Here is a 115343-nt window from a genome sequence, read left to right on the forward strand (position 1 = left end):
GGAACGACTGCGAATCATTCTTTGTCAAGAAAGGATCGGATAGCTTAATAGTCGGAATGTCTCCCGTCTTGTACAGACCGTAACCACCTTCTGCACCGGGATAGGTTGTAGGAGCAGTTGTACTTGTCTCTTCACTTATAGGAGCAAAGTCCTTTGTAAGCTGTTTGCTACTTTCCCTAAGCTCAGTCAAAGCGGCTGTTATATAGTCTCCCTTCGTTGTCTGCAAGCGCTCGTATGATGCTTTCAACTGTTCGTAGGGCAACGTAAGTAGTACACGTACAGCCATACTACGTGTATCAGAAACCTTGGATTTTAGTTTCTTCTCTATCTCCTTGATATCTGTTGTGGTAAATTCTTCCTTGGAGAAGAAGGTCAAGAGAAAGTCAAAGCCCTCTTTCTCATAGCCAAAGATATTCTTAACAAGGAACTGACGACGTGCTTCAGGACTGCCTAAGGGGTAATATTCCTTCATAAAGGTGTATAAAGGCTTCTTTTTCTCATCCTCTTGGCTATAGTTATAATATCTTATGAAGTGCACTCCCCAGTTAGGCATCTTTTCAAGAAGGATATGGTCAATCGTTTCCTGTGTCTTCATTTGGCTGGCAAGTACCCACAGGGCATTGATGAAGTGTTCGCGTGAAAGACGGATATTGAACCATTCAAAGCCTTTGAAGGTGAAGTCTGTGTTATTCTTAATCTCCTTCTCCCATTTCGCTATCTCATCAAAAAACTTTTGGAAAAGTTCACGTTGCTTTCCCGAAACGCGGTCAACCTTTCCATATTCATACTTATCCTCCCTGGCTGTACAACTTAATTGTTGTATGAAGAAAGCCTTTACGAAAGGATCATCCAGATGCTTTACAAAGAACTCGAGGTGGTCAGTAACTTTGAAATGGCTTGAACGGTCAAGATAGTAGATGGCTGCAATACGGTTCTGGAGAGGGGCATCGTCATCAATTAACTGTAAGGCATCACGCTGTGCAATACTGAAATCCTCAGCGCCAGCCGTATATAAAGCGACGTAAACGAGTAGTGCATTCGGATCTGTATAGGCTTTTACGCGTTCCTCTGGGTGAGTTAAGAACAGATGAATTCCTTCGAAGATAGTTTTGATATCCTTGTCGGTAACAGACTCATAGCCGATACTAACCCACGTCTGAACAGATCGTCTAACGGAACTATAACGCAGAAGGCCTTCTTCGGCAATGACATCCAACATTCGTTTGTAGAATGTCAGGCTGTATTCATTACCACATTCTACGATACTCTGGCGCAGACCCTCCTGTAGTTTTGCAGCCCTCAGCACGTTGAGGAGGAGGGTATGCAACTCTTCGTTATTATTAGATTCTATGGCTGTGATGAGGCTTTGCGTAAGGATTCCGACGTTATTTTCACTGGTCAGTACCTCTTTTACTGCCTCAATAGTTTCTGATTTTCCCTGCTGGATGGCAGCTGTAAGTACAGGAGTAAATGAAAGGTAATAGCTGGTTATATCAGGGTATTGTCCACGGATTAGCTCGTCAATGGTGAGACCGTAGGCAGCTGCGGCAAAGAAGGCACGCATAGTGTCAGATATATCATATGCTATCTCCTGTAAATCAATGTCTTTTCTTACATCTATACGATAGATACCTTTCGTATGAGAGAATTCTTCGAGCTGTTTCAAATGTAGTTCTAAAAGCTGAGAATAGTCCTTTGGAAGAATGTGAGGAAGGTTTGCACCTGCAGAAATAAGTTCTTTAATGGTACGGAAAGGAAGCTTCTCTTCGTCATAACCTTTGTAAAAAACATTTCGGTAGTAATTGAATTGATAGTCTTCTTCCTTGCATTTGTTTACAAATCTTTTCTCCCATATATTGCATTGGGATAGGTTGATGCTATTGATATATTGTTGACAGTGTTCCTGCAACTCCTTCTTTGTTTTCATATTTTATTCCTTTCAATAAGTTTTTAGATGGTAAAAGTGTTCCAGACAATGCGAATTTGCTGGTTAATAAGACTTATAAAGTAGCGATTTTTGCTGAATCTAAGCCTTTTCCTCTCACAATTTTCTCTCTAAGTTTAACCTTAAAAATAAAGACCTGTGAGCATTGTGAGTCTGAGAAAGACGACTTCTGCTCCTTGGCAGAGGGTGATAGGGGCATTCCATTCCGTTACTTCTTCACCGTTGATGAATACTCTGAAGAGACCGTCATTGTATGCCTGCTTTGTTCGTTCCATCGCTTTTTCTATCGTATCGTGGTTTTCTCCATAGTTTTCAGCAAAGCGGATGCGTCCTTCCTCAGCCTGTTCGGCAATCTCACTGTCGGACAAAGCGTGGTTCTCTTTTGGGGTCTGCGCTTCTGTTAAGCCTTTTTGGGTTAAGATGTAGAGTAGAACTCCGAGTGTATTGACAGTTTCATCAATCTCTATAGGATGCCTGCCTAATTCCTTTCTACTTCCCAGCTTCTTTTTTATAATGTATATTTCCATTTGTTTAGGGATTTCTTCCTTTTGCAAATATAGGAAATAATTGGTAAACAAATGAATATTATTCCATTTCTTTGGCTGTGGAGGGAGTAAGGTTTTTGGTAATTACAAGAAAGGGTATTAGCTATGTTTGGAGTTGAACTGAACACACCTATTGGGGGCATGAGGATATTTCGTGGATAAGTAGTTTTTTGAGTTTTAATGTATGGTACATGATAACAAGCTTTATTTATCTTATCAATCGTATTCAGCGCATGTATCTTTCTTACTTCTCTTTGGAAAGTGATTGTTGTTTTGGAGTGAGGTGGAGGAAGATGTTGTTTTATGTTTCGAAATCGTTTTCAATTTGCTGTCATTACTGTCACATAAAGATGCTATATAACTAATTAATTTTCAGTGATGTTATACGAAATGTTAAAAGTGACAGCAAACTAAAATAAAAATATCCTTGTAATATGTGTAATCGTTTCTCTTGTTAATGGAGTCTTTGTCACTCCAAATATTGAAAGACTTATTTGTATAAGTTTATTACGGTCTTATTCGCAAGCAGTGATTCTATGTGCTATTAGCTTTTTATTATTGCTTTAAGCGTTGTCATATCTCAGTCAATAATTAGTAATTTTTTTACTTCACTTGTGGTATTTAAAATATCTACTGTGCCGAAATTGGGGTCAGTCCTAAAACCCAGTTGCAAGTCTACCCTCTTAAGCACATAATTTCATAAGTATTTATTACCTTTGCATCATGAAGAGTCACCAATTATTACGTTGCATCTTTCCAGATGTACTTGCCGACTACTTTGATGTGGTCGATATTCAAGAGAGTGTTTCTCAGTTTGATTTTTGGCTTGACGAGCGTAATTTTATGGAAAAGTCAGACCATAAGTTAGGCACCGTAAGCAGTTATGGTTTTACCAGCGAGCGTGTTATTCAGGACTTCCCCCTTCGTGGCAAAGCAGTTTACCTCCATGTTCGCCGTCGCAAATGGCGTGACAGTTCCAACGGAGAGATATTTACTTATTCATATGATGATTTGACGGCTGAGGGCAGTAAACTATCCCCCGAGTTCGTTTCTTTTTTAAAAGAATAGAATTGAGTCCACTGCAGAGAGCATCGCAAGTATCGGTGCTCACTATGGCGTAAATGGCAAGCTGTTATCCACACAGTACAAGGAACATCTCAGTGATTATCGTAGCTGGGATCAGTTAGATCATGCTCAAGACTGGCTATTGTTTGAAGACAACATAGGAGAGAATCTAAGTATTGATGAGACCTGTCTAAGTAGTGGCGAGGTTTATACTTTTCTGACCAACAAGGCGGGAAAGGGCAGAAAAGGGACTTTGGTAGCTGTGGTTAAAGGGACCAAGGCTGAGGACGTCATCCAAATTCTCAAGACGATAAACCTTTCTAAACGGGAGACTGTCAAAGAGATAACACTCGATTTATCATCTTCTATGATGCGTATAGCCCGCTCTGTTTTTCCCAAAGCACTTATTACCAATGACAGATTTCATGTACAGAAACTATATTATGATGCTCTGGATGACATGCGTATCGCTTACCGATGGATGGCAAGAGATAAAGAGAATGAGGAGATAAAAGAAGCTAAAAGTAAGGGAAAGGAATATATACCATTTAGATACAGCAATGGTGACACGCGTAAGCAGTTGCTCGCCAGAGCAAAGTTCATATTGACCAAGCACAAGACCAAGTGGACTGAAACACAGAAAGGTAGGGCACAAATCATCTTTGAACATTATCCGACACTGAAAAAGGCATATGACTTGGCTATGAAACTTACCGATATTTATAACATCAAGAGCATCAAGGATGCTGCAAGGCTGAAGCTGGCAAAATGGTTTAATGAGGTTGAAGAGCTGGGAGTGGACAATTTCTACACAGTGATTGACACGTTTGAAAATCATTATCAAACCATACTCAATTTCTTTGTAAACAGAGCTACGAATGCAAATGCCGAGTCATTCAATGCTAAGGTTAAGGCATTCAGGGCACAGTTCAGAGGAGTCACAGATATTCCTTTCTTTTTATATAGGCTTATGAAATTATGTGCTTAAGAGGGTAGACTTGCAACTGGGTTTTAGGACTGACCCAGGTTAAGGCATTCAGGGCACAGTTCAGAGGAGTCACAGATATTCCTTTCTTTTTATATAGGCTTATGAAATTGTGTGCTTAAGAGGATAGGCTTGCAACTGGGTTTTAGGACTGACCCCGAAATTGAGTGCTTAAGAGAATAGACTTGCAACTGGGTTTTAGGACTGACCCTATCTTTGCATAGTGGCAGTGATATACAAAAGAAAAAGCGGAGGTCTTTAAAAGACTTCCGCTTAATTCTTGAAGGGTGGGTGGTGGGATTCGAACCCACGACATTCAGAACCACAATCTGACGCTCTAACCAACTGAACTACATCCACCATATTGGCTATTTCTTTTTAGCGAGTGCAAAGGTACGGGTTTTATTTGGACTGACCAAATATTTCCCGTACTTTTTTATTATTTTCCCTTATTTTGCTGGCGCAGCTGGTGTTGCAGCTGGAGTAGCAGGTGCCTGTGCTGCTGGAGCAGCCTGCTTCTGCTGGCTTGCACCGAAGTTAGGCAAGTTGTTTGGGTTTGTTGTATTGTCATCCAATGCAGCTTTCTCAACAACACTTGCATCTGTGGTTGCTGATGGTGCAACGTAAGCACTTGCTACGCTGATAATAACCATTGCGATAGCTAAGCCCCATGTAGTCTTCTCTACAAAGTCTGTAGTTTTGCGAACACCCATGATAGCATTAGATGATGAGAAGTTTGATGAAAGACCACCGCCCTTTGATTCTTGAATCAGAACGACACCAATCATCAAGAGTGCTGCAATCACGATAAGGATTACGAATAACGTGTACATTTTCTTGTCTTATTTTTTATTGTTATTTATTATCAATTTCTCCAAAAAACGTATTTGGTCTGCAAAGTAACGATTTTTTTTCGGATATACCAAATTTAATCGCCTAATAATTTCCAATGCTTTAGAATATCGACCTTGCTTTATATAAATTCTTGCTAATGTCTCAGTAAAGTAGCCAGTATCTTCATTTTCAGCTGCCTCATTGTGATCATTCTCTTCAGGTTCATACTCAGTCTCGTCTTGTAAAGTGATTTTTCCCCCTTCATTATAGATGAAATCGTCGATAAGTTCTTGTCCTCTTAGCTGTGGCGTGATATCCTCATTCTGCTTACTTTCACTCTCCAACAGATAAGCAACGTAGTCCACAGTGGCATCAGCAGGTGTCGGTTTGCGCCTTCCTTCTGTTTCCTTTGTTGTATCTTCATCTTCAGGAATCTGTTCTAAGAATGTATCGATAAGTGATGTTGTACGGTCTTCATCTGTAGCCGTTTCAGCGTTGATAGTTGTTGACTGCTTTTCTGCCTTTTTCTGTTCTGGAATAAGTTGATAATGGGCATCCTCAACGAGTTTGAAGAGGATATGACGGTCAGAGATGTACACAGCTGCACGTCGTAACTCATCATCGAAGGTGGGATCATGGAGCAGAAAGAGATTCTGCAATAACAGAATACGAGCTGGCTGATAGTAAGGATAGAGCGCAAGCATACTCCGGAGATCATATAAGGTCTCCTTGTTCAGATTCTCCGGATGGTTAATAAGATTGGCTATATCCATAGGACGATAAACGATTATGTGGGGTGATAAGAATAATAGTCAATGAAATTAAAATGCTGATGTGGAATGGCTACCAGTTAGCAACGGTTGCATTGAATATCTGGTCGGTAAGGTCCTTCACCATCTGTGTGACGAGTTCCTCCTGTACAGAGTTCAGACTACGTACCGTTTCATAGCTTGAAGTAGCTGTGAACTGTCGTTCAAAGTCTTGGCTATGGTTTGTATTGTTTGTGAAGCGCACATTGACAGTGATGGACAGTTCTGTTTGTGCAGAATATCCTTCACTTGATACGCTCTTATTACGTTGCTGATACTGTGTGATTTCACCTTCAATCTTCATATCACCATTACGTTTTACTTGTTGTAGGCGTGTATGGTTAGCAAAGACATCTTTCAATTGATTGTTGAACATTGGTCCCATTGGTCCCCATACATAGGTAGAGCGGATAGGGAAATCTGCAATTTGAATGGTACGCACTTTACTGTAATCAATACTTGCACCATTAAATTTATAGGATACACTGCAAGCTGCCAATAAGAGCAAGCAGATAGCTGTCACACCCCATGTCAATGGGCGGATAGATGTGAATTTCTTTCCTATCTTCATTGTTTTGTAAGAGGGTAGTCCCTTTTGTGTCTATTGATTAATCTTTGTCTAATCCGTATTGTCTGATTCGTCGATAGAGTGTTCGGTCGCTGATGCCTAACTCTAAAGCAGCTTTCTTACGATTTCCATTGTTACGCTCTAAGGCTTTCTCCACCAGTTGCTTTCCAATGTCGTTGAGGTTGAGTGTCTCTGGTTCAGATATTTCTTCTGCTACAGCGTCTTCAACCTGTTCTATCGTTCGTGTTGGAGTGATAGGCTGTTTGTTTGTGGTAGCAGGAAGATTAGAAACTGTTGACGGAGTAGGCTGGAAACCGCTTGCACCATTGAGTTGTCTGCTTTCCTCCAACTGTTTACGAACGTTGTTGAGATCACGTCGTAAGTCACTTACATTACCTCTCAACTCATAGAGAATTTTATAGAGAATCTCACGTTCGCTCTCATAGCTATGTGAACCACCGCTTTGTATCGTAGCAAGTTGTGTGCTGTCTTGGTCACGTGGGATAAAGTGCAGCAATGTTTCTGCATCAATCTCACGCTTCTCGCTTAGAACAGACATCTGTTCGGTAATGTTCTTTAGTTGACGAACATTGCCTGGCCATTTGTACTGTAACAGAATCTGACGTGCTTCATCTGTGAGTGTAATCTTTGGAAGATGATACTTCTCTGCCATCTGCATAGCAAAGAGACGGAAGAGAAGTACGATATCCTCACCACGATCTCGGAGTGGTGGCATCTGAATAGGAATCGTGTTAAGACGATAGTACAAATCTTCACGGAACTTACCTTCGCTAACAGCTTTCTGCATGTTGACGTTAGTAGCAGCTACGATACGTACATCCGTCTTACGGATTTCTTGGCCACCAACACGGATATATTCACCTGTTTCGAGTACGCGAAGTAGTCGAGCTTGCGTTGCTAAAGGAAGTTCACCCACCTCGTCGAGGAAGATGGTTCCTTTGTTGGCTATACCGAAATAACCTTCACTATTGCCAATAGCTCCTGTGAAAGAACCCTTCTCATGACCGAAAAGTTCACTATCAATGGTTCCCTCTGGGATAGAACCACAGTTGATAGCAAAGTATTTCTCGCGACGACGAGGAGAATTGTCGTGGATTACACGTGGGATAATCTCTTTACCAACACCGCTCTCGCCGATAATCAGTACAGACAAATCGGTGGGTGCTACTTGTAAGGCAACATCCAGTGCACGATTCAGTCCGTCGTTGTTACCGACAATGTTATATCGTTGTTTGGTCCTCTGTAATTCTGTTGTATTCATTTAACTGACAAATTTACCTATTTAATTTGGAAAAACTGCAACTTTGGCAGACTTTAACAACTTTCTTTCTGTCTTTCTTTGCTGTTTCCAGTGGAATGAATCAACTTGTTCTAAATGATTCTCAAGAAGAAAAAGATTTTTTATGAAGATAATTTGTGATGTATAAAATTACCGAGTGTATATTACTTATTTCTCTTCCTATCCAGTTTGATAAGCAATAAGCCAATAGCTGTCCAAATAAGTTCACGGATACGGACAAGTAGAGCAACGAAAATACCCGCTTCGAGTGTAAGTCCTAAACCCTTAACAGACATAAGAAAACCTCCTTCACGACCACCTAATTGTAGAGGTATGAAGAAGAGCATATTGGCAAAGAGAGAGGTGAACGCAAGGATGAGAATACAATCAAAGTAATTGACAGAAGGTAGCAATACCAAAAGGATGAAGAATATCTCTGAGGCACTGCAAATTCTGCAAGATAATTCGAGTAGAACAACGGTGAGAAAGGTACGTGGGTTTTGGTTGTGCAATGATGCTATCTGTGTGTCAATCCTGTCAAGTTCTTCCTTATGATTGGCAACAAAAGGTTCTGCCCATTTCTTAACAAAAGGAATGTGGCGGACAAGGTTCATTACGCGGACTGCTAATCCTTTTTTATAACCAGTGAGGAAGAACCAAATTGCAGATACGCAGAAAGCAAAGACGACAGCTAACATCGTGCCCATCAGGAGGTTGACTGGTTGCGTGAAGATATAAAGGAAGATGGATATAAGCCAAAACCAGAAATGACTAAAGATGTGTGTCATAGCATAAAGCACGACAGAAGATGTAGCACGTTCTGCTCCAATCTTCGGTGTCAGTTCCATGATACGATATGGTTCGCCACCCATTAGTCCTCCAGGAGTAGCGTAGTTAAGTGCAAAGCCTGATAGAGTAACCTTATAAAGCCAGAAGAATGATACTTTCTTCTGTTCCTCAGCGTCTTGTGTCTGACTACGTATAATTGTAAACCAAGCTGCAGTATTAAAGATGTATAAGAACACCCATAGTACAACTACTGCAAAGAACCAGTAGCCTGCATGCTGTATTTTCTGCCATGCATCAGCAAAGTCAAGGTTGTACACCATAATACAGAGTACAACCAAACCAAAAGTGAAGAAGATGTTCTGAAACTTTTTGTTCATAAGTCTTCTTATTTATATTTGTCGTAAGGAATGAAGGAAGACACGCTTAGTGTGTCTCCTTTGTATTACGGTTTTCACCATTGTTTGGTATGCGATCCTCACGCTTACGTGGAATAGCAAAGCGCACCTTGTCGCTTTCGTCTCTTCTTTCCTTGTAAAGCTTTGGAAGTGGATTACCCATTGGTGCATCATATTCTGCACGATTGCGGAAGATGTCAATAGCAAGATAGATTGCATGACGGAATGGTAGTTCGTCAACATTACCCTTTCCTGCTAATGAAAGGCTATTAGGTATTTCTGCAGAAGTGCGAACGAGTGGTAATCCTGCTGTATAAATGATACCATGAGACACAGAAAGCGTACGGAAAGGAGCAAGTCCTTGTTCGTAATACATTGCTAAAATGCCATCAAAATGTTCTGTGTAATTGCAGCCAAAGAACGTATCGGCAGGATAAGGACCAAAGGCTTGTATGCCATTCTCAACAAGTTCGTCAATAGCTGGCATGATTATCTCATGTTCTTCAGAGCCTAACAAACCATTGTCGCCAGCCTTAGGATTCAGTCCAAGCACTGCTATACGTGGACAAGAAAGGCGGAAGTCGCGACGAAGACTCTTAAAGAGTGCACTTGCATTATTAGCAATACTTGCCTTTGATATTGATTCTGCTACTTGGCGCAGTGGGAGATTACGTGTAGCAAGGGCAACACGCAGTCCATTGTTTATCAAGATTGACAAGCCTTGCTCCTCTGATTCCATGTGATCTTCGATGTAACGGCTCTGACCACTGAAGTGGAAGTGCTCATTATTGTCAATAGGAGCTGTAACGAGAACGTCAAATAGTCCTTGGCGATAGTCCTCTAAGGCCTTGTCTACAGCACGTAGGCCAGCAACACCAGACTCCTCTGAGGCAACGCCCAAATCAACCTTAATTTCGTCATCAAATACAGGGAGCAGGTTGAGTCGGCCGTTCTGTGCTTCTGATGCATCTTTGATGATAGTGAAGTTAGCTTCTATGTCAAGTGCATTACGATGATAGGTGGCTACTTTAGGCGAACCATAGATGATAGGCGTACAAAGCTCCAGCATCTCTGGTTCGGCAAAGGTCTTAAAGATAAGCTCATATCCAATGCCGTTGGTATCTCCGTGTGTGATTGCTACGCGGACTCTTTTATTATCGTTCATATACTTATATCTTGTATTGTTTTGTTATATTCAGTTTCCTATTGGCTCTCTGTGTGTAGTCTGTTAGTCTTTTTGCGTTCTTATTTTTTACCTTTTTACTTTTTCCCTCTCCCTCTTTCTTCTTCTATCTTCTTTGCTGTTGAGAGCAGACCGCAGGCTGCAAAGATATCCTGTCCACGACTGGCACGGATAGTTGTGAAGACTCCATGTTGTGTTAGATAGTTTCTGAATTTCTCCATTCTGTGGTCATCAACACCCTGCAATGGGATATTAGGGATAGGATGGAAGCGAATAAGATTCATTCGGCAGTCCAATCCTTTGAGTAGTTGTACGATAGCCTTGGCATGTTCCTCGCTGTCGTTGAAATCCTTGAAGACAATATATTCGAATGATAGACGGCGCTGATGAGAGAAGTCGTAATTGCTGAGTAACTCGATAATACTATCAATAGACATTCCTTTTTCTGCTGGCATCAACTCCGAACGTTGCTCGTGTAAAGGGGTGTGCATACTGATAGCAACGTGGCAGTCGCTCTCATCAAGGAATCGTTTTAGCTTTCCTTTGACACCCACACTGCTTACTGTGATTCGCTTTGGTGACCATCCGTAACCAAAGTCAGCAGTCATAATCTCTGTGGTGCGCAGTACGTTGTCAAGATTATCCATTGGTTCGCCCTGACCCATGAAGACGATATTCGTCAATTTATCACGTTCTGGGAGGGAATAAATCTGATTAAGAATATCTGTAGCTGAAAGACTACCTTCGAAACCCTGCTTTCCTGTCTGGCAGAAGAGGCAGTTCATCTTACATCCTACTTGTGAAGAAACACAGAGTGTAGCACGGTCTTCGTCTGGAATATACACCGTTTCAACAAACTTACCGCTGTCAGTAGGGAAGAGATATTTGATAGTTCCGTCTTTAGAATGTTGTGCATCGATAGGCTCTTTGCAGCCAACAGCATATTCAGCAGCGAGTTTCTCTCTGTTTGCTTTTGAGATATTCGTCATCTCATCAATACTTTTCACATGCTGTGTATAGAGCCATTTGGCTATCTGTCCGCCTGTAAAAGCTGGCATTCCGAGCGACTTAGCAACCTCTTTCAGTTCGCCAAGTGTCATTCCCAACAAATACTTCTTTGCACTTTCCATTCTCGTTCTCAATGTTTTGTTGCTGCAAAGATAACGAAAAAATAGCTAATATTAGTGTTTTCCTTTCTTTTTTGCCACACTTCGATAATATGGAGTGGTAAAGTCTACTAAAGTAAGAAGGGATTTATCACGTATTATACAATAGTTTTTTTGATTTCATTTTCCTGTCATTTTTAACATTCAGCGTAAGTGTATTATAAATCAATCGTTTATGTGTCTACGTTGGATGAAAGAAGTGGCAGGAAAGGTTGTGTTAGAGAAAAATTGCTTTTCTGGCTCTTCTAAGATATGGAGTGATAAACTAAAGCCCTTACATGATAAGGCGCACAGAGAAAAGAGGGGACGGAGCTAAAAGCAATTTAAAAGAGGTACCAACGGCACAAAGAGCGAGCAGAGATAAACGTACAGAGTCCTGACAGCTTTGGAAATAAACGTTTCGTGTATAAATTCTCTAATAAAACTCGCAAATAAACCTCCATTACTCTACGCACTGACGAGTACCTCCACAACTATTATAGGTTTGTTTTTATAATCCTCCGTTCCCTCCATTTCTCTCTGTGTGATATTAAGATAAAGTACTAAAATTTATGCGACATTCTTATCACTCTAAATTTTAGAAGAGTCCTTTAGAGTATTCTTTCTTTTGGGCTTTAAAAAGTATGACATATCCGTTTTTGTATGCTTTTGAGGCTTAGCACCATTGGTGCTTACCATGAACACAATATGTGTTCGGCACTAACACAATGATAATAAAGAACAAGGGAGGGGCTTATAGTTCCTGTTAAGGCTGTCTATTAGTAGCAGGAAAGCCTGTTATAGATGCAAAATGATGTTAAAACTAATGTGTAATCGCTTGCGATATAAATATCTTTTTATAACTTTGCAACTAAGAATAATGGTTTAGAAAGATTCGAGTAATAAAAGATTGTAAAGACGATTAGTAAGTAAAGGTATTTTAGGGGGCGTGACACTGACATCAGTTAGCGCTGGGAGAGGGTGATGCGCCCCCATTTAAAAAGAAACAGGATGGACAAAGTAAAGATGATTTTCCGCCTCCTTTTAGGAGCATTTATGACGTATGCAGGTGTTTCTCACCTGACTTTTAACCGATTGGAGTTCGTGGCACAGGTGCCTATGTGGCTTCGATTCTCAGAAGGATTTACCGATTTCGTGGTACTTTCTTCAGGTGTAGTAGAAATTGCTTTAGGATTGAGTATGCTATTCTTGTATAAGCATAAGGCGGTAGTAGGAGCGTTGCTCGCCCTCTTCTTTGTTCTCATCTTCCCTGGAAACCTCAATCAATATTTCTATCATATTGATTCATTCGGGTTGAATACTGATACTGCACGTCTTATCCGACTATTCTTCCAACCAGTACTGATAGCATGGGCATTGTGGTCTACCGGTGGTTGGCAGGTTTGCAAGGAGTGGATGTCGAGATTAAGAAAATAAATCGTAAGGATTAGGAATAAACTTTGAGAGGGTAGAAACCACCTCGGTTGATACTTTTCAAAGCTATGATAGACGAGACGCAAGTGTTTGAAATATCGCTTTTATGGCGAAAAAATATTATTGTAGAATTTAATAAAGAGTAAAGAATTATGGCAACAGTTTATGATTTCAATTTGAAAGACAAGAAAGGTAACGAGGTAAGCCTCGAGACATATAAGGGTAAGGTACTTCTTATCGTAAACACAGCAACAGGTTGTGGCTTCACTCCACAGTATGAGGAGTTGGAGGCAATGTACCGTAGTCTGAAGGAGAAGGGTCTTGAGATTCTCGATATTCCATGTGATCAGTTCGGTCATCAGGCTCCAGGTACAGACGAGGAGATTCATGAGTTCTGTACAGCAAAGTTTGGTACTGACTTCCCACAGTTCAAGAAGAGCGATGTGAACGGTGCTAATGAACTTCCTCTTTACACATGGTTGAAGAGTGAGAAGGGCTATGCAGGCGGTGCATATGAGGAGAAGTTGGCTGCTATTATGGAAGACCTTTACAACAAGGCAAACACAGAGCCACGCAAGCAGAACGACATCCAGTGGAACTTCACAAAGTTCCTCGTTAACCGTAATGGTGAGGTTGTTGCACGTTTCGAGCCTACAGTAGACCTTAAGGAGGTTCAGAAGGCTGTTGAGGCTGCGCTTTAATCAGAAGCTGATAGGTAAGTTTTAATAGTCCCCTGCGGGACAATCGTTTAGGAGTTGAAGGTTTTAGTGGGGTTAAGCCATTACTGTTTTTTTCGGAGGGCAGCAATGCAAGGATATGAAAGGTATCGGCTTAACCCCTACTAAATGCTTTCGCTCCTTTTTTATTAGGACAATTTAGAGTAAGAATGGCTGTAGATATAGAAGAATTTCGCAAAGAAGTCTATAATGTTGTGGCATCAATTCCGAGCGGTCGTGTACTGAGTTATGGGCAAATAGCATGGCTTGTAGGCTGTCCTCGTCATGCTCGTTTGGTTGGGAAAGTACTACATGGCGTATCTGAAACAGAAAATTTGCCATGTCATCGAGTTGTTAATGGTAACGGACGTACGGCTCCTTGTTGGGAAGAACAGCGCGGTTTGTTGGAAGTAGAAGGGATAACCTTCCGTGCAAATGGCTGTGTAGATATGAGAAAATGGCAATGGAAACTGGAGGAGTAAGGTCTCTGTAGTCATTTATTCCTGAAACATTGTGGCCTAATGACCGATTTGGGTTAAATGTGTGAACGCTTTTTGTATTGCGTTATCGGGAGAATCGAAGTTACTCATTAAACAAAAACATGACTAAGATAGTCAACTATCTGTCCTATTATCATCCTCTGACATTAAAAGTCATTTCAATTAAGACTTCGGTAATTTGTAGAAAAGGTTTTGAAAAATCATTATATAATCTCAAATAAGACATCTATAAATAACGGAAATAATACAAATAAAAGTAGGTTTATAACTATAAGGTAATCAGTTAGTTATAAAGCAGTAGAGTAAAAGGTGCTTAATTGGACTTCAAAAGGGCGTTAGTAAGGGTCTTAAAGGGCACCTTTTGCAAGTCAATTGGGCGTCTTTTAGAAGCCGAAAGAGCATGTATTAGTTTTGAACCGCACGAAAATAGTTTACAAATCTCAACTAATGAGGGAATAAGTTGTTTGTAGAAGGCAGATAGACATCGCACCTAATTACATTTATCATGCAGTTTATTCTTCTCCATAAAACCATTTAATTAGAGCAAATCATACCATGTATGTGGATTAATCTCATTCTATGAACAATCTACATATTTAACCCAAATCGGTTATTAGACCACAATATTTCAGGAAATCTTGTTTTAGTGTTGTTTCCTAACATCTTTTATTTTCTTGTCGTCATCTTGCCTGTCTTTGCAACTTGACGTAGCCCGCTACGCCTGCGTTACAAAGACAGGCAATCTGCTCGACAATAAAACAAAATCTGTTTAGGCTCTAATGACCGATTTGGGTTTAACGGAAGAACCTTTTTTATCCTCACTCTGTGACTATATTATAACGATAAGATACAAAGTAAAAACCTTTCTTTTTGATTTATGTCCGTCATTCCTTTGTAGACTGAAATAAAAGCATTAATTTTGTAGGCATAAAAAGAAAAGCAAATGCAGGCAATGATTTTTGCAGCCGGACTCGGTACCCGTTTGAAACCGCTTACTGACACAATGCCAAAAGCGTTGGTAAGGGTGGGAGGTGCGCCACTGCTTGAGCATGTAATCAGGAGATTAATAGGTGCTGGATGCAGTCGTATGGTTGTTAATGTACATCATTTTGCAAACCAGATAACAGACTATTTGGATGCACACAACTATGGTGTGGATATCTATGTGTCTGATGAAACAGAGCAGCTCCTTGACACCGGTGGTGGTATCAAGCGAGCTGCTTCGCTTTTTGATCAGCATCAGCCAGTGCTGATTCACAATGTTGACATATTAAGTAATGTGGACTTAGACGCTTTCTATCGCCATGCTTTAGAAACAAAGGCAGATGCCCTGCTGCTGGTAAGCCGTCGTGTGACCCAACGTTACTTGATATTTGATAGTAATATGCGCTTGGTGGGCTGGACAAATGTGGCTACAGGCGAGGTGAAGTCACCTCATGCCGAGATACGTCAGTTGCATTTCGTTTCGCCAACAGAGGAAGAAAGTTCTTATTATCAGAACAACTGTTACCTCTGTGCCTTCTCTGGTATACACGTGTTAGCTCCCTCTGCGGTACAAACCGTTGAGGCTGTTGATAAGGATAAGTTCCCCATTATGGACTTCTATCTCAATAATTGCGACACACTTGATATCCGTGGTGAACTAAAAACCGACCTTCATCTACTTGATGTAGGCAAACTCGACAGCTTACAAGCTGCTGAAGACTTTATTGCAAATTCAGAGTATCAAAGCTCCAAGACGGAGACTGATTTTCTTTAAATACATTCATTTACATGCAACAGAAGATTATCATTTTGGATTTCGGCTCACAGACAACCCAGCTTATCGGTCGTCGTGTACGTGAGTTGGATACCTTCTGCGAGATCCTCCCTTACAACAAGTTCCCGAAGGATGACCCATCTGTGATTGGTGTGATTCTTTCTGGTTCACCTTATTCCGTACATGACCCAGAGGCTTTCAAGGTAGACCTCAGTCAGTTTATCGGTAAGATTCCAGTGCTCGGTATCTGTTATGGTGCTCAGTACATCTCTTATTCAAATGGAGGTAAGGTAGAGCAGACGGGTACACGTGAGTATGGTCGTGCCAACTTAGAGAGTATCGACCTTAACAACCGCCTTTTTGCAGGCTTTGAGAAAGGCTCGCAGGTATGGATGAGTCATGGTGATACGATTACTGCAATCCCAGAGGATTACGACATTATAGCTTCTACAGGTGACGTTAAGTATGCTGCCTTTGCATCAAAGACACAGCCAGTATGGGCAGTACAGTTCCATCCAGAGGTTTACCACTCATTGCAGGGTAAGCAGTTGTTGGAGAACTTCGTTGTGAATATCTGTGGTAGCAAGCAGGAGTGGAGTGCAGCTTCATTTGTAGAGAGTGCTGTTCAGGAGATTCGAGAACAGGTGGGTAACGACCGTGTTATTCTTGGTCTTTCTGGTGGTGTTGACTCTTCTGTTTGTGCAGTATTGCTCAATAAGGCTATCGGTAAGAACCTTACTTGTATCTTCGTAGACCATGGTATGCTTCGTAAGAACGAGTTTACAAAGGTGATGGAAGCTTATAAGGGACTTGGTTTGAACGTTATCGGCGTTGATGCATCAGAACAGTTCTTTAAGGATTTGGAAGGTGTTACCGACCCAGAGCAGAAGCGTAAGATTATTGGTCGTGACTTCGTTGAGGTGTTTAACGCTGAGGCAAAGAAGATTACTGATGCTAAGTGGCTCGCACAGGGTACTATTTATCCAGACCGCATTGAGAGTCTTAGCATTACGGGTATGGTAATTAAGAGTCATCATAATGTAGGTGGACTCCCAGAGGAGATGCACCTTCAGCTTTGTGAGCCACTTCGTTGGCTCTTTAAAGACGAGGTTCGCCGTGTAGGTTATGAGCTTGGAATGCCAGAACGTCTTATCAAGCGTCATCCATTCCCAGGTCCTGGTCTTGCTGTTCGTATCTTGGGCGACATCACTCGTGATAAAGTTCGTATCCTTCAGGACGCAGATGATATCTATATTGAGAAGATGCACAACTATACTATGCCAGATGGTTCAAGTCTTTACGATCACGTTTGGCAGGCAGGTACCGTGTTGCTCTCTACGATTCGTTCAGTAGGAGTGATGGGTGATGAGCGTACTTACGAGCATCCAGTTGCTCTCCGTGCTGTTACATCAATGGACGCAATGACAGCTGACTGGGCACACCTCCCTTACGATTTCATGGCAGAAGTTTCCAACGAAATCATCCGTAAGGTAAAGGGAGTTAACCGCGTATGTTACGATATCTCTTCAAAACCACCTTCAACAATTGAGTGGGAGTAAGAAGGAAAATAGACAAAATAGAAGGGTAGGGATGCAAGTGCATCCCTATTTTCCTTTATATAATATTATAAAGGAAATGATGAGATATTTATGTTGGGCTTTAAAACGATGTAAGATGTCGTTTGAAGCATTGATAATCACGGCGTAAAGCTTTGTTTTAGTAGCTTGATAATATTACAGTTATCTATCTTATTTCAATTATTTACGTGAAAGAAAATATTTCTTTTCATGAAGAAAAATATTTATGTTCATGAAAATAATTCTTTTCTTTCATGAAGAAAATTTGGGGACAATACTTTGTTGTCTGAATAAAGGGGAAGGTTTATTGTTTTGATGCATCGTTTTTAGTTGCATTAGAAGGCTGATATTAGAATAGAAGATAGGTGGGATGCAAAGTTTTTCGGTAATCTCAATGAAAGGAGATTGGTGTTGATGTCAATACAAAAGTCCGAAGAATCATTACGAATCTTCGGACTGATTATATCTGTATTTCAGATAGTTGTTTACTTGTTCTTCAGCAAATCACGAATCTCAGAGAGCAGTTTCTCCTCGTTAGTTGGCTCTGGATCAGGTGCAGGAGCAGCTGGTTCCTCTTCCTTCTTCTTAGAGAGTTTGTTGATACCTTTTACCATCATGAATACACAGAAAGCGATGATGAAGAAGTTAAGTAATGTCTGTAAGAAGTTACCATAGTTGATGGTTGCAGGAGCTGGAGCAGTTACACCAGGTATCTCTACTGCTGGTAGCGTCCATTTCAAGTCTGAGAAGTTAACACCACCGATAAGCCATCCGATAGGAGGCATGATGATATCGTCTACAATAGATGAAACAATCTTGCCGAATGCACCACCAATGATTACACCGACAGCCATATCAACGGCATTACCCTTTACTGCAAATTCCTTGAATTCTTGAATAAGTTTGCTCATAATTAATTTTGTTGTTAATTTGTTTGTTTGTCTTGTGTTTTTATACTAATACCCTTTCTTTTGTTATATAGACTTTGCAATCTTGGTTTGTTAGATTGCATAGAATTGCCTATGTGTGCGAAACGAGTTATTTTTTATAATAATTAATACGCTAAGCGACTGCAAAAATAAAAAAAAATTGTATCTTTGCAATCGTAAGATAGAAAATCTTCTATAAGGAGGTAAAAAGAAATTCGTTTTTATAAACTTTTATAAATAATTTAAAGTAAAATGGTAAATGTAGCTATTAACGGCTTTGGCCGTATTGGTCGTCTCGCATTCCGTCAGATGTTCGAGGCTGAAGGTTATGAGGTTGTTGCAATTAACGACTTGACAAGTCCTAAGATGCTTGCTCATCTGTTGAAGTATGATACCGCTCAGGGTGGTTTCGCTGGCAAGTTCGGTGAGGGTAAGCACACTGTAGAGGCTACTGAGAATTCTATCATCGTTGATGGTAAGGAGATTAAGATCTCTGCTGAGATGGACGCTGCTAACTGCCCATGGGCTGCTAACAACGTAGACGTAGTTCTCGAGTGTACAGGTTTCTACACATCTAAGGAGAAGGCTTCTGCTCACCTCAAGGCTGGTGCTAAGAAGGTAGTTATCTCTGCTCCTGCAGGTAACGATCTCCCAACAGTTGTTTTCAATACTAACCACAAGACTTTGAAGACTGATGATACAGTTATTTCTGCAGCTTCTTGTACAACAAACTGCTTGGCTCCAATGGCAGCTGCGTTGAATGCATATGCTTCAATCCAGTCAGGTATCATGTCAACAATCCACGCTTATACTGGTGACCAGATGATTCTCGATGGTCCACAGCGCAAGGGTGACCTCCGTCGTTCACGTGCAGGTGCTTGCAACATCGTTCCTAACTCAACTGGTGCTGCTAAGGCTATCGGTCTCGTTATCCCAGAGTTGAATGGTAAGTTGATCGGTTCTGCACAGCGCGTTCCAACTCCAACAGGTTCTACAACAATCCTCGTTGCTGTTGTTAAGGGTAAGGACGTAACTGTTGAGGGTATCAACGCTGCAATGAAGGCTGCTTCAACTGAGAGCTTCGGTTATACTGAGGATCAGATTGTTTCTTCTGATATCATCGGTATGCGTTTCGGTTCTTTGTTCGATGCAACTCAGACTATGGTAAGCAAGATCAGCGATGATTGCTACCAGGTACAGGTTGTTTCTTGGTACGACAATGAGAACTCTTATACTTCTCAGATGGTTCGTACAATCAAGTACTTCGCTGAGTTGAAGTAATACCAACCGGAAGGTCATCTGCAATCCTCTCTTGCGTAGAGAGTGATTGACGGATAAAATAATAGTCCCTGTCAGCTTGCTGGCAGGGATTTTTTTGTTATCTTTGTGACATGAAGAATGAACAGATAGGTGAGGGTACAGCTGCAGGCATGGCTTCTGACAAGCGTATGATAACCATTCTTGGTCCTACGGCTTCGGGTAAGACCGATCTTGCTGCACATTTGGCTGCTCGGCTTAACGCTGAAATCATCAGTGCAGATAGCCGTCAGGTCTATCGTGGCATGGATATTGGTACGGGTAAAGACTTGGCTGATTACACAGTTGAGGGGCATGCAATACCTTATCACCTTATAGATATATGTGAACCAGGTACGAAGTATAATCTTTTTCGCTATCAACAGGATTTCCTTGATTGTTATGTAGATATACGGAGTAGGGGAGTGTTGCCTATTCTCTGCGGCGGTACAGGTCTTTATATTGAAGCTGTGCTGAAGGGTTATAGCCTTTCGCCAGTGCCACAGAATCCTGAACTGCGTAAGGAGTTAGAGGAAAAGTCGCTTGAGGAATTGACGGCAATGTTGGTTGAACTGAAGAAAAAGAATCATTCCGTCATGCACAACAAGACGGATGTTGATTCTTGTCAGCGTGCTATTCGTGCGATAGAGATTGAAACTTATAATCTCACAAAGCCAACAGAAGAGCGGCAATGTCCACCAATTAAGTCATTAATAATAGGTGTAAACATAGATCGTGAAGCACGAAGAAAGAAAATAACCAATCGTTTGAAAGCACGTCTTGAAGAAGGAATGGTTGACGAGATAGAAGGATTACTGAAGCAGGGCATACCTGCAGAAGACCTTATCTATTATGGTTTGGAATATAAGTTTGTGACAGAGTATCTCATAGGTAGGCTGTCTTACAACGAGATGTTCCGACAGTTAGAAATCGCCATTCATCAGTTTGCTAAGCGGCAGATGACGTGGTTCCGTGGTATGAAGCGTCGTGGCTTTACGATTCATTGGGTGAATGCTGTGCAAAAGATGGAAGATAAAGTTGAAGAAATATTGAGCTTATGGTAGAGGAAGGAAGATGGGGCATCATTTATTGTCCGAAGGGAGGATTACTTGGTAATCCAGTAAAGCGTTGGGAACAAGCTGAACGCTGTCTGCAAGCACACAATATACAGTATGATATGGTGCAAAGTGAGAATCCACGTAGTGTGGATAGACTCGTGCGGATGCTGATTAGTAATGGTTATAAAACTATTATTATCTATGGCGGTGACTCTGCGTTAAATGATGCGGTCAACTATCTCATGCTCTTAGAACCAGAAGAGCGTGAGCGTATTACGTTGGGTGTTATCCCGAATGGCGTGTTAAATGACTTTGCACACTTCTGGGGTTTCGACGAGTCACACTTAGAACAAACGATTGTTTGGCTCAAGCAGAAGCGTGTAAGACGAGTAGATGTTGGCTGTATTCGCTACGAGAATAAGAAGAATGAGCGTTGCCGTCGATATTTCCTTAACTGTGTAAACATTGGTATGGTGGCAAATATCATGAGTCTTCGTCGCCGTATGCGCCACCTTTTTATATCCCGTACAATCTCCTTTATCCTCTCTTGCTTCCTGCTAATGTTCCAGCGTATGGATTATTTTATGTCGCTGAAAATCAATACAGATAGTATAAAACAGCGTCTGATGACCGTTTGTATTGGTAATGCCCAAGGTTATGGGCAGACCCCGAATGCTGTACCTTATAATGGTCTGCTCGATGTTTCCATCGTTTCTCAGCCAAAGCTGTGGCAAGCAATGGAAGGAATGTATCTCTTGTTGCGGGATAAGATATTAAATCATCGTAATGTGATGCCATATAGAACGCAGGAATTGAGTGGACAAATAGCTGAGCACACACCAGTCAGTGTTGATGGTCGACTCCTGAATGGTACGCCTGTTGGTACATTTACGATTGGTGTTGAGAAAGAAGTTATTAACTTCCTTATTCCAGATTAACCTTTTTACTTTTAAATAGTTATAGATTTTGTCTAAACTACTTATAGAAATGTTGAACGCTGGTTATGAGTGTTCAGCAAGGGGTTCTCATGTAAGCAGGTTTTATTGGCATTCTCTCTCTTATTATAGAGATAGTAGCGCTCCCTTCTTACCTTTTTTGCTAACGTTTTATTGCCCCGCACAATATGTGCGGAGGCTTCGCACACATGGTGTTGGTGCTTAGTACGCATGGTCTTGTATGCTAAATATTCTGCAATCTATTGTTTGGATAAGCGCAGATTGTTGTTACGAAAAATGTTATATTTTACTCTAAAAAAAATAGGACTTTCTTGGTTAGGTAACAACACAAAAACAAGAAATTCAGAAACGTTGTAGTCTAATGATTGATTTGGGTTTAAATATGTTCAAGTACTGATAAGTTAGTTGAAAGAAAAATCAAATTTGCTGTCACTTCTGTCATCTCGTATAAGATACTAACAAATTAGTTTACAGTTAGTTCTATGAGAATGTTAAAATGACAGCAAATTAAATTAAAAGTAAATTTGTAATAAGAGCTATATTACCCTTCGCATTCTATTAAGTATTATAACTGCAAACACAAGAAAACAGAATATTTCGAAGATGAGAATGGGAGACTTGTATAGGAATGTTTTATTGTACACTAATAATTGTAAATATTATCTTACTTTATGATGCCATTATGAAAAATATTTGTATCTTTGAAGAGCCGAAGGGCAAAGTCTGTAAAGACTTCTACCAAAGGATAAATAAAAACCAAACAATAAACCTTAAAAGACATGAGCTACTTAAAATTTGAAAAAGCTCTGATGACCAATCTTCAAGATTCGCTTCCCAGAGAGCTGTTACGAACGAATCGCTCTGGTGCCTATTCTTGTTCGACGATTGTTGATTGTAACACACGTAAGTACCATGGACTGCTTGTTGTTCCTGTTCCTGAACTGGACGACGAGAATCATGTACTGCTGAGTTCGCTCGACCCTACCGTCATTCAGCATGGTGCCTCTTTCAATCTGGGTTTGCACAAGTATCAGGGCAATAACTTTAGTCCACAAGGACATAAGTATATTCGTGAATTTGACTGTGATACTGTGCCAACTACGCTTTATAGGGTAGGTGGTGTCTTGTTAAAAAAAGAGGTTGTCTTCCAGCATTATGAAGACCGTATTTTAATCCGTTATACTTTATTAGAGGCTCACTCAAAGACTACTTTGCAGTTCCGCCCATTCCTTGCCTTTCGTAGTGTTCGCCAGTTTACTCATGAAAATGGTGCTGCTAATCGTTCGTATGAGGTTGTGGATAATGGTATCAGCACGTGTATGTATGCTGGTTATCCATCGCTTTTTATGCAGTTCTCAAAGAAGAATGAGTTTCACTTTGAACCCTACTGGTATCGTGGATTGGAATATCCAAAGGAGCAGGAGCGTGGTTATGCTTCTAATGAGGACCTTTATGTTCCTGGCTATTTTGAGATGAATATCAGCAAGGGTGAAAGTATTGTCTTTGCAGCATCAACGGCAGAATGTCGTACATCAACTTTGAAGAATCTGTTTGATAAGGAAGTGGAGTCACGTAGTCCACGTGATAACTTCTTCCACTGCCTTGTTAATGCTGCTCATCAGTTCCATAATCGTACAAAGAACGATGAGCGTTATATTCTTGCAGGCTATCCTTGGTTCAAGTGTCGTGCTCGTGATCAATTCATTGCTTTACCAGGACTTACTTTGAGTATCGAAGAACAAGATTACTTCGAACTGGTAATGGAGACCGCTGCAAAGGGATTACGTGAGTTTATGGAAGGTAAGCCGCTCAGCGTGAAGATATACGAGATGGAGAAACCAGACGTTCCTCTTTGGTGCGTGTGGGCTATACAACAGTATGCTAAGGAGGCTGGTAAGGATCGTTGTAGAAAACTCTACATGGGTTTGATTCGTGATATCGTTGATTATCTCTTAGCAAGTAAGCATCCAAACCTCACTTTAGATACGAATGGATTGCTCTATGCTGATGCAAAGGGAGAAGCGATTACATGGATGAATTCTATGAATAATGGTCAACCAGTTGTTCCACGCTCTGGGTATATCGTAGAGTTTAACGCACTATGGTACAATGCACTACGCTTTACAGCTGCAATGGAGATGGAGAGTGGTAATGAAGAGCGCGCAAACGAACTTGATGCACTTGCAGAGAAATGTAAGACTTCATTTGTTGAAACATACCTCAATGAGTATGGCTATCTTTATGACTATGTTGATGGTAGAATGGTTGACTGGAGTGTACGCCCTAATATGGTGTTTGCTGTAGCACTTGATTATTCTCCACTTGACCAAAAGCAGAGGAGGGGAGTCTTAGGTGTTTGTACACGAGAGCTACTTACACCAAAGGGACTACGTTCGCTTTCTCCAAAGAGTGGCGGATATAATCCGATGTATACTGGCCCACAGAGTCAGCGCGACCTTGCCTATCATCAAGGAACAGCTTGGCCATGGTTAGGTGGTTTCTATCTTGAGGCTTGCTTAAAGCTATATAAGCAAACACGTCTGAGCTTTGTAGAACGTCAGTTGGTAGGTTATGAAGATGAGATGATTAACCATTGTCTTAGTACACTACCTGAACTCTTCGACGGTAATCCACCGTTCCATGGTCGTGGAGCTATCTCTTTTGCCATGAATGTAGCCGAGGTGCTTCGTACGTTAGAATTACTTGAGAAGTATAAATTTTAAGAGGAGGAACCAGTATGAAAGTTTTAATGTTTGGATGGGAGTATCCTCCTCATGTATATGGTGGTTTAGCAACTGCTAACTTTGGTATTTCAGAAGGTCTGCATGCACAGGGTGATGTTGAGACGATTCTCTGTTTGCCACATCCTTTTGGTGATGAAGACCATACTTATGCTGAGATTGTAGCAATGAATCATGTGCCTATTGCTTATCGTGAATTGGGTTATGATTATGTAAAGAGTCGTCTTGGCAATATTATGTCACCAGAACTTTACTACAAGTTGCGTGAGCATATTTATGCCGACTTCAATTATATGAACGTCAATGACCTTGGTGCAATGGATTTTGCTGGAGGTTATCCTTCCAATCTGCACGAGGAAATTAATAATTATTCGATTATTGCTGGTGTTGTTGCACGTACTTATGAATTCGATATTATTCATGCACATGATTGGTTGACTTATCCTGCGGGTATTCATGCCAAGCGTGTGTCAGGTAAGCCTTTGTGCATCCATGTACATGCAACCGACTTCGACCGTTCACGTGGTAAGGTTAATCCAACCGTATATGGTATAGAAAAAGATGGTATGGACAATGCTGATTGCATTATGTGTGTATCAGAACTTACACGCCAGACGGTAATAAATCAGTATCATCAGGATCCACGTAAAGTGTTTACGGTTCATAATGCCGTTTATTCTTTGCCACAGGAGATTGTTGATATCCCACGTCCTGACCATAAGGGTAAGGAGAAGATTGTTACTTTCCTTGGTCGTTTGACTATGCAGAAAGGGCCAGAATACTTTGTTGAGGCCGCCAATATGGTGTTACATCGTACACGTAACGTTCGTTTCTGTATGGCAGGCTCAGGCGATATGATGGACCAGATGATTTATCTTGCTGCTGAAAGAGGTATTGCGGATCGTTTACATTTCCCTGGTTTTATGCGTGGGAAGCAGGTTTATGAGTGTTTGAAGGCCTCTGATGTCTATGTTATGCCGTCAGTCAGTGAGCCTTTTGGTATCTCTCCTTTGGAGGCAATGCAATGTGGTACACCGAGTATCATTTCAAAACAGAGCGGTTGTGCAGAAATTCTTAACAACTGCATCAAGGTAGACTATTGGGATATTCATGCGCTTGCTGATGCTATTTACTCCATTTGTCATAATGAGAGCCTTTTCGATTATCTCTCCGTAGAAGGTAAGCGAGAAGTGGACCAGATAACATGGGAGAAGGTTGGTGCGTGGATTCGTGAACTTTACCTTCGTACCTTGGGTTGGCAGTGAAAGCCATGAGAGTACTAATAACCTTTTTAAAACTAAAACAAAAAGATAATGAAAACAATCTGTTTATATTTCGAGATACACCAGGTCATTCACCTGAAACGTTACCGCTTCTTTGATATTGGTACCGACCATTATTATTATGACGATTTCGAGAATGAACGATCAGTGTCAGAAATCGCTGAGAGAAGCTATATGCCAGCATTGGATACGCTGTTACAGATGATTAAAGACAATGGGAAAGCATTTAAGGTAGCCTTTTCACTTTCGGGCGTAGGTATTGAGCAACTTGAAATGCATGCTCCACAGGTGCTTGACAAACTGCAAGAACTGAATAATACAGGATGTGTAGAATTTCTTGCAGAACCTTACTCTCATGGTTTGGCATCATTAGCTAATGAGGAAAGCTTTAAGTCTGAAGTAAAGCGTCAGGCTCAGAAGATTAAGGAATACTTTGGTCAGACACCAAAGATATTACGTAACTCATCACTTATTTATAGTGACGATATTGGTTTGATAGCTTCTCAGATGGGCTTTAAGGGAATGTTGACAGAGGGTGCAAAGCATGTCTTGGGTTGGAAGAGTCCACATTATGTATACAACTGTGCTCTTGCTCCTAACTTAAAACTTCTGTTGCGTGATGTGAAGTTGAGTGATGATATCTCATTGCGTTTCAATAATTCAGATTGGGATGGCTATCCATTGTTTGCTGATACATATATGGCACAGATTGCAGCACTCCCAGATGAAGAGCAGGTAATCGGTATTTTTATGAACCTTTCAGCACTTGGTATAGAACAGCCATTGTCAAGTAATATTCTTGAGTTCTTCAAGGCGTTACCAGTTTGTGCTAAGCAGCAGGGTATTACCTTCTCTACTCCAACAGAAATTTGCATGAAATTGAAGAGTGTTGACAATCTCTATGTGCCAGATACCTTGAGTTGGATGGATGAAGAACGTGATGTCAGCACATGGTTGGGTAATCCAATGCAGCGTGAAGCTTTTAACAAGTTGTATAGTATTGCTGATCGTGTACGTATTGCTAACGACCCACGTATCAATCAAGACTGGGACTATTTGCAGGCAAGTGACAACTTCCGCTTTATGTCAACCAAACCTTCACGTGTTGGAATGGATCGTGGTATCTATGATAGTCCATTTGATGCCTTCACCAATTATATGAATATTCTTGGCGACTTCTTGAATCGTGTCAATACGCTTTATCCTGCTGATATTGATAATGAGGAGTTGAATAGCTTGCTTACCACTATCCGCAACCAGGGCGATGAAATTGAAATGAGAACTAATGATATTAGTAATCTTCAAGCAAAGGTTGACAAATTGGAAGTTGAAGGTGATAAACTCCGTGCGCAGTTAGAGACGAAATCGTCAGCGAAGAAGGCTACTACATCAAAAACTGCAGCAAAGAAACCTGTCAAGAAGGCTTCTGCTAAAAAAGCTGTAAAGGCTGTTGCTGAAGAAGTGAAAGCTAAGTAAGTCTTTTATAACAATACGTTTAACGCTCATATAGCAAACTGGTGAATCTATCAGTTATACTATATGAGCGTTTTTTACAAATAACGTATTTTTATGTTGTTGTTTTTTGTAAACTGTTTTTATATGATTTGAAGTCGATACATACTCTTTTGGCTTCTAAAAGACGCCTAATAGGCTTGCAAAAGATGCCCTTTTGAGGTCTAACTAACACCCTTTTGAAGTTCAATTAGGTACCTTTTCTTGTACTACCTTATAATCAATTGATTTTCTTTTAGTTACAAACCTGCTTTTGATGTGTGTTTTTGCTATTATATGTAGAGGTTTTATCTGAAATTATGTAATGATTTTTTAAAACCTTATTTGAATCTTTGAAGTATTTTAGAAAAAGTTTTCTGTGTCTGAGAATGATAATAAAAATAGGTAGTGATACAGCCAATATGGGATTTATTTCTCCTCCATTGGAACGCAGCACCAGCGGGAGACTTTAAGCATCACGCCTATGCCTGGTATTTCTTTTAGGAGATAATATTTCTTACTTGAGCGCACCAGTCGACCTGTCATCCCTTTTAATGGTCCAAACTTAACAAGAACCTCGTCCCCAGCTTTCATTTGTGCCTCGTCTGAAGATAGGAACTTACGCATCGTTATCTCTGGATTACACATCAAACGGAATTCATACATCTGGTCGTGGGGGATAAGAGCATACTCTTGTGAATCCTTAGCTTTCTTTACAACGCTAATCTTATAGTTGGCTTCTTGTACAATTTTCTGAAATGAAATGTCTTCTCCAGGTTTCTTAACAAAGATAAGATTACGAACAACAGGACGAAGAACAGAATGAGGTTTTCTATCATGTCCTTCTACATCGACATATTGTTCTGGAACGAAACATTCCAAACCATGACTTGTAAAGTAGGTTCTCACCTCTTCAAGCTTCAGTGTGAATAGCCTCACTGCATACCAAGGCGTTCCATCATCAATGACTCCGTCTATATAGCTTGCTGCTGTTGTCATAGTTTGTACAAGAATAATTATTTGTTAGATGTGTAACCAATTAGCCATAATCCTTTTCCCATCTGGTGTTAGAACGCTCTCTGGGTGGAATTGGATGCCATAGATATTATGCGTTCTATGGCGTAATGCCATGATTAGTCTCTCTTTGCTTTCGGCTATTATTTCTAAGCAATCGGGGAAGTTTGTTTTCTCTACGACCCAACTATGATAGCGTCCCACGAGAAAGGTTTTAGGCAAACCAGCAAATAATGGCGTTTCAACGATTTGTGTGGTTTCAGTTGTTACACCATGGAAGACATCAGACAAATTCTTCAACTTTGCTCCGAATACCTCACCTATGGCTTGATGTCCTAAGCAAACACCCAAGATAGGTTTTACCCCAGCATAACGATGAATAACGTCCAATAGTAAGCCAGCTTCTGAAGGAACGCCAGGACCAGGACTTAAAACAATACGATCGTAGTTATTCAAGTCTTCAAGGGAGAACTGATTGTTGCGAACTACCGTTACATCAACTCCTAATTCCTTTATGAGATGAACAAGATTATAGGTGAAAGAATCGTAGTTATCAATGATAACACAATTTGTTTTCATTCGTGTATCAACCTTCTAATCAATAGACTTACTTTACTTTTTCAAGAAAGTCCTTTAGTAAAGCAACATCCTTTACCGCTGGTGCTGTCTCAAACTTCTCGTTCACACTGATACCATAGAACTGGGGATAAGAAAAACCTTTAATCTTCTCAACATCTTCGGTACCAATATTTCCACTTACAAGGAAAGGAACTTTCCCGTCATACGCTTCCAAAATGCTCCAATCCTTTAGATTATCTTGGATGTCAAAGAGGAAATAATCAACCCCTTCTACATACTCCTTGTATTTCTCAATGTCCTCACGCTTTGTAATGACAATGCGCTTCATAATCTTTATCCCAGCATGAATATCTGGGTCAATGGTACGGCGAAGATTATCAATCATCACCATACTTTCTTCTCCATTAAGTTGGACGATATCAAGATTGAAGTTTACAACACGTGTAACAATATTCTGTGGCATGTCATCGGCAAAGACTCCACAAAGAGTAGGTCTTTGTTGCTGTTGAGATGAATCGTGTTCAGATAAGGCAGACAGCGTTCCATAATCGGGAATAATACCAGCACATGACGATATCTGACTAACATAGCGTTCGCTCTTAGGAAGGAAATCCAATCCTACCCAGTCTATGCCAAGTTGAGAAACTTCGTGAATATTGTGGGCATCACGCATGCCGCATACCTTTATAATCATATAGATATAAAATTCTCAAATACTTTTACGCTACAAACTTACATAAAATTATCGAATTATACGCTTGTGAAATGGAGAAAAGCTCTTTTATTTAGAGGAAAGACGAATTAAGAGGAATGATTCAAGAGTATTCCTATAAAATTAATGTATTTAACCTAAATCTCTAAGTTTGTAATTCATATTGCAAACTTAGAGATTTGGGTTCAAAGTGAAAATATTCTTGTAGGAAGATATAATAATATCTATTAGATAGCGTTTAGATGACATATAACTCTCAACAACTTATTTTTGGCCTATGGTTAGAATATTTACTTCCGAAGAACTTAAGCCGTCTGAGAAGACGCTTAATATTATCCGACAGATAGCTTATACCTATCGTGTTATTAAAATCAATGGGAAGATGCAAACCTTCTGTTTGAATTAATATTTATATGGAAATAATAGTATCACCTTCCCTGCTCTCCGCTGACTTCCTTCATTTGGATAAGGAGATTGAAATGATTAATGAAAGTGAGGCTGATTGGCTTCACATGGATGTAATGGATGGCGTCTTTGTACCTAATATCTCTTTTGGCTTTCCTGTGCTTGAAGCAGTAGGTAAGGCATGCAAGAAGCCAATGGACGTACACTTTATGATTGTTCACCCAGAAAACTATATCCAACAGACAGCTGACACTGGTGCAGCTATCATGAATGTTCAGTATGAGGCTTGTGTTCACTTACATCGAACGATACAAGCGATTCATGCAGCTGGTATGAAAGCTGGTGTGACGCTTAACCCTTCAACACCTGTCAATGTTCTTGAGGATATCATTGGTGATGTGGATATCGTTCAACTCATGAGTGTAAACCCTGGTTTTGGTGGACAGAAATTCATAGAGAGCAGTATCAAGAAAGTACAACGCCTTCGTCAGTTGATTGAGCGTGAAGGTAGTAATGCACTGATAGAGGTTGATGGCGGTGTACAGGCTGAGACGGCTCCTCGTTTAGTTGAGGCTGGTGTCGACATTCTTGTTAGTGGCAGTTATGTCTTTAAGGCTGCAGATCCTAAGGCAACTATCCACTCACTCAAACAATTACATAGATAATTATAAGGTATAAAAGATACCCTCACTTGTTCTTAACGTGATAGTTAAGAGATAAGTGAGGGCATTTTGTATCGTTAAGAAAAGAACTATTTGTTCTTATGTTAATTGCAAACTTACTTTGTGTTCACGAACCATTCTCCGCAAGTTGAATATGGCGTAACGCATACGACCAAGGCTGGTATTAATGCTGACACCCGTCGTCTCAGCAATCTCTTTAAAAGACATCTCTTGGTAAAAACGCATAAATACCACTTCACGCTGTGTCGCAGGAAGAAGGTTCATCATTCGTTTTACATCTGAGAGTGTCTGACTGTTAATGAATTGACACTCAATGTTATCAATAACAGTATCATCACCACCGACATTGGATAGATCATTATCCTTTGGAGCATCAATCACCTTATCTGCACGTTGCGCACGATACCAGTCCATAATCACATTATGAGCGATACGCATAATCCATGCAGAGAACTTACCTGTTGGTGAGTATCTTCCCTGTTGCAACTTCGTGATAATCTTTACAAAGGTTTCTTGAAACAAGTCATCAGCAGCATCCCTATCACGCACAACGAATAGAATATACGAAAAAAGTTTCGATTGATTGCGCGATAGCAACAAATCGAAAGCATCGTTGCTTCCTTCAATGTATGACAATGCCAACTGTTCGTCGGTCATCTCATTCAGATTCTTCATTTTCAATCTTATTTCTTATGAAGTAGAAGTTTATCGATAGGCTTTTCTAACTTATATAATTATTTGGGAATGCAAATATAATCATTTTTCTTATTTAGAGCAAATCTTTTATATAAAAAGTCATTCGTCCAACCATTCACTTGCCAGGATATGCTTTTTCATTCCTGGTACTCCCAAGTACTTTTGTTTAATTCCGAAGAAGGCTATATGTTTACCATAGTTTTGCGGATTGGCTGCTAAGCCTATTTCTTCTTTCATTTGTTTGTTGACCATTTGAATAGAAATAACATTCTCAGGCTCAGTCTCTTCTGGGTTATCAGCTAATAGGATTGCAGAGTCATACGTGAAAGGTGCTTCCCATTCTGCCTGCTTGATGCTTCGTTTGCAAGCACCAACAATATAACCATGTACCCAAACTCCATTATTCCCAAAGTCTCCTTTGATAAATTCCGAAACAGTATAGATCTTTGCTTCATTAGGTGAGTGAGAAGGAGAATGCTTTTCTGTTTCGTCTTCATTATTATCATCTGATGGTAGAATTGTTTTACCACAACTAAACAATAGTACAGCTGCGAAAAGTAAGAAAAAAAGTTTGTATATCTTCATAGAATTAAGTTTAATAATCTGATACAAAGGTAAGTAAAGATTATCAATAAGTCAAGTGTTGGAGTCGTTTTTCTGAAATTTAGATAAATAAAAAAGAGGTTGGTGCAGGAAGCTACCAACCTCGAAAATGATTTAGCAAAATATCTAAATCAGTGAAAAACACGTCGCAAATATAGGATAAATAGTGGAATAAAACAAATTTTACCAACAAAAAAATAAGTTTTTAACATTGTATGCGCACACAGTAACTATTCAGCGGTATCGATCAGTCTGTATTTTCTCCTCTAAAATCTTCGTATAAAGGCTATAAATATGCTTGTTTTTCTTGCGTATTTCAGATTTTCTTTGTACCTTTATACCTATGAAAGAGCAGGTTACGGACATATCAAAAGTATTACAAGGCATGACGGAAGAGATGCGATTATTACGTGCAACTGTTAATCAGCAGTATGCCGAGATTATCAAATTGAACCGTAACATAAATGCTCTGAACCTCCAAATTCGCAAGAAAGATACGGAACTTATAAACTTACAGGAACGCTTGGCTAAGTATGAAAAACCTGACAACAACTCTAATAACAGCAGCACTCCGCCAAGCAAGGAGCGTATGAAGGATGAGGTTATCAGAAGAACAAGAAGTCTCCGTAAGCCAAGTGGTAAGAAGGTGGGAGGACAAAAGGGACATGATGGGCATAAGCTGTCTTGCTCTTCCATACCTGACGAGATAATTGATGAGGTACCCAACTATTGCACTCGTTGCGGAGAATCTTTATCAGATACAGAACGTGTACTTGATTATGTGACGCAGGTTATTTCCATTCCAGAGTTGAAGCCCGTAATCAGGGAAATCCGACACTATGTGATGGTATGCAAGAACTGTGGTGAACGTATTCGGACGGCACCGAGACGGCGGTCAAACAACGTGGTATATGATTCAAGCGTAAAGACCTTAGTGGTTTATCTGAGTGTCGTGCAATTTCTTCCTTATGGTCGCATAGAAAGTTTTTTGCGTGAGGTATTTGGACTCACTCCAAGCGAAGGCTCGCTGGTGAACTGAGTAAATGAGGCAAAGAGAAATGCACAACCTGTGATTGATAAGATTAAAGAATATATCAAGTTATCAGCAGTTGTTGGTTTCGATGAGAGCGGCTTGTACTGTAAGAAAAGACTCGACTGGGCATGGATAGCACAAACCATTTATTACACACTGCTTTTCCGTGCTAATGGAAGAGGGGCGAAGGTATTAGCAGACAAGTTTGGCGATAGCCTGGAACGAATGACTGCCGTTACCGACCGCCATAGCGCATACTTTGCACTCCATTTCCTCAATCACCAGATATGCCTTGCTCACTTACTGCGCGAACTGCAATATCTCTCAGAGTTGAACACTAAGCAAGAGTGGTCTGGGAAAGTAACCAATCTGTTCCGTGAAGCCATTCACGAGCGGAATAGCAATCCGAACGACGTTATAGACAAGGTGTCATGGACCCGACGTTTAGACAATCTACTCAAACAGAATATAGAGGAGCTTGGTAAAAAGTTTATTACGTTCAGAAAAGGCTTGGTCAAATGCAGAGATTACATTTTCAATTTCCTCGAAAATCCGATGATACCATTTGACAATAATGGAAGTGAACGTGGAATACGCAAGCTAAAAATCAAACTGAAGAACTCCTGTGCTTTTCGTTCAGACTTCGGAGCAGACGCTTTCCTTGAACTTCATTCGATTGTAGAAACAGCTAAGAAGCACGACAAAACTCCATATAATGCGATTCAAGCCTTATTTAAGGTTTGATAATATATATCAATTATCGCTGAATAGTTACCGCACACATGGACTAAATATGAAACGGTAGGTTCTTCTGAAATGTGCCGTGATGAAGATGCTGTAATTGGTGTCAAACGATAATACCTCTTTATACGAATAGTTTTATTTTTAATTTGCTGTCACTTTTAACACTTTGCGTAACACTGCTGTAAATAAGCAAGTTATATTCTTGAAATGACTGACAGAAGTGACAGGAACTTTATTTTTGAGAGAATTGCTTTGCCGTAATCGCTTTTTTATTTTATATTTAGTGATAAGGCGAAAGAGATAATGACAACGCAGAAGTCATTCAATGATTATACTGAAATCTAAGGGCTTGTAGTGAAACAGATGTGCCAATATAAAAGAATGATTCCAACAGCAGTCGTATGTTGGAGGGCTCACACATGAGTGCATGATAAAAAGAATTCGTATAAGGATTAACTATTACTCTCAGTGACGGTAAGGTAGACGATAAGTTTTCTTATCGTTTGTACAAGAATGCTACAACAACAATCACTTCGTCTGCAGCAAACATTAGCAATGTTGTCTTTGTATGTGATACATATAAAGCTGGTGGTAAGAGTTTCTTAGGTGATGGCTTTGATTCATCTATGGCAGGATTGTCTGTTTCTGCTGACAAAATTAATGTAACATGGACAGGAGATAAGAACTCTGTTGAGTTTAAGACTCCTGGGCATCAGGTACGTGTAAAGAAGATTACTGTTACTTTAAAGAGTGAACCTGCAGGTATCAAGGAAGTTAACAATGGTACTGTAAATGAGAATGTACCTATCTATAACCTCGCTGGTCAGCGTGTAGGTAAGGATTACAAGGGTGTCGTTATTCAGAACGGTAAGAAGTTTATCAAGAAGTAAACAGTTTATTGAGCTGTCTGGTAAATCTCTTTCATTGAATATAGTTATTAGTGTCTTATTTATATAAATGAAGGCATTTCTGAACACGTCTTCTAATCTTTAACCGATGTGTTGAGTGCCCGCACATGTTGTGTTGATGCTCAGCACATGTTGTGTTGATGCTTAGCATACATGGTGCGGTTGGTAAACAGACATCGTTTTGTGGGTAATCACCATTACAATATAAAGGACGGGTAGAAGTCGTTTGCCGTTTGGAAGAGTATGTGTCTCTCTTAAGAAAGAACGATATCTTGATGAACAGAGAGTTTAACTTAGGTTTTTAAGTACAATCAAATAGCTTAACTTGTTTGAAATGAGCGTGTTATTAGAGTATTTTACACGTCTAATCATATAAAAAAAGCGCCAAAGAAACGATATATTCTTTGGTGCTTTTGTTATGTCATATTCTTGAATTAGAATTCACTTGTAAAGTGGAAACGGATATTCTCAAAGTCTTGCTGTGCCATGCTTAACACATAACCTGAGTCAGCGAGGAAGACGTCACGTCCCTCAATATCCTTAGCCATATACTGATATTTACGCTTCTTGAAGTTTTCTAACTCTTTCTCGTCGTCAGCCTCAATCCAACAAGCTTTATAGAGGTGTACAGGTTCCCAACGACACTTGGCATTATACTCATGCTCCAATCGATACTGGATAACCTCAAACTGAAGTTGTCCAACGGTTCCCACGATACGACGGTTGTTGAATTGGTTTACAAATGACTGTGCAACACCTTCATTCATCAGCTGTTCAATACCCTTTTGGAACTGCTTAGACTTCATTGGGTCATCGTTCTCAATGTATTTGAATAGTTCTGGTGAGAAGCTTGGTAGACCGCGGAAGTGGATGTTTTCTCCCTCAGTTAGTGTGTCACCAATCTTAAATACTCCACCGCTATCAGGCAGACCAACGATGTCACCAGGGTAAGCCTCTTCTACAGTACTCTTGCGTTGTGCCATGAACTGAGTAGGAGAGGAGAAGCGCATCGTCTTTCCATTACGAATGTGGAGATAAGGCTGGTTACGCTGGAACTTACCAGAGCATACCTTACAGAAAGCGATACAACTACGATGGTTAGGGTCGATATTGGCTGTAATCTTGAAAATGAAGCCTGTGAACTTTGGTTCACTTGGTTCAACCATACGCTCTTCTGCCTTGGTTGGACGTGGGCTTGGTGCTATTTCAACGAAACAATCGAGCAACTCTTGAACGCCAAAGTTATTCAATGCAGATCCGAAGAATACTGGTGCAACTTCTGCTCGGCGGTAAGCTTCAACATCAAAGTCTGGATAAACACCATTGACTAACTCAAGGTCGTTGCGTAGCTGTTCAGCAAAGTCAGCACCTACTTGCTCGTCCAAATCATTAGAATCGATATCTACTTCAATCTTCTCTGTCACACGCTGTTTGTTCGGTGTGAAGAGGTTCAACTGCTGTTCGTAGATATTATATACACCTTTGAAGCGCTGTCCCTGACCGATAGGCCATGAGAGTGGACGTACACTAATCTTGAGTTCTTCTTCCAACTCGTCTAAAACCTCGAATGGGTCACGACCTTCACGGTCCATCTTATTGATAAAGATGATAACTGGTGTGTTGCGCATACGACACACCTCCATCAACTTACGCGTCTGAGCTTCCACACCCTTGGCAGAGTCAACAACGATGATAGCAGAGTCAACGGCCGTCAGTGTGCGATAAGTATCTTCTGCAAAGTCTTGGTGACCAGGAGTATCAAGGATATTTACCTTATAATCTTTATAGTCAAACTCCATCACAGAAGTTGATACAGAGATACCACGCTGCTTCTCAATATCCATCCAGTCGGATGTAGCTGTCTTACGTATCTTGTTGCTCTTCACCGCACCAGCAACCTGAATCTGACCACCGAAGAGAAGGAATTTCTCTGTCAAAGTAGTCTTACCAGCATCTGGGTGAGAGATTATGGCGAACGTTCGCCTGCGTTCTATTTCATTCATTTGTCTTATATTCTTTGGGAGTAAAAGTCTTGTCAGCTGTTGTTGAAGTGGAGCTAACTAATTAGCTTATAATTCTTTAAATCAATTTATAGCTGAACTAAGTCTTATAATCTTCCTTTTTAACTCCTATTATTTGTCTTATTCCTGTAAGCCTTTCATGCACTTCTTCAGTGAATCAACCCAATATGGAATCTTTATGCCAAAGGTTTCCTTAATCTTTGTCTTATCAAGGACAGAGTAGGCAGGACGTGTAACAGGTGAAGGGAACTCGTCGCTGTGGCAAGGTTGGATGTCACATGCTGTGTTTCCAGCAAGTTCTGCAATCTTAATCGTGAAGTCATACCAGCTACATACACCCTCATTAGAGAAGTGGTAGATGCCATTATTTCTTTCATACTTGCGGTTCTCAACGATATCGAAGATGGCATCTGCTAAGTCGCCCGCATAAGTTGGTGTTCCGCACTGGTCGAAAACAACCTTCAGCTGTGGCTTAGTAGCTGTGAGATTCATCATAGTCTTAACGAAGTTATGACCAAACTCGCTGTAAAGCCATGCTGTACGAAGAATAATATGGTTCACACCAGTAGCTTGAATCTTCTCCTCACCGTGCAGTTTTGTTAAACCATAAACGCCAGTAGGAGTACCCTTCATATCCTCTTTGCAAGGAGTATTATATGGGTCGCCACCGAAGACATAGTCTGTGCTGACATGAACAAGCAAGCCACCAACCTCTTTCATAGCCTTTGCAAGGTTCTCTGGTGCAGTCGCATTGAGTAATTCAACAATCTCACCCGCTGTCTCTGCTTTGTCCACATTGGTCCACGCAGCGCAGTTGATGATACATTCAATCTTATTGTCTTGTACCATCTTGCGGATGTCTTCGAGATTAGTAATGTCTAACTTTGTATATCCCTCACATACGTCAGTGAAGATATAGTGGTCTTTACTCTGTTTAGATACAAGCTGTATCTCATTGCCAAGCTGTCCGTTAGCTCCAGTAACTAAAATATTCATAAGCTATCTCCTTTATTCTTCGCCGAAGTTTAAGCCTTCAGTCTTATCCTTAATATAGTAGTCTGACAACATACCAATGAAGGTTGTTATCTCGTTAAGCGCACGAGTTGTCTCGGGGGTAATCTCTTTCTTCTGTAGACGAAGCATCATCACTCCATAAAGAAGGTCGAAACAAGTTTCTATCTCACTCTTTCCTAACTGCGCAGCAACACTCTTTAAGCGTTCATCATTTGTACGTGCCATCTTGTCTGCTGTACGCTTTGTCTTACCTCTTAGCTCAACAATGAAGGGTAAAACACGATAATATTCAGCAGAATAGAACGGAAACTTTGATGATTGCAGCAACTGTGCGTGTAGCTCTGTAAGGTCCTGCATGAGCACCTTGTTAATCTGTAGGTGTCCACCTTCTCGACAACCTTCTTGATTCATCATGCGTACAAGGTCGCCAAACCAGTCTTCCTCTTCCTCCTTTTGTTCTTCGGTGTATTGGAACTGGTCGATATATTCTTTACGGATTCGTGTCAATGAACAACCGTAAGCACGGATAGTATCTTCTATCTGCCACATATAAAGCAGATATTCTGCTATACTCTTCTTTCTTAATTCCTTAGCTACAAACATAAATTACCCTTATTCCATTAATCCGTCAATAGTTGGCAGATGATAAAGATTAAATACTGTACCTACAAGCATAATGATAGAAAACAGAATGACAACAGAACCTATAACCTTATTTATAATAAGAATACCATTGACATCAAACTTTCCTCTAATCTTATCTATCAACCATGATAAGCCATACCACCAAAGTAACGCACCAGCAGGGATACAGGTAAAACCGATAATCATCTCTAATGGGCGATTAGGCTGTACGAAAGCGAATTGTGCGTAACTTGCAATGAAGAGGAAGATAATCATTGGATTAGAGAGGGTTACCAAGAAGGCTGTAACGCCATTATGGAAGAGAGACCCCTTCTCCTTACCACTCTGATGAGCTTTCTTCATCGGATCAGATTTGAAGCAATAGACTCCAAAGAGTAATAATAATACACTTCCTGTAATCTGTACTATCAACTTATATGTAGGGTTTTCTAAAGGTCCCATAATGAAACTCATACCTAACCCTACGATAAGTGCATAAATAGTGTCGCTGATAGCGGCTCCAATACCTGTTATAAAACCATACCAACGTCCCTTGTTCAAGGTTCGTTGTATACATAATATTCCAACTGGACCCATGGGAGCTGATGCTATAATTCCAATAAGCAGTCCCTTAAAGATAAAATCCAGTATATCTAATTGAATAGGAAATTGCATGCTTGTTATTTTGGGTGCAAAATTGCAAAAATAATACGAGATAAGCAAATTTACCTAACAAAACTTTGTGGCATTCCTCTTTTTTTCATAACTTTGCCCATAGTATATTCAAACTAAAAACTTATTATGTCATGGACGTAACAGAGCAGAAACCAGTTGTAACTGGATTGGAAAAGCCATTTGTAATTGGCTTGGATTTAGGAGGAACAAACGCAGTATTCGGTGTCGTAGATCAGCGTGGTCAGGTACTTGCCACCAATTCTATTAAGACACAGGCTTATAAGACAGTCGACGATTTTGTAGAAGCAGGTGTAGAGGCAATACGTCCTCTCGTTGCAAAATATGGTGGAATAGGTCAGTTCCGTGCTATGGGTATTGGTGCACCTAATGGTAACTTCTATCGTGGCACGATTGAGTTTGCACCAAACCTCTCATGGGGACACGATGGTGTTGTGCCATTGGGCGATATGTTCTCACAGAAGTTGGGTATTCCTGTTGGTCTTACTAATGATGCGAATGCTGCAGCTATCGGTGAGATGCAGTATGGCGTTGCCCGCGGAATGAAGGATTTTATCATGATTACACTCGGTACAGGTGTCGGCTCTGGTATCGTTATCAATGGTCAGATGGTCTATGGTTCTGATGGCTTTGCTGGAGAATTAGGCCACGTAATCATGGTTCGTGGAGAGAAGGGGCGCACTTGTGGTTGTGGTCGTACAGGTTGTTTGGAAACTTATTGCTCTGCAACTGGCGTTGCTCGTACAGCTCGTGAGTTCTTGCAGAATAGCAAGGAAGACTCTTTGTTGCGTGAGATAAAGCCAGAAGATATCACTTCTTTGGATGTTTCTATTGCTGCTGGTCGTGGCGATGCACTTGCGAAGCGTGTTTACGAGTTCACTGGCAAGATATTAGGTGAGGCTTGCGCTGATTTCGCAACCTTCTCTTCTCCAGAGGCTTTTATCTTCTTTGGTGGTCTAACTAAGGCTGGTGACTTATTGATGGAACCAATCATGCGTTCTTATAAGGAGCATGCTTTGGAAATCTTCAAGGACAAACCAAAGTTCTTGGTAAGTTCGCTTGACGATGCTGCAGCAGCCGTTCTCGGTGCTTCAGCTATTGGTTGGGAATTGTAATTAATGATATAAAGTCCAGATTTCTTTTGAGTTATATGTGCAGTTTGTCTGCTTGTCTACTTGAAAGAGTCTAAAACTTATATATTTAAAGTAGGGACAAACACCCTTGTCAGACATTCTTTTTATAATTAAAAGAACTGACTTACGAGGTTGTTTGTCCCTATTATGTTTTATCTATATTACTAATTTTATATGATTTCCTTTTTATGATGATGTCTGTACGCTGTGTCTAAGTTGATAGAAAGCGGTTTTTCAATAAATTCTTATGTGTGTCTTGCTATCTTGATAGCGATAAAAAGGAATCTTTCTACCCGTATCCTTTCTATGTGTTGCTATTCCGCACATCTCGTGTTGATGCCCCGCACATATTGTGCTGATGCTTCGCACCAATGGTGTTGAGTATAGAATGTCTTGCTAAACATTGATTAGAAGGAGGCAATTTGTAGTTAGTATAGAATTGTTCCGTCAAAAGTAATCATATGGAAGATTCTTCGTTTGAAAGTTATATCAGGCTTTAAAACTCTTTATAGACTTTCTTTTTGTAGTTTTTGTTTTGTGTTCTCATTTTTTTAATCTAACTTTGCGAATACTTATAATACTTAGAAAGAAAAAACAATAACAGAAGATGAAACAGGAAGACGACATCAAGAAAGCGATTGAAGTGATGAGAAAGGGTGGTATCATTCTTTACCCAACTGATACTGTGTGGGGTATAGGTTGCGATGCTACCAATGCGGAAGCTGTAGCAAAGGTATATGCCTTGAAACGCAGAGACGATTCGAAGGCTCTTATTTGCTTAGTTGATTCTGATAACCGACTTCAGCGTTATGTACGCAATGTTCCTGATGTTGCTTGGCAGTTGATAGAAGCTGTTGAGAAACCAACAACATTGATTCTTGATGGTGCTGTTAATCTTGCTCCAAATCTGATAGCAGAAGATGGCTCTATAGGTATTCGCATTACAAAGGAGCCCTTCTCACATGAGTTATGCTATCGATTCCAGAAGGCTATTGTAAGTACTTCGGCAAATGTTAGTGGTGAACCTGCTGCGCAGAATTATCGTGATATCTCACAGGAGATTCTTGATGGTGTTGACTATGTTTGTGAGTCAAGACGTCAGGAACACAAACCACATACTCCATCCAGCATTATTAAATTGGCTGCTGATGGCGAAGTAAAAGTTATAAGGAAATAATTGAATTGATAGATGAAAGTGTCAGGTAGTCAGGGGATTATTTCTCAACTTGATAATTGGCGAAAGAATCATGTTTCCAATCGCGAGTTAGTCTTAGTATTAGCGTTTGCTATTGGTCTTCTTGCTTCATTGGCAGCATATATTCTTCACTTTATTATCAAATTGATAGAGGAATTAGTAACCTCTGGTTTCGATGTTGCAACGATTAACTGGCTCTATCTCATCTATCCAATCGTAGGTATTTGGCTGACAAGTCTATTTGTTAAGTATGTTGTACGTGATAATATTTCACATGGTATTACGCGTGTCCTCTATGCTATTTCTACGAAACAATCTCGTTTGAAAGCTCATAATACTTGGTCGTCTATTGTTGCTTCTGCCATTACGATTGGTTTTGGTGGTTCGGTAGGAGCAGAGGCACCTATTGTGTTGACGGGTTCAGCTATTGGTAGTAACCTCGGACGTATCTTTAATTTAGATAATCGCACACTCATGCTTCTTGTGGGTTGTGGTGCAACGGCGGCTGTATCTGGTATTTTCAAGGCTCCAATAGCAGGATTGGTATTTACATTGGAAGTGTTGATGGTCGATTTGACCATGGCTTCTCTTTTGCCGATATTGATTGCATCAGTGACGGCAACGTGTTTCTCTTATTTCTTCACAGGTGGTTCGTCAATGTTTCATTTCCAAATGGATAACATTTGGGGACTTGATCGCGTTCCACCGACAATCTTGTTAGGTATCGCTTGCGGTTTTGTATCACTCTACTTCATGCGCTTAATGTCATGGTGTGAGAATGGTTATGGGAAACTTTCTTCTAAGCCTTATCTGAAACTACTTGTGGGTGGCTTAGTGCTTTCTCCACTTATTTTCCTCTTTCCCTCTCTCTATGGTGAAGGCTATGATAGTTTGAGATTGTTTATAGAAGGAAAGACAGAGGCTGACTGGATGCAAATCATGAGTGGTTCTATGTTTGCTGAAAAGTCAAATTTCTTACTGCTTTATGTGGGCTTAGTTGTAATGACGAAGGTCTTTGCAACCAGTGCAACAAATGGTGCAGGCGGTTGTGGTGGAACCTTTGCGCCTTCTTTGTTCATCGGTGGCTTTGGTGGTTTCTTCTTTGCTCGTTTTTGGAATATGGAGCAACTTGGTGTTTATATTCCAGAGAAGAACTTTACGCTCTATGGTATGGCAGCTGTGATGTCGGCTGTGATGCATGCACCTTTGACGGGTATCTTCCTGATTGCCGAGCTAACAGGCGGTTATCAACTCTTCATCCCATTGATTATCGTGACTATCAGTTCTTATCTTACGATAAATATCTTTGAACATCATAGTATATATGCTGTACGTTTGGCAAAGCAAGGTAAACTCCTCACACACCATACAGACAAGTCTATCCTCACTTTGATGAGTATGGATAAGATTATCGATCATGACTTTACATCTGTCGGACCGGATATGGAGATGGGAAAACTTATTCATGCTATCAGTTCAAGTCGCAATGATTATATTCCTGTGCTCGATGAGTCTCGTAAGTTATTAGGTGAGATTGATATTAACAATCTACGAGATATTATTTTCCGTACAGAACTTTATCACCGTTTCCATGTAAATCAATTGATGTCGCCACCAGCAGCAATGCTCGGTGTCAACGACCCAATGGAGGATGTGATGAAGACTTTTGAACGTACGGGTGCACAGTATTTACCTGTTGTGAATATTGATAGCCAGTTGGTTGGCTATATCTCTCGAGCTCGCCTTTATAGTATGTATCGTCAGTTTGTAGCAGATTTTAGTGCAGAATAAATAGGTATCTGCCGTCTCTTACTTATTATCTCACCTCTTGTTAAATTCCCAAAGATAATGAAAAAAGAAAATATACGTATTGTTTTCATGGGTACTCCAGAGTTTGCTGTGGAGTCGTTGAAAGCATTAGTTGAGAATGGATATAATGTTGTAGCTGTAGTCACACAGCCTGATAAACCTGTTGGGCGTCATCAAGAACAGCTGCAGCCATCACCTGTGAAACTCTATGCACTTGAACATAACTTGCCTGTTTTGCAGCCTGTAAAGATGAAGGATGCTGATTTTATAGAAGAATTGCGTTCTTATAAAGCTGATATGCAGGTGGTTGTTGCCTTTCGTATGTTGCCGGAGATAGTTTGGAGTATGCCTCGCTTAGGTACGTTTAATGTACATGCAGCCTTGCTTCCGCAGTACCGTGGTGCTGCTCCTATCAACTGGGCGGTTATCAATGGTGAGACCGAGACAGGTGTGACGACCTTCTTCCTTGATAAAGACATTGATACTGGTTGTATTATCCTTCAAAAGCCGTTTGCTATTCCTGATACAGCTGATGTTGAGTATGTCTATGATGGCTTGATGGTTTTGGGCGCAAAGATTGCCATGGAAACAATTGATCTCATTGCATCTAAATTGCCTGAAGATAGTCTGGATACCGTTGATTTCTCTGCAGTTCTTGATGGCATAAGTGCTCCTCAAGTGTGTGAAGATGCTGAATTACATCATGCACCGAAGATATTTAAGGAGACATGCGAAATCAATTGGAACCAGTCTGCTAAGAAAGTTTATGATTTTGTGCGTGGACTCAGTCCTTATCCTGGCACTTGGAGTACACTCTGTTCTATTGAAGACAATGAGGTAAAGCCTTTGATTATGAAGGTTTATAAGACGGCTAAGTCAGACCGCGCATCTATAGGTACCCCTGGTACGCTCGTCGTAGAAAAGACTCGTCTCTATGTCAATACGTCTGATAACCTCTTGGAGCTTCTCGATATTCAGTTGACAGGTAAGAAACGAATGGATGTTCGCTCATTCTTAAATGGGTTTAAGGATATAGAGAAGTACCTTTTCCAGACAGAATGACGATAGTTTAGACAGAATGACGATAGTTTAGACAGAATGACATAAAGACATATTCCTTTAATGACATATTTAAACCAAACAACAAAATGTGTTACTAAGGAAATATGTCTTTATGTCATTCTGGCTTGTTCTATAGCTTCATTGGTATTGTTATTTGTAGTTCTGTGAGGTCTGCCTTCGTTGCATGTGCATTAACGCTAAAGCCTAAAGTAAGATTCTTCAGCTTAGGGAAACTATAAAACACACCAACTTGTTCATGATAAGGTCTTTCCAAGCCATTGCGTGATTTATAACCCATGTGTCGGTAGAGGTAATAGCCTAAGCTGACACGAACAGACATGTTACCATAAAAGATCTCGTGACGACCTTCGATGCTCAGTGACCACGGACTATGCTTCTCTCCAGTGTATCCATGTTCTTTATCATGTTGTGCAACCCTACTGGCATAATCTCCATAGAAAAGACCAAAGCCTACGCCAGATGCCCAGCGACGTGCATAACGATAGAGTAGGTGAGTATGGAAAGAATAGGATCCGTAGAAAGTAAACTGCTCCTTACGATAGTCTGGATGTCCTTGTGGAGTTTCAAATTGTGTCTGCTGCCAATCCTCAAGTAAAGTTTTACCACCTATTCCAAGGGTAAATTCCGTAAACCAATACTTTTGGAAAGGATTTTTAGAAAGTGTGTTCTCCTTTGCAACCTTCGTTGTTTCCTTCTCTGGTTCGTATACAATACCAAGGAATGGACCTAAATAGTTTGCACCTTTGTTGGGTCGTGCCATAGCCCCATTGCTATGGTGTGCGAAGTCTAATCCAACCTTTATGCTCCATTCCTTTGCTACCTTATATTGTCCGTACAGTCCTGCTGTGAAGAAGATATTAAGGTGTGAACCAATATATTCGTTGTCAATATTGTTCTTTTGGTTATATTTTAGAGAAGTATAACCAACGCCAGTACCTAAGTAATAGCCCCACTGCCAGTGTTCACTACGATAAAGTGGGCGGTTAAGCGTACCATATAGGGTTAGGAAGTTACCTAATTTACTGGTATAATTTACTGGCTGTGCCTCTCCCCATGGGGTATCTTTATGCATAGTAGTCCCATGGTTAAGGTTATAGCGCAGACCAACAGAGAAGGTAGGGTAGTTATAATCACGTGCAAAATCATTCTCTGTTGGTATGATATTTACTTGTGCAGCTATGGCATGCGTCTCTTTCGCCTTAGTCCAGATACGTGGTTCCTTGTCTATACATAAAGTTTGGGCAGGCGTATAACGTACCTCTATACTAATTTTAGGTATAGCAATAGAATCACACTCCTCTGCAGAAGCAACTGCAGAGAGTAGTAAAAATAGTATGAAAAGGAGTTTTCTCACTTGTTTTCAGACGGTATCAGAGCACCTGTATCCTGTAGCCAAGTGTTACTTCCAACATACTGTTTCGAGCGTTCTTTAATAAATCCTTTGCTTCAGTATCTCTTGCTAACTTTCTAAAGTATAGATTGTAGCGCGCTTCTACCTGCCATTGCTTCCATTCGTAGCTAACACCAAGAGGAAGTGCGACATCACCACTATGGATATGATTCTTGAGGTTGATATCTTCACCATTTTTCTCTTTGGCATGTGCACTGATAACATATCCTGCGTGTACTCCTGTAGTGAAACTCCATGGTAAATCTGCCCATGGATACCAACGTACTATATAGTTAGTGTTGATATAATGCAAATTGACATTGTATGGACCATATTTTTGTATAATAGGGTTCCCATAGTCGTCTGTGGCGTTGATATTACGATAGTTACCTGACCCTCCTTGATGGCTATATTGCATTTCAACGTCTATTGCAAGGTTTTTAGCCACGAAGACTTCAACGTAGGCACCAGCAACAGCCCCCAACTTAAAATTGTTATCAACACCTAAGAGGTTTGATAAGTTTAATCCAACTTTTGGGGCTGCATATAAATCCCATACTGTATGCTCACCAGTTGGTTTGGTATCTTGAACAATGGCTCCTTTAACGTCTTGGTAGCCTTCTTTAACAACTTCGCCAATACGTTTCACGGCGTTTTTGTTTATTACCTGAGCCTGTCCGTTTGTCCATGCCCCTAAAAGGATGGCAGCAATCAATATAATCTTTTTCATTTTTAGGATAACTGATTCTGTTGCAAAGATAGTGATTTTTCTTCAAACCATTGATATCTTGTGGCTTTTTCATACATATAAAGATAGAGAATAACCTCAATTTCGCAGCACTTTTTCTTGTGAGATGATTTTATGTGTTGAGGCGTCTTTTTGCCTCTACATGTGATAACCCAAGTTTAACACCCACTTTCGCCTAATTGTTACTGTCACCGTACTTTCCTCATTTTTCTTATGGGCTCTGTGTCCTACAAATTTTATTCTTTTTGAATGGTGAGTGTTTTAAGTTCAACTTATCGTATATCTGTTTTGCTTGCTTCGAAGGACTACTACATTGGCGCATCTCGATGGTTTCACCTAATGGATTCTTCCCTTTTGTGGTGACGAGCTTTTGGGTGCTCATACGTCGTACTATCTCGGTCCAGTAACAGGATTCTCCTTCTCGTTTTAATTGACAACGGATAGTGTTTACCACCCAGTAGGCTAATAAACCGAAGAAAAGGTGTGCGTCGCTTCGCTCATCTTTCTGATGATAGATAGGACGGAGGTTGAGATCATTCTTTAGTTGTCTGTTCGTACATTCTATCTCACGAATGAGATTGTAGTATTCCCATGTTACACGTTCAGAAAGTGTCCTGACATTGCTGCGGAGGAAATAGACTCCATGACCAGATTCCATTGCCGAGAGGTCTTTTATCTCCCAGTCTACACGCAGCATCTGCTTGGGTTTCTTCTCGTTTTTTATGTAGCTTATCTGGTAGAACTTCGCTATAGAAGGGTACTTCTGTATGGCACGTCCTGTACGTTCAACAACCTTTTCATAGGTTTTTGTTCCACCTTTCTTGGAGATTCCATTGTTTATCCTCTGCAGTTCCATCTCAAAACGCTCTCTCCAAACCCTGTTCATGGACGACTCTGTCATAGCTTTCGAAGGAGATGTTATTTCGAGATAATAATCCTTATCATCCTCTGTCTTAACCTCTTTCAGCGTTATCTTCTGCCGACGGGCATCCATTACCGTAACACTCTTGTTATCATCACTGAGCGTATAGTCCTTCATTTGCGTACGGGATACGCAGAGATAATTGTAACCCTTTTTCTTTATTAACTCCAAGTTCTCTTCTGTGGCAACACCTGCATCCATGACAACAAGCGTATCCTTGCTTCGTGATGGATTCCTCTTTGCCAGCGTATCAATCATATTGGGTAGAGACTTGGGATCTGCTGTATTACCCTCTAAGATTGAAGAATAACGTATAAAACCTTCTTTATTGATACATAATGCAAGTACAAGTAGCTTACAGTCAGAGCGTTTTTCTTTTGAACGACCGAACTTGGCTTTATCGCTATTACGCTTGCTACCCTCGAAATAGAAGTTGGTTAAGTCGAAGAGCATCAACTTGTTGTCTATATTAAAGAGAACGTCAGTAATGCTGCACAGATGATGCTCTAACTGTTCCTTTAGTTCATATAATTTGTCAGTGATTTTATACAGAGAATTGAGAGGGTGTGTCAAAATAGACACTTCCTCTTTTTGAAGAAATTGTTGACCTATTTTGTGAAAACCGTCAACCCTTTTTAAAAAAAACAGTCGACTGTTTTTGAAAAATAGTCGACTGTTTTGATGAAAACTGTTGACTATTTTTGTGGACAGAGTAAGTTTTAGAAAATAAAAAGAGAGAATGTGCCTATTTTGACACACCCTCCTCCACTATAAAGTTCACCAGCAGCCGAGTTATCGCGCAAATAATAATAAGACGAACGTTCAGAAACTGCATATACTGCGCGAACAATCAATGCTGATAAAGCCGTACGTATCGTATTCTCCGTCCAGCCGTTTCTGCGCAGGAAACCCTCTAACTGCAGCTTGTCTATTGTCTGCTTGCAGAGCCACTCTGCACCAACATTCCTTGCGTCAGTATAGTTTGCCGTCTCAAGGTCAACGTAGTTCTCATATTTTCTCAGCGATTTCTGCTCTTCCTTATTAAACCGATCGATTCCACCTTCTTTCTCCATACGGATCCACCATTCGTCAGCCTTTGCCTGTTCAAAAGGAGTAAGACCGTCAAGATGTTCTATGAAAAGCGAGGGTGTACTTCTCTTTTTGAAGCGTTCGGTAAGAGCGTATGCAATTTTTCGAACCTGTACAGCAGTAAGTGAAGGTTCGAACCCGATGTTCAACAGAATTAGCGAATGTACATGACCCTGCACGTCACGATATGACTCCTTGATGCGATAATAAGGAGCCATGTCGCCTGTGGCAGGGTTGAATCGTGTCTGTACATTTGCGTGCATGAGTGCAAAGTAACAAAATATTTTTGATATGGCTGTGTCCTACAAATCAGATTTTACTCCTCACAACAATACTCTACACTTGATTATCAATCATTTATCAAATTGATACTACACAAAACATCCCGAAAATTTATGAAAAATAATTTTGCCGGTTAAACTTGGGATAAGAAGCGACCTTAGAGTGGAATTTGCCCTTGCAGGCGCATAAAATCCCCCACCCAAGCCAATAGGGAAAATGAATGCCACAAAGAAATGCTGTTTATTCAAGGAAAACTTCAGAGTAGTATGCTTTATTGGTATAAAGGTTTAGAACGTTCTGCCTTCCTGTGCACACCCATTTCGCTGGCACACTGACAAAATGCAGGATAAAGGCTTTCAATCTGCTTGTCTTTTTCAATGGCTTAACCTTTTCGCTGATACGACGGACGAGATAGAGATAGAAGTTCTTCAGCATGGCGGTAACCATCATGAACACCATGTTCTCAGCCATAAAGGAAAAGGGCAGATGTGCCCAGCCGAAGTCATTGTTCTGTATGTCGAAGTTCTTTTCACTCGCTCCACGTTTATTGTAAAATGTAATGATGTCTTTCTTGGTTGACACTCAGTCATTGGTAAGGATACAGCGATATGTGTATATCACTCCGAACATATCCGTCTGTTTCTTACCATCCTTGTCCCTTAAAGTACTTCGCTGTACGACAAGTCTGTATGACTTTCCTTCAATGAGGTTGTCCGTGTTGACGGATGTGACATCGCATTTTTCATAACCAACCTCGATGCTCTTCCATTCTTTCAGTTGGCGGAACTCTTCATAACGAGTGCCACAGTTGGCAGCACGTATATAGAATGTGTTACAGCGTTGCTCTACAGTTTGGATAATTTCCTTTGAGAACGACCCACAGTCGGCACGGAAACGCTCTATTGTCACACCAAGTTCTGAGATTACTCGGTCCATAATGCGACGAAGCGTGTCTTCCTGATGAAATTTCACATTGGTGTTTCCATCACGATTCTCACCTCCAACGATAATGCCCCCAATGGAAGCCCAACCAGGGAAGTAGCCAAAATCCTGTTTGTAAGAATACTTTGCATCAAACTTGTGGGCAGGAATAAACTGATGATCAAAGTCCAAGTCAACATGGCTGCCTACCTTTATAAGCCCCATCTGTCGTATCATTCGCAGAAGTAAGGTGTTCAGTTTCTCTGCTACATTGAAGCTATACGACTTTCCAGAGGTCTCGCTCTTATAGACGATGTTTTCTTCGGCAAGCTCCTTAAGTCCACGTCCTACAGTGTTGGCACCAGGCATTTGCGTACCAGGTCTCTGCCTGAACTGCTCTATAAGTGTATTGATATCCTCAAGACATTCTCCACCACAAAGGTAACTGAAGAAGAGAGAACCGAAAATGCTTCCATGACTAAACGCCTTATCACTGCTACCACGTTTACCCAAGACAGATTCTGTGAGTTTTTCAAAGCCCAACTTTGAAAATACGTCCATAATATGATAAATTCCACCGAAAGAAGTGATATTCTCGTTTTTAATTGCTATCTTTGTCATGTCAGTTGTTTTGCTTGTTTTTTATTTAACAGCACTAAGTTAGGTGAAATTTCTGACATCTCCAAGTGTTTTGAGGACATTGTTGCTCAGGCACTTGGGTTTCTTATAAGATTTTGTTCTGCGGAATTAAGGAATAATACAGAATGACTCTAAGTTTGCAGCAAGAAACTTAAACAGGGTATAATCCCCTTTAGGAAGCAAGGTTGATTCATTACCTTTGTTGTTAAAAGGAAGAACCAGCCTACAGGATAGGGAAACTATAGAATGACTAGGAATTCTATTCCAGCTTATGTTTTATTCCATCCTGTATAGTTGCAGAGACCTAATAGAAAGTCTAGGCTGCGAGCCTATTTAGAGTCTTGCGTCCAACAACTATTGGCTAGCCTTCCATAAAGTGCAAAGTTATGAAGAAAGTTTTAATTGGCATTGATTTCTCAAAAGAAAAGTTCGATGTAGCTATTATCGTTAAGTCAACATCTACACAAGAACATGCATTGTTCGATAACAAAGTTAGCGGTTATCGTAAAATGATTAAGTGGATTAATTCAGTAGTAGAGGATATTCCATGCTCTTCTTGGTTGTTTTGTGGAGAGACTACAGGGGGATATAGTCGTATGATGAGTGACTGGCTCTATGCGCAAGGATATGACGTATGGATAGAAAATGCACTGGTCATCAAACGGACATTTCCTCTAAAACGCCTAAAGAACGATACCGTTGATGCCTTTATGATAGCAGAGTACGCTCTGCGTTTTGAGGACAGAGTACAGCTGTATGAACCAATGAGTCAATCCCTAACAGAGCTACGAGAGATTTTTCTATACCGTCATCACCTCGTACGACATAGGTGTAGCTTTGAGGTACGGCGTATAGAAAAACGATTTACACAACAGAAATCCGCTAACAAGAATGTGATAAGTCAGAGTGCCAGACATATCATTACCGAGATAAATAAGGAAATAGCCAAGTGTGATGAAAAGATAAAGGAATATATCGAATCAGATAACCAACTCTATAGTATTTTTGCCATTGTCACATCTATGCCAGGTATTGGAACTATCAACGCTGTCAGTTTAATGGTATATACGAACAACTTTACTAAGTTCGCATACAACCCAAGAAAGATTGCTTGCTACTATGGTATAGCACCTTTTGGACGTGATTCTGGCACAAGCGTACACACTGATCCACGAGTGGGCTTTATAGCTAATAAGATGCTCAAATCGCTCCTCACACAGGCTGCATTAGCCGCTGTACGAACTTGTCCACAGATTGCAAAGTATTATCAAAGGCTTATAGAACGAGGAAAGAAACCTATGGTTGCACTGAATAATGTCAAGAATAAAATGATTGCCATTATAACTGCAATGGTCAGAACTGGTTGCATGTATCAACCTGACAACATCTGTTTGGCAACACAAAGTGTAAATATTAAATAAATAGTTAAAATAAGAAATATTGGAGGTTTTTGACATAGAAAGCATAAAAGTATAGATAATGTTGAGCCATAATGACAAAAAGACATATTTTTAATGACATATTCAATATAGTCATTTGTGAATAAATAGGGAATTTCAGTTAATTCCCTCTTAGAGCTCTCCAAGGCAGCCAAAAACTGCATTCTTTTCCTTGGAGAAGGTCCCAGAAAAAGAATATGCTGTGTTATTTGTTCAAAAATCTCAAATAATGAGTCATATGAGCACACCTGCCCTTTCCATACTATCTATGGACTTGTAAAATTATCCTTAAGTTTTATTAGGCAGCCTTCTTCACCCTCCGAGCCATCTCCCTTGCGGCAAGAATGGCAGCATTTGCTGTATGGATTCCGAAGAAGAGTAGTAGCCTCTCGCTAAACATATTGCGTGCCTTGATGCGTCCAAGGCTATAGTGTTGCTTTTGATTTCCAAAGCTACCCTCCATTACCGTAGCTCTGAGGTTTCCAATAATCTTTCTCGCTGTCTTGAGACATTCAGCTTCTTCTTTGGGTCTTGGACCTTTTCTAGTGAAACAGGTCGTTATGCCTTTTTCTGTACACATAGTGCGGTTGGCATTGTTGGCGTATATGGAATCGGCACCTACACGCTTGACTTTGATTCCCGTCAAAGATTCTTGATATTCTATACATAGCTTAAGACGGACACCCTCGTTGAATGCCTCAAAGCTGTGGTGCTCTATGAATGATATGCCGTCTATCTGTATGTTGTTGACCTTTGCCCCAAACTCTACACGCTTGTTTTCCTTGCCTCTGACAATAGGACGGAGGTAGGGGCGGTCGATGCTGACGATACGGTGCTTGACTTCCTTGCCGGAGAATAGTTCTGACTGTTGGAGGCATACCTCACGCACAGCGGACAGCCGCTTTTCTTGTTCTGCCGACAGACAGATGCAAGGACTGTACTGTTTACGCAGACGATTCCATTGGGACAGGAGTTTGGACAGAAGCCTCAGGAGTCTTCTCCTGAGCTTGCGCGTGGACGAGGCTGTGTGCTTGCGCTGCTTAGCGTATGCAAGCCTGGCCTTGTCAATATTATTATACTTGCTTCTCGGAATACGCTCTGAGAGGTGTTTACACTCGGAGACCAGCAGAGTGTGAAGCCAATAACAACACTCCCAGAGCAGCTTGATATCCGTAGGAAAACGCAGGTAGCTCTCGTAACAGGTTGCATCCGTCAAGCACAGGTCTTTGTCTTTAAGGTTGTCTTTCCATTTGGCATACAATATGCCCTGAAAGCTGTCTATGTCAAGAAACTGACCAAGACGATTGCGTATGGCACTTACAATCTTTCCATCCTTGATGGGACAGGAGGGGTCTATCAGAACACCACAGAACATCTGCATGTGGATGCTTCCGTTAAGCATTTCTATCAGACCATCGTCAGACAGACCTGTGTATGACTTAAGGAACATTAGGGCTATTTCTCCTTCACCCGAGAAAAGAGGCTTTTTGCCTCGCTTGCTCTTATGGCTAAGGTTCGTATACTCTGCTGCCAACTCCTTTAGTGGGAGCTGGGAATGAATGCGTCCAAGTTCGCTTTGTGCAAAGCTTTCACGATAGCTCTGTAAAAAATCGAACTCTGTAAAGGGCAAAGTTGGTGTTATATCAGAAATTTTTTGTATCTTCACGACGATTTATTTTAAGTTTTCCCCCGATTCTGCCCGTGATGGGTCGTTCGGGGGATTTTATGTAAAGGTACAAATAATATATTATGCTGACAAACAATTAGTTAGAAAAATTCTGAATATCCCTAAATATGTTATATAGCCATAATGATATATTTTAATTGATGCCATAATGCCATAAAAACATATTCTTTATTGACATATTCAATGCAGGATATATGGCTGGAGTATTAGGTTTGTCCCTATGCATTATGGCTTTGCTATGTCATCATATGTGAGGGGTATCTCGGTGATTACTCCCCTCCCTTTGGGGGAGGGGCGAGGGGGAGGGGCCAGTTGGTGGGTCAGGCTTTGTTGCTCATTCTTTCTTTTTTATATCGTGTGCCTGCAATTTTTCTATGAATATTCTTTCTTTTCTCATTTTTTTTATTTAATTTTGTACCCATAATAAAGGAAATTAGAACTATTAACAGAAAGATTCTGCGAACGAAGCATCTACTGAATTGACCAACACAGTTTTATTGTTTGGGTTAACGATTGTTACTGTACCACGTCTATTTATTTTTGCCCATTCGTTCTTATGTGGAGTGACCGTGATAGTTGTCAGCCTGCAAGCTATTCATTGTTTGTAGGGAGAGGAACTATTCTTAAAATCTATCATTATTCTGTTTCGTGTAAATTTTATTTTTTTTAATTTAAAATCTTTCTTTAGATATGACTATTAAACAATATGATTATGTTATAATTGGCGCAGGCCTTTTTGGTGCTACCTTTGCTTATTTGGCTACTAAGCAAGGGAAAAAGTGTATGGTAATAGACAGACGCTCACAGGTTGGAGGTAACCTTTATTGTGAAAGGATAGAAGGAATAAATGTACATAGATATGGTGCTCATATCTTTCATACATCTAGTAAGCGTGTGTGGGATTTTGTGAATTCTCTTGTTGAATTTAATCGTTTTACTAATGCACCTGTTGCATATTATAAGGGTAAACTTTATAATCTACCTTTTAATATGAATACATTTTGTCAGGTGTGGGGAGTAACTACACCTGAAGAAGCGCAAAAGAAACTTGATGAACAACGAGAAGAAGCTGTTGCTAGGATGAAGGCTGAGGGAGTTGCCGAACCTCGCAATCTTGAAGAACAGGCTCTAGCATTAATAGGTAAGGATATTTATGAAAAACTGATAAAAGGATATACGGAAAAACAATGGGGAAGGAAATGTACAGAATTACCAGCCTTTATTATCAAGCGTCTTCCTGTTCGTTTAGTTTACGATAACAACTATTTCAATGATAAATATCAGGGTATTCCTATTGGTGGGTATAATAAGCTAATAGATACTTTACTTGAAGGGGTAGAGACGAATACTGATACAGATTTTTTTGAGTGTCAACATTCTTATGACGCAGAGGAAGGGAATCATAACTTACAAATTAAAGACTTTAAAGTACAATCTAAAAAACTTGTTTTTACAGGCAAGATTGATGAATATTTTGGATACAGTTTAGGTAAGTTGGATTATCGTACAGTTCGGTTTGAACAGGAGGTTTTGAACACTGCTAATTATCAGGGTAATGCTGTTTTCAATTATACAGAAGCAGAAGTGCCTTATACACGTATTATAGAACATAAACATTTTGAATTATTTGGGCAGGAGATTTATACTAATCCTAAAACTGTCGTTTCGTATGAATATTCAATGGAATGGCAGGAAGGTATGGAACCTTACTACCCTGTAAATGATGAAAAAAATAATGAGCTTGCAAAACAGTATCGTGCATTGGCCGCAACAGAACCTGCTGTTATTTTTGGAGGAAGATTGGCTGAATATAAATATTATGACATGGCTCCTATTGTTGAACGTGTGATGCGATACTTTTTTTAAAATGTTTTATTTTACATATAAAAGGGTGTTCTTTGTGAGGTTTTTGATATTAATATTCTTTTTGTTTTTTTCTTCTCGGAATGGTTTTGCAGAAATAAGTGATTCAACGATTTTTGTAGATGCTATAAATGGTAAAGAATCACCCATAAAGACTTCTTTAGAGTTATCGACAAAATATGTTTGGCGTGGTATTGAATATGGAACAGGTACAGTTACCTTTGCAAAAATATCTTATCAGAAGAAAAATTTTGATGCATACTTAGAAGGTGTTTACAGCACTAATGGTAGTCATTCTGAAGTTGATCTGGGAATTGGATATACTTATAAAAGGCTTTATGTAGGTTTAGCTGATTACTATTATCCCTCTACTGTTAGTAACAAAGATAAATATTTTAATTTAGCTAATAGAAGTACAGGACATTATATAGAAATGTATAGTATATTGAGTCCAACAAAGATACCTTTTCTGTTAACATTGTCGTCCTATGTTTTTGGTGCAGATAAGAATTTAAAAGGTAGGCAAGCTTTTTCTTCTTATGCAGAGTTGGCTTACTTTTATAAATTTAAGGATAACAACATTTTAACTCTTGCCTTAGGGTCATGCTTAAATAAGGGATTTTATACAGATTATAAGTCTGGATTTAACATAGTCAATGTTTCCCTTAAATATGAAACAAATCTCAAGTTTGGTAGTTTTCATTTGCCAGTTAGTGCGTCTTATATCGTTAATCCTTATAGGGAGAAATCTTATTTTACATTCTCTCTTTTTCTTAAAAGCAAAATATGAATACGGCTGTTATTTTAGCTGCGCGTAAAGAGCAGAATTCTTGTATACCTTATCCTTTGAAAGAGTTTTTCATAGGAGATGGAAAAAGAACATGTTTACTGGAACGTATTATTCTTATATTGGAAGAATATGGGATTAGTAATATCTTGATAGTTGTTGGCTATCAGAAGCATTTATTTACAAAGTTTGCAAATAAGAATGTTCAGCTGATAGATAATGAAGAATATGAATTTACATCTTCAATGGGTTCGTTAGCTGTTGTAGAACCATATATTAAAGAAGATTTTTTATTAATAGAAAGTGATACATTCTTTGAAAAGAAACTAATAGAAAGAGTATCTAAGGTTGAAGAAGGCAATTGTTTCTGTATAACAGAAGAGTCTGGAAACAGAGATGAGGCTTTTGTGCAAATAAGGCAAGGAAGAGTACAACGGATATCAAAAGATTATCATCAGATTTCTCATATAGATGGTGAGATGATAGGGGTTACTCGTATAAATAAGGAGACTTTTTATCTTATGTGTCGTGCTTATGAACAGTCGACCAATAAGCGTGTAAATTATGAGTATCTTTTACTTGATAATACAGAACTTATAGATCGTAGATTTCTTATGTTTCCTAATCTAATATGGGGGGAGGCTGACAATGAAGACGATTTCAGGATGTTGTCAAATTACGTATATCCTCGTCTTCGTAGGAAAGAAAATCCTTATGATAAGGAAAATCTATATAGCCATCTTCGGAAAATCTTCTCTGAAAAGCACGTTGATGAGACTTGGCAGATAGAACAAATCGGTGGTATGAGTAATAAGAATTTTAAGGTTACTTCACCTGATGGGTGTGAATATGTATTACGTGTGCCAGGTATCGGTTCAGAGGGTATGGTTGAGCGAAATAATGAAGATGTGAATGGGATGCTTGGATGTCGTCTCGGTTTAAACCCTTCCATAAGATATTTTGATAAGAATACAGGTATTAAGCTGGCTGATTTTATTCATAATGCAGAACCTCTTAATGCTGGAACTGTTCAACGAATGTCAAATATGAAGCAGATAGCAGCTATATTCAGGACGCTACATTCTTCTAAAGTACGTTTTAATAATGAATTTAATATTTTTCATGAAATTGTAAAGTATGAAAAACTTCTAACGAAGGCTCGTGGAAAAATGTATGAGGGTTTTGAAAAGGTTAGAGAACAAGTTATGGCTCTTGAGGACTACCTTTTTGAATTAGGTGTTGAAGTGAAGCCATGCCATAATGATCTTGTTGCGGAAAATTTCATTATAGATGAAAATGGTAAGATTTTTCTTATTGACTGGGAGTATTCTGGAATGAACGATCCAATGGCAGATTTTGCTGCTTTATTTCTTGAAAATAAATTTACAGCAGAGAATGTAGATTATGTCCTTAAAAAATATTTTGATGGCAATGTACCCGAAGGAACTTCTCAGAAAATTCTTGCTTATCAGGTGTTGTGGGATTACCTTTGGGCTTTATGGACCTGTATCAAGGAAGCGGAAGGGGATGATTTTGGCACTTATGGGTTAGATCGTTACAATCGTGCAATTCAAAATCTTAAATCAATAAGTATTAAATAAATGAAAGCAAACACAAAGTTTCTTATTCGAAAAGGATACATCTCTGGAATAGGCTCTGGTGTAACTTGGGGACTTGACGCAGTACTCCTTGGTATTGTTATGACTATGAGCCCTTTTGTCGAGAACCCAATTTTATTGGTAGGCGGAGCACTTGTTTGCAGTATGTTACATGATGTTTTTGCTTCAGTTTGGATGATATTAATAATGGGCTTGAAGGGAGAACTTAAGTTTTTTCGAGATGCACTATGTTCTAAAGATGGATTTTTTTGTATTTTAGGAGCGCTTTTCGGTGGCCCTTTGGCTATGACATTTTATCTGATGGCTATCTCAAAAGGTGGTCCAGCTTTGGCTGCAACTGTAACAGCGTGTTATCCTTTGTTAGGTTCAATTCTTGCTATATTTATTTTAAAAGAGAAAGTACAACTGCGTGGATGGATAGGTCTGCTAATATGTGTAGCAGGTATTGTTTGGATAGGGTATTCTCCAGAAAAAAATGAGAACATAAATGTATCACAAGGAGTTTTATTCTCTCTTATAGCAGCGATTGGTTGGGCTACAGAGGCTGTTATTTGTGGATATGGAATGAAAAATGGCAGGGTTAAGCCGCAAATGGCATTATTACTGCGTGAAGTCACATCTGGTACTGCATATATTTTAGTGGTATCTCCTTTAATGTTAGGTGGTTTTGGGGCTTCTCAAGATGGTTTAAGAGCCATTTTCTCCTATCCTCCTTGTTGGAGTTTATTACTGCTTACAGCATTTGTTGGTATGAGCAGCTTCTTCCTTTGGTATACTTCTATTGATTTGATAGGGGCTGCTAAGGCTCTTTGTTTTAATGTTACTTATTCTTTTTGGGCAGTAGTTTTCACTTTTATCTTTATTGGAAATCAGCTTTCATGGAATATTGTAATTGGATCGCTGTTGATTATAGGTGGTGTGGCTATAGCTACACTTATCCATAAAAAAAAGAAAGAAGTATGAATGCTATAATAATGGCTGCAGGGATGTCATCCCGCTTTATTCCTCTTTCGTGGGAATGTCCTAAGGCCCTTCTTGAGGTTAAAGGGGAAATATTGATTGAACGTCAAATCAGGCAGCTCAAGGAGGCTGGAGTGACAGATATTACAGTTGTCACTGGCTACATGGCTGATAAATTTGATTATTTGAGTAGTAAGTTTGGAGTCACGTTGGTTTATAATCCAGATTATGCACGATATAATAATACATCTACTTTAATGTGCGTACTTGACCGGCTTTCAGATACATGGATATGCTCTTCTGATAATTATTTCACAGAGAATGTCTTTAATGACCAGCCATTAATTTCTCAATACTCTGCTGAGTATTGTGAAGGTAAAACGATGGAATATTGTCTATCTTTAGACCAATACGATAATATTATCAGTGTAGATGTTGGTGGTTCTGACGCTTGGTATATGGTAGGACCAGTTTTCTTTTCAGTTGAGTTTTCACGAGTTTTTAAGTATCTCTTACGTAAAGAGTATATAAAAGAGGAAGTGAAGCAAGGATATTGGGAAGATGTATATCTTAAAAATTTAGGTAAATTACCACTTATGCGTGTTCGTAAATTTGAGACGGGGGTGATTAATGAATTTGATTCTCTTGCAGAGTTACAATGTTTCGACATTTCATATATATCAAATACTCGTTCTCTTATTATAAAGAAAATCTGTGATAGTCTTCAGTGCTTAGAAAAAGATATAAAGAATATTCAAAAAGTAAATGTTGGGATTCCAGCATTCAGTTTTGAATATCAAGGTGATAGATATATATATAAAAAAGAAGATGAAGTATAATGATTCTGAAGAGGATGTTATGTTAAAAAAAACATTAATATCTACTTTAAAAGGGTTTGTTAATTTTTGTGAGCAGTATAATCTTCGATATTATGCTGCTTTTGGGACAGCTCTAGGAGCTGTTCGGCATCATGGAATAATTCCATGGGATGATGATATAGATGTGTATATGCCGCGTGAAGATTATAATAAGTTTTTATCATTAAAGGGTACACTTGAAAGCTCTGAGTATGAGATTGTTGATATTGAAAATAAAGGATATTATCTGTATTTTGCAAAATGGTGTCAACGTAACTCTACTCTAATAGAGAAACTTGGAGAACCTGCTTTGGGTATTTATGTTGATATTTTTCCTTTGGATTTTTATGATGAAAATTATTGTAAGCCTCTGATTCAGCATAATGAATTATATCGTTATCTATGGCTTATCTATGGTCATGGGTCTCGTAAACATTCTTTTGCAGAAATCTGTAGTGAGATAAGGCTTATAAGTAAAAAAGGTAAGTTTGGTAGATTGGTTACAGTCTTATTGGATACTTCGGTATTTAAACTATTAAGATTACCATCTCTTTTTCTTATAAGAAAATTTATGAAACGTTTGGAAGAAGCACCAAGATCTTCGTACTATTGGCTTTATTCTATTATATCCTGTGAAAGTAAACCTATGCCTATTGAGTGGTTTGGTAAAGGTATAATAATGCAGTTTGAGGATATCAAAGTTCTGATGCCATCTAATTATGATGAGTATCTTACTCGTACGTACGGTGATTATATGACTCCACCTCCTATAGATAAGCGTCTAAGTAGTCATGCACGTTATTTTATAGACTTTCAGCATCGTTATTCTGTAGAGGAGGTTCGTAAATTAAAAAAAAAAGTAATTCTTTGTGATATAATGATCTAACATCATTTGTTTTCAATATTTTAATATGTAAATTAATGTTGTGTATGAATAGAGTAATATGGTATCATTAAAATATGCTTATTTAAGATTCGAGAGATACTACTATAATTCTTCATGGTGTAAGCTTTTGTAGTCTTTTATGTTTCTTCGCATTCAATAAGCCTCCTTTATGCCTAGTTAGTCTGTATGTCATTACTGTTTGCACCAATAGCATTTACCATTTACACGATGAGTGTTAGGTATCCGCACGTTGATAAGGATTGAGAAGAAAAGTTTATGATAACGTATTACTAATATGAAATAAAAGGACATATGATAATGCATGTTATTGATTTGGAGACAACTTATTGACATCTTTCACCAATAATGGTTCTGTGGGGGAATACTCCATTGTCATTCCATATCTTTGCTTTCTATGATATTGCTATTTCTTTAAAATAAAATTTCCTGTCACTTCTGTCATCTGTAATGAACTTTTAAGATGTTGACTTGTAGTGTGTTTATACTAAATGTTAAAAGTGACAGCAAAAGACAATGATTGCAATATAGATACTATTTTAAAGAGGAAAAGATTTCTTTTAAGGAAAAATGTACAGGGTAAGTCGTTAGGTACTTTCATTTCTAATTTCAAGAGTCCTTATTTTAATAAACTTAATTACTTCATCTTTAGAAGAGTCTTAAAATAGATATATAATTCTGAGGATTTTGTTTTTATCGAGAAGTACTCTGTTTAAATATTAAATTATGTCTCAAAATGTTTCCAATAATAAAGTAATTGCCAAAAATGCGACAATGTTATATTTTCGTATGTTTTTTACTTTGGCAATTAGTTTCTATAGTTCCCGAATTGTTTTAAGGGCTCTTGGCGTTTCTGATTACGGTATCTATACTGTTGTTGGTGGCGTTATTGCAATGATAAACGTGTTGACTAGTTCATTAGGAACAGCAACTTCTCGTTTTTTGACATACTCTTTAGGAAAAGGTAGTTTGCGTGACCTCCAAATAACATTTTCAACGGCCTATTACATTCATGTTATGCTGGCTTTATCTTTTTTGCTCCTAGCAGAAACAATAGGATTGTGGTTTGTAAATACACAACTTGTGATTCCTGAAGGGAGAATGGTTGCAGCTAATTGGGTTTACCAGTCTGCTGTTTTGAGCACTGTATTAGGGATTACTCAGGTACCTTATGATGCTGCTATTAATGCACATGAAAAAATGGGAGCTTTTGCCTATTTGCAAGTTTTCAATGCAATTTTAAAGCTTGGTATTGCTTTTGTTGTTTTAATAGTAACTATAGATCATCTTATTTTGTATAGTATCCTGTATGTTTCTTTGTCTATAGCCTTTTTATTATATTATCGCTATTATTGTAAAAGGAATTTTGCTGAATGTAGTTTGATTTTCGTCTTTAAAAAAACATTATTTAAGCAGATGTTGGCATTTTCAGCGTGGAGTATGTTTGGGAATGTTACGAATACGATTAAAGATCAAGGATTAAATGTATTACTTAATCGTTTTTTTGGTACGCTACTAAATGCTGCTGCTGGTGTCGCAGGTCAGGTTATGGGAATATTGTCTGCATTTGCGGGGAATATAACTTTAGCTTTTCGTCCTCAGATTGTTAAGGAATATGCTGCAGGAAACTATACTCGATTTAATTATCTGATATGCATGGGGACAAAATTTCAGGTTATTGTTTGTATTTTGAGTGTCGTCCCAATATTCTTTAATTTAGATTTTCTTATGGGACTATGGTTGGACGTTGTCCCTAATGGTGCTGTTGTCTTATGTCAAGTATTATTGATTAATACTATTTTCTTTAGTTTTAATCCGTTCATCTATTATGGTGTTGTTGCAACAGGGCATGTTCGTGGTATAAATTTAGCATTAGGAATATCGTATGTAGTTGCCCTTGTGTTATTTTTTGTTACACTTAAGATAACAGGTTCTTACGTGTTAACATATATAATGAATTTGTTGGTCTCACCAATATCTACTGTGTTTTACGTGATTGTCTTAAAGAAAATACTATCAGAATTTGATGTTAAAGCGTTTGTTGTCAATACTTTATTTCCTTTAATTCTACTTGCTTTCTTGTCAATTCTTTTGGCATGGCTTATTACTTTATCTTTTGATAATGTATGGATGAAATTATTTGTTACATTGCTAATTTGCACTTCTTTTATATGTAGTATGTCTTATTCCTTTCTTTTAGATGTAAATACGAAAGTCTTTTGTAAAAACTATATTCTAAAAAAAACATTTTTAAAATACCTGTTTGTTAAAAGGTAAACTGTATGAAAATAGCATATATTGTCAATGGTTTGTACAATTCAGCTGGTATGGAGCGTGTTTTAACGGTTCGTGCCAATAGTTTGTGTAATTTATTTGATATTACTTTTATAACAAAAGCTCAAGGTAATAGACCTGATTATTTCCCTTTAGATAAAACGATTCATAGAATTGATATTGCAGAAGAGGTTCCTTACAGAAAAGGACTGGAACAATGCTTATTGGAAAACAAATATGATATTACTGTATCAACTGGTGGAAGTGAATTTTATTTTCTCTATAAAATAAAAGATGGCAGTAAAAAAATTTTTGAGTTTCATTTCTCGTACGACATTTCTCAAGTCTGGATGAGCCGAGTTAAGAATCCTGTTAAACGTAAAATATTAACAGAATTGCAGAAATTCAGAAGGATTTACATAGCAAGATATTATGATAAAGTCGTTGTATTGACCAAGACTGATTGTAAGAGGTGGAGTCAGTGGCTTGGCAATGTAACCTATATATACAACCCATTAACTATTGTACCCAAAAATAAGTCTTTGGTGATGGATATGACGGCTATTGCTGTAGGTCGTCTTGATTATCAGAAGGGATTTGATTTTTTAATAAATGCTTGGGAGATCGTTTTTGCCTCTTTTCCAGATTGGAAACTTCATATTTATGGAGAGGGAATATTAAGAGAGCAACTTCAAAATTTAATAGATAGAAAGGAATTATCTTCTTCTTTGATATTGTGTGGTGCTACAAATAATATCATTTCAAAGTATTGTGAAAGTTCTATTTTTATTCTAAGTTCCAGGACTGAGGCTTTTGGGTTAGTTTTAACAGAAGCTGAAGCTTGTGGGCTTCCTATTGTTGCATTTGACTGTCCCTCTGGACCTCGAGAATTGATAGAAGATGGGGGAAATGGTTTTCTAATTAGACCTGTTGGTAATATAGAGCAATTAGCAAATCGTATTATTAAACTGATTTCAGATGCTTCTTTGCGTCAGAAAATGGGGCAGCGGTCTTATGAGTTATCTCAGAAATTTAGTATAGAGAATATTTCAAAAGAATGGATTCAGTTATATAATCAGCTTTGAAGAAATAAGTTACACATATCATATTGCAGAAGTTAAATATCCCTTATTAATATGAAAAAAATATCAATACTTATTCCTGCCTATAATATTGCTCATTTGTTACCCAGATGCTTAGAGTCTATACTCTCTCAGAATACTGATAATATAGAAATAGTAATTGTTGATGATGGTTCTACTGATAAGACTTTAGAATGTATCAATGATTATGCGGCACAATGGAAATGTATAAGAGCTTTTTCAAAGAAAAATGAAGGAGTTGGAGCTGCGCGTAACTTTTTGTTAGATAAAGCATTAGGAGAATTTATATGGTTTGTTGATGCTGATGATTATGTAGTCGATGGATGTCTTGATACAATCCTATTAGAACTTGATAATTCTGTAGATACATTGGTAGTTGCATACAATGATGCCCCATTATTATCTTTTGTCGGTTCAGGAATCGAGTATATAAAGAAAAGGCATATTAATGGGTATCTTTGGTCAAAGATTATAAGACGAAGTACTATAGAAGATGCTCATGTACGGTTTGAGCCAGCTAGATATTCACAAGAAGATTGGTTTTTCTTGATGCAGATTTATCCTTTATTGAAGGAGGTTAAACAAATACCTTTAAAAGCATATTGCTATAGTGATGACAATAATTCTTCTGTAATGCGTAGTGCTGGGATGGGACATAAAAGAAAGCTTGTCGCAGATTCTCGTGAAACTATCTGCAATTTTAAATCCCTACTTGATGGTATAAAGCAGGAGTCTTACGCTGATGATTATGCACAATGGATGAATTTCTCAGCAGCTGGCTACCTTTACAGTTTATTTCCGCTTGATTATTCTATAGAGGATGTTAAGCGTGATCTTAATATTTTCAGAGAAAAAGGAATTTATCCTGTCAGTAATACAGGAATAAGAAAGTTTAATTTATTTCTAAGTGTAGTCAATCATGAATGGCTTTATATATTGGCGATACGTCTATATAGATTATTTCGTAAAAAATAGAGATGTGGGTTGTATGATTTCTAATAGATATTTTGAGATAGTTTATTTTTAAGTATGATGCATTTGAAATTAATATTCTATTGTTGAACTCGTATATAGAGCTAGAAATATACTCTACAAGTGTATTTCTCATATTAAGCTTGACTATTAGTTTATTTTATAAAAACTTTTAATTTATCCTAATCCAAATGTTTATTTCGTTATAAAGAGACAAAAGTATTAGCTTTAATAATGGAACTAGCATAAAGGACTTTTAAGTACAATTTATATGATTTATATCTTTATATATACAGTTATTAGTTTTATTTTTTTTTCTTCTTTCAAAGAAGGTCGATTAACAAGTTCTAACTCCAAACAATTAGCTTTTTTTCTTTTTATTTTAGCTTTAATTGTAGGGTTAGGAGATATGTTGGGTGGATATGATCGTTATGGATATTGTGATTTATTTGACCATACTGCTGATTATGTGCTTGCTGATTTAGATCCTTTTGCAAAAGACTCTGCTATAATGGGCTATTCTAATGAAATGTCCTATGTTATTATAAATGTTTTGATATCGCATATTACAGCTAATAGATATATCTTTATATTAATTCTTACTTTTTTGATATATTTTATGCTGTATCTATCATTGAAAGAATATTTGGTAAATTATCCATTTGGACTTTTGATTTTTACGGCTCTCTTTTTCTTTTTTACATTTACCTACCTAAGGCAGGTATGTGCTACATGTTTCGCTTGGTATGCATTTAGATATGTAATTAAGAGGAGAGTAGTTCCTTTTTTAATTTGTTGGTTTATTGCCTATCAATTTCATAATTCTGCTATTATTTTTTTACCGATGTATTTTATTCCAGTAAAGAAGTTTTCTAAGAAAGCGATCATAATAGCGATGCTTCTATTATTTCTAATTGGAGCTACTGGAGTGTCTGCTAATTTATATTCTCTCTATGGTGAAACTACGGGATTTATGGAGCGTACTGAGCAGTATGAAAGATTTGGACATTCTTTTAGGTTTGATTATGTATTGGAGGCTGTTTTCTTTTTGTATGTCATTTTTAAAAGATACGATAAAATATCAGAGAATAAGGTAAATATTGTTTTCCTTAATGCTTGTCTGGCTTTTTGTGCAATATTATTATTTTTCGTGACTAATTCCAGTGCTGGTAGACAAGCATGGTATTATATGATAGGAATTATCTATATGATCCCTTATTTGGCAACTGTTGAAAAAAAAACCTTAAATTTTATAGGAGGAATGTATGTTTTAATAACTGTATTATTTTTGCGTATAGTGATTATGTGGGGAGATTTAATTAATCCTTACAAATCATTTTTAACAGAAGGTCATCGTCCTAATGATGTTATTTATGATGAATATGAATATGATAGTAATTATGATAAAAATAAGTTTTATAGATCTATTTTTTATTTAAAATAACGTTATCTTTCAATGATAAGTAATAATACATCTCAAACAATTGCAACATTACGTTTCCCTCTTATAGTTGCGGTAGTTCTTTTACACACTTATATAATAGATCGTCCAATAGGAGGAACTATTTATGTTGCCCATGGGCAATACCCTTTTTTTGATTTATTTGCGCATATTTACCAAAGTGAATTTGGGAATATGGCTGTACCTTTATTTTTTTTTATTTCAGGTTTCTTATTTTTCTGTGGAATGGATAAGTTTAGCTGGCGAATAATAGAAAAAAAACTTAAAAAAAGAGTACATTCTCTTCTTATTCCTTTTTTTATTTGGAATGTTGTATTTATTCTTTTTGTAGCTTTAGTTAATGCAATAAGTCCATCTCTTCTTACTTATAAGAAGAGTTTTGTTGATATGACATTTGGAGAAGTTCTTAATTGCTTTTGGGATTTGAGTCAAGGCTTAATTCCTTTATGGTTTATTCGAGATTTAATGATTATAAATATTTTTTCTCCTATAATATATTTCATGTTGAAGAATAAAATTAGTAAATTGATTATCTTGGGCTTTACTTTTTTATTTTTATCTCAAATTTTTCATTATGTTCCTGGAATTGGTATGCGTTGTGCCTACCCTTATATGTTGGGAGCATGGTTTAGTATTAATGGTAAAGATTTTATTATAGTATTAAAAAATATATTTATCCGTTATCGTTTCTTCTAATTTTATTGGTAGGAATCGATACTTATCTATGGAGTAATGACGTTAAGTCGTTTGCTTTAAACAGATTAGCCCAGATTATAGGGATTCTAATAATTCCTTTGTGGGTGTCTCGTTGTTTAGAAATAGGTTTTTTGCAAAAAAAAGATTTCTTATCTAAAGGCTCTTTTTTTGTGTTTGTTTTTCATATGTTTATCATTTATATTCCAGCAAAGTTATGGGTGTATGTACTTCCGGTAAACGGTTGGACCGCTACTGTAGCACTTTTGGTTATTCCTATTCTTGTTGCTTATCTCTGTCTAGGTATATATAAGATTTTGTTGATATATGCTCCAAGAATAACAGAAATCGCAGTTGGTGAAAGAAATTAATATGAATAAGTCGCTATCACAAACAATAAGTTTTCTTAGGTTTCCTTTGATAATAGGTGTTGTTTTTATACATACAGTTTTTTTCTTACCTGAAAAATTAGAAGGGTATGAAATTTTTAGATATATGTTAGGGTGTTTAACAGCCTTTGCTGTACCTGTTTTTTTTATCATCTCATCATTCTTGTTCTTTTATGATATGAATGAGTTTGATATACAGAAATGGTCAATAAAGTTAAGAAAACGTATTAGAACCTTATTAATACCTTATATATTTTGGAATTTGTTCTATTTGCTGTTTATGTTGATAGTGCAGATTTCTTTTTCCAATATAATGGGAGGAGAAGAACGTAAAATGGTATATAATTATTCATTTCTTGAGCTAATTAATTCATTTTGGAATTTTGGGGGGATGTATTATGGCATGCCGATATTGTATTCTTTTTGGTTTATAAGGAATCTTATGATATTAAATTTATTTGCTCCAGTATTTTATTTGCTTCTCAAAAGAGTACCCTTTGTTTTTTTTTTGATAAGTTTTGGACTCTTTGTTTTTAATCCATTTAATTTTATTGCTACTGATATGGACTGGGTAAAGTCAGTCCTATTTTATGGCGTTGGTTCTTTTTTTGCAATTTATTCTATTGATTTTACTGATTTGAAGAAATTGATTTATCCTTTCGTTACATTTGTCATTTTATCTATTATATTGTTGCCTTTTACTCCAGTTATGGTAGGTTCTTATTGGTATAAGGTTCTTTTGTTTATAGGTTCATTGACCCTACCTGCAGTTGTCTGTAAAGGAATCTTGAATAAGAATTTGCAGGTAAATAATTATCTGTCTTCCTCTTCTTTTTTTGTTTACGCTTTTCATTTATTTATAATAATACCGTTTAATAGATGCTGGCCCATGATAATACCTGTAAATAATTGGACTGCCTCAATAATGTTAATAATGGTACCATTGTTAGTAGTGTTAATTAGTGTATGCATCTATTATTTACTTAAAGCGAACTTTCCTAAATTTACAGAATTAATAGTTGGTGGTAGATGAAAACTAAAGTTATAAAAAAAATATAGTTATGAAAGAATCTTTTTTAAAATATTCAGTTGCTATCCGTACAATTGGTAAGGCTGGTGATAAGTATATTCAAGAACTACAATCACTTCACAACCAAACGATAAAGCCAGAGCATATTTATGTACATTTAGCTCATGGTTTTGAACGTCCGAAAGAGCAAGTCGGTATGGAGGAATATATTGATACACCAAAGGGTTTGGTACACCAAAGGGCTGCTGCTAATATGGTAGAGGAGGAGTATGTGCTTATAATAGATGATGATGTCTATTTCCCAGAAGATGCTGTTGAAAAAATGTATAATGCGTTGCAGGAGTATGGTGTTGATGGTATTGCACCAGACACTTTTCCTACTCAGAATATGAGTTTTCTTTCAAAATTAGGGGCGTATATGACAAATACAGTTAAAGGGCGGAGAAATGATGGATGGGCCATACGTATTCAACGTTCTGGAGCATTCTCCTATAATTCAAAGCCAGAAAAAGGTGCTATTTATCCAACTGAAAGTGCAGCCGGAACAGCAGTTTTTATGAAGACTGAGGTGTGGAAAGCAATTCATTATGAGCACGAGGTATGGATTGATCTGTATCCTGCTGGTACGTTTGGAGAAGATCAGTTGATGTATCAGAAAATAGTGGAGAATGGATTTAAACTTTTAATGTGGTATGATTCAGGGGTTGTTCATTTGGATGCGAATACCAATAAAGCAAGTCAGAAATCGTATGATAAAATATATTATCGTGCCATGGCACAGTACCTGACTTGGTATCGTTGTGTTTATGACTTACCAAGGAATAAATATACTGATAAACTAAAGGATAAGCTAGCTTATGGTCATAGATTTTTGCTGAGTTGTAGCGTAAGATTGCTCTATTCCATTCTTCATCTCTCTCCAAGATTCTTGACAGCACACATTAAGGGAAATCTTGATGCAAGAAGGTTTGCGAAAAGTAAGGAATATACTAGTCTTCCTCCTTTTGTACTCTCTGCGGAGAATAGAGTTTTATAATAATAAAGTTCTACGAATATGGAAACCCCCAAGTTCAGTATAGTTGTCCCTGTCTACAATGCAGAGGTGTATCTGCATCAATGTCTTGATTCTCTTTTGCGACAAGGTTTGGATAGTTATGAGATTTTATTGGTGAATGATGGGAGTACGGATAGTTCTCTATCTATATGTAAAGAATATGCAGATGATAATTCAAACATAAAAATACTGAATCAAAGTAATCAAGGGGTTTGTTCTGCACGAAATAATGGTCTGGAACACGCGACAGGAGAGTGGGTTATATTAGTAGACTCAGACGACTATCTTCTTGACAATGGATTGTATACGGCTTTTTCAGCTGTAGAAAAGCAAGAAGATTATGACATTATTCAATATAAGAGTAGTTATGATTTCTGGCCTAAGAAGGTACTTACCTCTGAAGTAACTTTTAAGGGAGAAGGGCTTGAGTTGATTCGAGAGTCTGGTTTTGTCTCTTTCTGTTGGTTATGTTTCTATAGAAGAGATTTCTTGAATGATAATCATATTCGCTTTAATAGTAAATATATTGTTGGAGAAGATCAACTATTTGTAGCTAATGTTTTTCTTCATAATCCGCGGACAGCTGTTGTATCAACGGATTTGTATCGTTATATTGTACATGAAAATAGTGCTACAACCAAGCGTGATGTAAAGTATACAAGGCGTTGTGTTGAAGATTATCTGTCATCTTTTAATGATATATTAAGTATTGCTAAGAATGTAGAAACTAATGATAGAGACTGTGTGGTAAAAGCTTGTTATAAAGCCTTGAATTCTAAAAAAATGTTCGGTTTTAGTAGAATGTTATCATCTCAATATGATTATGGTTGTTTTAAGAAAATTAGCTTAAAGGCACAGGAGATTGAATTCTATCCAGTTTTTCCAAATGGAAATGGAATAAAAGAGAAGGTTATAGCTTGGATAATTAATTTAGCCATTAAATATTATTTAGTTTATAAGCCTACCTCATGGTTCTTCAATAGTATAGTTGTTAAATTTATTCTCCCACGATTAAGAACAAATATCAAAAATGGAAAATAAGACCGTAACTATAGTCACCCCTACCTATAATCGTGCAGACAGACTCCCGATGTTGTTTGATAGTCTGTGTAAACAGAGTTGTAAAGACTTTGAATGGTTATGTATAGACGATGGAAGTTCTGATGATACAGAAAAAGTGATTAGTCAGTTTATTCGTCAGAATTCACAAAATGAGATAAGTTTTCCTATAAAATATATTTATAAAAAGAATGGGGGAAAGCATTCGGCGCTGAATATTGCTTTCAAAGAGACGCAGTCAGAATTATTATTTATTGTTGATTCTGATGATGTTTTAACAAATGATGCTGTGGCTTCAATTGTTTCTGATTGGAATAACATAGATGATAAAGGGAATATCTGTGGAATTGGCTATTTGCGTGGATATTCTGAGACACAAGAAATTGGTGATAGCTATTCTGCGCATTACTTTATCAGTAATTTTATAGAAGAGCGTTTTAACAGGAATATAAATGGAGATAAGGCTGAAGTTTGGGTGACTGATAAATTACGTGATTTTCAATTTCCAGAAATAGAAGGTGAGAAATTTATCTCAGAGTCTGTTGCGTGGATATGGCTTGCAAAAAAGTATAATATGCTTTTTGTCAATAAAATTATCTACATAACAGAATATTTAGAAGGAGGGTTATCTGATTCTGGACGTGTATTGAGGTTTAAATGTCCTACACTAATGGCGTATGGTTCTTTAATGACTATGTCTAAGGAATTTTCTATAAAAATACGTATAAAGGAAACATTACTTTATATAGTATATTCTTTCTTTGGGAAAAAAAGCATTTGTGAACTTTTACATTGTGAATACAAATTACTTGTTTTTTTTAATTTAGTTCCAGGATATATACTTTATCAATATTGGAAAAGCAAATTTATTTGTAAGACATGATGTTAATGATTTGATATATTGATGAGAATATTACAGGTAATAACATCCTTATCTATGGGTGGGGCTGAAATGTTGGTGGTTAATTTGATACCAAGGTTGCAGGCTTTTGGGAATACTGTGGATTTATGTATCTTTAATGGAAAAGAAACACCATTGACCCATAGATTGAAGAAAGAGAGTCCACAGACAAAGATATATGCGTTAGGACATGGGGTTTATAATCCGCTCTATATATTAAAGCTAATAAAGATAATGAGGAATTATGACATTGTTCATACTCATAATTCATCACCACAACTATTTGTAGCTATTGCTAACTTATTTTGTTCTCAGAAGTTGGTCTCTACAGAGCATACAACCTCTAATCGCAAACGTGAATGGAAATGGTATGCACCTATTGAGAGTTGGATGTATGGGCAATATAATCATGTGATTTGTATAAGTCAGATTGCTGAAGATAAATTGCGAGAGTATATGGGAGGAGTTTGGTTAGATAAAACAAATCCCCAATATAAGCAAATCTCAACGATTAATAATGGTGTAGATGTTAAGGCTATTAGTGATGCAACTCCTGATAATGCCTTGTTGTCATTAAAGGAACAAAGAAAGGCGATCTTGATGGTAGCTGGATTTCGAGATGCGAAAGATCAGGATACGGTTGTTAAAGCCTTAGGATTACTTGATAACAGTCACTTTGAGGTTTGGTTTGCTGGTGTTGGTATACGTCAAGAAATTGTTAAGCAGTTAGCAGAGTCACTTGGTGTTAGTGACCGAGTTAGATTTTTAGGCTTACGTACTGATATTCCAAATGTTCTGAGAGCAGCGGATGTTATCGTAATGTCTTCTCATTGGGAAGGATTGAGTCTTAGTAACGTAGAGGGGATGAGTGCACATAAGCCATTTATAGCCTCTGATGTAAATGGTTTGAAAGAGGTTACTAAGGGATATGGTTTACTTTTCCCACATGAGGATGCAAAGGCATTGGCTGAAGAATTTAATCGTTTAGCAAGTGATGAAGCTTATTATAATGAGATTGCTGAACGCTGTTACAATAGAGCTTTAGAGTTTGACATCTCAAAAACGGTAAATGGGTATAATAATGTTTATAATGGTGTAATTTCTAATGGGTAAAGATAGAATAGAATATTTAGATTTTGTAAAGTTCGTAGCAATACTCCTTGTATGTGTTGGGCATTGTTATGTAATGACACCAAACTTAGATAGCATTGTCCGACCAATCATCTATTCTTTTCACATGCCTTTGTTTATGTTGGTGTGTGGTTATTTTTCTACTCGTAGCTTAGAAATACCAATTAAATTCCTTTTAGAAAAGAAGAGTAGGTAATTGTTATTTCCTGTTATATCGTGTACTATTATGACTGTTTGTCTATTCGAGAGGGGGATTCGTATGGAAATTATTGGGTGTGTTTGGTTTCTTAAGAATCTGTTTATATGCTATCTTATAGCAAGATTTGTCAAATACATTAAAATACCAGTAGAGATAACGCTTCCGCTTTCATGGGTAATACTTTTAATTATTCCTTATGGTGGAACTTTGATGATTAATTTTCTCTATTTTTATTTTTGTATTGGTTATTTAATCCATAAGCATCTTGATTATCTACAAACTTATAAAGTCCCTTTATTCAGTATTTCACTTGCCTTTTTTATCGTTGCTCTTTATCTGAATTGGACAAATCCTCCTGAAAAAGTTGATATAAATTTACTTCTGTATAGCCCTTTTAAATTTATATTACAAGTTTTTGTAGGACTTTCCGGCTCTATAGTCATAATAGGTATCTGTGAATTGATATATAAGTTGTTTGAAAAGCGGCAGAGGGCAAAGAGGATTCTATCATATTTTAGTACTATTGGTAGACATACTTTAGGAATATATGTCATACAAACTTTTATAATAGAGCGGTTAATAACTGTATATATTAAGTTAAATGAGGCAGTCATTTCACCAGTTTTTACAGATTTTATATTTATTCCATTGATTGGTAGTGTCTTATGTCTTGTTTGCTATTATGTTGTTCGTTTAACACAACCAATTAAAATAATAAATATTCTTTTTTATGGAGAACAGAAATAGAACTTATCTTGACTTTTGTTTCTTTTCACTTTCTTCATCAGAATAACAATAAATGCTATATAATTCCATGCTTGCCAACTGGTCAAAGTAACATCAAATCTGTTCAACAGACTTCTGTATGAATCCAACCACGCATTTGTTCTTTCTATGCTGTACCTTTCTTTATACAGTATATCGTCAAACAAATAGCAATCTTGCCCACCCCCTGCTCTATAATTAAATGCTACATTTGCAAACACACCCATTCTTAGGCACATGTGTCTAAACTCTTTTGCATCGAATCCCGCATCAGCATTGAGAAATAATCCATCAGTAGAAATATCAGACTTTGTGAGTTGTGAGAATACTTCTTTAACCACTTCTGAAATATTGTACAAATCATTGTGAGAACCTGCAACTGGAGTGGATATGGCGAGTGGTATTCCCTGACGGTCAGTTACATAAATAGCATTTGTAGTCTTGCTCTTCTTGCGTCCCTGATAGCTCTGACAATCTCCACCACGTAATGCTGTAGTATGGCTGCCATCCAAATCTATACTTGACATATCCAAGAAAGATTTATAACGGCCTAGAAGTATTGTCCACACTTTTTGCCATTCTCCTTTCTTACACCATTTGCGAAAATGTCCGTATACGGTTTTGTAATGAAGAACCTTTGCTGTGAAGAACGATGAAACTGGAAGCATATACCATTGGCAACCAGTCTTAAGCTTATAAAGAATGCATTGAATTACCTCGGATAGGCAGCTTTGGCAAATATATCCACGTTTTGCTACTGATAAATGAGGTAGAATTTCATTTTTTATTGTATCTTTGTCCAGTACTTTGTACATGAGAGGTATTTGAAGCTTGGTTCAATAATACAAAGATAAGAATCCCTCTCTATTTTAACAAAATAAAAACTCAAGACGACTTCATAGAAAGTATAAGTTCTTATCTATTGAGGCTTAATCTTACAATGATGGATGAGAGGCTTATTGATTTATAGAGCAGTTGTTTGAATATGTTCTCGATTTCCTGAATTTACTATAGTTATTAGACGTGTAATGTGAATATTAATTTATGATAGGAAGAAATAGTTTAGTTAAGCTTATAGATTACTATTATCGTGAACCTTTGATGAAGTTTAGGATAATGAAGGAGAAAGGGTTCTCTTTGTATACAACGGGTAATAGTTATCCATATATTTTTATGGTAGATGGTAGAATTCCACATGGTGGAATGTTTGATAGACTGAAAGGTCTGATTACCATTTATGCTATATCTAAAGCTTTGGGAAAGCCATTTAAATTGAACTGGAGTTATCCGTTTGTATTAAGTAAGTATCTTGAGCCAAACGAGTACGATTGGCTAATTGATGAGAGCCAAATGAATTTTGGCCTTCTGTCATATAATAATGTTATAGCCTATGGAGAGATAGTAGACCCTTCTCGTTTATATAAAAAGCGTTCATCCGAAACACATTTCTATTATGGCTATAACTCATTAGATAAGGTGAATGCTTATTTTGGAACGAATTACCAGTGGGGCGAGTTGTATAGAGAATTATTCCGTCCAACAACTTATCTTCAACGCTATTTGGACCTGTATCAGTCAGAGATAGGAGCTAACTATATCGCAATTCATACACGTTTTATGAATCTTTTGGGTGACAAGATGGAAACGGCTATTAACCCGGAGTTAGGTTCTGATAATCAAAAGAGTGCATTGGTTGAGTCTGCTATCAATTCTGTAAAGAAGATATCTGAACAGCATCCTAACACAAGAATTCTTATTGCTTCCGATTCTATGGTTTTCATTGAGGAGATAAAGAAAGCAAAGCTTGATGTGTATATTGTGCCTGGAACTGTAAAGCACATTGATACTGCTGGTGAAACAGATGATTCTGAGAATATAAAGATGTTCACAGACTATTACTTAATCAGTGGTGCGCAAAAAGTCTATAGCTTATGGCATGAAGGAATGTGGAAGAGTGCATTCCCTGAGTATGCTGCAAGAATTGGAAATGTGAATTTTGAACGTGTCGAGTTCTAAATCATGAAGAAGAAATTAATTCGCGTTACAACTGCAGACATATCTTTAAATAGTTTGCTGAAAGGTCAGCTGAAGTTCTTGAGCCAATATTTTGACGTTATTGGTGTTGCAAAAGATACAGGTGTTCTGAAGGAAGTTAGTGAACGAGAGGGTATTCGTGTTGTGGATGCTCCGTTAGAACGTCCTATCAGTTTGGTGAAAGATATAAAGGGGTTGTGGTTTTTGTATCGTCTGTTCTGTAAGGAGAAACCATGGTGTGTACATGCCAATACTCCTAAGGGAAGTCTTTTGGCAATGATAGCTGCATGGTTTGCATGCGTTCCGCATAGAGTTTATACCGTCACTGGCTTACGTTATCAGGGGGCTCATGGCTTTTTAAAAATGATTCTTAAGACGATGGAGCGCTTGTCGTGTCTTTTTGCTACAAATGTTATTCCAGAAGGACAAGGGGTATTACATGCTTTGCAAGAGGATTGCATTACTAAGAAGCCGTTGTGTGTGATTTGGAATGGAAATATTAATGGTATTGATACCGAGTTCTTCACTCCTGTAGAGAATACTCAAGAAAAGTCTGATTCTTTTACCTTCGTTTTTATAGGAAGAATGGTTAAGGATAAAGGAATGCACGAACTAACGGAGTGTATGCGACAACTGAATTGTCGGTTAATATTGGTTGGAACATTTGAAGAGGAGGATGCCGTTTCTGCTTCTGATAAAGAGTTTTTGACAACTTCTGAAAAGGTTAAGTTTGTCGGCTGGCAAAGTGATGTTCGTCCTTTCTTAGCTCAAGCTGATGCACTTGTTTTCCCAAGTTATCGTGAGGGATTCCCAAATGTTCCAATGCAAGCAGGTGCTATGGGCTTACCATGTATTGTTACGAATATTAATGGTTGCAATGAAATCATTAAAGATGGACTGAATGGTAAAATTATTGCTGCCCCTCTTAAAGAAGGGTCTGAAGTTATGCAACAGGCTTTGCTTAATACTATGAAATGGTTTATTGAGCATCCTGAAGAGGCTAAACGTATGGGACGTAATGCTCGTCCAATGATACGTGAAAGGTATGAGCAGAAGGATATTTGGAAGGCTTTAAAAGAATTTTACGATGCTTTATAAAATAGCACATATCCTACGTGACAAGTTACCTTGGATCTGGGATATTATAGGGGTTATCAATTCCTTCCTTTTTGGATTAAGGTATGGAAGTAAAATGAAGAATGTTCAGAATATTCTTTCTCATTTTACTAAAACTACAGATGAGGCTGGTAATGCACTTTTCTATAGGATAGAGAGCCTTGGTAAGGATAATCTTCCTATGTTGGCAAAGATGTTTGCAGAACAGCCTGCGTCAGCCTTTGATTTCTTTAAACCTCATGGTTTCGATGAACTATCATTGAACAAGTTAGCAAAAGATAAAAGTTTTCTTGCTTATATCGTTGTTGCAGAAGGAACTGTTCAACAAAAAGTATGTGTTGGATACTTCTTCCAGCGGAGTTTCTTTTGGGGGAAATCCTTTCGTGGGTATATGACGGATTATCGTTGGCAACGTCGTGGTATCAATAAAATGATGAATCTATGTGCAACAGAGATTTCTTCATTGTTAGGTCTTAGGGTTTTTGGAACAATCGCGCCAGATAATATTGCTTCTATGAAATCTGCTCAGACTGCTAATGATATTCAGATTATTGAAACATTACCTAATGGAGATTACTATGTAGAGTATAAACCAAAGGCAAAATGAACCACGAATTTCTCAAATGTTTTTGTGTACTACGAATTTCTCTAATTTTGCGAATGTTCTTTGTGTACTGCGAATTTCTTTAATTCCTCGAATGTTCTTTATGGACTGCGAATTTCTCTAATTCTTCGAATGTTCTTTGTGTACTGCGAATTTTTTTAATTCCTCGAATGTTCTTTATGGACTGCGAATTTCTCTAATTCTTCGAATGTTCTTTGTGGACTGCGAATTTCTCTAATACCTCGAATGTTCTTTATGGACTGCGAATTTCTCTAATTTCACAAATATAGCAAAGCTCTTTCATATTATGCGCGTTGAGAAGGAATTGGTGTTTAAGAATGAGGCATACCAAATAATTGGTGCTGCAATGGCTGTTCATAATGAGTTGGGTAGTGGGATGCGTGAGGTAGTCTATGGTGATTCTCTTGAGATAGAATTTAAATTGAGAGGAATTCCTTTTCAACGTGAACAGACGTTCAATATTCTTTATAAGGGTGTAGAGTTACAGCATAAGTTCAAATGTGACTTTATTTGTTATAAGAATATAATTGTTGAACTTAAAGCTGAAAAAGCGATTACGGATATTGATCGCTCGCAGATTATTAACTATGTGAAGATAACAAAATGCCCCTTGGGTATACTTGTCAATTTTGGTGAGAGTTCTTTAATGTACGAACGTTATGTCTGTACGAAAGATTAGTTTTATTCGTCTTATTTATTATATATATAATTAGCCTCATTTTTTCTATCCGTATTGTTTTTTATTCGCGTCATTCGTAGTATTCGATAAATTCTAATGAGAGCATCTTTATATTCTATAATTCGTGCCATTTGTGTCATTCGTAGTTTTAATAGATATGTCTTTATATTCTAAAATTCGTGTTATTTGTGTCATTCGTAGTATTTTAACTCATTTATAAGTTATGTTTTTAAAATGGATATTTGATAAACTCGCATCTTTGTTTGGTTTGCTATTTCTTAGTCCTGTATTATTGGTAGTAGCAATTCTAATCAAGGTGAAGATGCCTGGTCCTATTTTGTTTTGTCAGAAGCGAGTGGGGCAGTATGGCAAACTGTTTATTGTATATAAGTTCAGATCGATGACAGTCAAGGCAGAGGCTTCTGTGGCAAGTAGGGATTCAGAAGCAACTTCTATTGCTTCAACTGAACAGTGCCGCATCACACCACTTGGCGAGAAACTTAGACGTTATAAGTTAGATGAGTTACCAGAACTCTGGAATGTTCTCAAAGGTGATATGAGTTTTGTCGGTCCACGTCCAGACGTTCCTGGTTATGCAGATCAGTTGCAAGGAGAAGAAAGAGATATTTTGAAGTTAAAACCTGGAATAACGGGTCCAGCCAGCTTGAAATATAGAAATGAGGAAGAACTCTTAGCTTCTGTTGAGAATCCTGCTCAATATAATGATGAGGTTATTTTCCCTGATAAAGTCAAGTTAAACCTCTATTATTTAAAGAACTATTCCTTTATAAAAGATATTCAAATGATTGTCTGTACAGTTCTCGGTAAAAAGATGGACTATGCAGGTGAAAAAATATAATTAGTAAAATGGAAAGAAATCGTGTTTTACTTTGTCTCGCTCACATGAGTGGTAACGAGATGAGATACATCCAAGAGGCGTTTGACACCAATTGGGTGGTGCCATTGGGACCAAATGTCAATGGTTTTGAAGATGACTTGAGACGTTTCTCTGTCTCTGTAAGTCCTTCAGGTGAAAGAAGAAACTTCCTTGAAAAAGAGGAATATCCACAGACAATTATGGCGCATGAGGATAATCCTGATAATCTTTGGAAGGAGTCTTTACCAAGATTGGAGGATAAGCGTATTGTAGCACTCTGTTCTGGTACCTCTGCTGTACACCTCGCTTTAGTTGCATTGGGAGTTAAGGCAGGCGATGAGGTCATCTGCCAGAGTTTTACCTTCTGTGCCAGTTCACATCCAGTAACTTACCTTGGTGCAACCCCTGTGTTTGTTGACTCAGAGAAGGAAACATGGAATCTTGATCCTACACTTTTGGAGGAAGCTATTAAGGATAGAATTGCTAAGACTGGTAAGAAACCAAAAGTAATCATCGTTGTTTATCTTTATGGTATGCCTGCAAAGATAAAAGAAATTCTTGCAGTAGCAGATAAATATGATATCCCTGTTGTAGAGGATGCTGCAGAGGGTTTAGGTTCAAGATACGAAGGACAGGTATGTGGTACCTTTGGCGAGTATGGTGTTCTCTCATTTAATGGAAACAAGATGATTACTACATCAGGTGGTGGTGCACTTGTTTGTCCTAATGAAGAGGCTCGTAATAATGTGATGTTCTATGCAACACAGGCTCGTGAGGGTTATCCGTACTATCAGCATGAGAAGATAGGTTTCAACTATCGTATGAGTAATGTTTGTGCTGGTATCGGTCGTGGTCAGATGACAGTCTTGGATGAGCATATTGCTCATCACCGTTACATTGCTCATTTGTATGAAGAGGCTTTCAGTAAGATAGATGGTATTACCTTCCATGCAAACCCTTCATCGGAGTTCGATTCTAATTTCTGGTTGAATACAATGGTTCTTGACCCTTCTGTTAAGGTGAAAGGTCAGGAGAATGCATATAAGACAACAGTACAAGGAGCAGTAGGTGGTGCAGCTGGTGTTATTCATTCAGTAGATAATGCACATACTGATTGTGAACCAAATGCTAATGTTGAGGCTATGCGTGTCTTCCTTGATAAAGCCAATATTGAGAGCCGTCCTCTTTGGAAGCCAATGCACAAGCAGCCATGTTATAAGGATTGTCCAGCATACGTAAATGGAGTGAGCGAAAGTCTTTTCAAAGTAGGTATGTGTTTACCAAGTGGACCATTAGTAACAGATGATGATGTGAAATATATTGTGGAGAAGATAAAAGAGGCAATGGAATAAGTGCTATCTTTTATAACCCATATTAACCCAAACCGGTCATTAGACCACAATATGTGTATTTCTTTTTATTACGGTATTGTTTCCTGACATCTTTTATTTTCTTATCGGCATCTTGTTTGTCTTTGTAACTTGACGTAGCTCGCTACGTCTGCGTTACAAATCCAAACAATCTGCTCGAAAATAAAACAAAATATGTTTAGGAACTAATGCCCGATTTGGGATTAAGGGCTGACGTCGGAGATCTTAATGTCTTCGGTGCCAGCCCTTGTTGTGTTTCTCCATATATTAGATTATGGTAATATCTGATTTACCTTGCCTTCTTATCCTATACATAAAATCCGTTGGATTATCAAATGAATAAATAAAAATCTCAATTTTTATTAGGTTTGTATGTCAAGTGGATAAAAGGCATGATTTTTTTGCCGTTTTTGATATGTACGTGTCGCAAAAGTACGAAAAAAAACTGAACGAACGAAGAAAAGAATAGAAATTTAGTACTTATTTTTCAAGTTTTATTTTCTCTTCTTTTTTGATAATATCTTTTACATTATCTGGCGTTGTGGATGGTAATAACATTGTAGAAATCAACGAGTTGATAATTGTCGATATGTTTTTTAATTGCGTCGTCTTATTATCTTTATTGGTCGTGTTGTCTGTTATTTTCGACAAAGAATCCTTAGGCAATGTAGCCTCATAATTTGTCCAACAAGCAGCAGCCATACGTTTTATCTGTACAAGCCGTCCCTGCACATTTTCTTCCTGTTTATACTGGTTATAAATCTTTTCAGCATTCATGTATTGGTCGTATGCTGGTTTCCATGATTGAAGAAACATATTGCATAGGCCTAACCGATAATAGACATCTCCTTTCTCTCGTTCATAACATACGGTTAGTGTTTTCTCATAATAGGGGATAGCTTCCTTATATTGCTTTAAGTTGAACTTACTTTCTGCAGTTGTATAATAGTAGACTGACCGCTCATGTGGCGCAAATACTTCCAATTTAGGCATAACACCCTCTAAGTATTTAACAGCTGCTTCATAATCCCAATCATGGTAATAGCAAAGACCTATATAAGCCTTGAAACGTTCGTTAAGCTTATATTCTTTATCCAATCGCTGAAAGATAAGCAGGGCTTCATGATACTTTGCTGAAGTAAAGTATTCCAGTGCTTTCCCTAATTCTTCAGCATCCTTGCTCTTTTGTGCAAATGCAGGGATAGAAGTTGTAAGGCATAGCAGAAGCGTTATGATAAATTTTCCCGTTTTTCTTACAGCCATATTATCTTTTTTACAATCTTCTCGCCATATTGCGCAAGGTCAATATCAATCAAAACTTTTCCTATTTGATGATTTTCGTGAGAGTCACCCATAGTCTGTTCTATCTCCTTTAAGCATTGTATTACTTGGGTGAGAGATAATTTTGTATCAAAAGTTCCTATACAATTCAAGAATTTGTCAGACTTTATTCCAATCGGTTCTGTCCATTGTGTATCAGAGAATTTGACACCCTCGAAACGTTGTTTCAGTAGTGTCTGAGCTTTGAAAATATTCGCCTCCTGATTAGAATTTGAGCCAAGTGCAATGATTGTCTTCATGAATACAAAGTTACGTATAAGTTTTGAAATCTTTGTGAGATTTAAGATAATTCACTTTGTATTATATAATAAAACGCGTATTTTTGCAGTTATATAATCTAAAAAGAACTTTTTATGAAGCGATATATCTTCCTTTTTATCTCATTCCTCTATATGTTTTCTACCGTAGCGTCGGGACAGGCAAGGTGGAATCAAGTTTATCAATCCTATATTGATCAGTATAAAGACATGGCTATTGAAGGTATGCTGAAGTATGGCGTACCTGCAAGTATCACGTTAGCACAAGGTCTGCTCGAGAGTGGGGCAGGGCGTGGAAGACTTGTTCTTCTTGGTAATAATCACTTTGGTATTAAATGTCATGGTTGGCTGGGGCGTACGATTTCACATGATGATGATGCAAAAGGAGAGTGTTTCCGTGCATATGATAGTGCGTTAGAAAGTTTTGAAGATCATTGTAAGTTTCTTCGTGACCGTCCCCGTTATAGTAGTCTGTTCAGTTTGGATAGATCCGATTATCGTGGTTGGGCGTATGGATTGAAGCGAGCAGGTTATGCTACCAATCCTGTCTATGCACAGAGTCTCATTAATCTTATAGAGCTTTATAAACTTTATGAATATGATAAGGCGAAAAGTTATGACCGCTTTATGGCTCATCATAGTGGTGAGAATTCTGTTGTCCGTGGCATAGAAAATGGTCGTCCAAATCCTGTTCAGGTTTTGGGTGCACATCCTATCAATAAATACAATGACAACTATTATGTTATTGTAAGACGAGGAGATTCTTTTAAATCGTTAAGTAAAGAATTAGAAATTAGTGTAGGTAAGTTGGCTAAGTACAATGAACGTGATAAGCATGAACGTCTGATTCCAGGAGAGTATATCTGGTTGAAGAAGAAACAAAAGAAAGGTCCGAAGGAGTTTAAGAAGCGTCCATATTATGTACGCAAGTCAGAGAGCTTATACGATATTGCACAACGTTATGGTATTCGTTTGAAGAGTCTTGTGAAGAAGAACGAAAAGATTGCCGAGCGTGGTCTGAGAATTGGCGATGAGGTGATATTGTATTAATCCCCAATCAGGCATTAGACTAAAAAATGTTTAGGCTTTAATGACTATAGGAAGTTAAGATAATTATTAATACACATAAAAAAAGCCCTTATTTATCTGCTTATAGATAAGTAAGGGCTTTGTTTTTTGTTTGTCTTTACGCTGTTTACTACGCCTTTGCAACAAATGCAAACAATCTGTTCGACAAGTAAAATAGTTAGAGTTCTTAAGAAATAGATAAGGACCTATGAGACTGATTAGAAATCAGTCAGACAGGTATCCAATGCTTTGGTGATAGCCTCTTTGTCGAGGTCTTGCCCAATAAATACGAGTTTCTGCATTCTGTCACCATATGGCTCCTCCCAATCTTTCTTCAGTTTAGGATTATTCTCAAGGAACTCGCGCAACTGGAATGGTGGCATAGTAGCATACCATTGACCTGCATTGCGAAGGCTTACCTGCTTACCAGCCTGCTCAAAGACATAACAAATATCCTTCTCATTAGAGAAATAGCAGAGCCCTTTACAACGAATAATCTGTTTAGGCCACTGACGTGCTACGAAATCATCAAAGAAATTGATGTCGAATGGACGGCGTGCATAGTAAACAAAGGTCTGGATATTATATTCCAAAGCTTCACCGCTTTCCTCATTCTCCAAACTGTGATGATGGTGGCAGTGGTGATGATGATGATCGTGATGGTGTTCGTCATGCTCATCGTGGTGGTGTTCATGCTCATCATGGTCGTGATGATGGTCATGTTCATCCTCTTCCTCATCGTGACCTTCAATCTCTGCAATCCATGAAGCAGAGGTAGCAACCTTTTCAAAGTTGAAGTCTCCTGTATTGAGGATTTTATCTAAGTCAACATCTCCATAATTACACTCGATAATCTCAGCCTTTGGTTGAAGTGAACGGATAATCTTCTTCACCAGTCCTAATTCCTCTTTGCTGACGTCATCCACCTTATTAAGAAGGATAATATTGCAGAACTCAATCTGCTGGATAAGTAAGTTCTCAATGTCATCCTCTTGCAAGTCTTTCTTCAAAAGGTCGTTACCAGCAGAGAACTCATCACACATACGACGTGCATCGACAACAGTCACGATAGAATCAAGTACTGCCTTACCTTTCTTAGCAAGGTCTGGATACATTTGTGGATATGCGCAGATAGTCTGTGCGATAGGGGCAGGCTCGCAGATACCACTTGCCTCGATAACAATATAGTCGAACTTTTGCTGTGAAACAATATCGTTCAATTGCTGCACTAAGTCCATCTTCAGCGTACAACAGATACAACCATTTTGGAGTGCAACGAGCGAATCATCCTTCTGATCGACAACGCCACCTGCCTCAATGAGGTCAGCATCAATATTCACTTCACCGATGTCGTTGACAATAACGGCAAACTTAATACCTTTCTTGTTGGCAAGAATCTTGTTTACTAACGTTGTCTTACCGCTGCCTAAATAACCTGTAAGCAGGAGGACAGGAGTCTCTTTTATATTCATCTTATGTGTCTTTTGTTTTATAATTCTTAGACTACAAAGTTACAAAAAATATGCCAAGTGACATATTCAATACGATGAAATATTGTGTAATTTAGTCTTTCCTATTCCTTAATTGAAAAAGAGTGGCTATGCCAATCAAAGCATAGCCACTCTTTCGGGGATGTATATTGATATCTAATACCCCTTGTAGACAAAGGGAAGCCCCAACTACTTATCCTATAGAAAACAGTTCTATCTCAAAAATCAATGTGGAAAAAGCAGGGATATCACCATCGCGTTTTGTTCCATAACCCTCTTGATAAGGGACATGAATACGCCAATGGTCACCCTTATGCATCGCACAGAGTGCCGTTTGAAATCCTGTAATCAGTTCGTTTACACGGAATGCTTCAGGAATACCTCTCTGCCAACTATCGTCGAAAACATTACCGTTAATAAGACTACCGCGGTAATGACAGGTAACAATAGAACGCTCAGTAACTTTTCCGTCACCACTTCCTTCTTTTATTACTTCGTACAGAATACCGTTAGGAAGTTTCTTGATACCTTCCTTCTGACAAAGTTCTCTAAGGTATTCTTCATTCTTTAATTTGTATTCTTGTTTCTTTCCCATACATCTTAATTCTATATTAATGCACGCAAAATTAGCCAATATCTTTTGATTTCACAATTAATTCAATTACTTTTGTTTCGGCATAGTATTTGTTCTATAGCTTATAAACGTACGATATGAATTTTGATAGAATAGAGAATGATACACGTCGGGCAGAGTTGATTCGCGTGTTGGAGCATTCAATAGAGCGATTGTCATTGGCAGAGTTGGAAGCTTTGTATTACGACCTTGTTGCTAAGGATTACATAAGGGAGTAGCGAAATGCAGTTGTTGGATAACTGGAATAAGGAGATTTTACGCCTTGCCATCCCCTCTATTATAAGTAATGTGACTGTTCCATTGTTAGGTCTTGTTGACTTGGCAGTGGTAGGACATATTGGGAATGAAACTTATATCAGTGCGATAGCAGTCGGTTCGATGATATTCAATGTGATGTATTGGCTATTAGGATTCCTACGCATGGGAACGAGTGGCATGACATCACAAGCATATGGACGACAAGACGGGCAGGAATGTATGAATATTCTTGTGCGCACACTGACAATAGGAGTGGGAATGGGAGTCCTCTTTATCGTGGCACAGCGTGGTATAGAGTGGGGGATGCTTCGGCTGATGAATACGCCAGAGCCTTCGTGGCACTTTGTTGCTACCTACTTTAGGATTGTTATATGGGGTGCACCTGCCATGTTGGGACTCTACGGACTGACTGGATGGTTTATCGGAATGCAAGATACGCGTACGCCAATGGTGGTGGCTGTGTTGCAGAATGTGGTTAATATCCTTGCCTCTTTGTTCTTCGTTTTTGTATTTGACTGGAAGATTGGTGGTGTTGCAGCAGGTACAGTTTTGGCTCAGTGGGCGGGCTTTGTAGTCTCTTTATATGCTGTATATAAGCGGATAACATCTGGGAAAGAGCGAGGATTGACTTTGGGGAAAGAACGTCGTGTAGCCTTGCAGACAACCTTCCGTCATGTATTTATCATGAGAGGAGAATGGGGTGAGTTCTTCCGTGTAAACAAAGATATCTTCTTACGGACGCTTTGTTTGGTGGCAGTGAACTTCTTCTTTACGTCGGCTGGAGGAAAACAGGGAGCTATGATGTTGGCTGTGAATACATTATTAATGACCTTGTTTACGCTCTTCTCTTATCTGATGGATGGTTTTGCATATGCAGGAGAGGCGCTTAGTGGTAAGTATTATGGCGCAGGGGATAAAGAAGGACTGCGTATAACAGTTCGTCGACTCTTTGCCTTTGGTGTCATTATGGCATTGATGTTTACTGCGGTTTACGTCTTTGGAGGTGTAGGTTTCCTTTGTCTTCTCACAAGTGATATGTCTGTTGTGACAGCTGCACAGCCCTATCTCTTTTGGGCTTACCTTATTCCTATGGCAGGAATGGCAGCTTTTGTGTTAGATGGAGTCTTTATCGGCTTGACAGCTACTAAGGGGATGTTATTCTCAACAGCTATGGCAATGATAACTTTCTTCGTTGTCTATTATTTGTTTTGGAATAGTTATGGAAATAACGCCTTATGGATAGCTTTTCTATCGTTTCTTGGAATGAGAGGACTTGCCTCTATTCTCTGGGCACGTAGATATTTAGTAATAATTTAAGAAAAAAGATTGTAAGATGGGTTATGGTTGGATAATCGTGTTTCTTTTGGTCCTTTTGCTGGGCTGTGGATATGTGAGTTGGCATGTATGGCAGATTCTGCCCCTTGCTGTAGTAGGTAAGTGGATTGTCGTTGGAGCATTGTTGCTTTGCATCCTATGCTTCTTTACTAATTTTATATTGGGTTTGGATAATAAGCCAATGCCAATAGCTATTACATTGTATGAACTTGGCAATTCTGCTGTGTTTATCGGGTTGTATCTGTTGTTACTCTTCCTTGTGATCGACTTGGGAAGATTACTTCATCTTGTTCCCCGTTCCTTCCTTTATAATAGTTGGGCAGGTACATTATCGGTAGTTGTTATTATGATTGGATTATTCGTTTATGGATATTTCAATTATTTGCACAAAGAGCGTGTACCCTTAACTTTACAGTCAGCAAAACCGATGAAACAACAGCATCGTTTGGTAATGATGACCGACCTACATTTAGGTTATCATAATCGTACAGATGAGTTCAGAAGGTGGGTTGATAAGGTGAATGAAGAACAACTAGAGGCTATTCTCATAGCAGGAGATATTATTGATGGTAGTATTCGTGCATTAATAGACCAAGATATGGCAACTGAGTTTCGTCGTCTGAAGGCTCCTGTTTATGCTTGTTTAGGAAATCATGAGTATCTAAGTGGTGAACCTCGTGCAAAGAAGTTCTATCAAGATGCAGGGATTCATATGCTCATTGATAAACATAGTGTGGTGCCTTTGGCAGGTGGTGACTCAATTCTTATTGTAGGGCGCGATGATAGGACGAATAAAAAGCGTGCCAGCCTACAGCATTTGATGAAGTCTGCTCCAAAGGGTTATTATACGATTCTTATGGATCATCAGCCTTATCACTTGGAAGAGGCACAGCAAGCTGGTATAGACTTCCAACTCTCTGGTCACACGCATTATGGTCAGGTATGGCCTGTAAGCTGGATAGAAGACCTTATTTATGAGGATGCTTTCGGACCTTTACAGAAAGGGAATACACAATATTATGTGTCTTCTGGAATCGGTATTTGGGGTGGTAAGTTCCGTATCGGAACAAGGTCCGAGTATGTAGTAGCTGATATCAAGTAGGAATTAACCATTCTGTCTGTTCTGGATGATATGTTTTATAAACCACTTCCCTATATAATGTTTTTGTTATTAGTGGTTTAACTTGTATCATTAAATGATATCTATAAGTTTAATTCTTCATCATCTATTATCGTATTCATGCTGCGCACATGTGGTGCGGAGCATGAACACCAATGGTGCGAGGCGTAAGCACCATTGGTGTTCATGGCTTAGTGTCTTATAACTTTTTGTTGTGAAGGGGGCGATGCATTGTTGGAAAAGAAGTATAAAACCAAATATAAACGACGAGGTTGGTAATTATGCGATTAATAAGAAATACGAGTTCATTATTGCCTATCGCCAGATGCGAGATTAAGACAGAATAACTCTAAAGATGTTCCAACGTTTTCTTAATAAGATAAGTCGTTCGTTACGATGTGTTGAAGAATCTAAAAAGAAAAACAGATATTAGTTTGCGGTTATCAGAAAATAGTTGTATTTTTGCAAAGAATATATTTCGATCGATGAAATAAGGAAATAAGTTCCTTTGTTTTCGTTCGTTTTTATTTTGCTAAAATTAATGTTGATAGTTGACTACACGTTATTTGTTCAAATGAAAAAAATTATTTTCTCCCTCATAGTTACAGCTATGATTATGACCATGACGGGATGTGGCTCAAGTAAGGGCTTTACTTACTTAGAAAACGCTGATTCTATTAGCCTTGCTGCTTCACGTGGCTTGTATGATGCGCGCATCATGCCAAAAGATGAATTGACGATTACTGTAAACACTACTGACCCAGATGCTGCGGCTCCTTTCAATTTGCAGGTGCGTAACCAGTTGGGTAGTGGTAAGCAGGTTGCTTCGGGTGGTGGCTCTTTGCAGGGTTACTTGGTAGACAACTCAGGATTCATCAATTTCCCTGTAATTGGTAAGATTCATGTAAGTGGCTTGACAAAGCCTGAGTGTGAAGACCTTATCAAGAGTAAGATTCAGCCTTATTTGGCACGCACCGAGAATCCTATCGTTACTGTTCGTATGAGCAGTTACCATATAACCGTTCTTGGTGAAGTTGGTCATCCAGGTGTTATTCCTGTATCAACAGAGAAGATGAGTGTTTTGGAAGCAATTGCGCAAGCTGGCGACCTTGGCGTTTATGGAAAGCGTGATAACATTATGTTGATTCGTGAAGATCCAACAGGTCAGAAGCATGTTGTACGTTTGAATCTCAATGATGCAAACTTGCTTAACTCACCTTATTATTATCTTCAGCAGAATGATGTCCTCTATGTTCAGCCAAATAGTGTAAAGGCTAAGAACTCAGGTATCGGTAGTTCTACTACCCTCTGGTTCTCTTTCATTGGTATTGTGACATCAGTGGCATCATTGCTTGTAAACGTATTGAGAAAGTAAAATACTGTCCTTGTAGGGCTTGTATATAGCCTTTCTTAGGATAAAATATAATAGGAATGAGAATATCTTTGATATCCATGTCTTGGGTAGACCTTAGGGTACTACTAAAAAGAGAGGGTGTGAGAGGTATTCTCTTTTTGAATTTAGGGTAACTGATTGTATAAGGATTATGTGTGGAATTGTAGGATACATTGGAACAAAGCGTGAAGCTTATCTCATTTTAATTAAAGGCTTACAGCGCCTTGAATATAGGGGATATGACAGTGCAGGTGTAGCATTGATAAATAAAGGTAAAGAACTGAATGTTTATAAAACAAAAGGAAAGGTTGCTGACCTGGAAGAGTTTTGTTTAGATAAGGACATAACAGGTAATATCGGTATTGCTCATACACGTTGGGCAACACATGGTGAACCTTCTTCATTAAATGCACATCCGCATTATTCACAGTCGAAGAATCTTGCTATTATTCATAATGGCATCATTGAGAACTATGCTGAAATCAAGCATAATCTCATAGAAAAAGGAATGACATTTCAGTCAGAAACTGATACGGAAGTATTGGTACAATTGATTGATTATATACAGACAAAGAAAAACCTCAGTTTACTGGAAGCTGTTCAGTTAGCACTTCATCAAATCATTGGTGCATATGCTATAGCTATACTTGATAAGCGCAATCCAGACACTATTATTGCGGCACGTAAGCAGAGCCCATTAGTAGTGGGCATTGGTGATGGGGAGTTCTTTCTTGGCTCGGATGCCAGTCCTATTGTAGAGTATACGGATAAGGTAGTGTACTTAGACGATGGGAATATTGCCGTTATGAAGTTAGGAGAAGAACTGAAGGTTGTTAATATTCTAAATGAAGAACTGTCACCAGAGGTGCGTACAGTAGATATTAATCTTGGAGAGATAGAGAAAGGAGGCTTCCCTCACTTTATGCTCAAAGAGATTTTTGCACAGCCAGAGTGTTTGAAGAATTGTATGCGTGGGCGTGTACATCCAGAACATACTCAGGTGACATTGAGGGCTTTGATAGATCATCGTGATAAGTTGCTGAATGCGAAGCGCATAATTATTGTCGCTTGTGGTACAAGTTGGCATGCAGGTCTAATTGGTAAGCAGCTGATAGAGGAGTATTGTCGTATTCCTGTTCAGGTCGAATATGCAAGTGAATTCCGTTATGGCAATCCTGTGGTTGGTGATGGTGATGTTGTGATCGCTATTTCACAGAGTGGTGAAACTGCAGATACACTTGCTGCAGTAGAACTTGCAAAATCAAAGGGTGCGTTTATTTATGGTATTTGTAATGCCATTGGTTCAAGTATTCCACGTACAACAGACACAGGAACTTACATTCATGTAGGACCTGAGATTGGTGTAGCATCAACGAAGGCCTTTACAGGACAGGTTACGGTGTTGACAATGTTTGCGCTTGCTTTAGCTAATGCAAAGGGAAGCATTAGTGAAGACGAGTATAACAAAGTGATAAAAGGATTGGCAGAGATGCCATCTGTTATAGAAGAAGTCTTAAAGACAAACGATCAGATAGCAGACTTAGCACGTACGTTTACTTACGCCCGTAACTTCCTCTATCTTGGTCGAGGATATAGTTATCCGGTAGCTCTTGAAGGCGCATTGAAGTTGAAAGAGATATCCTATATACATGCTGAAGGCTATCCAGCAGCAGAGATGAAACATGGACCAATCGCTTTGATAGATTCAGATATGCCTGTCGTTGCTATTGCAACACATAATGGAATGTATGAGAAGGTTCGTAGTAATATCCAAGAAATAAAGGCACGACAAGGACGCGTGATAGCTTTAGTTTCAAAGGGTGATACAACCATCTCTAAAATAGCAGATGCTGTTATAGAACTCCCAGACATGATGGAATGTCTTGAGCCATTAGTGGCAACGGTTCCATTGCAGCTGTTGGCTTATCATATTGCTGTATGTAAAGGCAAGGATGTTGATCAGCCAAGAAATCTGGCTAAGTCTGTAACAGTAGAGTAGGGAGAGGTGAGTGGTTGACGCCAGACATTATAAGGCATAGTCTGTGTATTTATTCTTAATGAATATAACGAATGCACAGGCTGTGTTACTCCTAATAAAGTGAAGTTTATATTCATCTTCCTTTTTATCAAGGGAGACATGAAGATAGATATACGATTTAAAAGTAAAAGAAAGACAGAAAACCTTATCAATGGAAAAGAACATTCATGAAGACTGCGGTGTGGCAATGATTCGATTGCTGAAGCCGCTTGAGTATTATCAGGAGAAGTATGGCACCTGGATGTATGCACTGAACAAACTCTATCTGATGATGGAGAAACAGCATAATCGTGGTCAAGAGGGAGCTGGTATGGCTTCTGTAAAACTGGATTCTGAGCCAGGTAATGAATATATGTTCCGTGAGCGTGCAGAGGGTAAGAATGCTGTCGCTGAGATTTTTGCCAATGTTCATAAGCATTATAAGAACCTTTCACAGGAGCAGTTGTCTGATGTTTCTTTTGCTAAAACTAATCTCCCCTTTGCGGGAGACCTTTATATGGGCCACCTTCGGTACTCTACTACCGGCAAGAGTGGCCTTTCTTATGTTCATCCTTTCTTGCGTCGCAACAACTGGAAAGCAAAGAATCTCTGTATGTGTGGTAACTTCAATATGACTAATATTGGAGATGTCTTTGAGATTTTGACTGAACAGGGGCAGTGTCCACGTATCTATAGTGACACGAATATTCTCTTAGAATTGATGGGACACAGACTTGACCGTGAGGTTGAACGTAACTTTGTGGATGCACAGAAGTTAGGTTTGGAGAAGCGTGCTATCACCAACTATATTGAAGAGAACGTACAGATGAGTAATGTTCTCAAGACAACAATGCAGCACTTTGATGGTGGATATGTTATCTGTGGATTGACTGGTTCAGGTGAGATGCTCTCTATCCGTGACCCATGGTCGATTCGTCCGGCTTTCTATTATAAGAATGATGAGATTGTCGTTTTGGCAAGTGAGCGTCCTGTTCTGCAGACTACATTCGACCTTGAGTGTGATGATATCCAAGAGTTGAAACCTGGTCAAGCACTGATAGTTAATAAACGTGGTGAATGTTCACTACAGCAAATACTTGAACCTAAGCAGAATGCTGCTTGCTCTTTTGAGCGTATCTATTTCTCACGTGGTTCAGACCGTGATATCTATAAGGAGCGTGAGACATTGGGACGTCAGTTGACAGAGCCTGTATTGAAAGCTGTTGACTATGATACAGAGCATACAGTTCTCTCGTATATCCCTAATACTGCGGAGGTTGCGTTCTATGGTCTTGTTCACGGCTTTAAGGAGCAGATTGACAAGAAGAAGGTTGAGCAGATCGCAGCTTTAGGTTCTAAGGCTTCTTCAGAGGAGGTCTATCGTATTATACATCAAGATGTACGCTCTGAAAAAGTGGCATGGAAGGATATTAAGTTGCGTACCTTTATCACAGAAGGAAACTCGCGTAACGACCTTGCATCTCATGTTTATGACGTAACATACGAGTGTATTAAACCTTATGAGGATAATCTTGTCATTATTGATGACTCTATCGTTCGTGGGACAACATTGAAGGAGAGTATCCTTCGTATTCTCGATCGCTTGCATCCTAAAAAGATTGTTGTCGTATCCAGTGCGCCACAGATTCGATTCCCAGACTACTATGGTATTGATATGCCACATCCAGAAGAGTTCTGTGTCTTCCGTGCAGTAATCGAACTGATACGCGAACGCGGTATGGAAGACTTGCTTTGTGAGGTCTATGAGAATTGTAAGAAAGAATTGGCAAAGCCTAAGGGAGAGACCATTTCAAATGCTGTACGTGCTGTTTATAAGCCTTTTACGGTAGATGAGATTAATAAGAAGATAGTTGAAATGCTGCGTCCAGAAGGTATGACAACACCTGTAGAACTCGTGTTCCAGAGTGTGGAGGGATTACATAATGCAATACCTAATCACCCCGGTGATTGGTATTTCACAGGAAACTATCCAACTCCAGGTGGTATGCGATTGGTCAATGAGGCCTTCGTAAGCTATTACGAGCGTGAACATCTAAATACAGGAAAGGCGTAATAACCGCTTATCTGTAAATTATCATCATGATAAAAAGAATTATTTTCATGAAAAGAATTATTTTTTATCGTGAAAAGAAATCTTTCTTTTCATGAAAAGAATTTTCAATCCAACAATACTATAAGCAATGAGGAACGTAACTTTAGTCTTAAGTGACGGAACAAAATTCCATGGAAAGTCGTTTGGATACGATACCCCAGTAGCTGGTGAAGTGGTCTTCAACACAGCTATGATGGGCTATCCAGAGAGCTTGACTGACCCTTCATATGCGGGTCAGCTACTAACAATGACCTTCCCATTGGTAGGTAACTATGGTGTACCACCTTTTACTATTGAGGAAAGTGGTATTCCAACCTTCATGGAGAGTGATAAAATCTATGCCTCAGCCTTGATAGTGTCTGACTATACAGAGGAGCATTCACATTGGAATGCTGTGGAAAGTCTGGCTGACTGGCTGAAGCGTGAACACGTACCAGGTATTACTGGTATTGATACACGTGAGCTGACTAAGGTTCTACGTGAGCACGGTGTGATGATGGGTAAGATTCTCTTTGATGATGAACCTAATAATATCCCAGAGGCTGATTACGAGGGAGTAAACTTTGTTGATCGCGTTTCAACAAAGGAGATTATTCGCTACAACGAGGGTGCTGGTAAGAAGGTTGTCCTTGTTGACTGCGGTGTGAAAGCCAATATTATCCGTTCATTGATTACCAGAGGTGTTGAGGTTATCCGTGTACCTTGGAACTATGATTACACTGGTATGGATTATGATGGTCTTTTCCTCGGTAATGGTCCTGGCGACCCTGATATGTGTAATGATGCTGTTGAGGTTATTCGTAAGCAGATGAGTATGAGTAAGAAGCCTATCTGTGGTATCTGTATGGGTAATCAGTTGCTTTCAAAGGCTGCAGGAGCAAAGATTTATAAGTTGAAGTATGGTCATCGTGGACATAATCAACCTGTTCGTATGGTAGGTACTGATAAGTGTTATATCACCTCACAGAATCATGGTTATGCGGTTGATGCTTCAACATTAGACAAGGATTGGCAGGAACTCTTCGTTAATATGAATGACGGAAGTAATGAGGGTATTCGCCATAAGGAGAATCCTTGGTTTACCTCACAGTTCCACCCAGAGGCTTGCTCTGGTCCGGTTGATACTTACTTTATGTTTGATAAATTTGTAGAAACACTGAAATAATGAAAGACGAGTCAATAAAGAAAGTCCTGATACTTGGTTCAGGCGCATTGAAGATTGGTGAGGCAGGAGAGTTTGATTACTCTGGTTCACAGGCGTTGAAGGCATTACGCGAGGAGGGTGTTTCTACGGTTTTGATAAACCCAAACATTGCTACCGTACAGACATCTGAGGGTGTAGCAGACCAAATCTACTTCCTTCCAGTTCAACCTTACTTCGTTGAGCGTGTTATTGAGAAGGAACGTCCCGATGGAATTCTCCTGTCTTTTGGTGGCCAGACAGCACTAAACTGTGGTGTTGAGTTGGATAAGACAGGTGTTCTGAAGAAGTATAATGTAAAGGTTTTAGGTACTCCTGTTAAGGCTATCATGGATACTGAAGACCGTGAACTCTTCGTTGAACGACTCGACGAGATTGATGTTAAGACAATCAAGAGTGAGGCTTGTGAGGATATTCAGCAGGCACGAGTGGCTGCAAAGAACCTCGGTTATCCTGTTATTGTACGTGCTGCATACGCATTAGGTGGCCTTGGTAGTGGATTTGCCGATAATGAGGAAGAATTGAATACACTCTGTGAGAAGGCCTTCTCATTCTCTCCTCAGGTATTGGTGGAGAAGAGTTTGAAGGGTTGGAAAGAGATAGAGTACGAGGTTGTTCGTGACCGTTATGACAACTGTATCACAGTTTGTAACATGGAGAACTTCGACCCGCTTGGTATTCACACAGGTGAGTCTATCGTTATTGCACCATCTCAGACCCTTTCTAACAGCGAGTATCATAAGCTTCGTGCACTGTCTATAAAGATAGTACGTCATATTGGTATTGTTGGTGAATGTAATGTTCAGTATGCTTTCGACCCAGAGAGTGAAGACTATCGTGTTATTGAGGTAAATGCTCGTTTGTCTCGTTCTTCAGCTCTTGCCAGCAAGGCAACTGGTTATCCTCTTGCTTTTGTTGCTGCTAAGTTGGGTATGGGTTACGGACTCTTTGAGTTGAAGAACTCTGTTACAAAGACCACTTCTGCTTTCTTCGAACCAGCACTCGACTATGTAGTCTGCAAGATTCCACGTTGGGACCTCAGTAAGTTCCGTGGTGTGGATAGGGAGTTAGGCTCAAGTATGAAGTCTGTTGGTGAGGTAATGGCTATTGGTCGTAACTTCGAGGAAGCCATTCAGAAGGGTCTTCGTATGATAGGACAGGGCATGCACGGCTTTGTTGAGAACAAAGAATTGCAGATAGACGATCTTGATGCAGCGTTGCGTGAACCTACCGACAAGCGTGTGTTCCTTATTTCTAAGGCGATGCACAAGGGCTATACGGTTGACCAGATTCACGAATTAACCAAGATTGACCGTTGGTTCCTTAATAAACTCAAGCATATCATAGATATTGATGAGGAACTGAAGACAAAGAATATCAACACACTTGATAAGGAACTTCTGCGTACTGCAAAGGTTTATGGCTTTACAGACTTCCAAATCGCACGTGCTGTTGGTTTGGAAGAAGAGTGCAAGAAGATGCACGAAGCTATGAGAATCGTTCGTCGTTTACGTAAGAGCTTTGGTATTCTTCCTGTTGTTAAGCAGATAGATACGTTGGCTGCGGAATATCCAGCACAGACCAATTACCTGTACGTTACATACGCAGGAGTGGCTTCTGACATTACATTCTCTAATGATCGTAACTCAGTTATCGTACTTGGTTCAGGTGCTTACCGTATTGGTAGTTCTGTAGAGTTCGACTGGTGTGGTGTTCAGGCACTGAATACTATCCGTCGTCAGGGCTATCGTTCTATCATGATTAACTATAATCCAGAGACAGTGTCAACGGATTATGACATGTGTGATCGCCTCTATTTCGATGAGTTGACCTTCGAACGTGTTATGGATATCATTGATGCAGAGAACCCACATGGTGTGATTGTATCAACAGGTGGTCAGATTCCTAATAACCTTGCTATGTATCTTGATGAGGAGAATGTGCCTATTCTTGGAACATCAGCAAAGGATATTGATAACGCTGAGGACCGTGCTAAGTTCTCGTCAATGCTCACAGAGAATGGTATCAATCAGCCAGAATGGAGTGCATTGACAAGTATGGACGATATTGATAAGTTCGTTGACCGTGTTGGCTTCCCAGTACTTGTACGTCCATCTTACGTACTTTCTGGTGCAGCAATGAATATCTGTTCTAATAGAGATGAGCTTACTCGCTTCCTTCAGTTGGCTGCCAACGTCAGCGAAGACCACCCTGTTGTGGTAAGTAAGTTCATTGAACATGCAAAGGAGATTGAGATGGATGCCGTTGCACAGGATGGTGAGATCTTGGCATATGCTATCTCTGAGCATATTGAGTTTGCTGGTGTTCACTCTGGTGATGCTACAATTCAGTTCCCACCTCAGAAACTTTATGTTGAAACTATGCGCCGTATTAAGCGTATCAGTCGTCAGATAGCGAAGAAGTTGCACATCAACGGACCATTCAACATCCAGTTTATGGCACGTGATAACGATATCCTCGTTATTGAGTGTAATCTCCGTGCGAGCCGTTCATTCCCATTCGTTAGTAAGGTGTTGAAGCTTAACTTCATCGACTTGGCTACTAAGATTATGCTCGGTGCACCTGTTGAGAAGCCTAATAAGAACCTCTTCGACCTTGATTACGTAGGTATTAAGGCATCTCAGTTCTCTTTCAACCGCTTACAGAAGGCCGACCCAGTATTGGGTGTTGATATGAGTTCTACAGGTGAGGTTGGTTGTTTAGGTGATGATACTTCTACAGCTTTGTTAAAGTCTATGCTGTCTGTAGGTCTTAGAATACCAAAGAAGACAGTCTTGTTGTCAACAGGTGGAGCAAAGCAGAAGGCTGAAATGCTTGATGCTGCAAAGATGTTGAAGCAGCATGGTTATGAACTTTATGCAACAGTCGGTACATCAAAGTATCTCGCAGAGAATGGAATTGAGAATACATGTGTGTATATGCCTTCGGATGAAGGACAGCATCCACAGGCACTCGATCTCTTACACGAGAAGAAGATAGACATGGTTGTGAACATGCCAAAGGACCTTACTCCGCGTGAGTTGACCAATGGTTATAAGGTTCGTCGTGCAGCAATCGACCTCAATGTACCATTGATTACAAACAGCCGATTGGCAAGTGCGTTTATCTCAGCCTTCTGCAATGTCAGTTTAGATGATATTGATATCAAGGCTTGGGGAGAATATTAATAGTCTTCTGGGGTTAAAGGAGTTAAGGGAGTTAGAAGGAGTTTAGTTAACAATTATCATTGTTGGGGTTGATACCTTTCACTAAACTCCCTTGACTTCCAAAGCAAGGATTAGGAAATAATGTCTAAACTCCTTCTAACTCCCTTAACCCCTTTAGCTTCTTAAAGATGAAACAATATTCAATGAAGTTACTGCCCTTAGTCTTTGTGGCTATCTCTGCAGTAGCTTTTATGTCTTGCTCAGGCTGTTCTTCGCGAGGAGTAGGACATTATGATACAACACAGGTCGACACTATGTTGGCTGTTGATCTTGATAGTAATTCGTCAGGTGATGGAACGTATGTTTCTTCATGGACCTATCTCAACGATTCTGCAGTAGCCAATATGCAGAGTGCTCCAAACAAGAAGTCGCAGATAACGCCTTCTAATCGTATGAACATTCGTGTACGTTATCTTGGACGTGTAGGTGTTGAAGCATGTATGATTCTTGGTGATGGCGAACAGTTTGCGGGTAACAGTTATGATACAACCAACTATGTTCGTGTCTATGCGTATGGAGAGGAGGTTGGGCGATTCAGTTATAAGCCTGGTATCAGTAAGCAGACTGACTCTGCCTTCGTTCAGACTCCAGAAGCATTTGTTGAGTGTCTTAGGAAATATCGTTCTTTTAAGATTGAAACAACGACTTTTACCAGTGGCACACTCGTTTACAGTTTTGATGCTATTGCTGCATTGGCAAAGAGAAAACAAAAGTAAGGTGTTACCTTTATTGTAACCTTTGTTTTACTACAATAGCATTGTTTATATCTCTAATTATCAGAATATAACATTATAAAAAGGCAGTATTTAAAGGATAAAACATTATGAAGAAAGGACTTGTATTAGAAGGAGGAGCCATGCGTGGATTGTTTTCTGCTGGTGTAATGGATGTTCTGATGGAAAATAACATATGGCCTGATGGCGTTATTGGCGTTTCTGCGGGTGCGGCTTTTGGTTGTAACATGAAGTCAAAGCAGGCAGGACGTGTGCTCAGATACAATCAAAAGTTGGCAAACGACTGGCGTTATGCTTCTTTGCGTTCACTCTTAAAAACAGGTGATTACTATGGTGGTGAATACGCTTACCATTATATGCCTCGTCATATTGATTACTTCGATGTTGATACTTTCCGTGAGAATCCAATGGAGTTTTGGGCTGTATGTACAAACGTTGGAACGGGTAAAGCGGAGTATAAGCGACTGATGGAGGTTGATAATAATTGTTTAGAGTATATTCGTACCTCTGCATCTATGCCTATTGCTGCTCGTATTGTGACGGTAGAAGGCAAGAAACTTTTGGATGGTGGTATTGCAGATTCTATTCCTCTCCGCTTCTTTCAGGAACAAGGCTATGAGCGTAATTTGGTTGTTCTTACTCAGCCAGAGGGTTTTGTGAAAGAGCCAAACTCACTGATGCCCCTTATGCGTATGTGGTTGCATCGTCATCCACGTGTTGTAAAAGCTTTGGAGCAACGCCATATCATGTATAATGAGCAGTTAGCTTACGTCCGTGAAGAAGAAAAGAAGCCTAATACCTTAGTGCTTCGTCCTAAAGCAAAACTAACAATAGGACATTTCTCACACGACCCAGCAATGATGCAAGCCACCTATGATCAAGGTCGGGAAGTAGCTTTAGAACATCTAAACGAAATAAAGAATCTGTTTGGAGTAGGTGAGGTAAAATAAGTTTTTAACTATTCTTTAAAATTGAATCTTATGGAATTAATAACCAATGAAACATCATTGAATACGCATTTCAATAAACTAATTTGTTCATTTAAGCATGTTTGTGTAGCTGTAGCATGGGCAACTGACCAATGCTCCATGTATGATGTACTATGTCAGAATGAAAGTAAGATAGAAAAGATGATTGTCGGATTGAATTTCACACGTACAACTCCAAAATTCATAAACAGGTTCAAGTCTAATGAGAATGTTCATTTCCTTGAATTACGTTCACATACTTTTCATCCTAAATTTTACTTCTTCTACAATAGTTCTTCTGACTGGAGTTTAATAATTGGTAGTTCAAACTTCACAGGGGGAGGATTTGGATTAAACATGGAAGCATGCGTTCTTATAAACAGCGAAGACAAACAAAATGACTTTTATAAGCAATGTACTGACTATATCAACAATGTTTGGGAACAATCAGCTCGGCTTACCTCAGATGATTTTAAAAAGTATAAAGCAAAATTTAAAAAACAGAAGAAAGAGCATCTTTATGACAAATACAAGTTTCCTCTTACCAAGTATGGTGCAATCATAGATTCGCTTAGTTGGGAAGAGTATGTTAAGAGGGTGATGCAAGATAAAGATAGCGTAGAAGTTCGGTGTCAAATTCTGAAGAAAGCGCATGAGTTTTTTAACAAGTATAGTTCATTTAAGGATTTCCCAGATAACGAAAGGAAATGTGTTGCGGGCATTCAACGTGAGCTACCTGGTATGGAAAATGTAGATTGGGGATTCTTTGGTACTTGTTCAGGCAATGGTAACTTTACGAAGGCTATCATTGATAACAATACAAAACTTGTTGAGGCTATTGATGCTATACCCTTAGAAGGTGAGGTTACAGTTGAACAGTATAAGAAGTATTGTTCTATATGGAAGAAAGAATTTAAAGAACCTGTGGCACTTGCTTCACGCCTTCTTGTAATGAAACGCCCTGACTTATTTGTATGTATCAATAGCCGTAATAAGAAGTTACTATGCAATGAATTTGCCATTTCTCAATCATCGTTATCAATGGATTCTTATTGGGATGAAATTGTTTCTCGAATACAAACTTCTGTATGGTATAAAGATAGTTGTCCAAAATCTCATTCTGAAAAAGAAATTTGTCAGTATATGGCAGCAATGCTTGATAGTATTTACTATCAAAAAGATAATTGAATAATAGATAAAATATGATATTTAAAACCTTTGCAGTATAAGAATCTTGGAATATGATTTTGGTATAGAATAAGTAAACTGTAATGTAAACTAAAAAAAACATATATGGATAACCAATTGAACAACAGTAATAAAATAAATATTCTTTTTATTTGCTTAGGTAATATTTGTCGCTCTCCGGCTGCACATGCTGTGATGCAACATCTTGTTGAGGAACGAGGCTGTGCAGACCGATATATGATTGATTCTGCGGGAATTGGTAATTGGCATGTTGGACAGTTACCTGATAAGCGTATGCGTGAACACGGTCGACAGCGTGGATATAGCGTTGACCACCGTGCTCGTCAATTCGATGCGCGCAGAGATTTTGAACTATTCGATAAGATTGTCGTAATGGACGAGGATAATTATCGTAACATTACGTCTCAGGCACCTAATGAAACGGCACGAGAAAAGGTCGTACGAATGGCAGATTTCTTTACTCAACATCCTTCTGCTACTTGTGTTCCTGATCCTTATTATGGTGATGCAGACGATTTTAACTTAGCTATTGATTTAATAGAAGACGGTTGTGAGGGTCTTCTTAATACTATCTAAGGCTTCCCAAGTTAGGGCAGTATAGTTCTCCTCTAACAATAAACAATAGTCATTTTAATGAGCTATTGTTAGGTATTAAGTACTCCACACCATTGGTGTTAACCGTTAGCACACATGGTGCTAAGCATCCGCACGATGTGTGCTGGGCGTTAATACGTCAGTAGACAATGGACTGAAAAGGTCATAATAAGTATTATAAAAAACTCCCATAACAAGCCATTGTTGGTAATGTTATGGGAGTTTTTATTTTATCCTTTGTTTTCTCAGACTATTCCATAGTCTTCAATATCTCCTGACAGAGCATATAACTCTTAATCATCATGCGTGGAACGTGGAATGGTCCTTTGAAGATATTACCCTTTGCAGGCTGTGCAACGGTTCCGTCACGATGTAGGTAGCCATACCACTCTGGATAGTCTTGATCAGGGAAGTGGGCGTATGTCCACTCGCTAATGCGTTGATGACGATAGAGATATTCCTCGTCGCCAGTTCCAAGGTAAGCATAGAGAGAGGCAATGATTGTCTCGCACTGTGGCCACCAGAACTTCATATCCTGTGAGTAGTCCTGTGGTGGGAGGTTACGGCAGTCTCGGAAGTTGATGATACCACCATATTGCTTGTCCCATCCCCAGTCCCATGACCAATCGAAGATGGTGAGGGCGGTGTCGAGTAGGTCTTTGTCCCAGTTGCGCAACTTAGCTTCCTCCATGATAAACCATGCGGTCTCAATACAATGACCAGGGTTGATGGTACGTGCTGCATTGGTGTCAATGAATTCTCCCTTTGGACCGACTGTTTCAAGCAATGCCTTGAACTCCGGGTGCATGAAGTAGCGACGGAGTAATGAGATAGACTCATCAATCTGCTGGGTTAGTGTTGGATCGTCAATCACTGCACGCAGACGTGAGCCAACGTTGATGAGAATCATAATGATAGAGTGGCTCTGCATCTCTACACCAGCTTCATATTTAGCTGGAAGGAAGCCCGGAGTAGAGAGGAAACGCTGTGCATCGTGGAATACCTGCAACGCCCTTTCTGCATAATGCTTGTCACCTGTAGCCAAAGAGTATTCGGCAAAAGCTATTGCAGCAAAAGTCTCTGAGAAAACATAGCGACGCTTACGCAGTGGCTTACCCTCTGCTGTTACTTCAAAATACATGTGTCCATTCTCGTCAAAGCAATGCTTCTCAATGAAGTCAATGGCAGACTTTGATGCCTCAAGCCATTCCTGATTCTTCTCTACATTGTTGTATGCAAAAGCGCAGATGAATGCCCATCGGCCTTGGAACCACACCGACTTGGTCGTGTCCATCAATGAACCATCACGGTCTAAGCAGGTGTATATACCGCCATTCTCCTTGTCCCAACCATGGTTCAACCAGAAAGGCATAATGTTGTTTGTTAGGTCGTTCTTATAGGTTTCAGCCCATGAACGTAAGTATTCTTTCTTATCCATAATTTTAGGTGATATAGACAATGTGTTAATTTCCAAATGGATTGTACAGTAAGGAGGGCAGTCTGTACCGTTGTATAGCTGTCCTTTACTTCTGTCCTTTGGCAAAATTAGGACTAATTTATCAATTATCCAAAGAAAAGAATTGAAAACTCTTTCTTTATTGCCTATAGAATATGTCTTACTTTAGTACTTTAGCAAGGAAGCGAGAAGTGTAGCTCTCTTTGTTTTTTGCCACAACCTCTGGTGTACCACAACTCAACATGCGACCGCCACCACGACCACCTTCTGGTCCCATGTCAATGATGTAGTCTGCAAGTTTGATGACATCGAGGTTGTGTTCGATGATGATAACGGTGTTGCCACGGTCAACAAGTTTCTGTAATACGTCCATCAAGATACGAATATCTTCAAAATGAAGACCAGTTGTAGGCTCATCAAGGATGTAAAGTGTCTTACCTGTGTCACGCTTTGCAAGTTCTGTTGCCAACTTAACACGCTGACTCTCACCGCCAGAGAGGGTAGTAGAACTTTGTCCAAGCTTGATATAGCCCAAACCAACATCCTGTAATGCCTTGATCTTCGGCAGTATCTGTGGTACGTTCTCAAAGAATTCTACAGCCATATTGACTGTCATATCCAATACGTCTGCAATGGATTTTCCCTTAAAACGCACTTCCAATGTTTCTCGATTATAGCGTTTGCCGTGACAAACCTCGCAAGGTACCATCACGTCAGGTAGGAAGTTCATTTCAATGGTTTTGTAACCATTACCTCCACAGGTCTCACAGCGTCCTCCTTTCACATTGAAAGAGAATCGTCCAGGTTTGTAACCACGAATTTTAGCTTCGGGAAGATTGACGAAAAGTTGACGTATGTCGGAGAACACGCCTGTATAAGTTGCAGGATTACTGCGTGGTGTACGGCCGATAGGACTTTGGTCAACGTTCACCACTTTATCAATGTTATCAATGCCTTCAATCTTTCCGTAAGGCATAGGACGTTTCAGTGAGCGGTAGAAGTGTTGTGAAAGTATAGGCTGCAAGGTCTCATTGATGAGGGTACTCTTACCTGAACCAGACACACCAGTGACGACAATTAGTTCACCAAGTGGGAAGGTTACGTTTACGTCTTTTAGGTTATTACCCTTACAACCTGTGAGTTGTATGGTTTTTCCATTCCCTTCTCTGCGCTCCTTAGGAAGTTCAATGGCACGTTCACCATTTAGATATTGTGCTGTAAGTGTGTGTGTTTTGAGCATGTCTGCAGGCTTCCCTTGGAAGACAACCTCACCACCTTTGCGTCCAGCTTTAGGTCCGATGTCTACAATCCAGTCCGCAGCACGCATCATGTCTTCGTCGTGTTCAACAACGATAACCGTATTTCCCATGTCACGTAATTCTTTCAGAGAGTTTATGAGACGCTCGTTATCGCGTTGATGAAGACCAATAGAAGGCTCGTCGAGGATGTAGAGCACGTTAACAAGTTGTGAACCAATCTGCGTTGCAAGGCGAATACGTTGACTCTCACCACCAGAAAGCGTAGCACTTTGACGGTTCAACGCAAGGTAATCAAGCCCCACATCGAGTAGAAAGTTTATACGTTTACGAATCTCCTTTATGATTTCAACGGCGATAGTACGCTGCTTTTCGCCCATGTGTTCCTCAACATGATCAACCCAGTCTTTCAACTCGTTGATATCCATTTCAGCAAGGTCAGCAATGTTTTTATCCGATATCTTATAGGATAGAGCCTCACGATTTAAACGATGACCATGACATTCTGGACATTGTGCTTCGGCTATGAACTGGTCAGCCCACTTCTTTCCAGCTGAGGAATCATCGTTCTCCATGACCGTACGGAGATACTTAATGATACCATCAAAGGACACAAAGTAATCGGAGGTGGTATGTACAAGCTCTTTAGCAATCTTCAACTTCTCCAAAGAACCATATAAAACCTCGTCCATTGCCTCCTTAGGAATATCCTTGACAGGGGTCTTTAGGTCACAATCATGCCTTTTTAAAAGAGCGTCTATCTGCCAGAAAATCATCTGGTTCTTGTATTTTCCTAAAGGAACTATTGCACCACTGTAAATGTCTTGTTTGTCATCTGGAATTACTTTCTTCAAGTCAATCTCATCAATCACACCTAATCCTTTACACTGTGGACAGGCTCCTTCGGGTGAGTTGAATGAGAAAATGTTTGGCGCTGGGTCTTTGTATGCTATTCCAGTGACTGGGTCCATTAGTCGTTTAGAGAAGTACTTGGCTTCGTCTCGTTCGTTATCAAGAATCATTATCAAGCCTTCTCCCTGCTTCATTGCAGTTGAAACGGTCTTTGCCAAACGCTCACGTAGCGTGTTAGTCTCCGTACCCCCGAGTTTCATCTTGTCGATAACAACCTCAATGTTATGGTTCTTGTAGCGGTCAACTTTCATACCACGTGTTAACTCTTGTACCTCTCCATCGACACGGATATACAAGTAACCCTTGCGCCGCATCTGCTCAAAGAGTTCACGATAATGACCTTTACGGTTGCGGACAAGTGGTGAGAGAATATATATCTTGCGGTCTTGATAATCAGACATAATCATATCCACCACTTTCTCCTCAGTGTATTTCACCATCTTTTCACCGCTCATATAAGAGTAAGCCTCACCTGCACGTGCAAAGAGAAGGCGGAGGTAGTCATATATCTCCGTAGTTGTACCAACGGTAGAGCGGGGATTCTTATTGGTTGTCTTCTGTTCAATGGAGATGACAGGGGATAGTCCTGTTATCTTATCTACGTCCGGACGCTCCATGTTTCCAAGGAAGTTGCGTGCGTAAGCAGAGAAGGTTTCAATGTATCGACGCTGACCTTCGGTGAAGATAGTGTCGAATGCAAGCGAACTTTTGCCTGAACCAGAAAGTCCAGTGAAGACAGTAAGTGAGTTGCGTGGGATAGTTATGTCTACATTCTTCAGATTATGTACTCTGGCTCCGAAGACTTCTATTTTCTCGTTCATGGGGTTGTTGGGTGTTAAATGTTTGGTGTTTGGTGTTGAATGTTTGGTGTTGATGGATAGTTGGGTGTTAAATGTTTGGTGTTTGGTGTTGAATGTTTGGTGTTGATGGATAGTTGGGTGTTTGTTGTTTGGTGATGGGTGTTGATGATTAGTACTGTGTTGATGGTTTCCTTGAAGATAACCACTGATGAAAATCGCTATTCATCACCACCTATCACCCATCCAACATCACCTTGTCGACTGTGTGTAACCTCTGAGAAGGTTAACATCTCGTCGGATGTGGAACTCTTTGCCGTCAGCTCCTTTGGCGGTTACATTGACGAAGTAAGTTCCTTGGACAACATCTTTGCCTTTATACTTACCATCCCAGCCACCAGCAGGGTCATTCCATTCGTATATCTTTTGTCCCCAACGGTTAAAGATGATAGCTTTAAACTCTACAATACTCTTATATCCGGGCTTTGCACGATAGATATCATTGATGCCATCGCCATTGGGTGAGAAAGCATTAGGCATCTGTAGGATACTCTCACTGATGGAGAAACTAATAGTATTGTAGCGTGTAGTGTCATTATTCAAGATTTCATAAAGCACTACTCTCGTTGTTCCTGCCTCTGTAAAGGTGTATTCGGTATTCTCATCATAACGGATAAGAAAAGCCGAACGCGGGTTATTTTGATTGAAGAAGTGCCATTCGTAATGGGTTGCTGCGTCCCTTGTTGTAGGTGGATTGGCTGAGAACGCAATTGTCAAAGGAGCCGAACCAACATAAGTGTCACCTGCGGCTATTGTATTGGTTTCACCATTTGCATCGGTATATTTACCTGAGGGTTGGCAATCTTGTGCCCATGCCATAGAAGAGAGAAGCATAGACACCATCACCCCCAATAGTCTAAATTTATATTGTTTCATTCCAATAGTTCGTTTGATGTTACCTTGAAAAATGTATAATCGTGCAAATTTACACAATTTTTCCCATACAAACAAGTAAATCTATCTGCCTGAATAGGATAATAATATGTATTTCTATCTGATAAAACTTAAATAGCATATCCTCTTGCGGTGGCACTTCTTTAGAACTGACAATATTGTATTCTCTTTGAGAAAGGAAGGCTTTATATCAATTCTGTCCTGTTTGGGTGGGGTATTCTAACTCTTTTTCTAACCCAAGTTTAACACCCACTTCGCCTAATTGTTACTGTCACCGTACTTTCCTCATTTTTCTTATGGGCTCTGTGTCCTACAAATTTTATTCTTTTTGAATGGTGAGTGTTTTAAGTTCAACTTATCGTATATCTGTTTTGCTTGCTTCGAAGGACTACTGCACTGGCGCATCTCGATGGTTTCACCTAATGGATTCTTCCCTTTTGTGGTGACGAGCTTTTGGGTGCTCATACGTCGTACTATCTCGGTCCAGTAACAGGATTCTCCTTCTCGTTTTAATTGACAACGGATAGTGTTTACCACCCAGTAGGCTAATAAACCGAAGAAAAGGTGTGCGTCGCTTCGCTCATCTTTCTGATGATAGATAGGACGGAGGTTGAGATCATTCTTTAGTTGTCTGTTCGTACATTCTATCTCACGAATGAGATTGTAGTATTCCCATGTTACACGTTCAGAAAGTGTCCTGACATTGCTGCGGAGGAAATAGACTCCATGACCAGATTCCATTGCCGAGAGGTCTTTTATCTCCCAGTCTACACGCAGCATCTGCTTGGGTTTCTTCTCGTTTTTTATGTAGCTTATCTGGTAGAACTTCGCTATAGAAGGGTACTTCTGTATGGCACGTCCTGTACGTTCAACAACCTTTTCATAGGTTTTTGTTCCACCTTTCTTGGAGATTCCATTGTTTATCCTCTGCAGTTCCATCTCAAAACGCTCTCTCCAAACCCTGTTCATGGACGACTCTGTCATAGCTTTCGAAGGAGATGTTATTTCGAGATAATAATCCTTATCATCCTCTGTCTTAACCTCTTTCAGCGTTATCTTCTGCCGACGGGCATCCATTACCGTAACACTCTTGTTATCATCACTGAGCGTATAGTCCTTCATTTGCGTACGGGATACGCAGAGATAATTGTAACCCTTTTTCTTTATTAACTCCAAGTTCTCTTCTGTGGCAACACCTGCATCCATGACAACAAGCGTATCCTTGCTTCGTGATGGATTCCTCTTTGCCAGCGTATCAATCATATTGGGTAGAGACTTGGGATCTGCTGTATTACCCTCTAAGATTGAAGAATAACGTATAAAACCTTCTTTATTGATACATAATGCAAGTACAAGTAGCTTACAGTCAGAGCGTTTTTCTTTTGAACGACCGAACTTGGCTTTATCGCTATTACGCTTGCTACCCTCGAAATAGAAGTTGGTTAAGTCGAAGAGCATCAACTTGTTGTCTATATTAAAGAGAACGTCAGTAATGCTGCACAGATGATGCTCTAACTGTTCCTTTAGTTCATATAATTTATCAGTGATTTTATACAGAGAATTGATTCCTGGTGTCCAGCCAGGAACTCCACTATAAAGTTCAGCGGCAGCCGAGTTATCGCGCAAATAATAATAAGATGAACGTTCAGAAACTGCATATACCGTGCGAACAATCAATGCTGACAAAGCCGTGTGTATTGCATTCTCCGTCCACCCGTTTTTGTGCAGAAAACCCTCTAATTGTAGCTTGTCTATTGTCTGCTTGCAGAGCCACTCTGCACCAACATTCCTTGCGTCAGTATAGTTTGCCGTCTCAAGGTCAATATAGTTCTCATATTTTCTCAGCGACTTCTGCTCTTCCTTATTAAACCGATCGATTCCACCTTCTTTCTCCATACGGATCCACCATTCGTCAGCCTTTGCCTGTTCAATAGGAGTAAGACCGTCAAGATGTTTTTTAAAAAGCGAGGGTGTACTTCTGTTTTTGAAGCGTTCGGTAAGAGCGTATGCAATTTTTCGAACCTGTACAGCAGTAAGTGAAGGTTCGAACCCGATGTTCAACAGAATTAGCGAATGTACATGACCCTGCACGTCACGATATGACTCCTTGATGCGATAATAAGGAGCCATGTCCCCTGTGGCAGGGTTGAATCGTGTCTGTACATTTGCGTGCATGAGTGCAAAGTAACAAAATATTTTTGATATGGCTGTGTCCTACAAATCAGATTTTACTCCTCGCAACAATACTCTACACTTGATTATCAATCATTTATCAAATTGATACTACACAAAACATCCCGAAAATTTATGAAAAATAATTTTGCCAGTTAAACTTGGGCTAACAATAAAGTGGCTTAGTTCTATCAATATTTTGTAAGGTGTTTAATAGTCCGCACCATTGGTGCTTACCCTTAGCACCATTGGTGTTGATGCTTCGCACCACTGGTGTTGAGTATCAGTATCATGAAAGAACATGGTAGGAAAGGAGGATTGATGTCATAAAATAATATCTAATAGGAGATTATTGAAAACTCAGATAAGAATGCTTTATTTGGCAATAATAAATGAAATGCTGTAAGTGTTTTTGTGTTTTTTATCATTCTACATCTTTTGATTACAGATTTCTTTTGTATATTTGCAGTTGTAATTTGTTACTGATTGAAAACAAAAGTATGTTTATGAGAAATTATTTAAAATATCTTATGCTATTTTTGGCTATGACTTTTAGTTATAGCGTGTTGGCTCAAAGTGTTCAATGGCGTGATCAACATAAGGTGAAACGTAAGGAAACTATCTTTGGTATTGCTAAAGAATATGGTGTTACAATTCCCCAACTTCTTGATGCAAACCCTGCAATGAAGCAGGCTGGTTATGAACTGAAGAAAGGTGATTTAATCTTTGTACCATATTCAAAGGAGGGCGATTTCCTTCCAGATGGTTCTGTGAAAGGTAAGACGGACAAGAAAGCTGCTGCAAAGTCTACTGTTGCTCAGGCTCCTGTAAAGGCTGTTAATGCTATCCGAGTTGGTGTTATGCTTCCTTTGCATAATCAAGATGGAGATGGAAAGCGTATGGTTGAATACTATCGTGGTATCTTATTGGCGCTTAATCAATTGAAGAGTGAGGGAATTACTACAGAGGTTCACGCTTGGAATGTGCCTAAGGGTGCTGATATCCGCAATACCTTACTTGAGCCAAATGCTTCAAAGTTAGATATTATCTTTGGCCCTCTTTATTCTGAACAGGTAAAACCATTGGCGGACTTCTGCCGTGCGTACGATATTAAACTCGTTATTCCTTTCTCTATATCAGGCAATGATGTAGAGACAAATCCTAATATTTTCCAAGTATATCAGACGGAGGCTTCGTTAACAAATAAGGCGATAGCATCTTTCTTAGAGCGTTTCCAGAAGTCACATCATCCAATCTTTATTAATTGTAAGGATGAGACAAGTCAGGTGGGTGAGTTCACAACAAGCTTGAGAAAGCAACTCGATTTACAGAAAATCAAGTATAATCTCACAAGTTTAAAGTCATCTAATGCAGACTTTTCTAAGCATTTTGATGCTACTCGTCCTAATGTTGTGATTCTTAATTCAGAGAAAAGTCCACAGTTGAATGAGGTCTTTAACAAACTGGCTCAGCTGAAGAAAGCGCGTCCTAGCATTGCGATTAGCCTTTATGGTTACAACCAGTGGTTTGTTTATCAGGATTATTATCTTGATCAATACTTCAAGTATAACACTTATATCCCATCTACCTATTATTATAATAAGGCAGCGGATAAGACTAAGGAGCTCGAAGCAAAGTATACAGAGCAGTATGGTGAACCTATGTCAAGACAGTATATTCCACGTATGGCAATCACTGGCTATGACCAAGCAGAGTTCTTTGTACGTGGCTTGAAGGCTAATGGAAAGAACTTTAAGGGTACTGCTGCCGAGGTTAAGTATCGTCCATTGCAGACACGTTATGACTTTGTTCGTGTAGGACAGAGCGGATATATCAATGATAACTTCCAGCTGGTTCACTTCAAGACAGACCAGACAATGGAGAATCTTGTCTATTAAACTGTTGTAGAGAACCTTATTCAAAGATGAAGAATAGAATCTCAAGATTATTAGTTGTTATCCTACTTGCGCTGCCGTTGACTGCTGCAGCGCAGATAGGAGACCATCGTAACGACTTTGCTATTGGTGTAAATGGTGGTTACGTACTCTCTAATGTGGGCTTCACTCCGAGTGTAAGACAATCTATGCATGGTGGAGTAACCGGAGGATTGAGTGTTCGTTATGTATGCGAGAAGTACTTTAATACTATCTGTTCTATCTATGGTGAAATCAATTACGCCTCAGTAGGGTGGAAGGAAAAGATACTGACGGGTACTGATCAGCCTGTTATCAACTCTAACGGGGCTGCTGAAGCGTATTCACGCACTGTTAACTATGTTCAGATTCCGGTCTTTGCACACCTCGCATGGGGGCGTGAACAGAACGGTTTTAACTTCTTCTTCCAAGCAGGACCGCAGTTAGGACTCTACCTTGGAGAGTCAACATCAAAGAACTATGACACTCCTAACCTTGCAACTGATGGTACAGGGCGAAGCAATGCAGTAACAGCACAGGAGTCAATGCCAGTAGAAAAGAAGTTAGACTACGGTATTGCAGCAGGCTTAGGTTTAGAGTATAGCAACCGACATGTAGGTCATTTCCTACTTGAAGCTCGTTACTACTATGGATTGAGTAATATCTATGGAAGTTCAAAGAAAGACTATTTTGGTAAGTCTAACTATGGTAACATCGTTGTTAAGGCTACCTACCTTTTTGACATAATCAAAACTAAATAAGATAAGCTATGTTTAAGAATCACCCAAAAGGATTGCTTCAAGCAGCCTTCAGTAACATGGGCGAACGCTTCGGTTACTACATTATGAATGCGGTTCTCGCATTGTTCTTGTGTTCTAAGTTCGGTCTGTCAGACGAAACGTCGGGTCTGATTGCGTCACTTTTTTTGGCAGCAATCTATGTCATGAGCTTGGTTGGTGGTGTTATTGCTGACCGTACACAAAACTATCAGCGTACTATTGAAAGTGGTCTTGTCGTGATGGCACTGGGGTATGTGGCGTTGTCTATCCCAGTTCTTGCTACACCTGAAAACAATTCCTATCTGCTTGCTTTCACTATCTTTGCTTTGGTATTGATTGCTGTTGGTAATGGATTGTTTAAAGGTAATTTACAGGCAATCGTCGGTCAGATGTATGATGATTTTGAGACTAAAGCGGCAAAAGTTTCACCCGAGCGTTTGAAATGGGCACAGGGACAGCGTGATGCAGGTTTCCAGATTTTCTATGTATTCATTAATTTGGGTGCATTGGCAGCTCCATTCATAGCTCCTGTATTGCGTAGCTGGTGGTTGGGGCGCAATGGTCTAACTTATGATGCAGCTCTACCACAGCTTTGCCATAAATATATCAATGGTACTATTGGTGACAATCTCGATAATTTGCAGGAACTTGCAACCAAGGTAGGTGGTAATACTGCTGATTTGGCATCATTCTGTCCTCATTATCTTGATGTGTTCAATACTGGTGTTCATTATAGCTTTATTGCCAGTGTTGTTACCATGCTCATTTCTCTTATTATCTTCATGAGTTCAAAGAAACTCTTCCCAATGCCAGGCAAGAAGGAGCAGATAGTTAATGTTGAGTATACTGAGGAGGAGAAGGCGTCAATGGCAAAGGAAATTAAGCAGCGTATGTATGCTCTTTTTGCTGTATTGGGTATCAGTGTGTTCTTTTGGTTTTCATTCCATCAGAATGGTCAGAGCCTCTCTTTCTTTGCGCGTGATTTCGTCAATACAGATTCTGTAGCACCAGAGATATGGCAGGCAGTAAACCCATTCTTTGTAATCTCTCTTACCCCATTAATTATGTGGGTTTTTGCCTATTTCACCAAGAAAGGTAAGCCTATTTCTACACCTCGTAAGATTGCCTATGGTATGGGTATCGCTGGTTTTGCTTATCTTTTCTTAATGGGATTTTCACTGGTTCATAATTATCCTTCAGCTGAGCAGTTCACTTCTCTTGAGCCTGCTGTCCGTGCAACGATGAAGGCTGGTCCGATGATTCTTATCCTTACTTACTTCTTCCTGACCGTTGCTGAGTTGTTTATCTCTCCACTGGGTCTGAGTTTTGTAAGTAAGGTTGCTCCTAAGAATCTTCAGGGACTTTGTCAGGGCTTATGGTTAGGTGCTACAGCTGTTGGTAATGGCTTCCTTTGGATTGGTCCATTGATGTATAACAAGTGGTCAATTTGGACTTGTTGGCTTGTATTTGCCATCGTATGTATCATTTCTATGGCTGTTATGTTCGGTATGGTGAAGTGGCTGGAGCGTGTAACGAAGTCTTAATGTAAAATGATTGACCTCTTATAAGGGAATTATAGTTAATTGATTTTGAGTATTTAGGGCATTGTCAAATAACCAAATGAATCTTGGCGGATTTTATAAAATATTATTGGTGTCCGATAAAACTTTTTTGGAGTTATCTGCGTTAGTTAAAATAGACTTAAACTTATGATTTCATTAATTTATCTGGTTATTATAGGGCTTTCCTTGTCAATATAAGCATATTTTATAATGCTTACAGTTTGAAACCGAAAACCAAGCCCCTGGATAAGTAAAACGGCTGAAACACCGATGAGTAAAGAGATACAGAGCTTTCAGTTTATTTTTACCGGACAGCAATAATAAAATATTTGAGTCAATGCTAATGCTATAAGAAAGTGGATATGTCATAACTTATATAGTTGACATATCCACTTATATTTTGTTCGTATTTTTCAAATGCTAAATTTTAATAGATGCCCTTTTAGCTTTGAAAAGACACCTAATTGGCTTCTAAAAGATGCTCTTTTGAGGTGTTACTAACGCCCTTTTGAAGGCTAACTAAGCACCTTTTCTTGCACAACTTTGTAATAGCTTGATTCATTGATGATTATAAATGCGAGAAAAATAAGCTTTTAAACTCCATTTTGAGGCATAAACAACCTTAGAGGTGTAATTATTTTTCAAAATGTTTTCGTGCTCGATTTTCCGCTCAAAAACCTATACTGTCAATTCTATCATGAGTCCTTCTGGTCCTATGATAGAACTCTCGTAAAAACCATCACCAGTGGTACGTGGTTCGCTGAAACACTCGTAATGAGCAGCTTTTAATTCTTCAGTCTTTGCATTCACAGCTTCCTTATTTCCAAGAGCAATAGATATATGGATGAATCCAGCTCGGAAGATATCCTTCAAAGGCTCCGTTACTTCCGAGCGTGACATAATCTCCAGTTTTGCTCCGTTATCAGGGAAGGAGAGGATATAAGTCTTTAACCCTGTACGTGGATTATGATATTGTTCATTGGATGTACAGTTAAAGTACTTCATGAAAAATTGCTTTACTGCCTCAAGGTCTATGCAGTATAAAGCAACGTGATCTATTCTCATGATTATTTTATTTTGTCTTTTAAGTATCTACCAGTCAGGCTTTCTTTGCAGCGAGCCACATCTTCTGGTGTAGCAGCTATTACGAGTTTTCCACCCTTATCACCACCATCAGGACCAAGGTCGATGACATGGTCAGCACACTTGATGACATCGAGGTTATGTTCGATGACTAATATCGTATGTCCACGTTCGATGAGCGCATTGAAAGCATGGAGTAGACGATCGATATCATGGAAGTGTAGACCCGTTGTTGGCTCATCAAAGATGAAGAGTGTTGGTTCTTGCTGTTCTTGTCCAATGAAGTAGGCGAGTTTTACACGTTGGTTTTCACCACCAGAGAGGGTAGAAGAGTTTTGTCCGAGTTTGATGTAGCCTAATCCGACATCTTCCAACGGTTTAAGTTTGTTGACAATCGCTTTGCGTTTGTGCTCACTGAAGAATTGGATAGCCTCAGAGACAGTCATGTTCAAGACGTCGTTGATATTCTTACCTTGGAACTGTACGTCAAGAATCTCGCGTTTGAAACGTTGTCCGTGACACTCCTCACACTCTAAGACAAGGTCTGCCATAAACTGCATCTCTACCGTGATGACACCCGCACCCTTACATTCTTCGCAGCGACCGCCCTCAGTATTAAATGAGAAATACTGTGGTGTGAAGCCCATCTGTTTTGACAACTGCTGGTCAGCAAATAGCTTTCTTATTTCATCGTATGCCTTCACGTAAGTAGCGGGGTTAGAGCGTGTACTCTTACCGATAGGGTTCTGGTCTACAAACTCCACGTGTTTAATCTGCTTCCAGTCACCTCCAAGAGAAGAATATTCGCCAGGGGTGTCGGCAACCTCATCCAAATGACGTTTGAGAGCAGGGTAGAGAATACCTTTCACAAGGGAAGACTTTCCGCTACCGCTAACTCCTGTCACCACAGTAAAGACATTCAGAGGGAACTTTACGTCAACACCTTTAAGGTTATTCATGTGTGCTCCCTTCAATTCTATCGCCATATTCCATGGTCGACGACTTGTAGGTGTTTCGATAACTTCCGTTCCTGTGAGGTATTTAATGGTATATGAACGAGGGTACTGCTCCAATAATTGCTGTGATTGAGCATTGTTTTTTTCTTTAATATCTCCCTCTATTCGCTTGATATCAGATACTTTACCTTCGAATACAATCTCTCCACCAAGTCTACCCGCATCTGGTCCAACGTCAATCAGGTAATCAGCAGCACGCATAATTTCCTCATCATGTTCTACGACAACCACGGTGTTTCCTAATGCCTGAAGTTCTTTCAGTACGTGAATGAGGCGGTCGGTGTCACGACTATGCAAACCAATGGAAGGTTCGTCAAGTATATAGAGTGAGCCAACGAGGGAAGAACCAAGGGAAGTCGTGAGGTTGATGCGCTGACTTTCACCACCACTCA

General features: G+C 39.0%; 94 protein-coding genes, 1 tRNA gene and 4 pseudogenes (2 of these 99 cut by a window edge). 62 read left to right on the forward strand and 37 right to left on the reverse strand.

The genetic code is table 11. From position 1 onward, the window contains the following. Together J4861_RS06920 and J4861_RS06925 are read right to left on the reverse strand one after the other, a co-directional pair. Nucleotides 1–1927, reverse strand: partial view of a DUF4132 domain-containing protein gene (locus J4861_RS06920; RefSeq protein ID WP_211817384.1) — the start only. Its footprint begins 3014 nt before the window's first position; the window shows 1927 of its 4941 coding nt (coding positions 1–1927); its start codon is at nt 1925–1927; the stop codon falls past the left edge of the window. 140 nt (nt 1928–2067) lie between these two features. Next, nucleotides 2068–2472 (reverse strand): hypothetical protein, encoded by a 405-nt coding sequence (locus J4861_RS06925; protein WP_211817385.1) that lies wholly within the window; start codon nt 2470–2472, stop codon nt 2068–2070. A gap of 741 nt (nt 2473–3213) precedes the next feature. Here J4861_RS06925 and J4861_RS06930 point away from each other — a divergent pair. Together J4861_RS06930 and J4861_RS06935 are read left to right on the forward strand one after the other, a co-directional pair. Beyond that, nucleotides 3214–3558: an ISAon1 family transposase N-terminal region protein gene (locus J4861_RS06930; protein ID WP_211813866.1), complete on the forward strand. Its 345-nt coding sequence runs from the start codon at nt 3214–3216 to the stop codon at nt 3556–3558. A 1-nt stretch (nt 3559) separates the two neighbouring features. Further along, entirely contained in the window at nt 3560–4543 is a 984-nt protein-coding gene (locus J4861_RS06935; RefSeq protein WP_428842164.1) for an ISAon1 family transposase, read from the forward strand. A 283-nt stretch (nt 4544–4826) separates the two neighbouring features. Here J4861_RS06935 and J4861_RS06940 read toward each other — a convergent pair. From J4861_RS06940 to rlmN, 8 genes are all read right to left on the reverse strand, one after another. Beyond that, nucleotides 4827–4900, reverse strand: a tRNA-His gene (locus tag J4861_RS06940). An 89-nt stretch (nt 4901–4989) separates the two neighbouring features. After that, entirely contained in the window at nt 4990–5373 is a 384-nt protein-coding gene (secG, locus tag J4861_RS06945; protein WP_211817386.1) for a preprotein translocase subunit SecG, read from the reverse strand. A 9-nt stretch (nt 5374–5382) separates the two neighbouring features. After that, nucleotides 5383–6147 (reverse strand): tetratricopeptide repeat protein, encoded by a 765-nt coding sequence (locus J4861_RS06950; protein ID WP_211794163.1) that lies wholly within the window; start codon nt 6145–6147, stop codon nt 5383–5385. A gap of 70 nt (nt 6148–6217) precedes the next feature. Next, a complete protein-coding gene (locus tag J4861_RS06955; RefSeq protein WP_013264601.1) occupies nt 6218–6754 on the reverse strand; it encodes an LptE family protein in 537 nt (178 codons plus the stop codon). Between the two features lie 37 nt (nt 6755–6791). Next, a complete protein-coding gene (locus tag J4861_RS06960; protein ID WP_211817387.1) occupies nt 6792–8033 on the reverse strand; it encodes a sigma-54 interaction domain-containing protein in 1242 nt (413 codons plus the stop codon). A gap of 182 nt (nt 8034–8215) precedes the next feature. After that, a complete protein-coding gene (locus tag J4861_RS06965; protein WP_211817388.1) occupies nt 8216–9217 on the reverse strand; it encodes a lysylphosphatidylglycerol synthase transmembrane domain-containing protein in 1002 nt (333 codons plus the stop codon). A 46-nt stretch (nt 9218–9263) separates the two neighbouring features. Beyond that, on the reverse strand, nt 9264–10400 hold the full coding sequence (locus J4861_RS06970; RefSeq protein ID WP_211817389.1) for a PdxA family dehydrogenase: 1137 nt from the start codon (nt 10398–10400) through the stop codon (nt 9264–9266). Nucleotides 10401–10495: 95 nt separating this feature from the next. Continuing rightward, on the reverse strand, nt 10496–11548 hold the full coding sequence (gene rlmN, locus J4861_RS06975) for a dual-specificity RNA methyltransferase RlmN (protein WP_211817390.1): 1053 nt from the start codon (nt 11546–11548) through the stop codon (nt 10496–10498). Between the two features lie 1026 nt (nt 11549–12574). Between rlmN and J4861_RS06980 the strand changes: the two genes are divergently transcribed. The 5 genes from J4861_RS06980 to guaA all read left to right on the forward strand — a co-directional run bounded on the left by J4861_RS06980 (nt 12575) and on the right by guaA (nt 17531). Next, nucleotides 12575–13000: a DoxX family protein gene (locus J4861_RS06980; protein ID WP_211817391.1), complete on the forward strand. Its 426-nt coding sequence runs from the start codon at nt 12575–12577 to the stop codon at nt 12998–13000. 149 nt (nt 13001–13149) lie between these two features. Then, nucleotides 13150–13698 carry a glutathione peroxidase gene (locus J4861_RS06985; RefSeq protein ID WP_013264722.1) on the forward strand — a complete coding sequence of 183 codons (549 nt, stop codon included), beginning with the start codon at nt 13150–13152 and terminating at the stop codon, nt 13696–13698. A 185-nt stretch (nt 13699–13883) separates the two neighbouring features. Next, nucleotides 13884–14195 carry an MGMT family protein gene (locus tag J4861_RS06990; protein WP_211817392.1) on the forward strand — a complete coding sequence of 104 codons (312 nt, stop codon included), beginning with the start codon at nt 13884–13886 and terminating at the stop codon, nt 14193–14195. Nucleotides 14196–15156: 961 nt separating this feature from the next. Beyond that, a complete protein-coding gene (locus J4861_RS06995; protein ID WP_211817393.1) occupies nt 15157–15972 on the forward strand; it encodes a sugar phosphate nucleotidyltransferase in 816 nt (271 codons plus the stop codon). A 14-nt stretch (nt 15973–15986) separates the two neighbouring features. Then, a complete protein-coding gene (guaA, locus tag J4861_RS07000) occupies nt 15987–17531 on the forward strand; it encodes a glutamine-hydrolyzing GMP synthase (RefSeq protein WP_211804609.1) in 1545 nt (514 codons plus the stop codon). A 503-nt stretch (nt 17532–18034) separates the two neighbouring features. Here the strand turns inward: guaA and mscL are convergent. Beyond that, a complete protein-coding gene (gene mscL / locus J4861_RS07005) occupies nt 18035–18460 on the reverse strand; it encodes a large-conductance mechanosensitive channel protein MscL (RefSeq protein ID WP_211817394.1) in 426 nt (141 codons plus the stop codon). Between the two features lie 270 nt (nt 18461–18730). Between mscL and gap the strand changes: the two genes are divergently transcribed. The 6 genes from gap (at nt 18731) to J4861_RS07035 (ending at nt 27288) form a co-directional block, all read left to right on the forward strand. Then, nucleotides 18731–19759, forward strand: coding sequence for a type I glyceraldehyde-3-phosphate dehydrogenase (gene gap / locus J4861_RS07010; RefSeq protein ID WP_211817395.1), 1029 nt, complete (start codon nt 18731–18733; stop codon nt 19757–19759). 110 nt (nt 19760–19869) lie between these two features. Next, nucleotides 19870–20838, forward strand: coding sequence for a tRNA (adenosine(37)-N6)-dimethylallyltransferase MiaA (gene miaA / locus J4861_RS07015; RefSeq protein ID WP_211817396.1), 969 nt, complete (start codon nt 19870–19872; stop codon nt 20836–20838). Then, entirely contained in the window at nt 20832–21770 is a 939-nt protein-coding gene (locus J4861_RS07020; RefSeq protein WP_211817397.1) for a diacylglycerol/lipid kinase family protein, read from the forward strand. Before miaA ends, J4861_RS07020 begins: the two co-directional genes overlap by 7 nt. 797 nt (nt 21771–22567) lie before the next feature. Continuing rightward, entirely contained in the window at nt 22568–24511 is a 1944-nt protein-coding gene (locus tag J4861_RS07025) for a glycogen debranching enzyme N-terminal domain-containing protein (RefSeq protein ID WP_211817398.1), read from the forward strand. A 14-nt stretch (nt 24512–24525) separates the two neighbouring features. Then, nucleotides 24526–25794 carry a glycosyltransferase family 4 protein gene (locus tag J4861_RS07030; protein WP_211817399.1) on the forward strand — a complete coding sequence of 423 codons (1269 nt, stop codon included), beginning with the start codon at nt 24526–24528 and terminating at the stop codon, nt 25792–25794. A gap of 48 nt (nt 25795–25842) precedes the next feature. After that, a complete protein-coding gene (locus J4861_RS07035; protein WP_211817400.1) occupies nt 25843–27288 on the forward strand; it encodes a glycoside hydrolase family 57 protein in 1446 nt (481 codons plus the stop codon). Between the two features lie 444 nt (nt 27289–27732). Here the strand turns inward: J4861_RS07035 and J4861_RS07040 are convergent, their stop codons facing one another. Genes J4861_RS07040 through J4861_RS07050 form a run of 3 tightly spaced genes read right to left on the reverse strand, consistent with a single transcriptional unit; the run spans nt 27733 to nt 29590 of the window. Then, nucleotides 27733–28302, reverse strand: coding sequence for a UpxY family transcription antiterminator (locus tag J4861_RS07040; RefSeq protein ID WP_211817401.1), 570 nt, complete (start codon nt 28300–28302; stop codon nt 27733–27735). 24 nt (nt 28303–28326) lie between these two features. Beyond that, nucleotides 28327–28896, reverse strand: coding sequence for an anthranilate synthase component II (locus J4861_RS07045; protein WP_211817402.1), 570 nt, complete (start codon nt 28894–28896; stop codon nt 28327–28329). Between the two features lie 28 nt (nt 28897–28924). Next, a complete protein-coding gene (locus J4861_RS07050; RefSeq protein ID WP_211817403.1) occupies nt 28925–29590 on the reverse strand; it encodes a phosphoribosylanthranilate isomerase in 666 nt (221 codons plus the stop codon). Nucleotides 29591–29885: 295 nt separating this feature from the next. Between J4861_RS07050 and J4861_RS13480 the strand changes: the two genes are divergently transcribed. Further along, nucleotides 29886–30014, forward strand: coding sequence for a hypothetical protein (locus J4861_RS13480; protein ID WP_004361286.1), 129 nt, complete (start codon nt 29886–29888; stop codon nt 30012–30014). A 7-nt stretch (nt 30015–30021) separates the two neighbouring features. Beyond that, complete coding sequence (rpe, locus tag J4861_RS07055) at nt 30022–30678, forward strand: ribulose-phosphate 3-epimerase (RefSeq protein WP_211817404.1); 657 nt, start codon at nt 30022–30024, stop codon at nt 30676–30678. A 96-nt stretch (nt 30679–30774) separates the two neighbouring features. Here rpe and J4861_RS07060 read toward each other — a convergent pair whose 3' ends face one another. After that, nucleotides 30775–31371, reverse strand: coding sequence for a sigma-70 family RNA polymerase sigma factor (locus J4861_RS07060; RefSeq protein WP_004361282.1), 597 nt, complete (start codon nt 31369–31371; stop codon nt 30775–30777). A 120-nt stretch (nt 31372–31491) separates the two neighbouring features. After that, entirely contained in the window at nt 31492–31977 is a 486-nt protein-coding gene (locus J4861_RS07065; protein WP_211817405.1) for a DUF6359 domain-containing protein, read from the reverse strand. A gap of 361 nt (nt 31978–32338) precedes the next feature. On the opposite strand from J4861_RS07065, the pseudogene tnpC reads away from it, so the two are divergent. Next, a pseudogene (tnpC, locus tag J4861_RS13555) lies at nt 32339–33772 on the forward strand (IS66 family transposase). Nucleotides 33773–34275: 503 nt separating this feature from the next. Continuing rightward, entirely contained in the window at nt 34276–34662 is a 387-nt protein-coding gene (locus tag J4861_RS07075) for a hypothetical protein (RefSeq protein WP_211817406.1), read from the forward strand. Between the two features lie 452 nt (nt 34663–35114). On the opposite strand, the gene J4861_RS07080 is transcribed toward J4861_RS07075, so the two are convergent. From J4861_RS07080 to J4861_RS07095, 4 genes are all read right to left on the reverse strand, one after another. Continuing rightward, nucleotides 35115–36683, reverse strand: a complete 1569-nt coding sequence (locus tag J4861_RS07080) for a peptide chain release factor 3 (RefSeq protein ID WP_211817407.1) — start codon at nt 36681–36683, stop codon at nt 35115–35117. 138 nt (nt 36684–36821) lie between these two features. Next, entirely contained in the window at nt 36822–37697 is an 876-nt protein-coding gene (gene rfbD / locus J4861_RS07085) for a dTDP-4-dehydrorhamnose reductase (RefSeq protein WP_211817408.1), read from the reverse strand. Between the two features lie 12 nt (nt 37698–37709). Continuing rightward, nucleotides 37710–38318 carry a DUF4924 family protein gene (locus tag J4861_RS07090; protein WP_004361270.1) on the reverse strand — a complete coding sequence of 203 codons (609 nt, stop codon included), beginning with the start codon at nt 38316–38318 and terminating at the stop codon, nt 37710–37712. A 9-nt stretch (nt 38319–38327) separates the two neighbouring features. Continuing rightward, entirely contained in the window at nt 38328–39014 is a 687-nt protein-coding gene (locus tag J4861_RS07095; protein WP_211794185.1) for a LysE family translocator, read from the reverse strand. Nucleotides 39015–39145: 131 nt separating this feature from the next. On the opposite strand from J4861_RS07095, the gene J4861_RS07100 reads away from it, so the two are divergent. The 4 genes from J4861_RS07100 (at nt 39146) to fmt (ending at nt 44231) form a co-directional block, all read left to right on the forward strand. After that, nucleotides 39146–40147 (forward strand): ROK family protein, encoded by a 1002-nt coding sequence (locus J4861_RS07100; RefSeq protein ID WP_211817409.1) that lies wholly within the window; start codon nt 39146–39148, stop codon nt 40145–40147. A 625-nt stretch (nt 40148–40772) separates the two neighbouring features. After that, the gene (locus tag J4861_RS07105; protein WP_004361264.1) at nt 40773–41342 is read left to right on the forward strand and encodes an L-threonylcarbamoyladenylate synthase; all 570 of its coding nucleotides are present in this window, start codon (nt 40773–40775) and stop codon (nt 41340–41342) included. A 12-nt stretch (nt 41343–41354) separates the two neighbouring features. Continuing rightward, on the forward strand, nt 41355–43151 hold the full coding sequence (locus J4861_RS07110; protein ID WP_211817410.1) for a chloride channel protein: 1797 nt from the start codon (nt 41355–41357) through the stop codon (nt 43149–43151). 57 nt (nt 43152–43208) lie between these two features. Next, nucleotides 43209–44231, forward strand: a complete 1023-nt coding sequence (fmt, locus tag J4861_RS07115) for a methionyl-tRNA formyltransferase (RefSeq protein WP_211817411.1) — start codon at nt 43209–43211, stop codon at nt 44229–44231. Nucleotides 44232–44361: 130 nt separating this feature from the next. Here the strand turns inward: fmt and J4861_RS07120 are convergent, their stop codons facing one another. The 5 genes and pseudogenes from J4861_RS07120 to J4861_RS07140 form a co-directional block, all read right to left on the reverse strand. After that, entirely contained in the window at nt 44362–45606 is a 1245-nt protein-coding gene (locus tag J4861_RS07120) for an acyloxyacyl hydrolase (protein ID WP_211817412.1), read from the reverse strand. Nucleotides 45607–45622: 16 nt separating this feature from the next. Beyond that, nucleotides 45623–46372, reverse strand: coding sequence for an outer membrane beta-barrel protein (locus J4861_RS07125; protein WP_211817413.1), 750 nt, complete (start codon nt 46370–46372; stop codon nt 45623–45625). A 229-nt stretch (nt 46373–46601) separates the two neighbouring features. Continuing rightward, nucleotides 46602–47873, reverse strand: a pseudogene (locus J4861_RS07130) (IS1634 family transposase); the annotation flags it as partial. A 200-nt stretch (nt 47874–48073) separates the two neighbouring features. Next, nucleotides 48074–48664: pseudogene (locus J4861_RS07135) on the reverse strand (IS1634 family transposase); the annotation flags it as partial. Nucleotides 48665–48923: 259 nt separating this feature from the next. After that, nucleotides 48924–50225: pseudogene (locus tag J4861_RS07140) on the reverse strand (IS1380 family transposase). 404 nt (nt 50226–50629) lie between these two features. On the opposite strand from J4861_RS07140, the gene J4861_RS07145 reads away from it, so the two are divergent. Further along, nucleotides 50630–51664 (forward strand): IS110 family RNA-guided transposase, encoded by a 1035-nt coding sequence (locus tag J4861_RS07145; RefSeq protein ID WP_211817414.1) that lies wholly within the window; start codon nt 50630–50632, stop codon nt 51662–51664. A gap of 316 nt (nt 51665–51980) precedes the next feature. Here the strand turns inward: J4861_RS07145 and J4861_RS07150 are convergent, their stop codons facing one another. After that, complete coding sequence (locus J4861_RS07150) at nt 51981–53348, reverse strand: transposase (RefSeq protein ID WP_211815910.1); 1368 nt, start codon at nt 53346–53348, stop codon at nt 51981–51983. Nucleotides 53349–54059: 711 nt separating this feature from the next. Here J4861_RS07150 and glf point away from each other — a divergent pair. The 18 genes from glf to J4861_RS07235 all read left to right on the forward strand — a co-directional run bounded on the left by glf (nt 54060) and on the right by J4861_RS07235 (nt 73373). Then, entirely contained in the window at nt 54060–55235 is a 1176-nt protein-coding gene (gene glf / locus J4861_RS07155) for a UDP-galactopyranose mutase (protein ID WP_211817415.1), read from the forward strand. A gap of 43 nt (nt 55236–55278) precedes the next feature. Further along, nucleotides 55279–56022 carry a hypothetical protein gene (locus J4861_RS07160; protein ID WP_211817416.1) on the forward strand — a complete coding sequence of 248 codons (744 nt, stop codon included), beginning with the start codon at nt 55279–55281 and terminating at the stop codon, nt 56020–56022. Continuing rightward, nucleotides 56019–57620: a phosphotransferase gene (locus tag J4861_RS07165; protein WP_211817417.1), complete on the forward strand. Its 1602-nt coding sequence runs from the start codon at nt 56019–56021 to the stop codon at nt 57618–57620. The genes J4861_RS07160 and J4861_RS07165 overlap by 4 nt, the downstream gene beginning before the upstream one ends. Beyond that, entirely contained in the window at nt 57621–58601 is a 981-nt protein-coding gene (locus J4861_RS07170) for a DMT family transporter (RefSeq protein WP_211817418.1), read from the forward strand. After that, complete coding sequence (locus tag J4861_RS07175) at nt 58598–59437, forward strand: NTP transferase domain-containing protein (RefSeq protein WP_211817419.1); 840 nt, start codon at nt 58598–58600, stop codon at nt 59435–59437. The genes J4861_RS07170 and J4861_RS07175 overlap by 4 nt, the downstream gene beginning before the upstream one ends. Continuing rightward, entirely contained in the window at nt 59427–60341 is a 915-nt protein-coding gene (locus J4861_RS07180; protein WP_249110906.1) for a LicD family protein, read from the forward strand. The genes J4861_RS07175 and J4861_RS07180 overlap by 11 nt, the downstream gene beginning before the upstream one ends. Before the next feature lie 744 nt (nt 60342–61085). Next, the gene (locus tag J4861_RS07185; protein WP_211817420.1) at nt 61086–62636 is read left to right on the forward strand and encodes an MATE family efflux transporter; all 1551 of its coding nucleotides are present in this window, start codon (nt 61086–61088) and stop codon (nt 62634–62636) included. Nucleotides 62637–62641: 5 nt separating this feature from the next. Continuing rightward, nucleotides 62642–63718, forward strand: coding sequence for a glycosyltransferase family 4 protein (locus tag J4861_RS07190; protein ID WP_211817421.1), 1077 nt, complete (start codon nt 62642–62644; stop codon nt 63716–63718). A gap of 51 nt (nt 63719–63769) precedes the next feature. Further along, on the forward strand, nt 63770–64711 hold the full coding sequence (locus J4861_RS07195) for a glycosyltransferase family 2 protein (protein ID WP_211817422.1): 942 nt from the start codon (nt 63770–63772) through the stop codon (nt 64709–64711). Between the two features lie 268 nt (nt 64712–64979). Then, entirely contained in the window at nt 64980–66152 is a 1173-nt protein-coding gene (locus tag J4861_RS07200) for an EpsG family protein (RefSeq protein WP_211817423.1), read from the forward strand. Nucleotides 66153–66164: 12 nt separating this feature from the next. After that, entirely contained in the window at nt 66165–66866 is a 702-nt protein-coding gene (locus J4861_RS07205; RefSeq protein WP_211817424.1) for an acyltransferase family protein, read from the forward strand. Between the two features lie 369 nt (nt 66867–67235). Further along, nucleotides 67236–68285, forward strand: coding sequence for an acyltransferase family protein (locus tag J4861_RS07210; protein WP_211817425.1), 1050 nt, complete (start codon nt 67236–67238; stop codon nt 68283–68285). 28 nt (nt 68286–68313) lie between these two features. Next, nucleotides 68314–69318: a glycosyltransferase gene (locus J4861_RS07215; protein ID WP_211817426.1), complete on the forward strand. Its 1005-nt coding sequence runs from the start codon at nt 68314–68316 to the stop codon at nt 69316–69318. Nucleotides 69319–69336: 18 nt separating this feature from the next. Then, on the forward strand, nt 69337–70377 hold the full coding sequence (locus J4861_RS07220; RefSeq protein ID WP_211817427.1) for a glycosyltransferase: 1041 nt from the start codon (nt 69337–69339) through the stop codon (nt 70375–70377). Next, nucleotides 70367–71278, forward strand: coding sequence for a glycosyltransferase family 2 protein (locus J4861_RS07225; protein WP_211817428.1), 912 nt, complete (start codon nt 70367–70369; stop codon nt 71276–71278). Before J4861_RS07220 ends, J4861_RS07225 begins: the two co-directional genes overlap by 11 nt. A 21-nt stretch (nt 71279–71299) precedes the next feature. Next, nucleotides 71300–72409: a glycosyltransferase family 4 protein gene (locus J4861_RS07230; RefSeq protein WP_211817429.1), complete on the forward strand. Its 1110-nt coding sequence runs from the start codon at nt 71300–71302 to the stop codon at nt 72407–72409. Then, entirely contained in the window at nt 72402–72623 is a 222-nt protein-coding gene (locus tag J4861_RS13380; protein ID WP_249110908.1) for an acyltransferase family protein, read from the forward strand. Before J4861_RS07230 ends, J4861_RS13380 begins: the two co-directional genes overlap by 8 nt. Before the next feature lie 63 nt (nt 72624–72686). Then, nucleotides 72687–73373, forward strand: a complete 687-nt coding sequence (locus J4861_RS07235) for an acyltransferase family protein (protein WP_249110909.1) — start codon at nt 72687–72689, stop codon at nt 73371–73373. On the opposite strand, the gene J4861_RS07240 is transcribed toward J4861_RS07235, so the two are convergent. After that, nucleotides 73355–74206: an IS5 family transposase gene (locus J4861_RS07240; RefSeq protein WP_211817430.1), complete on the reverse strand. Its 852-nt coding sequence runs from the start codon at nt 74204–74206 to the stop codon at nt 73355–73357. The genes J4861_RS07235 and J4861_RS07240 overlap by 19 nt on opposite strands. 286 nt (nt 74207–74492) lie before the next feature. Between J4861_RS07240 and J4861_RS07245 the strand changes: the two genes are divergently transcribed. The 6 genes from J4861_RS07245 to J4861_RS07270 all read left to right on the forward strand — a co-directional run bounded on the left by J4861_RS07245 (nt 74493) and on the right by J4861_RS07270 (nt 80074). After that, nucleotides 74493–75407, forward strand: coding sequence for an O-fucosyltransferase family protein (locus J4861_RS07245; protein ID WP_211817767.1), 915 nt, complete (start codon nt 74493–74495; stop codon nt 75405–75407). 3 nt (nt 75408–75410) lie between these two features. Continuing rightward, the gene (locus tag J4861_RS07250; RefSeq protein WP_211817431.1) at nt 75411–76523 is read left to right on the forward strand and encodes a glycosyltransferase family 4 protein; all 1113 of its coding nucleotides are present in this window, start codon (nt 75411–75413) and stop codon (nt 76521–76523) included. Beyond that, a complete protein-coding gene (locus tag J4861_RS07255; RefSeq protein ID WP_211817432.1) occupies nt 76513–77148 on the forward strand; it encodes a GNAT family N-acetyltransferase in 636 nt (211 codons plus the stop codon). The genes J4861_RS07250 and J4861_RS07255 overlap by 11 nt, the downstream gene beginning before the upstream one ends. 304 nt (nt 77149–77452) lie before the next feature. Then, nucleotides 77453–77845 carry a GxxExxY protein gene (locus tag J4861_RS07260; RefSeq protein WP_211817433.1) on the forward strand — a complete coding sequence of 131 codons (393 nt, stop codon included), beginning with the start codon at nt 77453–77455 and terminating at the stop codon, nt 77843–77845. Between the two features lie 223 nt (nt 77846–78068). Then, on the forward strand, nt 78069–78704 hold the full coding sequence (locus J4861_RS07265) for a sugar transferase (RefSeq protein WP_211817434.1): 636 nt from the start codon (nt 78069–78071) through the stop codon (nt 78702–78704). 8 nt (nt 78705–78712) lie between these two features. Then, complete coding sequence (locus J4861_RS07270) at nt 78713–80074, forward strand: aminotransferase class I/II-fold pyridoxal phosphate-dependent enzyme (protein ID WP_211817435.1); 1362 nt, start codon at nt 78713–78715, stop codon at nt 80072–80074. A 498-nt stretch (nt 80075–80572) separates the two neighbouring features. Here J4861_RS07270 and J4861_RS07275 read toward each other — a convergent pair whose 3' ends face one another. Together J4861_RS07275 and J4861_RS07280 are read right to left on the reverse strand one after the other, a co-directional pair. Continuing rightward, nucleotides 80573–81355, reverse strand: coding sequence for a tetratricopeptide repeat protein (locus J4861_RS07275; protein ID WP_211817436.1), 783 nt, complete (start codon nt 81353–81355; stop codon nt 80573–80575). Continuing rightward, nucleotides 81346–81672: a 2-amino-4-hydroxy-6-hydroxymethyldihydropteridine diphosphokinase gene (locus tag J4861_RS07280; protein ID WP_036864216.1), complete on the reverse strand. Its 327-nt coding sequence runs from the start codon at nt 81670–81672 to the stop codon at nt 81346–81348. The genes J4861_RS07275 and J4861_RS07280 overlap by 10 nt, the downstream gene beginning before the upstream one ends. A gap of 114 nt (nt 81673–81786) precedes the next feature. On the opposite strand from J4861_RS07280, the gene J4861_RS07285 reads away from it, so the two are divergent. Continuing rightward, the gene (locus J4861_RS07285; protein WP_211817437.1) at nt 81787–82740 is read left to right on the forward strand and encodes a glucosaminidase domain-containing protein; all 954 of its coding nucleotides are present in this window, start codon (nt 81787–81789) and stop codon (nt 82738–82740) included. Nucleotides 82741–82976: 236 nt separating this feature from the next. On the opposite strand, the gene J4861_RS07290 is transcribed toward J4861_RS07285, so the two are convergent. Both J4861_RS07290 and bamJ read right to left on the reverse strand, forming a co-directional pair. Continuing rightward, on the reverse strand, nt 82977–84230 hold the full coding sequence (locus J4861_RS07290) for a GTP-binding protein (protein WP_211817438.1): 1254 nt from the start codon (nt 84228–84230) through the stop codon (nt 82977–82979). 211 nt (nt 84231–84441) lie between these two features. Then, nucleotides 84442–84843 carry a BamJ family beta-barrel-assembly machinery protein gene (gene bamJ, locus J4861_RS07295; RefSeq protein ID WP_211817439.1) on the reverse strand — a complete coding sequence of 134 codons (402 nt, stop codon included), beginning with the start codon at nt 84841–84843 and terminating at the stop codon, nt 84442–84444. 116 nt (nt 84844–84959) lie between these two features. Between bamJ and J4861_RS07300 the strand changes: the two genes are divergently transcribed. From J4861_RS07300 to J4861_RS07355, 12 genes are all read left to right on the forward strand, one after another. Beyond that, nucleotides 84960–85100, forward strand: coding sequence for a hypothetical protein (locus J4861_RS07300; RefSeq protein WP_004361231.1), 141 nt, complete (start codon nt 84960–84962; stop codon nt 85098–85100). 4 nt (nt 85101–85104) lie between these two features. Then, nucleotides 85105–86457 carry an MATE family efflux transporter gene (locus J4861_RS07305; protein WP_211817440.1) on the forward strand — a complete coding sequence of 451 codons (1353 nt, stop codon included), beginning with the start codon at nt 85105–85107 and terminating at the stop codon, nt 86455–86457. A 16-nt stretch (nt 86458–86473) separates the two neighbouring features. Further along, nucleotides 86474–87577, forward strand: a complete 1104-nt coding sequence (locus J4861_RS07310) for a metallophosphoesterase (RefSeq protein ID WP_211817441.1) — start codon at nt 86474–86476, stop codon at nt 87575–87577. 592 nt (nt 87578–88169) lie between these two features. Further along, the gene (locus J4861_RS07315; protein ID WP_004361228.1) at nt 88170–88970 is read left to right on the forward strand and encodes a polysaccharide biosynthesis/export family protein; all 801 of its coding nucleotides are present in this window, start codon (nt 88170–88172) and stop codon (nt 88968–88970) included. A gap of 169 nt (nt 88971–89139) precedes the next feature. Then, the gene (gene glmS, locus J4861_RS07320; protein WP_211817442.1) at nt 89140–90987 is read left to right on the forward strand and encodes a glutamine--fructose-6-phosphate transaminase (isomerizing); all 1848 of its coding nucleotides are present in this window, start codon (nt 89140–89142) and stop codon (nt 90985–90987) included. Between the two features lie 190 nt (nt 90988–91177). Next, the gene (locus J4861_RS07325) at nt 91178–93079 is read left to right on the forward strand and encodes an amidophosphoribosyltransferase (RefSeq protein ID WP_211817443.1); all 1902 of its coding nucleotides are present in this window, start codon (nt 91178–91180) and stop codon (nt 93077–93079) included. A 127-nt stretch (nt 93080–93206) separates the two neighbouring features. Beyond that, nucleotides 93207–94283 carry a glutamine-hydrolyzing carbamoyl-phosphate synthase small subunit gene (carA, locus tag J4861_RS07330; protein ID WP_211817444.1) on the forward strand — a complete coding sequence of 359 codons (1077 nt, stop codon included), beginning with the start codon at nt 93207–93209 and terminating at the stop codon, nt 94281–94283. Then, the gene (carB, locus tag J4861_RS07335; RefSeq protein WP_211817445.1) at nt 94283–97507 is read left to right on the forward strand and encodes a carbamoyl-phosphate synthase (glutamine-hydrolyzing) large subunit; all 3225 of its coding nucleotides are present in this window, start codon (nt 94283–94285) and stop codon (nt 97505–97507) included. The genes carA and carB overlap by 1 nt, the downstream gene beginning before the upstream one ends. A gap of 167 nt (nt 97508–97674) precedes the next feature. Next, the gene (locus tag J4861_RS07340) at nt 97675–98262 is read left to right on the forward strand and encodes a hypothetical protein (protein WP_211812601.1); all 588 of its coding nucleotides are present in this window, start codon (nt 97675–97677) and stop codon (nt 98260–98262) included. A gap of 107 nt (nt 98263–98369) precedes the next feature. Beyond that, on the forward strand, nt 98370–99230 hold the full coding sequence (locus J4861_RS07345) for a patatin-like phospholipase family protein (protein WP_211817446.1): 861 nt from the start codon (nt 98370–98372) through the stop codon (nt 99228–99230). Nucleotides 99231–99260: 30 nt separating this feature from the next. Further along, a complete protein-coding gene (locus J4861_RS07350) occupies nt 99261–100436 on the forward strand; it encodes a phospholipase D family protein (protein ID WP_211817447.1) in 1176 nt (391 codons plus the stop codon). Nucleotides 100437–100541: 105 nt separating this feature from the next. Then, on the forward strand, nt 100542–101033 hold the full coding sequence (locus J4861_RS07355; protein WP_211817448.1) for a low molecular weight protein-tyrosine-phosphatase: 492 nt from the start codon (nt 100542–100544) through the stop codon (nt 101031–101033). A 268-nt stretch (nt 101034–101301) separates the two neighbouring features. On the opposite strand, the gene J4861_RS07360 is transcribed toward J4861_RS07355, so the two are convergent. The 4 genes from J4861_RS07360 to J4861_RS07375 form a co-directional block, all read right to left on the reverse strand. Continuing rightward, on the reverse strand, nt 101302–102489 hold the full coding sequence (locus J4861_RS07360; protein WP_211817449.1) for an AGE family epimerase/isomerase: 1188 nt from the start codon (nt 102487–102489) through the stop codon (nt 101302–101304). A 178-nt stretch (nt 102490–102667) separates the two neighbouring features. Continuing rightward, nucleotides 102668–105496: an excinuclease ABC subunit UvrA gene (gene uvrA / locus J4861_RS07365; RefSeq protein WP_211817450.1), complete on the reverse strand. Its 2829-nt coding sequence runs from the start codon at nt 105494–105496 to the stop codon at nt 102668–102670. A gap of 228 nt (nt 105497–105724) precedes the next feature. Further along, nucleotides 105725–106408: a T9SS type B sorting domain-containing protein gene (locus J4861_RS07370; RefSeq protein ID WP_211817451.1), complete on the reverse strand. Its 684-nt coding sequence runs from the start codon at nt 106406–106408 to the stop codon at nt 105725–105727. 312 nt (nt 106409–106720) lie between these two features. After that, nucleotides 106721–108601, reverse strand: a complete 1881-nt coding sequence (locus tag J4861_RS07375; protein ID WP_211817452.1) for an IS1634 family transposase — start codon at nt 108599–108601, stop codon at nt 106721–106723. A gap of 503 nt (nt 108602–109104) precedes the next feature. Here J4861_RS07375 and J4861_RS07380 point away from each other — a divergent pair. Genes J4861_RS07380 through J4861_RS07390 form a run of 3 tightly spaced genes read left to right on the forward strand, consistent with a single transcriptional unit; the run spans nt 109105 to nt 112834 of the window. After that, entirely contained in the window at nt 109105–110496 is a 1392-nt protein-coding gene (locus J4861_RS07380; RefSeq protein ID WP_211817453.1) for an amino acid ABC transporter substrate-binding protein, read from the forward strand. 26 nt (nt 110497–110522) lie between these two features. After that, nucleotides 110523–111272 (forward strand): porin family protein, encoded by a 750-nt coding sequence (locus tag J4861_RS07385; protein ID WP_211817454.1) that lies wholly within the window; start codon nt 110523–110525, stop codon nt 111270–111272. A gap of 8 nt (nt 111273–111280) precedes the next feature. Continuing rightward, complete coding sequence (locus J4861_RS07390; protein WP_211817455.1) at nt 111281–112834, forward strand: peptide MFS transporter; 1554 nt, start codon at nt 111281–111283, stop codon at nt 112832–112834. 696 nt (nt 112835–113530) lie between these two features. On the opposite strand, the gene J4861_RS07395 is transcribed toward J4861_RS07390, so the two are convergent. Further along, on the reverse strand, nt 113531–113917 hold the full coding sequence (locus J4861_RS07395; protein WP_211805845.1) for a VOC family protein: 387 nt from the start codon (nt 113915–113917) through the stop codon (nt 113531–113533). A gap of 2 nt (nt 113918–113919) precedes the next feature. Further along, nucleotides 113920–115343, reverse strand: partial view of an excinuclease ABC subunit UvrA gene (uvrA, locus tag J4861_RS07400; RefSeq protein ID WP_211817456.1) — the final stretch only. It continues 1453 nt past the right edge of the window; only the last 1424 of its 2877 coding nucleotides appear in the window; its start codon lies off the right edge, out of view — the gene reads right to left on this strand; it ends in the stop codon at nt 113920–113922.

Origin of the sequence: Prevotella melaninogenica, assembly GCF_018127925.1 — a bacterium.
Taxonomy (GTDB): Bacteria; Bacteroidota; Bacteroidia; order Bacteroidales; family Bacteroidaceae; genus Prevotella; species Prevotella melaninogenica_C.

Bases quoted from the DNA above. Each gene is read 5' to 3' on its own strand.
- J4861_RS07235 (WP_249110909.1), top strand. From the start codon at position 72,687: ATGGAAATTATTGGGTGTGTTTGGTTTCTTAAGAATCTGTTTATATGC.
- mscL (WP_211817394.1), bottom strand. From the start codon at position 18,460: ATGAGCAAACTTATTCAAGAATTCAAGGAATTTGCAGTAAAGGGTAAT.
- J4861_RS07095 (WP_211794185.1), bottom strand. From the start codon at position 39,014: ATGCAATTTCCTATTCAATTAGATATACTGGATTTTATCTTTAAGGGA.
- J4861_RS07390 (WP_211817455.1), top strand. From the start codon at position 111,281: ATGTTTAAGAATCACCCAAAAGGATTGCTTCAAGCAGCCTTCAGTAAC.
- J4861_RS13380 (WP_249110908.1), top strand. From the start codon at position 72,402: ATGGGTAAAGATAGAATAGAATATTTAGATTTTGTAAAGTTCGTAGCA.
- J4861_RS07325 (WP_211817443.1), top strand. From the start codon at position 91,178: ATGGAAAAGAACATTCATGAAGACTGCGGTGTGGCAATGATTCGATTG.
- bamJ (WP_211817439.1), bottom strand. From the start codon at position 84,843: ATGGGAAAGAAACAAGAATACAAATTAAAGAATGAAGAATACCTTAGA.
- J4861_RS07345 (WP_211817446.1), top strand. From the start codon at position 98,370: ATGAAGAAAGGACTTGTATTAGAAGGAGGAGCCATGCGTGGATTGTTT.
- glf (WP_211817415.1), top strand. From the start codon at position 54,060: ATGACTATTAAACAATATGATTATGTTATAATTGGCGCAGGCCTTTTT.
- gap (WP_211817395.1), top strand. From the start codon at position 18,731: ATGGTAAATGTAGCTATTAACGGCTTTGGCCGTATTGGTCGTCTCGCA.
- J4861_RS07370 (WP_211817451.1), bottom strand. From the start codon at position 106,408: ATGAAACAATATAAATTTAGACTATTGGGGGTGATGGTGTCTATGCTT.
- J4861_RS06995 (WP_211817393.1), top strand. From the start codon at position 15,157: ATGCAGGCAATGATTTTTGCAGCCGGACTCGGTACCCGTTTGAAACCG.
- J4861_RS07105 (WP_004361264.1), top strand. From the start codon at position 40,773: ATGAAACAGGAAGACGACATCAAGAAAGCGATTGAAGTGATGAGAAAG.
- J4861_RS07350 (WP_211817447.1), top strand. From the start codon at position 99,261: ATGGAATTAATAACCAATGAAACATCATTGAATACGCATTTCAATAAA.
- J4861_RS07385 (WP_211817454.1), top strand. From the start codon at position 110,523: ATGAAGAATAGAATCTCAAGATTATTAGTTGTTATCCTACTTGCGCTG.
- J4861_RS07265 (WP_211817434.1), top strand. From the start codon at position 78,069: ATGTTTTTAAAATGGATATTTGATAAACTCGCATCTTTGTTTGGTTTG.
- J4861_RS07125 (WP_211817413.1), bottom strand. From the start codon at position 46,372: ATGAAAAAGATTATATTGATTGCTGCCATCCTTTTAGGGGCATGGACA.
- J4861_RS07035 (WP_211817400.1), top strand. From the start codon at position 25,843: ATGAAAACAATCTGTTTATATTTCGAGATACACCAGGTCATTCACCTG.
- rlmN (WP_211817390.1), bottom strand. From the start codon at position 11,548: ATGGAAAGTGCAAAGAAGTATTTGTTGGGAATGACACTTGGCGAACTG.
- J4861_RS07100 (WP_211817409.1), top strand. From the start codon at position 39,146: ATGGACGTAACAGAGCAGAAACCAGTTGTAACTGGATTGGAAAAGCCA.
- carB (WP_211817445.1), top strand. From the start codon at position 94,283: ATGAAAGACGAGTCAATAAAGAAAGTCCTGATACTTGGTTCAGGCGCA.
- J4861_RS13480 (WP_004361286.1), top strand. From the start codon at position 29,886: ATGGTTAGAATATTTACTTCCGAAGAACTTAAGCCGTCTGAGAAGACG.
- J4861_RS07030 (WP_211817399.1), top strand. From the start codon at position 24,526: ATGAAAGTTTTAATGTTTGGATGGGAGTATCCTCCTCATGTATATGGT.
- J4861_RS07220 (WP_211817427.1), top strand. From the start codon at position 69,337: ATGGAAACCCCCAAGTTCAGTATAGTTGTCCCTGTCTACAATGCAGAG.
- J4861_RS07225 (WP_211817428.1), top strand. From the start codon at position 70,367: ATGGAAAATAAGACCGTAACTATAGTCACCCCTACCTATAATCGTGCA.
- J4861_RS07245 (WP_211817767.1), top strand. From the start codon at position 74,493: ATGAAGTTTAGGATAATGAAGGAGAAAGGGTTCTCTTTGTATACAACG.
- J4861_RS07255 (WP_211817432.1), top strand. From the start codon at position 76,513: ATGCTTTATAAAATAGCACATATCCTACGTGACAAGTTACCTTGGATC.
- J4861_RS06930 (WP_211813866.1), top strand. From the start codon at position 3,214: ATGAAGAGTCACCAATTATTACGTTGCATCTTTCCAGATGTACTTGCC.
- J4861_RS07315 (WP_004361228.1), top strand. From the start codon at position 88,170: ATGAAAAAAATTATTTTCTCCCTCATAGTTACAGCTATGATTATGACC.
- J4861_RS07285 (WP_211817437.1), top strand. From the start codon at position 81,787: ATGAAGCGATATATCTTCCTTTTTATCTCATTCCTCTATATGTTTTCT.
- J4861_RS07080 (WP_211817407.1), bottom strand. From the start codon at position 36,683: ATGAATGAAATAGAACGCAGGCGAACGTTCGCCATAATCTCTCACCCA.
- J4861_RS07380 (WP_211817453.1), top strand. From the start codon at position 109,105: ATGAGAAATTATTTAAAATATCTTATGCTATTTTTGGCTATGACTTTT.
- secG (WP_211817386.1), bottom strand. From the start codon at position 5,373: ATGTACACGTTATTCGTAATCCTTATCGTGATTGCAGCACTCTTGATG.
- J4861_RS07270 (WP_211817435.1), top strand. From the start codon at position 78,713: ATGGAAAGAAATCGTGTTTTACTTTGTCTCGCTCACATGAGTGGTAAC.
- J4861_RS06985 (WP_013264722.1), top strand. From the start codon at position 13,150: ATGGCAACAGTTTATGATTTCAATTTGAAAGACAAGAAAGGTAACGAG.
- J4861_RS07190 (WP_211817421.1), top strand. From the start codon at position 62,642: ATGAAAATAGCATATATTGTCAATGGTTTGTACAATTCAGCTGGTATG.
- J4861_RS07310 (WP_211817441.1), top strand. From the start codon at position 86,474: ATGGGTTATGGTTGGATAATCGTGTTTCTTTTGGTCCTTTTGCTGGGC.
- J4861_RS07195 (WP_211817422.1), top strand. From the start codon at position 63,770: ATGAAAAAAATATCAATACTTATTCCTGCCTATAATATTGCTCATTTG.
- J4861_RS07180 (WP_249110906.1), top strand. From the start codon at position 59,427: ATGAAGTATAATGATTCTGAAGAGGATGTTATGTTAAAAAAAACATTA.
- J4861_RS07360 (WP_211817449.1), bottom strand. From the start codon at position 102,489: ATGGATAAGAAAGAATACTTACGTTCATGGGCTGAAACCTATAAGAAC.
- rpe (WP_211817404.1), top strand. From the start codon at position 30,022: ATGGAAATAATAGTATCACCTTCCCTGCTCTCCGCTGACTTCCTTCAT.
- J4861_RS06950 (WP_211794163.1), bottom strand. From the start codon at position 6,147: ATGGATATAGCCAATCTTATTAACCATCCGGAGAATCTGAACAAGGAG.
- J4861_RS07060 (WP_004361282.1), bottom strand. From the start codon at position 31,371: ATGAAGAATCTGAATGAGATGACCGACGAACAGTTGGCATTGTCATAC.
- J4861_RS07395 (WP_211805845.1), bottom strand. From the start codon at position 113,917: ATGAGAATAGATCACGTTGCTTTATACTGCATAGACCTTGAGGCAGTA.
- uvrA (WP_211817450.1), bottom strand. From the start codon at position 105,496: ATGAACGAGAAAATAGAAGTCTTCGGAGCCAGAGTACATAATCTGAAG.
- J4861_RS07175 (WP_211817419.1), top strand. From the start codon at position 58,598: ATGAATGCTATAATAATGGCTGCAGGGATGTCATCCCGCTTTATTCCT.
- J4861_RS06990 (WP_211817392.1), top strand. From the start codon at position 13,884: ATGGCTGTAGATATAGAAGAATTTCGCAAAGAAGTCTATAATGTTGTG.
- J4861_RS06965 (WP_211817388.1), bottom strand. From the start codon at position 9,217: ATGAACAAAAAGTTTCAGAACATCTTCTTCACTTTTGGTTTGGTTGTA.
- J4861_RS07215 (WP_211817426.1), top strand. From the start codon at position 68,314: ATGAAAGAATCTTTTTTAAAATATTCAGTTGCTATCCGTACAATTGGT.
- J4861_RS07375 (WP_211817452.1), bottom strand. From the start codon at position 108,601: ATGCACGCAAATGTACAGACACGATTCAACCCTGCCACAGGGGACATG.
- J4861_RS07250 (WP_211817431.1), top strand. From the start codon at position 75,411: ATGAAGAAGAAATTAATTCGCGTTACAACTGCAGACATATCTTTAAAT.
- J4861_RS07040 (WP_211817401.1), bottom strand. From the start codon at position 28,302: ATGACAACAGCAGCAAGCTATATAGACGGAGTCATTGATGATGGAACG.
- J4861_RS07280 (WP_036864216.1), bottom strand. From the start codon at position 81,672: ATGAAGACAATCATTGCACTTGGCTCAAATTCTAATCAGGAGGCGAAT.
- J4861_RS07185 (WP_211817420.1), top strand. From the start codon at position 61,086: ATGTCTCAAAATGTTTCCAATAATAAAGTAATTGCCAAAAATGCGACA.
- J4861_RS06955 (WP_013264601.1), bottom strand. From the start codon at position 6,754: ATGAAGATAGGAAAGAAATTCACATCTATCCGCCCATTGACATGGGGT.
- J4861_RS06970 (WP_211817389.1), bottom strand. From the start codon at position 10,400: ATGAACGATAATAAAAGAGTCCGCGTAGCAATCACACACGGAGATACC.
- carA (WP_211817444.1), top strand. From the start codon at position 93,207: ATGAGGAACGTAACTTTAGTCTTAAGTGACGGAACAAAATTCCATGGA.
- glmS (WP_211817442.1), top strand. From the start codon at position 89,140: ATGTGTGGAATTGTAGGATACATTGGAACAAAGCGTGAAGCTTATCTC.
- J4861_RS07110 (WP_211817410.1), top strand. From the start codon at position 41,355: ATGAAAGTGTCAGGTAGTCAGGGGATTATTTCTCAACTTGATAATTGG.
- J4861_RS07230 (WP_211817429.1), top strand. From the start codon at position 71,300: ATGAGAATATTACAGGTAATAACATCCTTATCTATGGGTGGGGCTGAA.
- J4861_RS07170 (WP_211817418.1), top strand. From the start codon at position 57,621: ATGAAAGCAAACACAAAGTTTCTTATTCGAAAAGGATACATCTCTGGA.
- J4861_RS07305 (WP_211817440.1), top strand. From the start codon at position 85,105: ATGCAGTTGTTGGATAACTGGAATAAGGAGATTTTACGCCTTGCCATC.
- J4861_RS07045 (WP_211817402.1), bottom strand. From the start codon at position 28,896: ATGAAAACAAATTGTGTTATCATTGATAACTACGATTCTTTCACCTAT.
- J4861_RS07165 (WP_211817417.1), top strand. From the start codon at position 56,019: ATGAATACGGCTGTTATTTTAGCTGCGCGTAAAGAGCAGAATTCTTGT.
- guaA (WP_211804609.1), top strand. From the start codon at position 15,987: ATGCAACAGAAGATTATCATTTTGGATTTCGGCTCACAGACAACCCAG.
- J4861_RS07290 (WP_211817438.1), bottom strand. From the start codon at position 84,230: ATGAATATAAAAGAGACTCCTGTCCTCCTGCTTACAGGTTATTTAGGC.
- J4861_RS07050 (WP_211817403.1), bottom strand. From the start codon at position 29,590: ATGATTATAAAGGTATGCGGCATGCGTGATGCCCACAATATTCACGAA.
- J4861_RS07355 (WP_211817448.1), top strand. From the start codon at position 100,542: ATGGATAACCAATTGAACAACAGTAATAAAATAAATATTCTTTTTATT.
- J4861_RS06960 (WP_211817387.1), bottom strand. From the start codon at position 8,033: ATGAATACAACAGAATTACAGAGGACCAAACAACGATATAACATTGTC.
- J4861_RS07020 (WP_211817397.1), top strand. From the start codon at position 20,832: ATGGTAGAGGAAGGAAGATGGGGCATCATTTATTGTCCGAAGGGAGGA.
- J4861_RS07145 (WP_211817414.1), top strand. From the start codon at position 50,630: ATGAAGAAAGTTTTAATTGGCATTGATTTCTCAAAAGAAAAGTTCGAT.
- J4861_RS06925 (WP_211817385.1), bottom strand. From the start codon at position 2,472: ATGGAAATATACATTATAAAAAAGAAGCTGGGAAGTAGAAAGGAATTA.
- rfbD (WP_211817408.1), bottom strand. From the start codon at position 37,697: ATGAATATTTTAGTTACTGGAGCTAACGGACAGCTTGGCAATGAGATA.
- J4861_RS06980 (WP_211817391.1), top strand. From the start codon at position 12,575: ATGGACAAAGTAAAGATGATTTTCCGCCTCCTTTTAGGAGCATTTATG.
- J4861_RS07065 (WP_211817405.1), bottom strand. From the start codon at position 31,977: ATGAAGATATACAAACTTTTTTTCTTACTTTTCGCAGCTGTACTATTG.
- J4861_RS07260 (WP_211817433.1), top strand. From the start codon at position 77,453: ATGCGCGTTGAGAAGGAATTGGTGTTTAAGAATGAGGCATACCAAATA.
- J4861_RS07090 (WP_004361270.1), bottom strand. From the start codon at position 38,318: ATGTTTGTAGCTAAGGAATTAAGAAAGAAGAGTATAGCAGAATATCTG.
- J4861_RS07205 (WP_211817424.1), top strand. From the start codon at position 66,165: ATGATAAGTAATAATACATCTCAAACAATTGCAACATTACGTTTCCCT.
- J4861_RS07300 (WP_004361231.1), top strand. From the start codon at position 84,960: ATGAATTTTGATAGAATAGAGAATGATACACGTCGGGCAGAGTTGATT.
- J4861_RS07025 (WP_211817398.1), top strand. From the start codon at position 22,568: ATGAGCTACTTAAAATTTGAAAAAGCTCTGATGACCAATCTTCAAGAT.
- J4861_RS07240 (WP_211817430.1), bottom strand. From the start codon at position 74,206: ATGTACAAAGTACTGGACAAAGATACAATAAAAAATGAAATTCTACCT.
- miaA (WP_211817396.1), top strand. From the start codon at position 19,870: ATGAAGAATGAACAGATAGGTGAGGGTACAGCTGCAGGCATGGCTTCT.
- J4861_RS07275 (WP_211817436.1), bottom strand. From the start codon at position 81,355: ATGGCTGTAAGAAAAACGGGAAAATTTATCATAACGCTTCTGCTATGC.
- J4861_RS07340 (WP_211812601.1), top strand. From the start codon at position 97,675: ATGAAACAATATTCAATGAAGTTACTGCCCTTAGTCTTTGTGGCTATC.
- J4861_RS07210 (WP_211817425.1), top strand. From the start codon at position 67,236: ATGAATAAGTCGCTATCACAAACAATAAGTTTTCTTAGGTTTCCTTTG.
- fmt (WP_211817411.1), top strand. From the start codon at position 43,209: ATGAAAAAAGAAAATATACGTATTGTTTTCATGGGTACTCCAGAGTTT.
- J4861_RS07200 (WP_211817423.1), top strand. From the start codon at position 64,980: ATGATTTATATCTTTATATATACAGTTATTAGTTTTATTTTTTTTTCT.